This window comes from Kribbella sp. NPDC050241 (assembly GCF_044459685.1).
GTDB lineage: Bacteria > Actinomycetota > Actinomycetes > Propionibacteriales > Kribbellaceae > Kribbella.
Map to the genome: position 1 here is coordinate 1 of NZ_JBITJE010000012.1, position 110,516 is coordinate 110,516.

The 110,516-nt window shown below is 68.5% G+C and carries 115 protein-coding genes (1 of these 115 running past the window's edge); 55 read left to right on the forward strand and 60 right to left on the reverse strand.

All coding sequences use genetic code 11. The annotated features are described in order from the left end of the window. Nucleotides 1-170: 170 nt before the first annotated feature. The 3 genes from ACIBG5_RS36420 to ACIBG5_RS36430 form a co-directional block, all read right to left on the reverse strand. On the reverse strand, nt 171-1,124 hold the full coding sequence (locus ACIBG5_RS36420) for a hypothetical protein (RefSeq protein WP_396396209.1): 954 nt from the start codon (nt 1,122-1,124) through the stop codon (nt 171-173). 268 nt (nt 1,125-1,392) lie between these two features. Next, entirely contained in the window at nt 1,393-2,910 is a 1,518-nt protein-coding gene (locus ACIBG5_RS36425) for a leucyl aminopeptidase family protein (RefSeq protein WP_396396210.1), read from the reverse strand. A 141-nt stretch (nt 2,911-3,051) separates the two neighbouring features. Then, on the reverse strand, nt 3,052-3,219 hold the full coding sequence (locus ACIBG5_RS36430) for a DUF3117 domain-containing protein (RefSeq protein ID WP_012923066.1): 168 nt from the start codon (nt 3,217-3,219) through the stop codon (nt 3,052-3,054). A 165-nt stretch (nt 3,220-3,384) separates the two neighbouring features. On the opposite strand from ACIBG5_RS36430, the gene ACIBG5_RS36435 reads away from it, so the two are divergent. Both ACIBG5_RS36435 and ACIBG5_RS36440 read left to right on the forward strand, forming a co-directional pair. Further along, the gene (locus ACIBG5_RS36435; protein ID WP_396396212.1) at nt 3,385-4,200 is read left to right on the forward strand and encodes a PaaX family transcriptional regulator C-terminal domain-containing protein; all 816 of its coding nucleotides are present in this window, start codon (nt 3,385-3,387) and stop codon (nt 4,198-4,200) included. Between the two features lie 34 nt (nt 4,201-4,234). Beyond that, a complete protein-coding gene (locus ACIBG5_RS36440; protein WP_396396214.1) occupies nt 4,235-5,026 on the forward strand; it encodes an enoyl-CoA hydratase/isomerase family protein in 792 nt (263 codons plus the stop codon). A gap of 360 nt (nt 5,027-5,386) precedes the next feature. On the opposite strand, the gene ACIBG5_RS36445 is transcribed toward ACIBG5_RS36440, so the two are convergent. The 7 genes from ACIBG5_RS36445 to ACIBG5_RS36475 form a co-directional block, all read right to left on the reverse strand. After that, nucleotides 5,387-5,947: a DNA-3-methyladenine glycosylase I gene (locus ACIBG5_RS36445; RefSeq protein WP_396396216.1), complete on the reverse strand. Its 561-nt coding sequence runs from the start codon at nt 5,945-5,947 to the stop codon at nt 5,387-5,389. Beyond that, nucleotides 5,944-6,345, reverse strand: a complete 402-nt coding sequence (locus ACIBG5_RS36450; RefSeq protein ID WP_396396217.1) for an SRPBCC family protein — start codon at nt 6,343-6,345, stop codon at nt 5,944-5,946. Before ACIBG5_RS36450 ends, ACIBG5_RS36445 begins: the two co-directional genes overlap by 4 nt. Nucleotides 6,346-6,392: 47 nt before the next feature. Continuing rightward, nucleotides 6,393-7,502, reverse strand: coding sequence for a DivIVA domain-containing protein (locus ACIBG5_RS36455; protein WP_396396482.1), 1,110 nt, complete (start codon nt 7,500-7,502; stop codon nt 6,393-6,395). 76 nt (nt 7,503-7,578) lie between these two features. Continuing rightward, nucleotides 7,579-8,448, reverse strand: coding sequence for a TIGR00730 family Rossman fold protein (locus ACIBG5_RS36460; protein WP_360450936.1), 870 nt, complete (start codon nt 8,446-8,448; stop codon nt 7,579-7,581). A gap of 25 nt (nt 8,449-8,473) precedes the next feature. Continuing rightward, a complete protein-coding gene (dapE, locus tag ACIBG5_RS36465) occupies nt 8,474-9,553 on the reverse strand; it encodes a succinyl-diaminopimelate desuccinylase (protein ID WP_396396219.1) in 1,080 nt (359 codons plus the stop codon). Next, nucleotides 9,553-10,239, reverse strand: a complete 687-nt coding sequence (locus tag ACIBG5_RS36470; RefSeq protein ID WP_396396220.1) for a VOC family protein — start codon at nt 10,237-10,239, stop codon at nt 9,553-9,555. The genes dapE and ACIBG5_RS36470 overlap by 1 nt, the downstream gene beginning before the upstream one ends. Before the next feature lie 10 nt (nt 10,240-10,249). Then, nucleotides 10,250-10,834 (reverse strand): CGNR zinc finger domain-containing protein, encoded by a 585-nt coding sequence (locus tag ACIBG5_RS36475; protein WP_396396221.1) that lies wholly within the window; start codon nt 10,832-10,834, stop codon nt 10,250-10,252. 93 nt (nt 10,835-10,927) lie between these two features. On the opposite strand from ACIBG5_RS36475, the gene ACIBG5_RS36480 reads away from it, so the two are divergent. Both ACIBG5_RS36480 and ACIBG5_RS36485 read left to right on the forward strand, forming a co-directional pair. Beyond that, nucleotides 10,928-11,587: a pyridoxal 5'-phosphate synthase gene (locus ACIBG5_RS36480; protein ID WP_396396222.1), complete on the forward strand. Its 660-nt coding sequence runs from the start codon at nt 10,928-10,930 to the stop codon at nt 11,585-11,587. Continuing rightward, nucleotides 11,578-12,246, forward strand: a complete 669-nt coding sequence (locus ACIBG5_RS36485; RefSeq protein WP_396396223.1) for a maleylpyruvate isomerase family mycothiol-dependent enzyme — start codon at nt 11,578-11,580, stop codon at nt 12,244-12,246. Before ACIBG5_RS36480 ends, ACIBG5_RS36485 begins: the two co-directional genes overlap by 10 nt. A 106-nt stretch (nt 12,247-12,352) precedes the next feature. Here the strand turns inward: ACIBG5_RS36485 and ACIBG5_RS36490 are convergent, their stop codons facing one another. The 4 genes from ACIBG5_RS36490 to ACIBG5_RS36505 are packed head-to-tail and all read right to left on the reverse strand — an operon-like array spanning nt 12,353 to nt 17,504. After that, on the reverse strand, nt 12,353-14,389 hold the full coding sequence (locus ACIBG5_RS36490; protein ID WP_396396225.1) for a DUF4185 domain-containing protein: 2,037 nt from the start codon (nt 14,387-14,389) through the stop codon (nt 12,353-12,355). Nucleotides 14,390-14,399: 10 nt separating this feature from the next. Then, a complete protein-coding gene (locus ACIBG5_RS36495) occupies nt 14,400-15,197 on the reverse strand; it encodes a carbohydrate ABC transporter permease (RefSeq protein WP_131359222.1) in 798 nt (265 codons plus the stop codon). Next, nucleotides 15,187-16,140: a carbohydrate ABC transporter permease gene (locus tag ACIBG5_RS36500; RefSeq protein WP_396396226.1), complete on the reverse strand. Its 954-nt coding sequence runs from the start codon at nt 16,138-16,140 to the stop codon at nt 15,187-15,189. The genes ACIBG5_RS36495 and ACIBG5_RS36500 overlap by 11 nt, the downstream gene beginning before the upstream one ends. A gap of 2 nt (nt 16,141-16,142) precedes the next feature. Beyond that, nucleotides 16,143-17,504: an ABC transporter substrate-binding protein gene (locus ACIBG5_RS36505; RefSeq protein WP_396396228.1), complete on the reverse strand. Its 1,362-nt coding sequence runs from the start codon at nt 17,502-17,504 to the stop codon at nt 16,143-16,145. 225 nt (nt 17,505-17,729) lie between these two features. Between ACIBG5_RS36505 and ACIBG5_RS36510 the strand changes: the two genes are divergently transcribed. The 3 genes from ACIBG5_RS36510 to ACIBG5_RS36520 all read left to right on the forward strand — a co-directional run bounded on the left by ACIBG5_RS36510 (nt 17,730) and on the right by ACIBG5_RS36520 (nt 20,425). After that, a complete protein-coding gene (locus tag ACIBG5_RS36510; protein WP_396396230.1) occupies nt 17,730-18,392 on the forward strand; it encodes an SIS domain-containing protein in 663 nt (220 codons plus the stop codon). Further along, nucleotides 18,389-19,348, forward strand: coding sequence for a ribokinase (locus tag ACIBG5_RS36515; protein WP_396396231.1), 960 nt, complete (start codon nt 18,389-18,391; stop codon nt 19,346-19,348). Before ACIBG5_RS36510 ends, ACIBG5_RS36515 begins: the two co-directional genes overlap by 4 nt. A 69-nt stretch (nt 19,349-19,417) precedes the next feature. Beyond that, a complete protein-coding gene (locus ACIBG5_RS36520) occupies nt 19,418-20,425 on the forward strand; it encodes a LacI family DNA-binding transcriptional regulator (RefSeq protein ID WP_131359232.1) in 1,008 nt (335 codons plus the stop codon). A 1,120-nt stretch (nt 20,426-21,545) separates the two neighbouring features. Here ACIBG5_RS36520 and ACIBG5_RS36525 read toward each other — a convergent pair. The 4 genes from ACIBG5_RS36525 to ACIBG5_RS36540 all read right to left on the reverse strand — a co-directional run bounded on the left by ACIBG5_RS36525 (nt 21,546) and on the right by ACIBG5_RS36540 (nt 27,302). Next, nucleotides 21,546-24,641: a GH92 family glycosyl hydrolase gene (locus ACIBG5_RS36525; protein ID WP_396396233.1), complete on the reverse strand. Its 3,096-nt coding sequence runs from the start codon at nt 24,639-24,641 to the stop codon at nt 21,546-21,548. An 18-nt stretch (nt 24,642-24,659) separates the two neighbouring features. Next, complete coding sequence (locus ACIBG5_RS36530; protein ID WP_396396235.1) at nt 24,660-25,553, reverse strand: NAD-dependent dehydratase; 894 nt, start codon at nt 25,551-25,553, stop codon at nt 24,660-24,662. Next, nucleotides 25,550-26,386: a phosphotransferase gene (locus ACIBG5_RS36535; RefSeq protein WP_396396237.1), complete on the reverse strand. Its 837-nt coding sequence runs from the start codon at nt 26,384-26,386 to the stop codon at nt 25,550-25,552. Before ACIBG5_RS36535 ends, ACIBG5_RS36530 begins: the two co-directional genes overlap by 4 nt. A gap of 61 nt (nt 26,387-26,447) precedes the next feature. After that, entirely contained in the window at nt 26,448-27,302 is an 855-nt protein-coding gene (locus tag ACIBG5_RS36540; RefSeq protein WP_396396238.1) for a nucleoside hydrolase, read from the reverse strand. A gap of 72 nt (nt 27,303-27,374) precedes the next feature. Here ACIBG5_RS36540 and dapD point away from each other — a divergent pair, with 72 nt between their 5' ends. Both dapD and ACIBG5_RS36550 read left to right on the forward strand, forming a co-directional pair. Next, nucleotides 27,375-28,313: a 2,3,4,5-tetrahydropyridine-2,6-dicarboxylate N-succinyltransferase gene (dapD, locus tag ACIBG5_RS36545; protein ID WP_396396240.1), complete on the forward strand. Its 939-nt coding sequence runs from the start codon at nt 27,375-27,377 to the stop codon at nt 28,311-28,313. A gap of 118 nt (nt 28,314-28,431) precedes the next feature. Next, entirely contained in the window at nt 28,432-29,403 is a 972-nt protein-coding gene (locus ACIBG5_RS36550) for a hypothetical protein (protein WP_396396241.1), read from the forward strand. A 123-nt stretch (nt 29,404-29,526) separates the two neighbouring features. Here the strand turns inward: ACIBG5_RS36550 and fdxA are convergent, their stop codons facing one another. Then, complete coding sequence (gene fdxA, locus ACIBG5_RS36555) at nt 29,527-29,853, reverse strand: ferredoxin (RefSeq protein WP_131359246.1); 327 nt, start codon at nt 29,851-29,853, stop codon at nt 29,527-29,529. A gap of 139 nt (nt 29,854-29,992) precedes the next feature. Between fdxA and ACIBG5_RS36560 the strand changes: the two genes are divergently transcribed. Further along, nucleotides 29,993-30,919 (forward strand): GNAT family N-acetyltransferase, encoded by a 927-nt coding sequence (locus ACIBG5_RS36560; RefSeq protein WP_396396242.1) that lies wholly within the window; start codon nt 29,993-29,995, stop codon nt 30,917-30,919. Here ACIBG5_RS36560 and ACIBG5_RS36565 read toward each other — a convergent pair. Further along, a complete protein-coding gene (locus tag ACIBG5_RS36565) occupies nt 30,901-32,283 on the reverse strand; it encodes an MFS transporter (RefSeq protein ID WP_396396243.1) in 1,383 nt (460 codons plus the stop codon). The genes ACIBG5_RS36560 and ACIBG5_RS36565 overlap by 19 nt on opposite strands. A gap of 54 nt (nt 32,284-32,337) precedes the next feature. On the opposite strand from ACIBG5_RS36565, the gene ACIBG5_RS36570 reads away from it, so the two are divergent. Beyond that, nucleotides 32,338-32,787 carry a type II toxin-antitoxin system PemK/MazF family toxin gene (locus tag ACIBG5_RS36570; RefSeq protein WP_396396245.1) on the forward strand — a complete coding sequence of 150 codons (450 nt, stop codon included), beginning with the start codon at nt 32,338-32,340 and terminating at the stop codon, nt 32,785-32,787. An 18-nt stretch (nt 32,788-32,805) separates the two neighbouring features. On the opposite strand, the gene ACIBG5_RS36575 is transcribed toward ACIBG5_RS36570, so the two are convergent. From ACIBG5_RS36575 to ACIBG5_RS36595, 5 genes are all read right to left on the reverse strand, one after another. Next, on the reverse strand, nt 32,806-34,569 hold the full coding sequence (locus tag ACIBG5_RS36575; RefSeq protein WP_396396247.1) for a VanW family protein: 1,764 nt from the start codon (nt 34,567-34,569) through the stop codon (nt 32,806-32,808). Nucleotides 34,570-34,740: 171 nt separating this feature from the next. Beyond that, entirely contained in the window at nt 34,741-35,259 is a 519-nt protein-coding gene (locus tag ACIBG5_RS36580; RefSeq protein ID WP_396396249.1) for a flavin reductase family protein, read from the reverse strand. A gap of 76 nt (nt 35,260-35,335) precedes the next feature. Further along, a complete protein-coding gene (mshB, locus tag ACIBG5_RS36585) occupies nt 35,336-36,247 on the reverse strand; it encodes an N-acetyl-1-D-myo-inositol-2-amino-2-deoxy-alpha-D-glucopyranoside deacetylase (RefSeq protein WP_396396250.1) in 912 nt (303 codons plus the stop codon). Between the two features lie 238 nt (nt 36,248-36,485). Then, on the reverse strand, nt 36,486-36,782 hold the full coding sequence (locus tag ACIBG5_RS36590) for a response regulator transcription factor (protein WP_396396251.1): 297 nt from the start codon (nt 36,780-36,782) through the stop codon (nt 36,486-36,488). A 151-nt stretch (nt 36,783-36,933) separates the two neighbouring features. Further along, nucleotides 36,934-37,302 carry a (deoxy)nucleoside triphosphate pyrophosphohydrolase gene (locus ACIBG5_RS36595; RefSeq protein ID WP_396396253.1) on the reverse strand — a complete coding sequence of 123 codons (369 nt, stop codon included), beginning with the start codon at nt 37,300-37,302 and terminating at the stop codon, nt 36,934-36,936. Between the two features lie 60 nt (nt 37,303-37,362). Between ACIBG5_RS36595 and ACIBG5_RS36600 the strand changes: the two genes are divergently transcribed. The 5 genes from ACIBG5_RS36600 (at nt 37,363) to ACIBG5_RS36620 (ending at nt 41,838) form a co-directional block, all read left to right on the forward strand. Next, nucleotides 37,363-37,989: a hypothetical protein gene (locus ACIBG5_RS36600; protein WP_396396254.1), complete on the forward strand. Its 627-nt coding sequence runs from the start codon at nt 37,363-37,365 to the stop codon at nt 37,987-37,989. Between the two features lie 107 nt (nt 37,990-38,096). Continuing rightward, nucleotides 38,097-38,390: a hypothetical protein gene (locus ACIBG5_RS36605; RefSeq protein ID WP_131359262.1), complete on the forward strand. Its 294-nt coding sequence runs from the start codon at nt 38,097-38,099 to the stop codon at nt 38,388-38,390. After that, entirely contained in the window at nt 38,390-39,190 is an 801-nt protein-coding gene (locus ACIBG5_RS36610; protein ID WP_396396256.1) for a hypothetical protein, read from the forward strand. Before ACIBG5_RS36605 ends, ACIBG5_RS36610 begins: the two co-directional genes overlap by 1 nt. Before the next feature lie 21 nt (nt 39,191-39,211). Then, nucleotides 39,212-41,089 (forward strand): fumarate reductase/succinate dehydrogenase flavoprotein subunit, encoded by a 1,878-nt coding sequence (locus tag ACIBG5_RS36615; RefSeq protein WP_396396258.1) that lies wholly within the window; start codon nt 39,212-39,214, stop codon nt 41,087-41,089. Continuing rightward, nucleotides 41,086-41,838 carry a succinate dehydrogenase/fumarate reductase iron-sulfur subunit gene (locus tag ACIBG5_RS36620; RefSeq protein ID WP_396396259.1) on the forward strand — a complete coding sequence of 251 codons (753 nt, stop codon included), beginning with the start codon at nt 41,086-41,088 and terminating at the stop codon, nt 41,836-41,838. Before ACIBG5_RS36615 ends, ACIBG5_RS36620 begins: the two co-directional genes overlap by 4 nt. Before the next feature lie 51 nt (nt 41,839-41,889). On the opposite strand, the gene ACIBG5_RS36625 is transcribed toward ACIBG5_RS36620, so the two are convergent. Genes ACIBG5_RS36625 through ACIBG5_RS36640 form a run of 4 tightly spaced genes read right to left on the reverse strand, consistent with a single transcriptional unit; the run spans nt 41,890 to nt 47,459 of the window. Beyond that, complete coding sequence (locus tag ACIBG5_RS36625; protein WP_396396261.1) at nt 41,890-44,577, reverse strand: DUF4038 domain-containing protein; 2,688 nt, start codon at nt 44,575-44,577, stop codon at nt 41,890-41,892. 1 nt (nt 44,578) lies between these two features. Next, complete coding sequence (locus ACIBG5_RS36630) at nt 44,579-45,352, reverse strand: ATP-binding cassette domain-containing protein (protein ID WP_396396262.1); 774 nt, start codon at nt 45,350-45,352, stop codon at nt 44,579-44,581. Next, entirely contained in the window at nt 45,349-46,371 is a 1,023-nt protein-coding gene (locus ACIBG5_RS36635) for an ABC transporter permease (RefSeq protein ID WP_396396264.1), read from the reverse strand. Before ACIBG5_RS36635 ends, ACIBG5_RS36630 begins: the two co-directional genes overlap by 4 nt. Further along, nucleotides 46,368-47,459 (reverse strand): sugar ABC transporter substrate-binding protein, encoded by a 1,092-nt coding sequence (locus ACIBG5_RS36640; protein ID WP_396396266.1) that lies wholly within the window; start codon nt 47,457-47,459, stop codon nt 46,368-46,370. Before ACIBG5_RS36640 ends, ACIBG5_RS36635 begins: the two co-directional genes overlap by 4 nt. 184 nt (nt 47,460-47,643) lie before the next feature. Here ACIBG5_RS36640 and ACIBG5_RS36645 point away from each other — a divergent pair, with 184 nt between their 5' ends. The 6 genes from ACIBG5_RS36645 (at nt 47,644) to ACIBG5_RS36670 (ending at nt 54,792) form a co-directional block, all read left to right on the forward strand. Next, nucleotides 47,644-48,780, forward strand: coding sequence for a glycoside hydrolase family 99-like domain-containing protein (locus ACIBG5_RS36645; RefSeq protein WP_396396268.1), 1,137 nt, complete (start codon nt 47,644-47,646; stop codon nt 48,778-48,780). Nucleotides 48,781-48,831: 51 nt separating this feature from the next. Beyond that, the gene (locus ACIBG5_RS36650; RefSeq protein WP_360441519.1) at nt 48,832-49,827 is read left to right on the forward strand and encodes a LacI family DNA-binding transcriptional regulator; all 996 of its coding nucleotides are present in this window, start codon (nt 48,832-48,834) and stop codon (nt 49,825-49,827) included. Between the two features lie 52 nt (nt 49,828-49,879). Beyond that, on the forward strand, nt 49,880-51,862 hold the full coding sequence (locus tag ACIBG5_RS36655) for an ABC1 kinase family protein (protein ID WP_396396269.1): 1,983 nt from the start codon (nt 49,880-49,882) through the stop codon (nt 51,860-51,862). A 44-nt stretch (nt 51,863-51,906) separates the two neighbouring features. Then, nucleotides 51,907-53,307, forward strand: coding sequence for an MFS transporter (locus tag ACIBG5_RS36660; protein ID WP_396396270.1), 1,401 nt, complete (start codon nt 51,907-51,909; stop codon nt 53,305-53,307). 41 nt (nt 53,308-53,348) lie between these two features. Beyond that, nucleotides 53,349-53,636: a 4a-hydroxytetrahydrobiopterin dehydratase gene (locus ACIBG5_RS36665; RefSeq protein WP_396396271.1), complete on the forward strand. Its 288-nt coding sequence runs from the start codon at nt 53,349-53,351 to the stop codon at nt 53,634-53,636. A 76-nt stretch (nt 53,637-53,712) separates the two neighbouring features. Continuing rightward, nucleotides 53,713-54,792, forward strand: a complete 1,080-nt coding sequence (locus ACIBG5_RS36670; protein WP_396396273.1) for a WD40/YVTN/BNR-like repeat-containing protein — start codon at nt 53,713-53,715, stop codon at nt 54,790-54,792. On the opposite strand, the gene ACIBG5_RS36675 is transcribed toward ACIBG5_RS36670, so the two are convergent. Together ACIBG5_RS36675 and ACIBG5_RS36680 are read right to left on the reverse strand one after the other, a co-directional pair. Beyond that, nucleotides 54,765-55,130, reverse strand: coding sequence for a VOC family protein (locus tag ACIBG5_RS36675; protein ID WP_396396275.1), 366 nt, complete (start codon nt 55,128-55,130; stop codon nt 54,765-54,767). The two genes, ACIBG5_RS36670 and ACIBG5_RS36675, sit on opposite strands and share 28 nt — an antisense overlap. Before the next feature lie 34 nt (nt 55,131-55,164). Beyond that, nucleotides 55,165-55,998, reverse strand: a complete 834-nt coding sequence (locus ACIBG5_RS36680; RefSeq protein WP_396396276.1) for a helix-turn-helix domain-containing protein — start codon at nt 55,996-55,998, stop codon at nt 55,165-55,167. A 50-nt stretch (nt 55,999-56,048) separates the two neighbouring features. Between ACIBG5_RS36680 and ACIBG5_RS36685 the strand changes: the two genes are divergently transcribed. Continuing rightward, nucleotides 56,049-56,873, forward strand: a complete 825-nt coding sequence (locus ACIBG5_RS36685; protein ID WP_396396278.1) for an acyltransferase domain-containing protein — start codon at nt 56,049-56,051, stop codon at nt 56,871-56,873. Nucleotides 56,874-56,879: 6 nt separating this feature from the next. On the opposite strand, the gene ACIBG5_RS36690 is transcribed toward ACIBG5_RS36685, so the two are convergent. From ACIBG5_RS36690 to ACIBG5_RS36705, 4 genes are all read right to left on the reverse strand, one after another. Then, entirely contained in the window at nt 56,880-58,043 is a 1,164-nt protein-coding gene (locus ACIBG5_RS36690) for a hypothetical protein (RefSeq protein ID WP_396396280.1), read from the reverse strand. 90 nt (nt 58,044-58,133) lie between these two features. Then, a complete protein-coding gene (locus ACIBG5_RS36695; protein WP_396396281.1) occupies nt 58,134-58,763 on the reverse strand; it encodes a DedA family protein in 630 nt (209 codons plus the stop codon). Between the two features lie 98 nt (nt 58,764-58,861). Continuing rightward, nucleotides 58,862-60,043, reverse strand: coding sequence for a cytochrome P450 (locus ACIBG5_RS36700; protein WP_396396283.1), 1,182 nt, complete (start codon nt 60,041-60,043; stop codon nt 58,862-58,864). Between the two features lie 10 nt (nt 60,044-60,053). After that, nucleotides 60,054-62,753 carry an AAA family ATPase gene (locus tag ACIBG5_RS36705; RefSeq protein WP_396396284.1) on the reverse strand — a complete coding sequence of 900 codons (2,700 nt, stop codon included), beginning with the start codon at nt 62,751-62,753 and terminating at the stop codon, nt 60,054-60,056. A 90-nt stretch (nt 62,754-62,843) separates the two neighbouring features. On the opposite strand from ACIBG5_RS36705, the gene ACIBG5_RS36710 reads away from it, so the two are divergent. From ACIBG5_RS36710 to ACIBG5_RS36720, 3 genes are read left to right on the forward strand one after another with little or no spacing between them, the layout of a single operon-like run. Continuing rightward, nucleotides 62,844-63,908 carry a methyltransferase gene (locus tag ACIBG5_RS36710; RefSeq protein ID WP_396396286.1) on the forward strand — a complete coding sequence of 355 codons (1,065 nt, stop codon included), beginning with the start codon at nt 62,844-62,846 and terminating at the stop codon, nt 63,906-63,908. 45 nt (nt 63,909-63,953) lie between these two features. Beyond that, nucleotides 63,954-64,271: an ArsR/SmtB family transcription factor gene (locus ACIBG5_RS36715; protein ID WP_396396288.1), complete on the forward strand. Its 318-nt coding sequence runs from the start codon at nt 63,954-63,956 to the stop codon at nt 64,269-64,271. Continuing rightward, nucleotides 64,261-64,692 carry an SRPBCC domain-containing protein gene (locus ACIBG5_RS36720; RefSeq protein ID WP_396396290.1) on the forward strand — a complete coding sequence of 144 codons (432 nt, stop codon included), beginning with the start codon at nt 64,261-64,263 and terminating at the stop codon, nt 64,690-64,692. Before ACIBG5_RS36715 ends, ACIBG5_RS36720 begins: the two co-directional genes overlap by 11 nt. Before the next feature lie 58 nt (nt 64,693-64,750). Here the strand turns inward: ACIBG5_RS36720 and ACIBG5_RS36725 are convergent, their stop codons facing one another. Both ACIBG5_RS36725 and ACIBG5_RS36730 read right to left on the reverse strand, forming a co-directional pair. Continuing rightward, nucleotides 64,751-64,927 carry a DUF5302 domain-containing protein gene (locus ACIBG5_RS36725; protein WP_360441567.1) on the reverse strand — a complete coding sequence of 59 codons (177 nt, stop codon included), beginning with the start codon at nt 64,925-64,927 and terminating at the stop codon, nt 64,751-64,753. A gap of 114 nt (nt 64,928-65,041) precedes the next feature. Next, entirely contained in the window at nt 65,042-65,227 is a 186-nt protein-coding gene (locus ACIBG5_RS36730; RefSeq protein WP_396396292.1) for a hypothetical protein, read from the reverse strand. Nucleotides 65,228-65,343: 116 nt separating this feature from the next. Here ACIBG5_RS36730 and ACIBG5_RS36735 point away from each other — a divergent pair, with 116 nt between their 5' ends. Both ACIBG5_RS36735 and ACIBG5_RS36740 read left to right on the forward strand, forming a co-directional pair. Further along, nucleotides 65,344-65,994, forward strand: coding sequence for a LysE family translocator (locus ACIBG5_RS36735; protein ID WP_360441573.1), 651 nt, complete (start codon nt 65,344-65,346; stop codon nt 65,992-65,994). A gap of 69 nt (nt 65,995-66,063) precedes the next feature. Continuing rightward, nucleotides 66,064-66,930, forward strand: coding sequence for an aminoglycoside phosphotransferase family protein (locus ACIBG5_RS36740; RefSeq protein WP_396396294.1), 867 nt, complete (start codon nt 66,064-66,066; stop codon nt 66,928-66,930). Here ACIBG5_RS36740 and ACIBG5_RS36745 read toward each other — a convergent pair. Together ACIBG5_RS36745 and ACIBG5_RS36750 are read right to left on the reverse strand one after the other, a co-directional pair. Further along, nucleotides 66,917-67,642 (reverse strand): class I SAM-dependent methyltransferase, encoded by a 726-nt coding sequence (locus tag ACIBG5_RS36745; protein ID WP_396396295.1) that lies wholly within the window; start codon nt 67,640-67,642, stop codon nt 66,917-66,919. The genes ACIBG5_RS36740 and ACIBG5_RS36745 overlap by 14 nt on opposite strands. Nucleotides 67,643-68,163: 521 nt before the next feature. Beyond that, nucleotides 68,164-68,712, reverse strand: a complete 549-nt coding sequence (locus ACIBG5_RS36750) for a CbrC family protein (protein ID WP_396396297.1) — start codon at nt 68,710-68,712, stop codon at nt 68,164-68,166. Between the two features lie 74 nt (nt 68,713-68,786). Here ACIBG5_RS36750 and ACIBG5_RS36755 point away from each other — a divergent pair, with 74 nt between their 5' ends. Beyond that, nucleotides 68,787-69,020, forward strand: coding sequence for a hypothetical protein (locus ACIBG5_RS36755; protein WP_396396298.1), 234 nt, complete (start codon nt 68,787-68,789; stop codon nt 69,018-69,020). After that, on the forward strand, nt 69,020-69,412 hold the full coding sequence (locus ACIBG5_RS36760) for a type II toxin-antitoxin system VapC family toxin (RefSeq protein WP_396396300.1): 393 nt from the start codon (nt 69,020-69,022) through the stop codon (nt 69,410-69,412). The genes ACIBG5_RS36755 and ACIBG5_RS36760 overlap by 1 nt, the downstream gene beginning before the upstream one ends. Before the next feature lie 25 nt (nt 69,413-69,437). Here ACIBG5_RS36760 and ychF read toward each other — a convergent pair whose 3' ends face one another. After that, complete coding sequence (gene ychF, locus ACIBG5_RS36765; RefSeq protein ID WP_360441579.1) at nt 69,438-70,514, reverse strand: redox-regulated ATPase YchF; 1,077 nt, start codon at nt 70,512-70,514, stop codon at nt 69,438-69,440. 40 nt (nt 70,515-70,554) lie between these two features. Next, a complete protein-coding gene (locus tag ACIBG5_RS36770) occupies nt 70,555-71,085 on the reverse strand; it encodes a GNAT family N-acetyltransferase (protein ID WP_396396302.1) in 531 nt (176 codons plus the stop codon). Nucleotides 71,086-71,200: 115 nt separating this feature from the next. Here ACIBG5_RS36770 and ACIBG5_RS36775 point away from each other — a divergent pair, with 115 nt between their 5' ends. From ACIBG5_RS36775 to ACIBG5_RS36785, 3 genes are all read left to right on the forward strand, one after another. Then, a complete protein-coding gene (locus ACIBG5_RS36775; RefSeq protein ID WP_396396304.1) occupies nt 71,201-72,085 on the forward strand; it encodes a DUF817 domain-containing protein in 885 nt (294 codons plus the stop codon). A 72-nt stretch (nt 72,086-72,157) separates the two neighbouring features. After that, complete coding sequence (locus ACIBG5_RS36780; protein ID WP_396396305.1) at nt 72,158-72,931, forward strand: polysaccharide deacetylase family protein; 774 nt, start codon at nt 72,158-72,160, stop codon at nt 72,929-72,931. Nucleotides 72,932-73,054: 123 nt separating this feature from the next. Next, nucleotides 73,055-74,224 (forward strand): DNA recombination protein RmuC, encoded by a 1,170-nt coding sequence (locus tag ACIBG5_RS36785; protein WP_396396306.1) that lies wholly within the window; start codon nt 73,055-73,057, stop codon nt 74,222-74,224. Between the two features lie 46 nt (nt 74,225-74,270). Here ACIBG5_RS36785 and ACIBG5_RS36790 read toward each other — a convergent pair whose 3' ends face one another. Then, nucleotides 74,271-75,737: an MFS transporter gene (locus ACIBG5_RS36790; protein ID WP_396396308.1), complete on the reverse strand. Its 1,467-nt coding sequence runs from the start codon at nt 75,735-75,737 to the stop codon at nt 74,271-74,273. A gap of 277 nt (nt 75,738-76,014) precedes the next feature. On the opposite strand from ACIBG5_RS36790, the gene ACIBG5_RS36795 reads away from it, so the two are divergent. The 4 genes from ACIBG5_RS36795 to ACIBG5_RS36810 are packed head-to-tail and all read left to right on the forward strand — an operon-like array spanning nt 76,015 to nt 79,194. Then, entirely contained in the window at nt 76,015-77,205 is a 1,191-nt protein-coding gene (locus ACIBG5_RS36795) for a glycoside hydrolase family 64 protein (protein WP_396396310.1), read from the forward strand. Between the two features lie 47 nt (nt 77,206-77,252). Continuing rightward, the gene (locus tag ACIBG5_RS36800) at nt 77,253-77,597 is read left to right on the forward strand and encodes a metalloregulator ArsR/SmtB family transcription factor (protein ID WP_396396312.1); all 345 of its coding nucleotides are present in this window, start codon (nt 77,253-77,255) and stop codon (nt 77,595-77,597) included. Beyond that, entirely contained in the window at nt 77,587-78,036 is a 450-nt protein-coding gene (locus ACIBG5_RS36805; protein ID WP_396396314.1) for an SRPBCC domain-containing protein, read from the forward strand. Before ACIBG5_RS36800 ends, ACIBG5_RS36805 begins: the two co-directional genes overlap by 11 nt. Nucleotides 78,037-78,075: 39 nt before the next feature. Next, nucleotides 78,076-79,194 (forward strand): aromatic ring-hydroxylating dioxygenase subunit alpha, encoded by a 1,119-nt coding sequence (locus ACIBG5_RS36810; protein WP_396396315.1) that lies wholly within the window; start codon nt 78,076-78,078, stop codon nt 79,192-79,194. Here ACIBG5_RS36810 and ACIBG5_RS36815 read toward each other — a convergent pair. Continuing rightward, nucleotides 79,188-79,802: an NAD(P)-dependent oxidoreductase gene (locus tag ACIBG5_RS36815; protein WP_396396317.1), complete on the reverse strand. Its 615-nt coding sequence runs from the start codon at nt 79,800-79,802 to the stop codon at nt 79,188-79,190. The genes ACIBG5_RS36810 and ACIBG5_RS36815 overlap by 7 nt on opposite strands. Before the next feature lie 93 nt (nt 79,803-79,895). On the opposite strand from ACIBG5_RS36815, the gene ACIBG5_RS36820 reads away from it, so the two are divergent. Both ACIBG5_RS36820 and ACIBG5_RS36825 read left to right on the forward strand, forming a co-directional pair. Beyond that, nucleotides 79,896-80,276 (forward strand): helix-turn-helix domain-containing protein, encoded by a 381-nt coding sequence (locus ACIBG5_RS36820; RefSeq protein ID WP_360441620.1) that lies wholly within the window; start codon nt 79,896-79,898, stop codon nt 80,274-80,276. A 96-nt stretch (nt 80,277-80,372) separates the two neighbouring features. Next, entirely contained in the window at nt 80,373-81,071 is a 699-nt protein-coding gene (locus ACIBG5_RS36825; protein ID WP_396396319.1) for a sigma factor, read from the forward strand. Here ACIBG5_RS36825 and ACIBG5_RS36830 read toward each other — a convergent pair. Then, nucleotides 81,064-82,104 (reverse strand): 4-hydroxy-3-methylbut-2-enyl diphosphate reductase, encoded by a 1,041-nt coding sequence (locus tag ACIBG5_RS36830; protein ID WP_396396321.1) that lies wholly within the window; start codon nt 82,102-82,104, stop codon nt 81,064-81,066. The genes ACIBG5_RS36825 and ACIBG5_RS36830 overlap by 8 nt on opposite strands. Nucleotides 82,105-82,226: 122 nt before the next feature. Further along, the gene (locus ACIBG5_RS36835; RefSeq protein WP_396396323.1) at nt 82,227-82,736 is read right to left on the reverse strand and encodes an HAD domain-containing protein; all 510 of its coding nucleotides are present in this window, start codon (nt 82,734-82,736) and stop codon (nt 82,227-82,229) included. Nucleotides 82,737-82,803: 67 nt separating this feature from the next. On the opposite strand from ACIBG5_RS36835, the gene xseA reads away from it, so the two are divergent. From xseA to ACIBG5_RS36860, 5 genes are all read left to right on the forward strand, one after another. Next, nucleotides 82,804-84,024 (forward strand): exodeoxyribonuclease VII large subunit, encoded by a 1,221-nt coding sequence (gene xseA, locus ACIBG5_RS36840; RefSeq protein WP_396396325.1) that lies wholly within the window; start codon nt 82,804-82,806, stop codon nt 84,022-84,024. Nucleotides 84,025-84,041: 17 nt separating this feature from the next. Beyond that, complete coding sequence (locus ACIBG5_RS36845; protein WP_131516650.1) at nt 84,042-84,236, forward strand: exodeoxyribonuclease VII small subunit; 195 nt, start codon at nt 84,042-84,044, stop codon at nt 84,234-84,236. Between the two features lie 116 nt (nt 84,237-84,352). Further along, on the forward strand, nt 84,353-84,742 hold the full coding sequence (locus tag ACIBG5_RS36850) for a GNAT family N-acetyltransferase (protein WP_396396327.1): 390 nt from the start codon (nt 84,353-84,355) through the stop codon (nt 84,740-84,742). A 117-nt stretch (nt 84,743-84,859) separates the two neighbouring features. After that, nucleotides 84,860-85,786 (forward strand): hypothetical protein, encoded by a 927-nt coding sequence (locus tag ACIBG5_RS36855; RefSeq protein ID WP_396396329.1) that lies wholly within the window; start codon nt 84,860-84,862, stop codon nt 85,784-85,786. A gap of 39 nt (nt 85,787-85,825) precedes the next feature. Then, nucleotides 85,826-87,418 carry an SMI1/KNR4 family protein gene (locus ACIBG5_RS36860; RefSeq protein WP_396396330.1) on the forward strand — a complete coding sequence of 531 codons (1,593 nt, stop codon included), beginning with the start codon at nt 85,826-85,828 and terminating at the stop codon, nt 87,416-87,418. On the opposite strand, the gene ACIBG5_RS36865 is transcribed toward ACIBG5_RS36860, so the two are convergent. Continuing rightward, a complete protein-coding gene (locus tag ACIBG5_RS36865) occupies nt 87,405-88,043 on the reverse strand; it encodes a TetR/AcrR family transcriptional regulator (protein WP_396396331.1) in 639 nt (212 codons plus the stop codon). The two genes, ACIBG5_RS36860 and ACIBG5_RS36865, sit on opposite strands and share 14 nt — an antisense overlap. Before the next feature lie 120 nt (nt 88,044-88,163). Here ACIBG5_RS36865 and ACIBG5_RS36870 point away from each other — a divergent pair, with 120 nt between their 5' ends. Next, nucleotides 88,164-88,766 (forward strand): flavodoxin family protein, encoded by a 603-nt coding sequence (locus tag ACIBG5_RS36870; protein WP_396396333.1) that lies wholly within the window; start codon nt 88,164-88,166, stop codon nt 88,764-88,766. Continuing rightward, entirely contained in the window at nt 88,766-89,086 is a 321-nt protein-coding gene (locus ACIBG5_RS36875; RefSeq protein WP_396396335.1) for a DMT family transporter, read from the forward strand. The genes ACIBG5_RS36870 and ACIBG5_RS36875 overlap by 1 nt, the downstream gene beginning before the upstream one ends. A gap of 7 nt (nt 89,087-89,093) precedes the next feature. On the opposite strand, the gene ACIBG5_RS36880 is transcribed toward ACIBG5_RS36875, so the two are convergent. Both ACIBG5_RS36880 and ACIBG5_RS36885 read right to left on the reverse strand, forming a co-directional pair. Continuing rightward, nucleotides 89,094-89,786, reverse strand: coding sequence for an NTP transferase domain-containing protein (locus ACIBG5_RS36880; RefSeq protein ID WP_396396336.1), 693 nt, complete (start codon nt 89,784-89,786; stop codon nt 89,094-89,096). A gap of 156 nt (nt 89,787-89,942) precedes the next feature. Then, nucleotides 89,943-90,554, reverse strand: a complete 612-nt coding sequence (locus tag ACIBG5_RS36885) for a DUF4245 domain-containing protein (protein WP_396396337.1) — start codon at nt 90,552-90,554, stop codon at nt 89,943-89,945. A 60-nt stretch (nt 90,555-90,614) separates the two neighbouring features. Between ACIBG5_RS36885 and glpX the strand changes: the two genes are divergently transcribed. From glpX to ACIBG5_RS36900, 3 genes are read left to right on the forward strand one after another with little or no spacing between them, the layout of a single operon-like run. Beyond that, nucleotides 90,615-91,649 carry a class II fructose-bisphosphatase gene (gene glpX, locus ACIBG5_RS36890; protein WP_396396339.1) on the forward strand — a complete coding sequence of 345 codons (1,035 nt, stop codon included), beginning with the start codon at nt 90,615-90,617 and terminating at the stop codon, nt 91,647-91,649. After that, nucleotides 91,646-92,593, forward strand: coding sequence for a carbohydrate kinase (locus tag ACIBG5_RS36895; protein ID WP_396396341.1), 948 nt, complete (start codon nt 91,646-91,648; stop codon nt 92,591-92,593). The genes glpX and ACIBG5_RS36895 overlap by 4 nt, the downstream gene beginning before the upstream one ends. 1 nt (nt 92,594) lies before the next feature. Then, nucleotides 92,595-93,065, forward strand: coding sequence for a hypothetical protein (locus tag ACIBG5_RS36900; RefSeq protein WP_360441663.1), 471 nt, complete (start codon nt 92,595-92,597; stop codon nt 93,063-93,065). Here ACIBG5_RS36900 and ACIBG5_RS36905 read toward each other — a convergent pair. Next, nucleotides 93,062-93,730 carry a FadR/GntR family transcriptional regulator gene (locus ACIBG5_RS36905; protein WP_396396343.1) on the reverse strand — a complete coding sequence of 223 codons (669 nt, stop codon included), beginning with the start codon at nt 93,728-93,730 and terminating at the stop codon, nt 93,062-93,064. The two genes, ACIBG5_RS36900 and ACIBG5_RS36905, sit on opposite strands and share 4 nt — an antisense overlap. Before the next feature lie 210 nt (nt 93,731-93,940). On the opposite strand from ACIBG5_RS36905, the gene ACIBG5_RS36910 reads away from it, so the two are divergent. Both ACIBG5_RS36910 and ACIBG5_RS36915 read left to right on the forward strand, forming a co-directional pair. Next, a complete protein-coding gene (locus ACIBG5_RS36910; RefSeq protein ID WP_396396345.1) occupies nt 93,941-95,314 on the forward strand; it encodes a 2-isopropylmalate synthase in 1,374 nt (457 codons plus the stop codon). Beyond that, complete coding sequence (locus ACIBG5_RS36915; protein ID WP_396396346.1) at nt 95,302-96,069, forward strand: ABC transporter ATP-binding protein; 768 nt, start codon at nt 95,302-95,304, stop codon at nt 96,067-96,069. Before ACIBG5_RS36910 ends, ACIBG5_RS36915 begins: the two co-directional genes overlap by 13 nt. On the opposite strand, the gene ACIBG5_RS36920 is transcribed toward ACIBG5_RS36915, so the two are convergent. Then, nucleotides 96,070-96,774 carry a DUF1707 domain-containing protein gene (locus ACIBG5_RS36920; protein WP_396396347.1) on the reverse strand — a complete coding sequence of 235 codons (705 nt, stop codon included), beginning with the start codon at nt 96,772-96,774 and terminating at the stop codon, nt 96,070-96,072. A gap of 127 nt (nt 96,775-96,901) precedes the next feature. Between ACIBG5_RS36920 and ACIBG5_RS36925 the strand changes: the two genes are divergently transcribed. Next, the gene (locus ACIBG5_RS36925) at nt 96,902-98,566 is read left to right on the forward strand and encodes a fumarate hydratase (RefSeq protein WP_396396348.1); all 1,665 of its coding nucleotides are present in this window, start codon (nt 96,902-96,904) and stop codon (nt 98,564-98,566) included. A 214-nt stretch (nt 98,567-98,780) separates the two neighbouring features. Then, nucleotides 98,781-99,209, forward strand: coding sequence for a nitroreductase/quinone reductase family protein (locus ACIBG5_RS36930; RefSeq protein ID WP_396396349.1), 429 nt, complete (start codon nt 98,781-98,783; stop codon nt 99,207-99,209). Nucleotides 99,210-99,211: 2 nt separating this feature from the next. Here ACIBG5_RS36930 and ACIBG5_RS36935 read toward each other — a convergent pair whose 3' ends face one another. From ACIBG5_RS36935 to ACIBG5_RS36975, 9 genes are all read right to left on the reverse strand, one after another. Next, nucleotides 99,212-99,370, reverse strand: coding sequence for a hypothetical protein (locus ACIBG5_RS36935; RefSeq protein ID WP_360441696.1), 159 nt, complete (start codon nt 99,368-99,370; stop codon nt 99,212-99,214). A gap of 62 nt (nt 99,371-99,432) precedes the next feature. Beyond that, on the reverse strand, nt 99,433-100,011 hold the full coding sequence (locus ACIBG5_RS36940; RefSeq protein ID WP_396396351.1) for a hypothetical protein: 579 nt from the start codon (nt 100,009-100,011) through the stop codon (nt 99,433-99,435). Next, entirely contained in the window at nt 100,008-100,691 is a 684-nt protein-coding gene (locus ACIBG5_RS36945; protein ID WP_396396352.1) for a DUF402 domain-containing protein, read from the reverse strand. Before ACIBG5_RS36945 ends, ACIBG5_RS36940 begins: the two co-directional genes overlap by 4 nt. After that, nucleotides 100,688-102,091 carry a class II fumarate hydratase gene (locus tag ACIBG5_RS36950; RefSeq protein WP_396396353.1) on the reverse strand — a complete coding sequence of 468 codons (1,404 nt, stop codon included), beginning with the start codon at nt 102,089-102,091 and terminating at the stop codon, nt 100,688-100,690. The genes ACIBG5_RS36945 and ACIBG5_RS36950 overlap by 4 nt, the downstream gene beginning before the upstream one ends. 44 nt (nt 102,092-102,135) lie before the next feature. Beyond that, nucleotides 102,136-102,792: a hypothetical protein gene (locus ACIBG5_RS36955; RefSeq protein ID WP_396396355.1), complete on the reverse strand. Its 657-nt coding sequence runs from the start codon at nt 102,790-102,792 to the stop codon at nt 102,136-102,138. Nucleotides 102,793-102,811: 19 nt separating this feature from the next. Continuing rightward, nucleotides 102,812-103,396 (reverse strand): dihydrofolate reductase family protein, encoded by a 585-nt coding sequence (locus tag ACIBG5_RS36960; protein WP_396396356.1) that lies wholly within the window; start codon nt 103,394-103,396, stop codon nt 102,812-102,814. Between the two features lie 99 nt (nt 103,397-103,495). Beyond that, nucleotides 103,496-104,161 carry a hypothetical protein gene (locus tag ACIBG5_RS36965; RefSeq protein ID WP_396396358.1) on the reverse strand — a complete coding sequence of 222 codons (666 nt, stop codon included), beginning with the start codon at nt 104,159-104,161 and terminating at the stop codon, nt 103,496-103,498. Nucleotides 104,162-104,378: 217 nt separating this feature from the next. Further along, complete coding sequence (locus ACIBG5_RS36970) at nt 104,379-105,713, reverse strand: PhoH family protein (RefSeq protein WP_131516496.1); 1,335 nt, start codon at nt 105,711-105,713, stop codon at nt 104,379-104,381. 1,429 nt (nt 105,714-107,142) lie between these two features. Beyond that, the gene (locus ACIBG5_RS36975) at nt 107,143-107,922 is read right to left on the reverse strand and encodes an isoprenyl transferase (RefSeq protein ID WP_360441717.1); all 780 of its coding nucleotides are present in this window, start codon (nt 107,920-107,922) and stop codon (nt 107,143-107,145) included. 258 nt (nt 107,923-108,180) lie between these two features. Here ACIBG5_RS36975 and ACIBG5_RS36980 point away from each other — a divergent pair, with 258 nt between their 5' ends. After that, entirely contained in the window at nt 108,181-108,876 is a 696-nt protein-coding gene (locus tag ACIBG5_RS36980; protein ID WP_396396360.1) for a hemolysin III family protein, read from the forward strand. Here the strand turns inward: ACIBG5_RS36980 and ACIBG5_RS36985 are convergent. After that, on the reverse strand, nt 108,873-109,325 hold the full coding sequence (locus ACIBG5_RS36985) for a MarR family winged helix-turn-helix transcriptional regulator (protein WP_396396362.1): 453 nt from the start codon (nt 109,323-109,325) through the stop codon (nt 108,873-108,875). The two genes, ACIBG5_RS36980 and ACIBG5_RS36985, sit on opposite strands and share 4 nt — an antisense overlap. Before the next feature lie 114 nt (nt 109,326-109,439). Here ACIBG5_RS36985 and ACIBG5_RS36990 point away from each other — a divergent pair, with 114 nt between their 5' ends. Continuing rightward, nucleotides 109,440-110,516: the 5' portion of a phosphotransferase gene (locus ACIBG5_RS36990; RefSeq protein WP_396396364.1), read on the forward strand. The gene runs 96 nt beyond the window's last position; 1,077 of the gene's 1,173 nt are visible here — the first part of the coding sequence; its start codon is at nt 109,440-109,442; its stop codon lies beyond the right edge, outside the window.

A 110,516-nucleotide genomic window follows, 5' to 3' on the forward strand; every position in this document is an offset into this window, starting at 1 on the left:
CGCGCCGGCCAACCGCACACCGCTAGCCAACCCACCCTCCGACGGGCTCACCCACCAGAACCCGCGCCGGCCAACCGCACACCGCTAGCCAACCCACCCTCCGACGGGCTCACCCACCAGAACCCGCGCCGGCCAACCGCACACCGCTAGCCAACCCGCACTTTGATGGGTCAACCAGCAAGCGCAGTACGACGGGAGCGGGCGAAGGCACCGCGGATGCGGGCTGCGAGGCGATGGGGATGGTCGAGCTCGGGCCACGTCACACGGACGAGCTCCAGTCCCAACGCCCGAAGCCGATCCTCCCTGAGCTTCTCCTGGATCAGCGTGTCCCGTGATCCGTCGGCGTACTTCGTCAGCCCGTCGAACTCGACGACGACGCCGTGGTCGGCGAAGTGGAAGTCGACCCGCGCGACGAAACCATCGCCGTCGTCGAACACCACCTGAAGCTCGGGCTCCGGTAGACCCTGGTTGTGCATCAACACCCTGAGCCGTGACTCTCCCGCCGACTCGGACAATGGGTTGGCGAATGCGAGCGCGGAACGGATCGTCGGGCCGCCCGGCCAGCACTCGGTCACGTCCACGAGCCGCCGGAGGTCGTCGGCGTTCATGGCCGGATGTCGCAACGCCGCATCCAGACTCACCACCGCTGCCTCGAACGACGTACGCGCGGCGGCTTCGACGACCGCACGGGCCAGCGCGGTCGTTGCCAGACCGTCGACCTGCATCACGTCGGCCCGTCCGAGCAGTCCGCGATGGTGGCGAACACCAGCCTTGACCCCACTCCGCCCCGTCGTACGGGTCAACTGGACCTCGCTGAGATCTGCGCGCCAGACCGGTACGCCGTACTGGACAAGGGCAGAGTGATGACTCACTACGGCCGACCCGGGTTTCATCGAGTTCATCGCCGCGTGAACGAGGAGTCGATGGCGCGCGAGCTGCCGCTCCCATGGCGCCAGGCCGACCAGCTCCTGACGCTCGGCGTACTGCCCGTAGCGCACACGCTCCCAGCGTCCGTCAGCGAGCCGTTCGCGGATCTGTTCCTGGGTATACCCAGCCACGCATGCCTGCCGCGTACTGACCACGCCACCTTGGCCGGCCGCGATTTCCTTCAACTCCGGATTCACGCAAGTCAGCATGCCCGCGTTCCACCGAACGCCGCTCCCCATTCCCTCCCCCTGTGGATAACCCTGATGGGTCAGCCCACGCGACTGTGGGTTGGCCATCCGCGTGCCGTGGGCGAACCCACACTCTGGTGGGTCAACCCACCAGACGGGGCGAAGCGCGGGGGCGGGGGCGAAGCGCGGGGGCGGGGGCGAAGCGCGGGGGCGGGGGCGAAGCGCGGGGGCGGGGGCGAAGCGCGGGGGCGGGGCGAAGCGCGGGATGGGGGTGGGGTCAGCCGATGCCGGAGGTTGGGGTTTCGGAGGTTAGCCAGGTGGTGAGGAGGCGGGCGCCGGCTCCGGTTGCGCCGAGGGAGTACTCGAAGCGGTCGGCCGGGGACTCCGCGATCGACGACAGGTCCAGGTGGGCCCACGGGATGTCGCCCGCGAACGCCTTCAGGAACAGGGCCGCGGTGATCGACCCCGGGCCCTTCGAGCTGTTCACCGAGTCGGCGATCGGCGTCGAGATGAGCTCCTGGTACTGCTCGGCCAGCGGCATCCGCCACAGTTCCTCACCCGACACGCGGCCGGCGTCGGCGAGGTTGTCCGCGAGCGCGTCGTCGGTCGCGAACAGACCGCCGTACAGCATCGAGCCGAGGGACACCTTGATCGCGCCGGTCAGTGTGGCGATGTCGACGATCGCGTCCGGCTTCAGTTCCTTGACCGCGTAGGCGAGGCCGTCGGCCATCACCAGCCGGCCCTCGGCGTCGGTGTTCTTCACCTCGGTGGTGCGGCCGCCGTAGTGCCGGATCACGTCGTCCGGGCGGTACGCCGTACCGGACGGCATGTTCTCCGCGGAGCAGATCAGGCCGGTGACGCGGACGTTCGCGCCGAGCTCGCGCAGCGCCGACATCGTCGCCATCACCGAACCGCCGCCGGTCATGTCCCGCTTCATCGACACCATGCCTTCGCGCGGCTTCAGCGACAGGCCGCCGGTGTCGTAGGTGATGCCCTTGCCGACCAGGACGACGTACGGCGTCTTCTTGGTCGCGCCGGCCGGCACGTAGTCGAGCCGGATGAACCGCGGCGGCCGGGTCGACCCCTTGCCGACCGCGAGGATGCCGCCGAACCCGTCGGCGGCCAGCTTCTTCTCGTCCCAGACGGTGACCTCGAGACCGGACGACTCCGCCAGTTCGGTGGCGCGGGCGGCCATCCAGGCCGGGTCCTTCTCGTTCGACGGGGTGATCGCGAACTGCCGCGCTACCCAGCCGGTCCGCCCGAGCACGATGCCGCGGTCGAGCACCGCCTGCCGCTCCGACGCGGATCCGTCGGTCAGTGTCACCCGGCCGACCACCGGCTTGCCCGTGTCGACCGTCTTCTGGGTGTAGGCGAACGATCCGAGTACGACGCCCTCCGCGACGGCCTGCAGCCTCGCATCGTCGATGCCCTCGGCAACGACCGCGGTGAGCTCGTCCTTGCCGCGGCCGAATCTCGCGATCGCGGCCCCGGCGTGTCGCAGGTCCTTGGCGCTGCCGTCACCGGCGCCCACCAGCAGCACCTCGGTCACCTCGCCGGTCAGCAGCGGATAGCTCGCGGTGGCCCCGGCGGTCGGGCTGAAGCCGGTCGCCTGCTGTACCTCGTACAGGCGGTCGAGATCGACTCCGAGCCGCTCGCCCGCCTCTTTGGCGGCAGCGGGCAGACCGCCCTCGCCGACCACGATCACCCAGGTCGGGGCGCCGTGCACCGGCAGACCGGGCTGCCAGGACACGGCGGGAAGAGTCGGGAAGGTGAACGTGTTGCTGCGGCGAGCCACTAGGAGGACCTCACTGGTTTGATCAAACGTGGGGACTGCATTGTCCGGGGCCAACCGTAACGACCCCGGCCGGTGCCCGAAAAGGCACCCACCGGGGTCGATGAATTGGCAGAGGTACGGAAGGCACCTCGAGGGATCCGCTCAGCCGACGACGGCCTTGAGCGCGTTGCCGAGTTCGGTCGCTTCGTCGGCGTTCAGCTCGACGACTAGCCGGCCGCCGCCCTCGAGCGGAACCCGCATCACGATCCCGCGGCCCTCCTTGGTGACCTCGAGCGGACCATCGCCCGTCCGCGGCTTCATCGCCGCCATGCGCGCACCCCTTCCCAGTGTCGGTGTTGAGCGACGACACCGCGCGGGGAACCGTCGCCGGCGCCGTTGCGGTGATGCGCCGTCGGCGCGTATCGCAGTGTGTATCGCAACCATTATCCCCGATCTCAGGCCAGAGCCGTGCACCATACGGCAGACTCAACTCTTGTGCACGCCCGTTCAGCCCTCTTCGACCTGTACGGCGACCATCTGCGCGCCCGCGGCGCGCGGGCCCCGGTCGCCGCGCTGGTCCGGCTGCTCGCGCCGCTGGGCGTCCATCCGCCGGCGGTGCGTACCGCCGTGTCGCGGATGGTCCGGCAGGGCTGGCTGGAGCCGGTCCGGCTCGACGGACAACCTGGGTACGCATTGACCTCCCGGGCGCGTCGCCGCCTCGACGATGCGGCCGCCCGGATCTACCGGACCAGCCCTGACGGCAGCGGTCCGGCCGGTACGAACGGTTCCTCCGGCTGGGATCAGCACTGGCATCTCGGCATCCTCCGCGAGGTCCCGAACGCGCGCCGCCGCGACCAGCTCGCGAGCCAACTCGCCTTCCTGGGTTGGGCTCCGCTGTCCGACGGCGCCTGGGTCGGCCTGCGCAACGACGCCGAGGTGGACCAGATCCTCGGTGTGGAAGGGATCGCCGCGGATCGGTTCCGCGCACCCGTCGACGCCGGTGCCGTCGAGTTCGCCCGCCGGGTCTGGAAACTGGACGAGCTCGGCGCGTCGTACGACGCCTGGCTGATCGAGGCGAAGGCCCTGGTGGACGGTGCGGGCGACGACACCACCGACGAGCAGGCGTTCGCCGTACGGTCGGAACTGGTGCACGAATGGCGCAAGTTCCTGTTCCTCGACCCGGGCCTGCCGGGCGAACTGTTGCCCGACGACTGGGCCGGAACGCGGGCCGCAGCGTACTTCGATTTCCACGCCGAACGACTGAGCCCCGCGGCCGGGCGTTTCGTCGACGACTGCCTGACACTGCACTGAAAATTCCTCACCGATTGTCAAGGAGCTGACCACGATGAGTGACTCCGTCGCCTACGCCGTCGCCGACGGCGTAGCCACCATCACCCTGAACCGGCCGGACGCGATGAACTCGCTCGACACGCCGACCAAGGTCCTGCTCCGCGACACCGTCCAGGCCGCCGCCGAGGACAACGCCGTACGCGTCGTCGTGCTCACCGGCACTGGGCGGGCGTTCTGCGTCGGCCAGGACCTGAAGGAACACATCGGCCTCCTCGAGGCGAACGACACGGCCGCCCTCTGGAGCACGGTGCCCGACCACTACGCCCCGATCGCCCTCGCCCTCGCCGAGATGCCGAAGCCGGTGATCGCGTCCGTGAACGGGGTCGCGGCCGGTGCCGGCGCGTCGATGGCGTTCGCGTGCGACTTCCGGGTTGTTGCTGACACGGCCGGTTTCAACCTCGCCTTCACCGGCATCGCCCTGTCGTGCGACACCGGCATCTCGTGGACCCTCCCTCGATTGATCGGGCACGCCAAGGCAGTGGAGTTGCTGTACTTCCCTCGGACGATCCCCGCCGCCGAAGCCCTCGACCTCGGGTTGGCCACGTCGGTCGTGCCCGCCGCCGACCTCTCATCCGCCACCGCCGAGCTCGCCACCAAGCTGGCTCATGGACCGACCGTTGCGTACGGCGCTGTGCGGCAGTCGCTCGGCTATTCGGCCACTCACACACTGGCCGAGTCCTTGGTCTACGAAGCGAGCAAGATGCAACAAACCGGCGACACCGAAGACCACCACAACGCCGTCGCCTCCTTCGTCGCCAAGCAAAAACCAACCTTCACCGGCCGCTAGGCCCCCGGCGGCGGTTTGTTGGTGCACCCAACGCGATCGCGCGGGGGCTGAGAAGTTTGGTGGGCTCCCCGGCCGCGTTCCGGCCGGGCGAGTCACGGCCGGACAACCACCTGACAGTCGGGGAGCCCGGAATCACCTCATCACGTTCGGTGCCCGGAGCACAACTCGTTCAGCCGTTTGTGTTCCAAATTGGCCCAGATCCCTTCCACCACAGGCGTTTCCGGGCAATCGTGCCCTTGCACGCGCCACCTGCAAGCCGCAAAGTACGCATGCAGCTGCACGTGCATCGAGGCATGCGACCAGCGCGCGCCACAATCGGCTGCACGCGACCTGGTTTCGGGCCGCCTTACCAGGGCAGGATCAACGGGCGATGCAGGTCGACAGGTGGTCGTTCACGATGCCGCCGGCCTGCATCAGTGCGTACGCCGTCGTCGGGCCGACGAACACGAATCCCTTTTTCTTCAGGGCCTTCGACATCGCGACGGACTCCGGCGTCGTGGCCGGCACATCGCCCAACGTCTTCGGCACCGGCCGATCGACAGGCTGGAACGACCACAGCAGTTCAGTGAACTCGCCGTCGTCCAACTCCAGCAACGCACGTGCGTTGGAGATCGTCGCGTTGATCTTCAGGCGATTCCGGACTATCCCGGGATCGGCCATCAACCGGTCGAAGTCGTCGGTGCCATACTTCGCGATCACCTCTGGATCGAAGTGCGCGAACGCGGCCCGGAAGTTCTCCCGCTTGCGCAGGATGGTGATCCACGACAGCCCGGACTGGAACCCTTCCAGCGTCATCCGCTCGAACAGTCCCCGGTCGTCGCGGATCTCCTTGCCCCACTCGTTGTCGTGGTACTCGATGTACTCCGGCGCAGAGGTCGCCCACCCGCACCGCGGCTGGCCGTCCGGCCCGATCACCGTCACCGCGCGACCTCCCGCACCAACCGCCGCAACGAGATCCGCATCAGTACTTCGAACGCCGACCGCACCACCGGCCACCCCATCCGACCGACTGTCCCCCATGGCGGGACGACGTCCTCTGCCCACGTGAAGGTGCTCCCGACGCCGGTAGGAACGATCGAGAAGGTCCCGGTGCCGGCGACGACGGTACCGAGATGTTTCACCGTGCACTCGCGCGGCGGATCCCAATGTGTGATCACCATGTCGTCAGTGAATCCCAAGCCACCGACAGAAGTGCGCGCCGCGATCCCACCGCCGACACCAATGCCGTCGTGCTCGGTCGCCCAGACGCGGGTCAGCAGCATCCATCGCGACTGCCGCTCCCAGTCGATCGCGGCATCCCAGGCTGCCTGCGGACTCAACGACAGATAGACCGACGCTTCCGCATGACAGTTCCCGTCTGGGTTCATCAGCTCGGCCGCTGGTAAGCACCCTGCTCAGGCGGCGCCGGCTCCTCGTGCTGAGGCGCCGGATCGGGCAGCATCCAGTGTGGCGTCGGGGCGGGCTGCGGCCCGGCCGCCGGCACCGAACGCTGCTGGCCCGGCTGGGAGCCGTCAGCCGCGGGCGGCTGCTCGGGGGCGGGCCGCTGGTACCACGCCTCGCCCTCGGGCTCGTACGACGCGGACTCGGGCTCGGGAGCTGGCGTGTCCGACTGCCGAGGCGGTGTCGACTGCTGAGGGGCAGGCTGACGGTCGGCCGGAGTACGCCGGGGTGGTCCGGGCTGGGACTGGGCTTCGAGGAGTGCGCGGGCCTCGGCCTGCAGACGCTCGTACTCGTCCGCCGCGGCCGCGTGGGAAGCGGCGGACCGCTCTGCAGCCGTCTGCTCGGTGGTGACAGGCTGCTCGGCAGTCACAGGCTCGTCGGCAGCGACAGGCTGCTGCAGAGTCAGGGGCGGCCGGGCTGCGGCCGGCGACACCTCCTGAGCCGCAGCAGGCTGCACCCCAGCGGCGGTCTGCGCACCGCCCGCGGTCTGAGCGCTGCCGGCGGTCTGAGCGCCGCCAGGCGTAGGCGAGGCGGATCCGGTCTGCTGACCTCCGGCGGCCGCCTGCTCCGGCGACACGCTGGGCTGCCCGGGCGACGGAGCGGCCTCCTCGGACGTCACGACAGGCTGCTCCGAGGTGTCCGACTCCGGGAAGTCGCCACCGACCATGATCGGCTCCTGCGCCCCGGTGTCGTCGAAGTCGGTCGCGCTGTACCGGGACCGGGACGTGAATCCCGCCCCGTCCGGCGCCTCCACGATCGGCGCGACGGCACGCTCGAGGTCGGCGATCCGACGGTCGCGCTCGGCGACCTCCTTCGCGACCCGCTCGAGCAGCGTGTCCACCTCGTCCATCCGGTAGCCGCGCAGTCCGACCGCGAACCGGGCCGACTCGATGTCCGCCGAGCTCAGCGCCTGCCGCGCAGGCACAGTCATGTCAGGCCGATCGTCGTACGCCGTACTCATGGCACCCCAACGACCCGAGGCCACCACTGCGACAGCCCCGATCAACAGCACCACGATCAGCCCGAAGAACCACATCACGGGTCCGATCGTGCCATGCCGCTCCAGTCACCCGCACAGTCGGCAGGGTTTCGGCCGTGCTTCACGGGCCGGTTCAGCTCCCGTCCGAGCCGAGCCGGTGCGCCTCGCGACGCTCGCGGGCCTCCGGGTTGTTCGCCTCAGCCACGTCCCGAGCAGCGGCGGCCGCGGCCTCCTCAGCGGCGGCGTCGGCCCCTTCACCGGCCTTGACGATGTAGCTGATCGCCTCGTCCACGTCGTCGGTGATGGTGAACATCTCCAGGTCGGCCGCGGAAATCTTCCCGTCCACGAGCATCGTGTCCCGCAGCCAGTCCGCCAGCCCACCCCAGTACGACGTGCCGAACAGGACGACCGGGAACGACGTGACCTTCCGGGTCTGGGCCAGCGTGAGCGCCTCGAACAGCTCGTCCAGCGTGCCGAACCCGCCCGGCATCACCACGAACCCCTGCGCGTACTTCACGAACATGGTCTTGCGGGTGAAGAAGTAGCGGAAGTTCATCCCGACGTCGACCCACTCGTTCAGGCCGTTCTCGAAGGGCAGCTCGATGCCGAGCCCGACCGACACGCCGCCGGCCTCGGAGGCGCCCTTGTTCGCCGCCTCCATCACACCGGGTCCACCACCGGTGATCACGGCGTAACCGGAGCCGACCAGCTTCCGCCCGAACTCCTCGGCGGCGGCGTACATCGGCTCGTTCGGCTTGGTCCGGGCCGAACCGAACACGCTGATCGCGGCGCCGAGCTCGGCGAGCATGCCGAAGCCCTCGATGAACTCCGACTGGATCCGCAGTACCCGCCACGGGTCGGTGTGCACCCAGTCGCTCGGGCCGCGGCTGTCCAGCAGGCGCTGCTCCGACGTGGATTGCTGCACCTGGTTGCGGCGCATCACCACCGGCCCGCGCTGCTGGTGGCCGGGCGGGCGGTCGGGGTGGATCGACGGTTCTGCCATACCCCCAGGTTAGGTCGTCAGGTATTTACCAGCCTGGCGACGCGGGCTCCGTCAACCAAGTCCTCAACCTTTGTTCACACAGCTCGGTCTCGGCCTCCGGCACGAACTCGTCCTGCTTGTGCGCGTACAGCGGGTCGCCGGGCCCGTAGTTCACCGCCGGTACGCCGAGCAGCGTGAACCGGGCCACGTCGGTCCACCCGAACTTCGGCTTCGGCTCACCCCCGACCACCTGCAGGAACGCCGCCGCGGCCGGCCGCTCCAGCCCGGGCAGCCCGCCCGGCGCAGAGTCGGTGACAGCGATCTCGAACCCGTCGAACACCTCCCGGAGGTGCGCCTCCGCCTCCGCCTCCGACCGGCTCGGGGCGAACCGGTAGTTGATCTCCACCGTGCACAGATCCGGTACGACGTTGCCCGCGACGCCACCGCGGATCGCGACCGCGTTCAGGCCCTCGCGGTACTCCAGGCCGTCGATCGGCACCCGCCGCGGCTCGTACGCCGCCAGTCGCGCGAGGATCTCCCCCGCGGCGTGGATCGCGTTCTTCCCCATCCAGGACCGGGCCGAGTGCGCCCGCTCGCCGCGGGTGGTGACGTCGATCCGCATCGTGCCCTGGCAGCCGGCCTCGACGACCGCGTTCGACGGCTCCATCACGACCGCGAACACGCCCTCGAGGAGCTCCGGGTTCGACCGGGTCAGCTTGAACAGGCCGTTCCGCTCGGCCTCGACCTCTTCACAGTCGTAGAAGACGTACGTGACGTCGCGGTTCGGCTCGGCCAGCGTCGCGGCGAGCCGGAGCCCGACCGCGACCCCGCCCTTCATGTCGCAGGCGCCGAGCCCGTGGATCAGGCCGTCGGCGCGCCGGGCCGGGAGGTTGTCGTTCAGCGGCACGGTGTCGAGGTGCCCGGCGATGACGATCCGCTCGTCCCGGCCGAGATCGGTGCGCGCGACCACGGTGTTGCCGTGCCGGAACACCTTCAGATGGGCGTACGCCGACAGCGCCGCCTCGACCTCGTCCGCGAGCGTTTCCTCCGTCCCACTGACCGAGGAGATGTTGACCAGCGCCTCGGTCAGATCCGGGCCGGGCATGGTCAGGTCGAGCTTGTTCATCAAGCGTCCTCCGCCGGGGGTACGAATACGCAGAACTCGTTGCCCTCAGGGTCGGCGCAGACGGTCCAGCCGATCGCGCCGTCCTTGGGTCGCAGCAGTGTCGCACCCGCCTCGAGCACCGGCTGCAACGCGGGCGCGGTGACATCCCAGTGCACCCTGTTCTTCACCGTCTTCGGCTCCGGCACCGGCACGAAGACCCAGTACTGGAACGGCAGCCCCGGCACGTTCTCCAGCCAGTTGTACGGCGTACCCGGCCGACTGCCGAAGTCACCACCGACCACGCCATGCCACCAGCGCGCCTGCGCCTCGGGATCGGCTGCGTCGACGATGAGCTCCAGCACCTTGTACGCCGGGACGGTGGTGCGCACGAACCCGCAGAACTCGCCGCCCTCCGGGTCCTCCATCACGGTCCACAGCTGCTCGTCATTGGCCGGCACCTGGATCGTCGCGCCCTGCCGCTCGAGGTCCGCGATCGCGCCGGTGGCGACGTCCAGGTGGACGCGCTGCTTCACCGTCCGCGGCTCGTCCACCTTGTTGATCCAGATGGTCTTCTCCGGTACGTCGCCGACCAGCACGTTCGGGTTGTCGGCCGGCGAGGTCAGCCCCAGGATGTTCCCCCAGAACGCCGTCATCGCGCTCGGGCACGTCACATCGATACACAAGTCTTTGAAACGTGCGACGGTCATAGCCCACAGGCTATCGGCCGTGCCGCCGGCGGTAATGGCGGTTCACGCGCTCGCGGTTCCCGCAGGACGGGGAGCACCAGGTCTGGCGTGGATCGTCCTGGAGGAAGTACTTCACGCAGCGCGCCGCCGGGCAGGCGCGGAGCCGGACGCGGTCCGGACCGGCCAGGAAATCGATCGCGGAACGGCCGACCGCGCCGACCAGCAGCGTGACCGGATCGTCGGTCCGCCCAGCCCACTTGGTGACCGGTACGCCGTCTTCGGGCCAGTCCAACTGGGTGGTCCCGAGCCGGTCGGCAGCGCGGTTCACCATTCGCAGTGCCGCCCCGGCATCGATCAGCCGATCCGCATCCGCCGTACTCGCGGGGCGCGGCGCGACCGCGCGGGCGAAGAGTGCTCGTACGGCGCCGCGGACACGCACGAGTTCGGCTCGCGCGTCGTCGGTGCCCTCGAACGGGCGACCGAGCACCTCCGTGACGAGATCCCCGTGCTGCTCGACCCAGGTGGCGGCGTCGGCGGGCGTCGCGAGAAGGTCCGCCACACGGCCGTTGCCATCGTGCCGAATCGTCGCCGCGAGAGCGAAAGCCAGCGTGCTCACAGTCGCAGTCTAATGGGATACCGGGTTGCTGCCATGTGAGTCGCTGCTCTAGGGTCACTAACGCGACAGGCCGCACCTACCGTTAGGCACTCGATGACCGACCTCCGCACCAGACTGCGCGCAGTCCCGACGTTGACCGGGACTCCGCCGGCGTTCGATCCGGCGCGTACGCCGGAGGCACCGCATCCGCTGTTCGTCGAATGGCTGCTCGCCGCGGTCGACCAGCAGATCCCGGAGCCGTGTGCCGCGACGCTGTCGACGGTGCGCGCCGACGGGCGTCCGAACGGGCGGGTCCTGATCCTGAAGGACGTCACCGAGGACGGATGGCAGTTCGCCTCGTCGTCGACCAGCCGGAAGGGCGAGGAGCTCGCCGCCACGCCGTACGCCGCTCTGACGTTCTACTGGATCCCGCTCGGGCGCCAGGTGCGCGTGCTGGGGACGGTCGAGGCCGCGGATCCGCAGGACTCGGCGCGGGACTTCCTGTCTCGTCCGGCGCCTGCCCGGGCCGAGACGCTGGCTGGGCGGCAGAGCGCCGTACTGGAGGATCCGGCCGACATCGAGGCGGCGGTCGCGGAGCAGATCGAGCGGTTGAACGCCGAGCCTGGTGTGGTCGCGTCGAACTGGACTCTCTACACGCTGCGAGCCGACGAGGTCGAGTTCTGGCAGGCGGATCCGGACCGTCGCCACCTCCGCCTTCGCTACCGGCTCGACGACCCGACTCTTCCGTGGACCAAGGAGCGCTTGTGGCCCTGAACGACGTCAAGACAGCAGTCGCGCAACTGACCGCGTTGGTGACAGACCTCGACGACGAAACTGCCCGCGGCGCGTCGGTCCTGCCCGGCTGGTCCCGCGGTCACGTCATCACCCACATCGCGAACTTCTCCGAGGCGATGACGCGGCAGGTGGAGGAAGCCCTCCAGGGTCGGCTCGTCGAGTTCTACGACGGCGGCCGCCCAGCCCGGGACGCCGCCATCGAGGCCGGCGCCAACCGCCCCGCCGCCGTGCTCGAGTCCCACCTCAACTCGGCCACCACCGGCCTACTCACCGCCTTCGGCAAACTCACACCCGACGACTGGCAGCGCCCCATCACCCACCGCACCAGCAACCTGGCCGCGGCCCTCAACACCACCTGGCGCGAGCTCCTCATCCACACCACAGACCTAGGCCTGGCCATCACCCCAGGCGACTGGCCTCCCGCCTTCTGCGTGCACCTCCTGGAGTTCCTCCGCCCCCGCACTCCCGAAGACCTCACCCTCATCCTGGTCCCCACCGAAGGCCCCACCTGGCAGTCCGGCGCCGGCGAACCCCGAACCCTCGCCGGCGAACTCCAAGCCCTGACCGCCTGGTACGCGGGCCGCACCCCCGCCACCCCGGTCCGCGGCGAGCTGCCCGATCTGCTGCCCTGGCCCTGAGCCGCGGACCTGCAGCACTCATCAACTGCCGGGTCACCGGCGCCGTACGCGGGGAATGAGCGTGCCGGCGGCGATTTTCGGCAATTGGTGAGTGCTGGGCGTCCGCCTACCCGACCGTGAAGTCGTCGACCTGAATGAAGGTGTCGACGTTGGGGGCGTTGAAGCCGGCGTAGACGGTCAGTTCGTGGGTGTTGGCCGGGACCTTCACCGTGACTTCGTGGTGGACGTAGCCGGTGGATGCTCCGAAGGTGGTGGAGGCTAGGTCCTGAGTGCCGTTGCGGACGCCGAAGCGGCCTTGGTCGGCGGGCAGGTTGGCGGAGGCGTTGATCCAGGAGCCGAAGGTGTAGGTGGCGCCTGGGGTGACGGGGATGGTTTGGTACAGGGCGCTCCACCCGGTGCAGGTGCAGCGGATCCAGCCGTTGTTCGCGCCGGAGTGGGCGAAGCCGAGTCCACGGTCGACACCGTTGGCCGCCGTACCCTCGAACAGCCACGCCGGCTTCCCGCCGCCGGTCCCCTCGAAGCCACCATCCGCGAGTTGAGCGACGTACCTGACCGCCAACTCCGACACGGACGTGAAGCTCCGCGTCCCGCCCGGCAGTCCGATCACCCGCACACCATCGGTCTCCTGCACCGGAAACGTGATCGTGTACGTCGTGTTGGCACCGGCCGAGACATCACCCGGGTACGCCGGTAACACGGTCTGCGCACCGACCTCGACCCACTCACCGTTCTGACGAACCTGCACCCGCGGCCGACCCGTGAAGAATCCACCCTGTGCCGATACCGCACCCGAGGTGAACGACACGTTGTTCACCTTGTGGCCAGACGGCCACTGGTAGCCCCACCACGACGCACCCTTCACCTCGTCGTCGAAGTCGGTCTCGCTCCCGGTCGTCGCACCATCGTTCATCAGCGCCAGACTCCCGGACTGCGTCGACTTGGAGATCGCGACGGCACCCGAAGACGGCGCCGCCAGGTTCTCAGGTCCGGGCAGATTGTCAGCCGGCGCATCGGACGACGGCGTCAAGACGAGCTTGCGCAGGTTGAAGTTGTAGACCGACGTCCCGATCCCGCCACCACCGCACGGGCAGACGTTCGCCTGGATGTACATCGTCTTGCCGTCCGGCTGCACGAACTTCGACGGGATGGTCACGCCGTACCCGCCGTACTTCGAGGTCGACCACGGGTACCCGCCGAAGTCCTTGCTCATGAAGTGCTTCCACGGACCCCACGGCGTCGGCGACTCGTAGAACTCGAAGGTGTACTCCGTCCAGGACGTGTACACGTACCGCTTCTGCTGAGCCAGGTACGTGACCCCGCCCTGACTGATCACACTCAGGTTCGAGGCGTTCGTCCCGTACGTCTGTGCGTACAGCCGGCGCTGGTCGGTCAGCACCGGCTTCCGGTCCGCGATCTTCGCCGACCATCCGGACCCGGTGTAGAAGTTCCACGCCCCGCGATCCTGGACCTTCCCGCGAGGCACCCGCGCCAGGAACACGCTCTGCGGATCCGCCACCGTGTCGTCGAACGAATCCCGCCAGTTCCCGTCCAGCCCATAGGCATAGACGTACCCGTCGGGCGCAAGCGCCCCGCCCTTCCCGAAGTCCGCGAACCAGATCGTCGTGAACACATGGTCGGAGAACATCGGCTTGCTCTTGTCCCAGGTCCAGGTCCGCCCGTGGTCGGTGGACTTCAGGATCGTCGCGGCCGGTACGTCGTTGAAGTCCAGCGCGAGGTCCTGGACAGCCAGGTACATCGTGTCGCCGACGCACACCATCCCGGTGGGTTTGCGGTTGTACCCGGGCCCGCTCCAGATCGATCCGACCTGGTCGCCCTTCGAGATCGTTGCCCCGGACAAGTTCCCCGGCGTTCCGTTGATCTCGCTGACCGCGATGTCCGCGAAGTCCTGGTCCAGGCTGAAGCCCTTGCCGTCACCGTTCGCGGCGTACAGCTTGTCGTTGCCGGCCCAGCAGGACGGCCACAGGTCGCCGTCGCTCGGGCTGGGTGTCCCCTTCGACTCCACCTGTGCCGTGCCGACGGCGGTCGACGTGGCGGCAACCGGCGGCGAGTCGGAGGATTGGGTGAGCAGTGTCGCCGTTCCGAAGACCAGCGGCAGGACAGCAAGCAGAGCCCCACGCTTCATGAGCGTTCCTTTACTTGAGGCCGGTCGTCTTCATCGCGTCGACCAGACGTTTCTGGCCCGCGACGAACACCACGACCGTCGGGATGGCCGCAATCACCGCGGCCGCGAGAATGAGGTTCCAGGCCGAGGCGTACTGCCCCTGCATCCCGGACACACCGAGCTGGATCACCCGCAGGTCCGGGTTCCTGGTGATGGTCAGCGGCCACAGGAACGCGTTCCAGTTGGCCAGGAAGAACAGCACCGACAGCGACGCGAGCACCGGCCGGCTGAGCGGCAGGATGACGCTCCAGTACCGCCGCCAGTACCCGCAGCCGTCCAGGTCGGCCGCCTCCTCCAGCTCCCGCGGGATGTTCAGGTAGTACTGCCGGAGCAGGAAGATGCCGAAGGCATGGAAAATGCTGGGCACGATCAGGCCGGCGTAGCTGTCCAGCAGCCCGAGTTGCTTGGCCACCAGGAACAGCGGCACCAGGATCACCGGCAGCGACACCAGCAGCGTCGACATGATGCCGGAGAAGATGATCCCGCGCCCCGGGAACCGCAGCCGGGCCAGCGCGTACGCCGCCATCGAGTGGAAGAACAACGCGACCACAGTGACGACCACCGACACGATCGCACTGTTCAGCATGAACCGCGGCATCGGGATCTTCAGCAGGACGTACTGCAGATTGTCCAGCGTCCAGGTGGTCGGCCAGCCGAAGTTGAAGACGTCCTCGGCCGGCTTGAGCGCGCTGATCGCGATCCACAGCAACGGCAGTACGGCGATGATCGCCAGCACGTGCGCCAGGATGGGCAGGAATCTAATCCTCATCGAAGCGGCCTCCTCGGGTGAAGCCGAACATCAGGCCGGTGCAGATCACCAGGATCGCGACGACCACGGTGGTCAGCGCAGCGGCGTACCCCATGTTGTTAAAGGTGAACGCCTGCTCGTAGATGTAGAGCACGACCGTGCTGGTGGCGCGGGCCGGTCCGCCCTTGGTGAGAACGAAGACCAGGTCGAACGCCTGCAGACCGGTGACCGCGCCGATCGTCGAGTTGACCACGACGAAGAAGCTGGTCGGGCGGAGCAGCGGCCAGATCACGTAGCGGAATCGTTGCCACGAGCTCGCGCCGTCGATCTGCGCGGCGTCCTCGAGCTCCTTCGGTACGTCTTTCAACCCGGCCAGGAAGACGAGCATCTGATACCCCATCAGGAACCAGACACTGATCACCACATAGGTGCCGAGCGCGAGTGACGGCGTACCGAGGAAGGACACGTCCCCGAGGCCGAACGGCCCGAGGAGCTTGGACAGCGCGCCGCGCTTGTCGACCAGCAGGAACTGCCAGATCAGGCCGACCACGACCAGGCTGACCACGTTCGGCAGGAAGAACGCCGAGCGGACCCAGCCGATGCCCTTGAAGTGGTTGCGGACCAGCATGGCCAGCGCGAAGCTCACGACGAACGCGATCGGTACGAAGGTGACGACGTAGATCGCGGTGACCTTCAGCGACGCCCAGAGCTGGTCGTCGCCGGCCATCAACTTGTAGTTGGCCAGACCGACGTACTGGTAGTTGCCGAAGCCGTCGACCTTGAAGAACGCGACGCCGAAGGCGAGCACCATCGGCAGTGCGACGAAGATCAGCAGGCCGATGGTGTCCGGCGCGAGGAAGGCGTACGCCGCCAGTGCCTCGCGCCGTTTCCGCGTCATCCCGGCCTTGGCTCTGGGTGCCTGGGCCTTCTTCCGTGCGGTGGTGGGAGGGGCTGTCGTGGTCACCATCAGCTGATCGGCGCGCCCTGATAGGTCTTCAGGAAGGTGTCGATCTTCGCCGCCGCGTCAGCCGCCGCCTTGGCGGGGTCGGACGCGTTCAGCTGGCAGGCCTGGATCGCGTCCGCGATCGGCTGGTACACCTCCGGTGGGAACCGCGGCTCCGGCTTGCCGGTCGGCGCGATCTCGCTGACGAACTTCTTCAGCGCGCCGTCGGCGAACGCACCCTTGGCATCCGCGGCCTGCTGGACCGACTTGCGCGGCGGCAGGTTGGTCTTCACGACGGTGTTCCACTGCCGCTGGCGTTCGATGCCGGCGGCATCGGTCGAGCCGAGCGCCCAGCTGATGAACTTCGCCGCGGCCTCTGGGTTCGCGCCCTTGGAGTTGGCCACGAACGCCCAGCCGCCGAGGTCGGTGGCCGGCTTGCCGCCGTCCGGGGTCGGGTGCGGGATGATGCCGTACTTGAAGGTCTTGGCCTTCGCACGCAGGTCCGCGACCGCCCAGATGCCGCTCTGCTGCATCGCGGCCGCGCCGGAGCCGAGGTTGGACACGACGTCACCGCCGCCGTCGCCGAGCGCCTTGCGCGGGGCCACCTTGTGCTGGATGGAGTCCTGCCAGAACTTCAGTGCCTGGACGGCGGCCGGCGAGTCGAACGCGACCTTGCCGTCCTTGATCGGCGTACCGTCGCCCTGCCAGAGGAACGGGTACCAGGTGAAGTTCTGGTAGTAGCCGGGCAGCGTCTCGAACATCACGCCGTACCGGTCCTTGCCGGTCAGCTTCTCCGCGACCGCGATGGTCTGGTCCCAGGTCTTCGGCAGGTCCGCCTCGGACAGGCCGGCCTTCTCGAACGCGGTCTCGCTGTAGTACATCGCCAGCGGCTCGATCTCCATCGGCAGGCCGTAGACCTTGCCGTCGACGCTGCGCGCCTCGAGCAGGCCGGGCAGGTAGTCGGCCTTCGACTCGTCGGACAACGCCGAGCCGAGGTCCTGCAGGACGCCGCCGTTGTAGTAGCGCAGGAAGTCGCCGGGGCTGATCAGGAAGATGTCCGGGCCCTGCCCCGACTGGAACGCGGTCTGCAGGGTGGTCCCGTTCAGATAGTCCTTGCCGGGGATGTAGCGCAGCTTGACCTTGACGTCGTTGTTCTTGTTCCACTCCGCGACGGTGTCGACGAACCACTTGCTCTGTGGGCCTTGGTCGTCGGACGGGCCGTAGAAGTTCCAGAACGACATCTCCTTGGCGTTGCCGCCGGAGTCGTCGCCACCACAGGCGGACAGCAGCGGTACGCCGGCCGCCGACGCGGCGACGGCGCCGAGTCCGCCGCGCAGGATCGAGCGGCGGCTGAGCTGCCTGGCAGAGAAGGGTGTTGCGGCCATCAGGTGCTCCAGGGGTGTGCTCTCGAACGACCGAATATTGGCAATCGATTTCTCGCAATCTACGAGTGACGACCTGGCCGGTCAAGGCCCGAACCGGTGACGATGTGATCAACGCGGCCGATTTCCTCGTACACGTGAGGGTTTCGACCTGGATGCAGACGTTGACACTGCCGGATCCGGCTGCCTACTCTTCGGAAATCGATTTCTGACATGAGAGGCGCTGGGATGTCAGTTGTGCCGAACCGTGCGTCCGCCCACCGCACGGCCGACGAGCTGTCCAGGGACCTGGTGGCACGGGGATTGGAGGCGGCGCGGAACGCGATCGAGACCGAGGCCGCGGCGGTGTCCGCGTTGGCGGACCGGCTGGACGGAGTCTTCCTCGATGTACTGACCGCCGTCGCCGGCTGCGAAGGTCACCTGGTGGTGACCGGCCTGGGCAAGTCCGGGCTGGTCGGCCGCAAGATCGCCGCCACACTCGCCAGCACTGGCACGCCGGCCACCTTCATCCACTCCGGCGACGCGCTCCACGGCGACTCCGGTGCGGTGACGACTCGCGATCTGGTCCTCGCCCTGTCCGCCTCCGGTGAGACCGCCGAGGTCTGCGCGTTCGCCCGGATGCTGCGCGACCGGGAGATCCCGGTGATCGCGATGACCGGCAACGAGGAGTCGACGCTGGCCCGGCTGGCGACGTACACGCTGGACACGATGGTGCTGAAGGAGGCGGATCCGCTGAACCTCGCCCCGACCGCGTCGACCACAGCCTCGCTCGCGATGGGTGATGCACTCGCCTGTGCCCTCGTCGTACTGCGGGAGTTCAGTCACCACGACTTCGCCCGGTTTCATCCATCAGGTGCCCTCGGCAAGCGTCTGCTGGGGGACGAGGCATGAGTTCGTACGACGTCTGTGTGCTCGGCTCGTTCATGAAGGATCTGGTCGCTTCGGCCGAGCGGCGACCGTTGCCAGGGGAAACCCTGCACGGGACCGGCTTCGCGGAGTTCCTCGGCGGCAAGGGCGTGAACCAGGCCATCGCGGCCGCGCGGATGGGCGCCCGGACGGCGATCGTCGGCACCATCGGCGAGGACCGGTACGGCGAGGAGTTCCTCGAACTTCTCGAGTCTGACGGCGTCGACACCGCGTGGGTGGTCCGTCATCCGTCACTCGGTACGGGCGTCGGTCTCCCGCTCGTGCTGCCGGACGGTGGCAACTCGATCATCATCGTGTCCCGTGCCAACGCCGCGATCACCGCGGACGATGTCGAGGCGGCAGCCGGCGTACTGACCGCCAGTAGGGTCCTCAGCGTCCAACTCGAACTCCCGGTCGAGGCGAGCCACGCTGCCCTCCGGCTCGCCTCGACCGCGGACGCCACCACGATCCTCACCCCGGCACCCGTCGGCCCGGTCGATCCGACGCTGGCGTCGTACGTCGACATCCTGGTACCGAACGAGGTGGAGGCTGCCGCGCTGACCGGGCTGAACTGCGACGACGAGTCGCAGGTGCCCGCGATCGCGCGGAAGCTGGCCGAGGAGTGGGACCTGCGCGGGTGTGTCGTGACGCTGGGGTCGCGCGGAGCCTACGTCCTGGATCGGGCGCGGGATTTCGAGGAACGAGTCGAAGCGCACCGGGTCGCGACCGTCGACACAGTCGGTGCTGGAGACGCATTCTGCGGTTCGCTGGCCGCGTCTCTGGCCGGCGGTGCCGAGCTGATCGACGCCGTACGGCTGGCCAACGCCGCGGGTGCCCTCTCCACCACCGTGAACGGCGCCGCAGACTCAGCTCCGGACCGCGCGGCCGCGGTGGCTCTCCTCGACGGCGCGACATCTGGCGTCGGGCCACCGCCCACATGAGATCCTTTCTGCTGGATCGGGGTTAGAGTGCGATTCAGACGACCATTGGATCTCCAGCGGGGAGCGGGCATGACGACGATCTACGACGTCGCGCGTAGATCAGGCGTGTCCCCGGCCACGGTCTCGCGGGTGCTGAGCGGCCGTCGCAACGTGGATCCGCAGTTGTCCGAGAAGGTCCGGGCCGCGGTGGCCGAGCTCGGCTACCGCCCGAACGGCGTCGCCCGCAACCTGCGCAAGTCCAGCACGAACCTGTGGGCCGTGGTCATCTCCGACATCGAGAACCCGTTCTTCACGTCACTCGTTCGTGGTCTGGAGGACGTCGCGCAGACCGAGGGGTACCACGTCGTACTGTGCAACTCCGACGAGGACCCGGCCAAGGAGGCGGCGTACGCCTCGGCGGTATTGACCGACCAGATGGCCGGTGTCGTGATCTCCCCGACGTCGACGGCCGAGGGTGTGCAGCAACTCGCGGAAGCGAAGATCCCGCTGGTGCTGATCGACCGCCGCGTCGACGGCGTCGAGGCGGACACCGTGCTGGTCGACAACGAGCACGGTGCGCACGAGGGCGTCAAACACTTGATCGACGGTGGATATCAACGGATCGCGTGTATCACCGGTCCGCGGAAGGTCAGCACAGCAATGGACCGGCTGGCCGGGTATCGGTCGGCGTTGCGGGCCGGTGGGATCCGCTACAACAAAGACCTCGTCCGGCACGCGGATTTCCGCGAGGCCGGTGGGTATGCGGCGATGGAGAGTCTGCTCGAACTGGCCGAGCCGCCTGAGGCGCTGTTCGTCACCAACAACCTGATGACGGTCGGTGCGCTGGAATGCCTGGCAAAGAAGGGCCTCCGCGCTCCGGCCGACATCGCTGTGGTCGGCTTCGACGACATCCCGTGGGCGGACCTCGTCGTACCCAGCCTGACCACGGTCGCCCAGCCGACGTACGAGCTGGGCCGAACCGCGGGCCTCCTGCTGAAGGACCGCACCGCCTCCCCCGGCCGCCCACCCTCCACCGTCACCCTCCGCACCGAACTCCACATCCGAGCCACCTCAGCCCCCCGAACCAAGAAACGCTGAGACAGCACCAGCCGGACACCGCACAAAGGACACCGCTCCGCGGCGGCTGATCTGTCGGCCGCCTCCGGCGGCGCGCGGAGCTGTCCACCAACCACCGTCCTCCCGCCAGCGGTGGCTGTCCTGTTGCCTCCGGCGGCTGGCGCTGATCCTGACACGAGCCAGGTGATCGGCGGGGCGGGGAACTGTCCACCAAGCACCGTCCTCCCGCCACCGGTGGCTGTCCTGTTGCCTCCGGCGGCTGGCGCTGATCCTGACACGAGCTAGGTGATCGGCGGGGCGGGGAACTGTCGGGGGTGTACCGGACCCTGCTCGATCCCGCCGATCATGTGTGTCGCGTCGGATCGTCCGGGTGCAGACGGAGAGGGATCGAGCGGAGGCTGGATCGATCAGGCTGGACCAACTGCTGCTGGTGTACCGAACGACAGGAGGTACTCGCCTGCGGCCAGCTCGCGCAGGCGGCACGTGGCGGCGCCGGGGTGTCAGACGGGGACTACCTCCTGTCCTTCGGTACAGGTAGACCCGGGCCATGGCCCGGCGTGGACCGGGCGATAGTCCGCCCCGCCGATCGTGTGCCTCCGGTCAACTGCTGCTGGTGTACCGAAGGACAGGAGGTAGTCGCCTGCGGCCAGCTCGCGCAGGCGGCACGAGGCGGCGCCGGGGCGCCAGACGACGACTACCTCCTGTCCTTCGGTACGGGTAGACCGGGCGGAGGCCCGGCCTAGACGAGGCGATGACCCACCCCGCCGATCATGTGTCTCCGGTCAATGGCTGCTGGCGTACCTAAGGACGGGTAGTACTCGCCTGCAGCCGGCTCGCGCAGGCGGCGCGGGATGGCGCCAGGGTGCCAGGCGGGGACTACTACCCGTCGTTCGGTACGGGTAGACGCTGGTGGGTCCAGCGCGGACGGTCCCGGCGGAGGCCGACGTGGGCGGGGCGAGTCCGGCAGGACCGGGGGAGGTTCGATCGCGGACGGGCGACGTCGGTGTGTTGTCGCGCCGATCACGTGGGGGGCGCGGTCCCGGCGGCGGGCGCCGCCGGAGGCGGTCAATGGTCAGTCGCCGCGAAGTGGTGACCTTTACGTGTGGTGCGCGGGTGCTGCCCGGCGGTGTCCGGTCTGGGGTTACTGGAGGAGTTCGAGTTGGCTGAGGGTTGTCTGGCCGGGGGCGGCGGTGATGGTTAGGCGGTAGTGCTGGTAGGCGCCTGGGGTGGGGATTTTGAAGGGGCGGGTTTGGCGGGGCCAGGGGAAGGATTGGTTGGTTCGGGTGTCCAGGCCGGTCCAGGTGGTGTTGTCGGTGGAGGCTTCCAGGTGCCAGGCGGTGGGGGTGCCGCCGGTGCCGGAGGTGAGGGTGTAGAAGGACGCCGCGGCGGGGGTGGGGAGGGACCAGTGGATGGTGGGGGTTGGGGTGTCGAAGGGGACCTCGGTGGTGGAGGTGTTGTCGAAGAGGGGGTTGCCGGCGTCGTGCGGGATCAGGTCGACGAGCGGGGTGGGGATGGCGTCGTCCTGGGTGATGGAGGGTGGCGTGGCCAGGGTCGCCCAGTCGGAGGGGGTGGGGCCGAGGACGAAGTCGATCTGAGTGGCCGAGCGGAGGTCGGCGGCCGTGATTGATGCTGTGGGCAATTGTTTGCCGTCGACCAGGAGCTCTTGGACGTAAGGGTGTTGCACACCCGATGCCGTGATGACGATGGGCTTGCCGCCGAGAGGTGTGACGACGGTGCGGGAGAAGAGCGGGGAGCCGATCGCGTATTCGGGGGCGCCGACGCGGAGCGGATAGATGCCTAGGGCAGCGAACAGGTACCACGCGGACATCTCGCCGTTGTCCTCGTCGCCGGGGTAGCCCTGGCCGATCTGTTCGCCGACGTACAGGCGTTCGAGGACCTCGCGGACGATGGCCTGCGTCTTGTGCGGTGCGCCGGCGTAGTTGTACATCCAGGCGATGTGGTGGGCGGGCTGGTTGCTGAAGCCGAACTGGCCCATCCGTACGGCTTGGGCCTCGAGCATCTCGTGGATGACGATCGAGTAGGTGCCCTTCTTCACCGCGAGTTCCGGGGTGGTGAAGAACTCGTCGAGCTTCGCCTCCAGGCCACGCGGGCCGCCGTACAGGTTGGCGAGGCCGCGTGGGTCGTGGGCGACGTGGAAGGCGAAGTTCCACCCGTCGGTCTCGGTGAAGTCACCGCCCCACTCGCACGGGTCGAATTCTTCGGGCGTCTTCGCGAACGTACCGTCCGGCCGCCGGCCCTGGAAGAAGTTGACGGCGTCGTCGAAGAGCAGAACGTAGTTCAGCGATCGACGGCGCAGGTACTCCGCTTCCTCCGCGAGCTGAGCGCGGCGAGCGGCAGGAACTGCGGGATCGTCGGCGAGACGGGCGGCCATCTCGGCGAGGCCGAAGTCGTTCAGGTACGCCTCGAGCGACCAGGACACGCTCTCCTCGGTGTCGGTGCTCACGTACCCGGTGAAGAACCCGGTCTCCACGCCCTTCCGCCCGACCTCGGTCGCCTCCGGCCCGACGGTGGCGTTGCGGAGACCGGCGGCGTACGTCGCCAACGGATCCGGCAGCTCGACGCCCTTCAGATAGGCATCCGCGAACGACACGTCGGAGCTTGTCCCGGTCATGCAGTCCGCGTAGCCCGGCGACGACCAGCGCGCGATCCAGCCACCGTCGCGGTACTGCTGCACGAACCCGTCGACGAACTCCGCCGCCAACGACGGGTAGAGGAACGCGTACGCCGGCCACGCGGTCCGGTAGGTGTCCCAGAACCCACTGTTGACGTAGATCTTCCCGGACTTCACCACCGCACGACCGGCCTCGGGCGCGGTGACCGGGCTGGCGTAGCGGTAGTCCGGTTCGTCAACGCTGCCGGCATTCTCGAACTGGCTGTTCGGGTAGAGGTTGAGTCGGTAGAGGTTGCCGTAGACCGTGCGCAGCTGCGGCTCGGTCGCGTCGTCCGGCAGGATCACCGCGAGCCGCTCGTTCCAGGCCTGGTTCGCGGCCTGCTGGATGTCCTCGAAGGATCGGCCCTCGAGCTCGAGCGACAGGTTGTGGCGCGCCTGGTCGACGCCGATGAACGACGTAGCGATCCGCAGCGTGACCTCCTCCACCCCTGAGAACGTCGCCGCGCGAGCGTTGTCCCGGCCACCGACAGCCGGCTCGAAACCCACAGGCGCTGACGAGAAGACCCCGTAGCAGTACATGCGGGTCCGGCCGAACTCCGACCCGTTCTCGACCCAACCGGTCAGCGCGGTCCCGTCGAAGCCGAAGGCGCCGTTCTCGTCGATGGTGTCGAACACCAGATGCCGGCCGGCCGCGTCGCCCGGGAAGCCGAACCGGAAGATCGCCCCGTGATCGGTCGGCGCCAGCTCGGCCCGTACGCCGTTCGCAAGACGGACCGAGTACAGGTCCGGGCGAGCGATCTCGTCGTCGTGGCTGAAGGCGGCGGCGCGTTCGGCCGGATCGCCGAGCGGCTCGGTCGCGGCCACAGGCATGATCGTCAGCTGGTCCCGGTCGCCCATCCACGGACTGGGCTGGTGCGAGAACGACAGGCCCTGCAGCTCCGGCCGATTGTCGGCGTTGTTCGCGCGGTGGTACTCGTACGGCCAGCGGTGGGTCGAAGCGTCGGTCACCGGCGTGAGGAAGTTGAAGCCATTCGGCCAGGCGGTGATCGGCAGCGTGTTGCCGCGGGAGAAGTCGTGGCTGGCGTTGGTGCCGCGCCGGGTGTCGACGTACGCGACCAGGTCCGTGCCGTCCAGCCGGGCCGGCGCCGGCCCGATCTCGACATCGTCGACCCAGCCCTCGAAAGTCTCTGAAGGAGCGTCGACCACGAGCAGCACCCGGTCGACGGTCTTCCCGGCCGCCGGCGAGAGGTCGACCTGTACGTCGTTCCACTGGTTCGCGTAGAGGATCTTGGCCGCGCCCTGGCCGGCCGCATCGAGCGGCATCCCGTACTGGTCCGTGGCGCCGAGCCCAGACAGCCGAGTGCCGTCGGTGAAGACCAGGTCCACCGCCGCGTACGTCGCCGAGTAGCTGAGCAGCTCGTCGAGCTCGGGATAGATCTTGTAGCGCAGCCGGTCTCCGACCTGCAGTAGGCCACCCACCGTCTGAAGCGCCGCTTCCTGACGGCCTCCCGTCGTACCGGAGTAGCGGGTCGCGTCGACACTGCTGAAGCCGGCGCCGCTCGGGCTGGTCGGGCCGACCGGCCCTCCACCTGTCTCGATGATCACGGGAGGCAATGCTACGGATCAGTGCGGCGGCGGAGGCGGGACGTTCCCATCGTGGACCCACGTCACGTAGTCGCGCGCGATCTCCTCGTCCGCCCGCAACCGCAGTCCAGCCGCCAACGCCCGGCTGTTGTCGAGCCGGAACGTCCCGTCGTTGCTCCCGTCGTGCGGCAGGTGGAAGCGATCCACCGCCGGCGACCAGTCCACCGGAGCAGCATCGGGTACGACGGAACGCCAGGCGTCGGCCAGCTCCGTCATCGTCCGAGTCGGCCCGACCGCGTTGAACGGACCACTCACGCGCTCGGTCGTGAGTCGGAGCAGGAAGTCAGCGAGGTCGCGGGCGTCGACGTACTGGACCGGCTGCGAGGGTCGGGCGGCGCACTCCATCCGGGTGCCATGGGCGAGTGCGGAGCCCCAGTTGCCGAAGTCCGGGTTGTATGGACCGACCACGAAACCGGACCGAACTGCCGCGGTCCGCGCGCCGAAGGTGGCCGACAGCAACGACTCACAGCGCACCTTCGACGGGCCGTAGATGTCCATCGTGAACTCGTCCTCGGGCGCACCGTCCGGCCAGTCCAGCAGCGGAGCAAACTCGTCCATCCCCGGCGTCACCTTGCTGGCGTAGACGGCGATCGACGACATGTAGGTGTAGTGGCCGACGCGATCCCGGAGCAGGTCCGCACTCAGACGGACCTGTGGAACGAGGAAGCCGGACATGTCGATAACGCCGTCCCACTCCCCCGTCGCCAGCACGTCCGGCGCGGCCCGCTCACCGACCAAGCGTCGCACCTCAGGATACAGCTCAGGGTTGGTCACGCCACGGTTGAACAGGGTCACCTCGTGACCGTCGCGCAAGGCGGCCTCGACCACGTGACGGCCGAGATTCTTCGTGCCGCCGAGGACGAGCAGCCTCACGACAGCTGGTCCATCAGATCCTCGAGCTCGGCCAGGAGCGGGGCGATCCAGGCGCCGGAATCCGGGATCGTGCGCCGGCCTTCGGTGACGACGAAGTCCAGTGCGAGAAGGCAGAAGCAGGCGCCGCCGGCGAGGAGTTGGCGGTCGACCATGAAAGGATCCGCGCCGGCCGTCTCGACGTAGTGGGCGACGATCGGTCCGCGGTCGTGGCCGAGTGCGGTCGCGTCGCGGACCAGGGTGTACAAGTCGCTGAGGTACGGCGCGACGTACGTCAGCGGCCAGTCGACCGCAGTCCACCGGGTGCCGTCGGAGACAAGGTTCTTCGGCACGAAATCACCGTGGACGACGGCCAACGGCGCATCCCGGTGCAGTCCGGCGAGAGCCTCGGTCAACGGCCCGACGTCGAACGAGATCCGGTCGATGCGGTCGGCCAACTCCTTGACCCGCTCCGGCGGGAACCCGCTCGGCCCAGAGACAGCCCGGGAGCGAATCTCGGCCACCAACTCGGCCGCAGCCAGGAATCCCTCCGCCGACGGCTCCTGCTCCAGCGTCACCCGGCCCACGTCCGCGAGCACGAGCATGCCGTCCTCGGCGTGGATCAGGTCCGGTGCCGGCAGCCCCAACGGGATGACGAACCGCTCGTACGCCGCTCCCTCACCGGACTGACTGTCCGTACCCCGCTTCACGATCACGCTGCGCAGTCCGTACGACAACCGCCAGACTTCCGACGATCCCCACTGCCGCAGCAACTCGCCGTGCAACGCTCCGACCGACGGAGCCTCCGTAGCCCGCAGTACCGGTCCGTCAACATGCGAGAGCCACGCCGGAAGCATCACGCCAGTAGATCACGGCCGCTCGATCAGCCGCCGCCGAATTATCCAGCCGAGGCCGGGCTCAGGTCGGGCTGCCCGCACAAGCGACGAGGATCCGGTCCACGATGCGCCGGGCGACCGCCTCGGCGTCGAGATCGGCGACGATCCGGTGCGGCCCGTCGCCGGGCGTGAAGGGGGTGATCCCGGCCACGTCGACCTCGATCCGGCCGGTGGCGAAGGTGAACAGGTCCGGATCGGTCAGCATCAGCACCGCGGCCGGGTCGTGCGGGACGTTGGAGTCGGACGCGGAGAAACTCCAGAACTGCCGCATCTCCGCACCAAGCAACTGCCCGAGCGGTCCGGCTGCTTCGAACTCGGCGACGACAGCGCCACCCAGCCGCAGCCGCGACGTCTGGTCGATCCCGATGACCGTCGCCGGCACTCCGCTGCCGAACACGACCGCGGCCGCGTCGACGTCGCACTTGATGTTGTGCTCGGCATCGGCCGACAAGAAGTTGCCGCCCATCACGCACAACTGCTCGATCAGGTGCCCGGGCCGCTCGACGGCCTCCGCCACATTGGTCAACGGCCCGACCGCGACGACGGTCGGTGAGGCGGCGAGCACCGCGATCGGGTCGGTGCCGGTGGCGACGGTCTCACGGGCCAGGTCCGGAAGGAGCGCGCCTTCGTGACCGGCCCACCAGACCGGCCGGCCGGACCGGGTTCCGGTACGGCCGGGGACGATCGGGTCGATGGCGCGACCCGCGACCGTGGCCACCCGTGCGGCCATCCGGGCCCGCACCAGAGTGTCGCCGTACACGGTGGTGACGGCAGTGAGATCGAGTTCGGGTGAGCCGAGGATCGTCGCCAGGGCGAGGACGTCGTCGACGTCGGAGCCGAGATCGGTGTCGAACGTCAGCGAGGATGCCGTCTGCATCCGTCCATGTGACCACAGCCACCGGTGCACCGGCCTCCACTGCGGCGTGGGCCGTCTGGCAGGCTTGTGGGCATGACCGAGAACGCCACGCACGCCTGGGGCTTCGGCCTCGCCACCGTTTCCGCCGACGGGACCGTCCTCGACGTCTGGTACCCGGCGCCCGAGCTCGGCTCACGCCCGGACGACGCCAAGTCGCCGGCCGAGCTGATCGCTGCCGAGGGCAACGACGAGATCCGGCAGGTACGGCGTGAGGTCGTGTCGGCCGAGATCGCCCTGGACCAGGCGCCTGCGGGCACCGCGGACGCGTACCTGCGGCTGCACCTGCTGTCGCACCGGCTGGTCCGCCCGCACGGCCTCAACCTCGACGGCATCTTCGCCGCGCTGCCGAACAACGCGTGGACGTCGCTCGGCCCGGTCCCGGTCGAGAACATCGAGCAGGTGCGGCTGCGGGCCCGCGCGGCCGGCCAGCACCTGAGTGTGGCGAGCGTCGACAAGTTCCCGCGGATGACGGACTACGTCGTACCGAGCGGCGTTCGGATCGGCGACGCCGACCGGGTCCGGCTCGGTGCGCACCTGGCCTCCGGGACCACAGTGATGCACGAGGGCTTCGTGAACTTCAACGCCGGCACGCTCGGTACGTCGATGGTCGAGGGCCGCATCGTGGCCGGTGTGGTGGTCGACGACGGCAGCGACATCGGCGCCGGCTCGTCGATCATGGGCACGCTGTCCGGTGGCGGTACCCAGGTGGTGTCGATCGGCAAGCGCTGCCTGCTCGGTGCGAACGGCGGCACCGGCATCTCGCTCGGCGACGACTGCGTGGTCGAGGCGGGGCTCTACGTGACCGCCGGCACCAAGGTCACCCTCCCCGACGGCAGCGTGGTGAAGGCCCGCGACCTCTCCGGGCAGCCCGGGCTGCTGTACCTCCGCAACTCGGTCACCGGTGCCGTCGAGGCGCGGCCGCGCCAGGGTGAGGGCATCACGCTCAACGAAGCCCTGCACGCCAACGCGTGACAGGTGAGCACCAACGCGTGCGGAACGCCAACCAACCGCACGCGCCGCACGTCAACCACATCGTGACCGACATCCCGGAACCCGACCACCGCCCCCACACGTTGGGACCCGTATGCCGATGAAGCGTCGTGCCCTGGTGGCCGTGGGCGCTGTCGGTGTGCTTGCGCTGGCCATTGGGTTGACGGTCAAGTGGGTCGGGGACAAGGGAATCGGGCCGTTGCTGCCGCCCAAAGAGCAATGCACGGCCACGGTCAACGGGACCACCGTCGAGCTGGACCTCGAGCAGGCTGAGTCAGCCGCGATCATCGCGGGTGTCGCCGTACGCCGGGGACTGCCGGCCCGGGCGGCGACGATCGCGCTGGCGACGGCGTACCAGGAGTCCGGCCTGCGGAATCTGGCGCATGGGGACCGGGACTCGCTGGGACTGTTTCAGCAACGGCCGTCACAGGGCTGGGGTACGGCAAAGGAGGTGCGAGACCCGCACTACGCAGCCGGGAAGTTCTACGACGCGCTGGTGAAGGTGAAGAACTACCAGACGCTCGCGGTGACGGTGGCGGCCGACCGGGTCCAGCGCAGTGCGTTCCCGAACGCCTATGCGGATCACGAAGCGGACGCCCGGGTGCTCGCCTCGGCGCTGACCGGGCAGTCGAAGAGCGTGCTCGCCTGCACGGTGAACACCGACTCGGTGAAGCAGGAGGTGGTCGGCCGCAACGGGCTGACGCCGCGGGCGGACGCCGTACGCACGGATCTGCTCGAGACGTTCGGGACCCTGTCGACCGGTGGGTATGCGCCGGGTGGGGTGCAGTCCGGGCACATGGTGGGGTCGGCGCACTACGAGGGCCGGGCGGTGGATGTGTTCGTGCGGCCGATCTCGACGGCGAACACGACCAAGGGCTGGGCGATGGCGCAGTACCTGGTGGCGCGGGCGGACCTGCTGAAGATCAAGACGGTCATCTTCAGCGACAAGATCTGGACCGCGGGGGGACGGTCGGACAGCGGGTGGCGCGACTACACCCCGCCCGAACGCTCCGGCGACCCAGCCATCCTCCGCCACCTGGACCACGTCCACGTCGACGTCCAGGAGCAGTAGTCAAGCGTGTGGCGAGCACCCCGTTGGAGCGCTCGCCACAATAGGTAGCTGAACAGTTACTCGTCGTGCTCCTGCGGCGGCAGGGCCTGTACTCCTGCGCTCCCGCTTTTGCTTTTCCGCCCTTTACTCGTCGTGCTCTTGCGGCGGCAGGGCCTCGATGAAGGGGTGATCCTTGTCGATCTTGCCCATCTTGGAGGCGCCGCCGGGGGAACCGAGGTCGTTGAAGAAGTCGACGTTCGCGGTGTAGTAGTCCTTCCACTGCTCCGGAGTGTCGTCCTCGTAGTAGATCGCCTCCACCGGGCAGACCGGCTCGCACGCTCCGCAGTCGACGCACTCGTCGGGGTGGATGTACAGCATCCGGTTGCCCTCGTAGATGCAGTCGACGGGGCATTCCTCGACGCAGGCGAGGTCCTTCAGGTCAACACACGGCTGCGCGATGACGTAGGTCACTGCTACTCCTCCTATGGCAGGCAAGCGCAGCGCTGTTCTGGGGTGCTGCGATGCGGTGATGCTGTGCTCGATGCAAAGTGTGGTGCAAGGTCTCTAGTATCACGGTAGTCCTTCGCCCACTCTGCCAGGAGTCCGCATCGTGTCAGGCCTCAGTCTCCGTGATATCGGCCACCGTGTCGTGGTCCGGCACCGGATTCCGGGCGGACTGACCGACGTGATCGGCGTTCTGCAGTCCTGGGACCCCTCCGGCCTGGTCGTACGGCACGCGGACAGCAGTCTGCACCAGGTCGGCAGCGCCGACGTGGCGGCGGCCAAACGGATCCCGGAGATGCCGCTGCGGCCGGTGGACGTCGAACAACTCTTCCTGACCACGGCCCTGGGCCGGCCGGCGGCCGAGACGGCGTACGTCGGCCAGTGGTTGCTGCGGGCATCTTCTGGCTGGACCGGCCGGGGCAACTCGCTGCTCCCGGCCGGGAACCCCGGCATGCCGGTCGCCGACGCGCTCAAGCACGCTCAAGCTTTCTACGACGAGCGCGGCCTGCCCCCGCTGGCGCTGGTCCGCATCGGCAGCCCGGAAGCGGCCGAACTCCTTGCCCAGGAGTGGATCGACGCCCGCCCGGAGCAGTCCGACACCTTCGTCCTGCACACCACCCTGGACCAGGTGAACGCCTCCCCGCAGTACGACGTACTGATGGCGGAACACCCCAGCAACGCGTGGTACGCCGCCGCGTTCGACGGACCGGTGCCCGAGGCTGCCCCGGCCGTGATGGAGGGTGCGCCGAAGGCCGTGTTCGCCTCGATCACCCTGGACGGCCGCACGGTGGCCGTCGGGCGGGGGTCCATGACGGGGCACTGGCTCGGTGTCGATGCCGTCCGGGTGGACCCGTCGTACCGCCGCCGAGGCCTGGGTACGGCGCTCGTCCAGGGCCTGGCCAGGTGGTCCGGGCCACTGGGCGGCCGCCGTACCTATCTGGAGGTCGTGGAGGAGAACACGGCCGCCATGGTCACCTACCGCAGGCTCGGCTACGCGGAGGCGTACCGCTACCGCTATCTGACCAAGCGCTGAGCCGCAGCCGCCCCGACCAGCGTCACCACGATGAACCCGGCCAGTACGACGCTCAGAGCGCTACTGGGGTTCGAGGCGAGCGCTGCGTAGCTGGAACCGGCCAGAGCGACCCCGAGAGCGCCGGACAGCTGTGCGTTGGTGGCGACCACGCCGGACAGGTCAGCGGCGTACTGCGGGGAAATGCTCGAGGTGACTGCGCCGATCAGGGTGTTGGCGCTGATGCCGAGCCCGAGGCCGCCGACGCCGAGCAGGGCGAACAGGAGCGGCCCGGTGCGGCCGCCGAGCAGCAGATAGGCCAGGACCGACACGTATCCGGCCGCGAGGACCAGACAGCCGATCACGGGCATCCACCGCACTCCCCTGCGCAGCCGCGGGATGATCGGCCCGGCCAGCCCGAACGCCGCGACCCAGACGACCATGGCGAACCCCGAGTACGCCGGCCCCTTGTGCAGACCGTCCTGGAGGTAGAGGGCGAGGACGAAGAGCAGAGCGAAGTACGTGCCTGTCGTGCAGGCGTGGGCGAGCAGGCCGGCCCGGACAGACGGGTTGCGGAGCACTTGCCTCGCGATCAGGGGACGACCGCCGCGTGCGGCGGCCCGGCGTTCGCCGTACTCGAAGAAGGCCAGGGCGGGCAGGCTCAGCAGGAGGCACAGCCAGGACCACGTCGGCCAGCCGCGCTCAGAACCCAGCAGGAGCGGGACGATCACGAGCAGAACCGCGGCGGACAGGGTGAGTACGCCGACCAGGTCGACGGGATCGCGATCGGTCGTCCGGTCAGCGGGGAGCAGACGGCGACCGGCGACCAGGAGAGCCAGGCCGATGGGGATGTTGACGAGGAAGATCGGGCGCCAACTGGTGCCGAACAGGTCGGCCGCGATGAGTACGCCGCCGAGGATCTGTCCGAGGACAGCCCCACCGGACAAGGCGATCGAGAAGTAGCCCAGCGCCTTCAGCCGGTCCCGGCCGTGGAAGTGCAACTGGATGCCGCTGAGGACCTGCGGGACCATCAGCGCGGCGCCTGCGCCCTGGACGAAGCGGGCGACGACGAGGGAGACGATCTCGGGCGCGAGACCGCAGGCCAGCGAGGCAGCCGTGAACACCAGCAGACCGAGCAGGAACGTCCGCCGGTAGCCGAGGGACGAGCCGAGCCGGGCGCCGGTGATGAGCAGGACCGCGAACGCGACGACGTACCCGGTCACGACCAGTCCGACCGCGCCCTCCGAGGCCTGCAGATCGGCGCCGATCGACGGGCCGGCGATGTTCGCGACCGCGGTGTCGATGTTCGCCATGAACTGCCCGGTGAGCAGGACCGCCAGGATCGCGGCCCGATTGACCGTCTTCGTGTCTTGAATGGTGTTTTCCACGCCGTTGGAACGGTGTGAGGCCGGTGTGATGTGAGGGGGTTACCCTCGGGTGCCATGGCGGATCACAGGGCGGATCACGTGGCGGAGCGGCCGGAGTACGCGGGGGACTTCGAGGGAACCGTGCACGTCGAGTACACGCCGCACCCGGACGACGGAGTGGCGGACCCGGGCGAGATTGTCTGGACCTGGGTGCCGTTCGAGGAGGACCATCACCGCGGCAAGGACCGGCCGGTGCTCGTGGTCGGCTCGGACGGGCCGTGGCTGCTGGCGCTGATCCTGACCAGCAAGGACCACGACCGGGACGCCGCCGACGAGGCGCGCTGGGGCCGGATCTGGCTGGACATCGGCAGCGGCGCCTGGGACAAGGAAGGCCGCAAGAGCGAGGTCCGTCTGGACCGTGTCCTGCGCATCGACCCCGGTCAGGTCCGCCGCGAAGGCGCCGTCATCGGCGAGGACCTCTTCAACCAGGTAGCCGCCGAACTCCACAGGATCCACCGGGGCTGACCGCAGCCCCGGCCCGGATCAGTTCGGCGGGCGGGTGGGCTTGTTCACGCCTGGTGGCGTGCTGGTGCCGGGAGGCGGCGGCGTAGTGCCGGGCTTGGGACCACAGCGGATGTCGTCGGCCGCGTTGTACTTCGTGATGAACGACTCGGTCTTCTGCCGTACGCCGTTCTTCGCGAAGTACCGGTAGACCGTGATGTCGAACCCGGGGGTCGGCGCCTGCGGCCGGCACTTGGGATCGGGGTTGTAGACCACCTTCGGTGCGCGCGGGTTCCGCTTGCCGGACTGGCCCGCGGTGATGTCCCAGACCTTGGTGCCCCAGATCTTCACGGTGATGCTGCCCGCACTGCCCGGCGTCGACGCCTTGAAGATCGTCTGCACCAGCACTCCGTGCCCAGAGTCGTTGCGGAACTTCATGTCGACCGCCGGCCAGGCCACGGTCGCTTCGCGGCCGATCGGGTAGCGGCTGATGTAGACGCTGTGCGCCTTGTGCTCGACGTCCTTCAGGCCGGCGAAGAACGCCGCGTTGAAGGTGGTCGTCGCCGACTGCGACACGCCACCGCCGAGGTCGAGCACGAACTTGCCGCCGCTGATGATGTTGCCCTCGGTGAAGCCGTTCTCCTTGGTCCGCTCGCCGACGATCTTGTTCAGGCTGAACGTGTCGCCCGGCTTCACCAGCGTGCCGTTGATCTTGGCCGCCGCGGTGCCGATGTTCACGTTCCGGTACGGCGCGTGCGGGAAGCTGGTGGTGAACTCCCCCATCACTTCCTTGATCCCGAGCGCGGCAGCAGCCTCGGTGGTCAGCTTCGCCTTGGTGTGGGTCAGCCCGACCGCGGCCCGCCGCTCCCCTGGCGGCTTCGGCAGCACGGCGAGGATCGCGGGTCCGACCTTGGCCCGGTCGACCACCATGCCGTCGACGGCCGGGACGACCTTCGGCGTGGTCCCGACGATCTGGACCGTGGCGTCCTTGGGCAGCGTCTCCAGCGTCTTGAACCGCTCCTGGAACAGCGGCTCGAGCATCTTCGTGTTCAACGCCGGGGTGGCGTTACCGTCCTTCACGGTCACCGTCAGCGCGGGTCCGAACTCCTTCGGCTGAAGCTCGGCCGACTTGTCGCCGACCGTCAGCCGGACCGGGCCGGACATGGCCGGTTCGGCGAAGTCCTTCAAGGCCTTGTCCATCGCGTCCGTGCCGGCCTGCGGCCTGGTCACGTTGACCGGAAGGTCGGCGGGGGTATCACCGGCCGGGTAGGCGGCGACGAGCGCGTCCGCTGCCTTCGCGTTGTCCAACTGGAGGCCCTCGGCGGGCGCGTGCTGGACCGGCGTGGCTTCCTTGAAGGTGATGCTGCCTTCGGTGGCCGAACGGTTCACCTGGGTGGCGAGCTTGTCGACAGCCGCTTTCAGCTTCGCGTCGTCCGCGGTGACCACCGGGTCGACCGCGTCACCGCCGGTCAGGGCCTGCCAGATGTGGCCGGGGGCCAGGCTGCGGCCCGCACCCGCGGCGTCGACGGTGGCGTCCAGGTTCAGGCTGAGGCCGGCATCGGCCGGCTGCACCTCGAACTTGGACTGGCCTGCCTTGAGGGGCATCGGCTGGGCCAGGCGGTCCTTCAGCCCGGCCTCGAGCTTGGCCTTGGCATCGCCCTCGGACATCCCGCCGACCGGGATGCCGAGCACCGTGGTGTCACCGGGAATCTTGTCGCCCGCGAACGCGAACGCCGCGCCGTAGCCCACGACGAGCACGCCAAGCCCAGCAGCGGCGATGATCCCCGCTAGCTGCTTCTTCCCCACCGGACAGAGTCCTCCACTCAAACCGTGTACAGGCCGCGTCCGCTCGGGACACGAGGGCACATCTTACGGGACGAATCAGGCCTCTTCTGCCGCCGGGGCGGGCCCGCCCTGGCCCGGGGTGCCCCGACATGCCCCGGCTTGCCCGTAGCCGCGCGACATGCGCGGTAACGCTCAGGCTCCGGGCAGTTTCCGGTAGTGACTCGCGTGGTAGATCAGCGCGCTCGGATCGGCCGGCTCGCCCAGGCCGAGGCTCAGCACCTCACCGACCACGATGGTGTGGTCGCCGCCGTCGTACGTCGCCCAGGTCCGGCACTCGAGCCAGGACAGAGCCCCCTCCAGCAGCGCGCAGCCGGTCTTCGGGCCGGCCGACGTCGTGATCCCGTCGAACTGGCTGTACAGATCCCGGCCGGAGCGGGCGAACCGGTCCGCGATCGGCTGCTGATCGCCGGCAAGCACCGAGGCGGCCCAGTAGCCACAGTCGAGTACGGCGGCGTGCATCCGGACACCCTTGTCGACACAGACGAGCACCAGTGGCGGGTCGAGCGAGAGGGACGTGAACGCGTTCGCCGTCATCGCGTGCGCGACGCCGTCCTGGAGCGTACTCATGATCGTGATGCCGGAGGCGAACCGGCCGAGCGCAGCACGGAAGTCGGCGGGCGCGACACTCCCACTGGGATCCGACGAGGACACCATTGCAGACTATGCCCGCCGGAAGGTTGATGCCTCAACCGAGCGTGTGGGAACGGTCACGCCCGCGCGGTCCGTCCTACAGCCCCGCGAACAGGTCGTGCTCGAGGCCGTCCGGGCCGGGCGCCGCGGTGCCCTTGACCAAGCGGTACGACTCCGAGGCCCAGACCTGATTGCCGTTGTTGTTGGACAGCGCGAAGAACGGCCCGTCGACAGTGATCTGGGTGGCGTGCGCCTTCATCGCGTTCATCTTGCGATCCAGGAACTCGTCGCCGTCGATCACGCAGTTGATCAGCCGGTCCGGGGTGATCGGCGGACCCATCGGACCGTCCGGATCCATGCCCTCGAACGTCGTCGTGTCACCGGCCTCCCGCAGCCGGCGCAGGCTCTCCCGCATCCGCGACTCCGCCATCGCGATCCAGTAGATCTTCGCGATGTCCCAGGCCTCGCCGAGGTCCTCCCGGTACGACGGGGCGGCCGCCAGGGCAGCGGCGTACGTCGCGACGCGATGGGCCTTGATGTGGTCGGGGTGACCGTAGTTCCCGTACTCGTCGTACGTCACCAGGACCTGCGGGCGGACCTCGCGGATGACCGGGACCAGGTCGTCGGCCGCGGCGAGCAGGTCGGCCTGCCAGAAGCTGTCCTTGCGGGTCTCCAGCGGGACGGCGGCGTTGCCTTCGTCGTTGTAGATCATCCCGGTGTCGCGGTACTTCCCGGCGCTGCCGAGCCAGCGGTGGTCGGTGACGCCGAGCTCGGCCATCGCGGCGGCGAGCTCGCCGATCCGGTGCTCACCGAGCTGATCGGTCTGGTCGGCGGCCAGGTGTTCGAGGTCCGGGACGAGCACCTCACCCTCTTCACCGAGCGTGCAGGTGATCAGCGTGACGGCGGCTCCCTCGGCCACATAACGCGCCATCGTCACGCCGTTGTTGATGGTCTCGTCGTCCGGGTGGGCGTGCACCAGCAGCAGCCGGCGGTCAGGTAGCTCACTCATGCCGAAAGCCTACGTCGGCCCGCCGACAGCTTTCGCGCGCTTTTCATGGCTCGCCGCCGAGGGCCGTCGCGGCCCGGCGACGACCCTGGTCGCGGCCCGGGCGGTGCGCCTGGTTGAGGCCCGGGCATCGCCGGGCCGCGACGGGTCCGGCGCTGCACACAGGGGGGTCAGCGGCTGAAGGGTGGTCAGCCGGGTCCGCAGCGCCGGTCTTCCCCGGACCCGAAGCCCGGGGAAGGGATCAGCCGAACCGGCGGACGAGCAGACAGCCGGCCTGGAAGCGGGATCTGGCACCGAGACCGGCGATCAGCGCGCTGATCTCGGACCGGACGGTCCGCAGCGAGAGGCCGAGTTCCCGGGCGATCGCCGCGTCCTTGGCACCCGTGGACATCATCCGGCCGATCGCCACCTGGCGACTGGTCAGCTCCTTCGCCGCCGCGGGGGTACGACGCCGCGATCCCAGCTCGTACACCTCGCAGACCAGCTCCGGCGCGATGTCTTCCCGCCGTACCGCGGGAACGGCCTGGTACACCGACATGCCTGTACTCCTCCCCGGAAAGTAACGGTCACGATTCTCCGGCTGGTCCAGACCGCTCACCAGGTACAACCCATACAGTTGACCCATACAAACCGCGACTGTCGCGTCCGCCAGGCCCGAGCAGGCCGGGTGAGGGTGTGATGTCTGCCACTCAGAGCAGTTCGCGGAGCCGCCGGACGAACGGCCGGTCCGGGATCAGCCAGTCCGCCTCGTCCAGTTCGGCCGGGGCGAACCACCGGAGCTCGTCGTGCTCCCGCAGTACCGGGTCGCCGGCAACGATCGACGCCCGGTAGACGCGCAGGCGGTAGCGCTCGGAGATGTCCACCGCCGGCCCGAGCGACTCGCCGACCTTGATCTCCAGGTCGAGCTCCTCGCGGATCTCCCGGACCGCCGCCTGCTCCTCGGTCTCCCCCGGCTCGACCTTGCCGCCCGGGAACTCCCAGCCACCGTCGGGATCAGGCCGGTACGCCGCCAGCACCCGGCCGTCCCTGACGACGGCGACTCCTACCACGATCTGCACGGGGCGACTCTGCCAGATATACAAGGAGAACTGTCCCCGGCCTCGGGCAGGATGACCTGCATGCCGTTGCAGAACAGGGTTTTGCCGACGCAGGAGATCGTGGCCGACGCCGGCCGCGGCCTGCTGATGGGCAACCGCGGCTCGCTGCACAGTCCCGACCGCCGCCTCGGGACGACGCGCTGGCGCTCCAAGGCCTGGATCTGCTGCGTCCTTGACTGGAAGGGGGTTCGGCGCGATCCGATGCCGCCGGGGCGCTGGACCGCACTGTTCTTCTTCGACGAGGCGGTCGCGCTCGCGGCCGGCCATCGGCCCTGTCATTACTGCCGCCGCAGGGACTTCCTGCTGTACGCCGGCGCCTGGGCGACCGGCCGCGATCTCGACGAGCGCCCGCGCGCCGCGGCGATGGACGCCCAACTGCATCTCGAACGTGTCGAACCACGCACCCGGCGACAACGCACCACCATCCAGAGCCTCGGCGAACTCCCTGACGGAGCAATGATCCGGTACGACGGCCGCCCGGCGCTCGTGCTCGGCCACCAGGTGCTGCCCTGGTCCTGGGCCGGGTACGGCGAGGCCCGCCGGCCGCCCGGACTGCGTGAGGTGGAGGTGCTCACCCCACCGGCGAATCTCGTTGTACTGAAGGCCGGATTCGCTCCATTACTCCACCCGACGGCGGTCGGCAACTGAGGTAACCCTAACTGGAAACACGCCGTACCGAGGGGTCTTCCGTTGGGCGCCCCGCAGAGGCAAAGTGTGCCCATACTGACAGCCACAAGACAACTACTGGAGTCGGCATGGGTGAAGGCAACAGCGGCGTTGCCGCAGTCGTCCGCGCGCTCGAGGCGCTACACACGTCCGTCGGCAAACTCAGTCAGGAGTACGGTGACACTCTCGGCATCCGCCGGTTGGTGTCGGATGTGGCCCGGCTGAACGACGACTTGGCTGAGCTCGGCCCTCCCGACCCCCGTCACAGACCCGGACCCGTTCCGGAGGAACTCGAGGAGATTCCCGACGTGGAGTATGACGCGTCCATGTGGACAGACGCGGAGCACGAAGGCTTCGGCGCGCCCGACAGGCACGCTCCCTGATGGCGACGGGAGTAGACGCACCCGGTCGCGCACAGATCGGCCTCAAGACCGCAAGAACCGACCGGTGGTGGCTGGCACCGCTGCGGATCGGTGTGATCCTTCTCTTCTTCATCGCCTATGCGACGGTCCGCATCTTCATGGGCAAGTGGTACTGGGTCGACGATTTCCACTACCTCACCCCGCTGTACTCGCCCTGCCTGAGCAGCTCGTGTGTCGAAGGTTCCAGCCACCTCGGTACCTGGTTCGGCGGATTCCCGCGCTGGCTGCCGTTGAGCCTCATCACCTTCGTGGTGCTGGCCGGCTTCCGCGGCACCTGTTACTACTACCGCAAGGCGGGCTACCGGTCGCTGTTCTTCGCACCGGCCGCCTGCGCGGTCCCGGAGCCGCACAAGAGCTACACCGGTGAGACCAAGTTCCCGCTGGTCGCGCTGAACCTGCACCGCTACTTCTTCTACGGCGCACTGGTCTTCGGTCTGCTCAACGTCTACGACGGTATCCAGGCCTTCCACGGCAAGGACGGTGGTTTCGGCATCGGCCTTGGCACGCTGATCATCTGGGTCAACCTGGTGATGCTGTGGCTGTACACGTTGTCCTGCCACGCCTGCCGGCACATCGTCGGCGGCCGGCTGAAGAACTTCTCCAAGCATCCGCTGCGCTACCGGTACTGGACCTTCGTGTCCAAGCTGAACCCGAAGCACGGCACGTTCGCGATGGCGTCGCTGTTCACCGTGATCCTCACCGACGCCTACATCATGGGACTGTCGGCCGACTGGTTCTCCGATCTGCGCTTCATCAACTGACCCACGGGATCTGAAGACTTCATGACTGAGCTGGAACGACACACCTACGACGTCGTCGTGATCGGGGCCGGCGGCGCCGGCCTGCGCGCGGCGATCGAGGCCCGCGAGCAGGGCAAGCGCACCGCGATCGTGTGCAAGTCGCTGTTCGGCAAGGCGCACACCGTGATGGCCGAGGGCGGCTGCGCGGCGGCGATGGGCAACGCGAACTCCAACGACAACTGGCAGGTCCACTACCGCGACACGATGCGCGGCGGCAAGTTCCTGAACAACTGGCGGATGGCTGAACTGCACGCGCAGGAAGCCCCCGACCGGGTCTGGGAGCTGGAGACGTACGGCGCGCTGTTCGACCGCACGCCGGACGGCCGGATCAGCCAGCGCAACTTCGGCGGCCACACCTACCCGCGGCTCGCGCACGTCGGCGACCGCACCGGTCTGGAGCTGATCCGCACCCTGCAGCAGAAGATCGTCTCGCTGCAGCAGGAGGACTTCGAGGCCACCGGCGACTACGAGGCGAACCTCAAGGTGTACGCCGAGTGCACCGTCACCGAGTTGCTGAAGGACGGGGACGCGATCTCCGGTGCCTTCGGCTACTGGCGCGAGTCCGGCCGGTTCATCCTGTTCGACGCGCCCGCGGTGGTGCTGGCGACCGGCGGTGTCGGCAAGTCCTTCAAGGTCACCTCGAACTCCTGGGAGTACACCGGTGACGGGCACGCCCTGGCGATGCGTGCCGGCGCGACGCTGATCAACATGGAGTTCATCCAGTTCCACCCGACCGGCATGGTCTGGCCGCCGTCGGTGAAGGGGATCCTGGTCACCGAGTCGGTGCGCGGTGACGGCGGCGTACTGAAGAACTCCGAGGGCAAGCGGTTCATGTTCGAGTACGTGCCCGACGTGTTCCGGGCGCAGTACGCGGAGACCGAGGACGAGGCGGACCGCTGGTACAAGGACCCGGACAACAACCGGCGTCCACCAGAGCTGCTGCCTCGCGACGAGGTCGCCCGGGCGATCAACTCCGAGGTCAAGGCCGGCCGCGGTACGCCGCACGGCGGTGTCTTCCTGGACGTGTCGTCGCGGCTCCCGGCCGAGGAGATCACTCGCCGGCTGCCGTCGATGCACCACCAGTTCAAGGAGCTGGCCGACGTCGACATCACCGCCGAGCCGATGGAGGTCGGTCCGACCTGTCACTACGTGATGGGTGGCGTCGAGGTCGACCCGGACACCGCGTCCTCGAAGATCCCCGGTCTGTTCGCGGCCGGTGAGGTTGCGGGCGGCATGCACGGGTCGAACCGGCTGGGTGGCAACTCGCTGTCCGACCTGCTCGTCTTCGGGCGGCGCGCGGGCATGGGTGCGGCGGTGTACGTCGACTCGCTGCAGGAGCGGCCGAAGATCGACGAGGCGGACATCGACGCCGCGGCGATCGAGGCGCTGGCACCGTTCGAGCTCGAGGGCGGCGAGAACCCGTACTCGATCCACCAGGAACTGCAGCAGTCGATGAACGACCTGGTCGGCATCATCCGCAAGGAAGAGGAGATGGAGCAGGCGCTCGGCCGGCTGGCCGAGTTCCGCGGCCGGATCGCGAAGATGACGGTGGAGGGCCACCGCCAGTTCAACCCCGGCTGGCACCTGGCGCTCGACCTGCGCAACATGCTGACCGTGTCCGAGTGCGTGGCCAAGGCCGCGTTGCGGCGGCAGGAGTCCCGCGGCGGTCACACCCGCGACGACTACCCGGGCATGAACGCCGAGTGGCGCAAGAAGCTGCTGGTCTGCGCACTCGATGCCGACGGCGGCGTGAACGTGACCGAGGAGCAGCAGATCCCGATGCGCGAGGACCTGCTCGAACTGTTCGAGCTCGACGAGCTGACGAAGTACCTGACGGATGAGGAGCTGCCGGCCAAATGAGTTACAAGGGCAAATTCCGCGTCTGGCGGGGTGACTCCGACGGCGGTGAGCTGAAGGACTACGAGGTCGAGGTGAACGAGGGCGAGGTCGTCCTCGACGTCATCCACCGGCTGCAGGCGACCCAGACGCCGGACATGGCGGTGCGGTGGAACTGCAAGGCCGGCAAGTGCGGCTCCTGCAGCGCCGAGATCAACGGCATGCCGAAGCTGATGTGCATGTGCCGGATGAACACGTTCGCCGAGGACGAGGTCGTCACGGTGACGCCGATGCGCACCTTCCCGGTGATCCGCGACCTCGTCACCGACGTGTCGTTCAACTACCAGAAGGCCCGGGAGATCCCGGCCTTCAAGCCGCCGGCGGACGTGAAGCCGGGCGACTACCGGATGCAGCAGGTCGATGTGGAGCGCTCGCAGGAGTTCCGCAAGTGCATCGAGTGCTTCCTGTGCCAGGACACCTGTCACGTGATCCGCGACCACGAGGAGAACAAGGAGAGCTTCTCCGGTCCGCGGTTCCTGATGCGGATCGCCGAGCTGGACATGCACCCGCTCGACGCGGCCGATCGGCAGAACGCGGCCCAGGAGCAGCACGGCCTGGGCTTCTGCAACATCACCAAGTGCTGCACGGAGGTGTGCCCCGAGCACATCAAGATCACCGACAACGCGCTGATCCCGATGAAGGAGCGCGTCGCCGACCGCAAGTACGACCCGATCGTCTGGCTCGGCAACAAGATCCGCCGCCGCCCCGCCTGATCGACCCTGGGAAGCCCCTGGAACCGCGCAGGTTCCAGGGGCTTCCGCGTGTCACTGCCGATAGACCGACAACTGGTAGACGATCGGCGCGTTCCCGGTGCCGCTGAGGTACAGGATGCGTGCCTCGCTACCGGTGACATCGGGGAACGTCACGGTCGTCGTCTCCCCCTGCTGCCCGAACCCTCCGGTGCCCGAGTACGCCGTCTGCCACGCCTTACCGTCCCAGTACTCGATCCGGTACGCCGTGGTGCGGTTGCCGTACTCCGACACGGCCACCGCGTTGAACGTCGTACTCCGTCCGAAGTCGACCGCCAGCCACTGCCCGGCCCAGCATCCGTCGCAGGCCTGCCAGTTCGTGCCTGGGTCGTTGTCGAAGGCCTTGGCCGCGACCTGGCCGGCGGCCCAGCTGGAGCTCGCCGAGTAGCTCCCGCCCGCAGTGAGATCCGGTGCATCGGTCAACGGGTGCCGGTACAGCCCCAGCTCGGTGACTGTCACCGCGGACGAGGCCACGAACCGGACCTCCGTCGTGGAGATTCGCTGGAATGTCAGCACGGTGCCTACACCAGCGCCTCCGATCTGCCCGGAACCCGACGCCGCCGTCTGCCAGGTCTGCCCGTCCCAGTAGTCGACCCGGTAGGACGCCTGTCCCGACCCAGTGACGATCACCGTGTCCAAGGCCGTCTCGCCCCGGAACGTCGCCTCGAGTGAACTACCCTCCCAGCTGGTGCTTCGGTTGCGGTCAGCAACATTTGCCGGGAGCGTGGCCGCCGGGGTCAGGTCCGGCAGCTGCTGGCGGTAGGTGGCCGTCATCGGCGTACTCGTCTGACCTGAGCGGGTGGTGATGGCTCGCAGCTGCACATCCATCGGGTCGGCGATCCGCACCGGCTCGCTGTAGACGGGACTTGACCGCGTGGGCGTCGTACCGTCCGTCGTGTAGTGGATGGTGGCATTCTCGGTCGACGTTGACAGCCGCACCGGCTGCACGCCTTGGTAGGCGCCGCCGGTCGGGTCGGCAACGGGCTGCCGGGGTGCGCTGCCGATCGGCGCACCGCGGTTGACGGTCAGGACCCAGTCTTCCGCGGTCGGTCTCGCCGGGACGCTCCAACTGCCGCCGGCAGCTTCCACCTTGGTGCTGATGGGTGTCCGTTGCCCGGTGCGTGGGTTGAACCACTCCGCCGTGTAGTAGTGGTCCGGATCGAGCCTTCGGATCGTGCCGGTCGCCGTACCGGTGCTGGTCAAGAGAGCGACGTAGGACTTGTTCCCGTCGGAGGCCAGCACATTGTCGCCGCCGGAGCCGAAGTCGGACCACGTCGCGTCACCGAAGTGCGGCGTGAGCTTCCACCAGTCCAGGCCACGGAAGAACTGCACGCCGTGCGTGAGCTGGTCACCGGTCTGACGATTCGCCCCCGTGTACCACCACTGGTAGCGCGCGGGCATCTCGTAGTCGGTGCCCGCGTCGATCGGCTCGCCCGGGGCGGAGTACACATCGTTCCAGACGCCGGCGACACCGTACCCGTAGCCCCGAAGTCCCAGCAGGTAAGCCTTGTACAGCGCACTCAGCGCATGCCTGCTGTCGGTCCAGAAGTCCTCGTACGGCGTCTCATAGGCGAGGCTCGGTTTGCCGGACGCCCAGTACTCGGCGACCTTCCCGAGGTTCCAGCCGTCGCTGTACTGCAACTGCGCGGCAAAGCCGTCATGCCAAGGTTCGGTCGCGAAGCGGGAGTTCGTGACGCTGGTCTGGTCGGTGTTCTCCTGGTGCGGCATCAGCGGCTGGTCGTACGCGTCGGCGGCGTCGAGGGCCTTGATCGCGGCCGCCCACGGCGCCATCGCGTCACCGGCGTACACGCCGTAGAAGTCGTTGTCGATCTCCTGCGCCACGGTCCAGATCACCGGGTACGCGCCGTACCGCGCGTCCCAGTAGCGCGCGAGCGCGGCCATGTAGTCCGGAGTCATCACGCCAGGGTTGTCGTGCGGCTGGGCGGCCCAGGCGATCATCGCGTTCGCATGCACGAGCCCGGCGTCGGCGATGTAGGCGAACTTCTTGTCCATCTCCGCGAATCCCGCCAGGTCGTCACTGGTCAGACCGTTGGTGAGATCGGCGGCGGGTTGTTCGTCCGGCCTGGTGTGGCTTCCGCCGTGCGGCTGCCAGATCGGCTCGGACTGGAAGACGGTGAAACCCTGCCCGACGCGCTTGTCCACGACGTACTTGAACTGTGAGTCGACGCCCGGCGCGTTGGAGGTGTCGAAGCGCTCATGCGGCAGGATCCAGTGCGTGTCGCCGAGGTAGAAGAACGGCGTACCGTCGGCGTGCTGCAGGTAGTGCCCGTCCGTACTCGGCTTCAGGAAGCCGTGCCGGTAGATCTCGAGATTCCCCTGGTAGGGAACGGCTTGGACGGAGGCAACGACACCGTTGAGTCCGGCATCGGTCGACGAGGTGCGCATCGTCCACACCCCGACGGCAGGTGGCGCGAAGCGGACCTTCCAGGACGAGCCGCCGTCCCAGAACGCCGGCCGCGTGATCACCTGCCCACGCGGTCCACGGAACGTCGCGGTCACCTGCACGTCGGCGAACGGATCGGGGTACGTCGCCTCGGCCGTCAGCCCGATCTCGACCGAGCGCCAGGTCTCGACCGTGTACACCGCCGGGCTTGGACCGGCGGCGGCGTCGGGAACCAGCCCGACGGCACCCAGTGAGACGGTCATGAGTAGAGCCAACACCCGGACGAGCTTCGACGGCATGTCAGATCCCTTCCAGTTCAGTGGAAACAGAGGCGTCGTCGGGGTCGCCGTACACGATCAGCTTGACGATCTCCTCGACCGTGCTGTCCGCCCGGCGGCGGATGCCGGCGACCCGGCCGAGGTGCATGACCAGAATCCGGTCAGCGGTCTGCCACACCTGCTGGAGGTTGTGGCTGATCAGGATGACCGCCTTGCCCGCGTCGCGCAGGTCGCGGACGAGCCGCAGGACCCGCTCGGACTCCTGGACACCGAGCGCGGCAGTCGGCTCGTCCATGATCACGATGTCGGCGCCACCGGTCAGGACGCGGGCGATCGCGACGGCCTGCCGCTGCCCGCCGGACAGCAGGTAGACCGGCACCCGGACGGACGGGAGCTGAATCGTCAGCCCGGCGAGGATCCGCTCCGCCTCCCGGTAGATCCGCCGCCGGTCGACGAACGGTCCGCGGCGGAACTCCCTGCCCAGGAACAGGTTCTGGGCCACGTCCCGGGTGTCGACCAGGGCGAGATCCTGGTAGACGGTCGCGATTCCGGCCGCTGCCGCATCCGCAGGCTTGCCGAACGCCACCGGCTGGTCGCGAACCTGCAGCTGTCCCTCGGTCAGGTCGTAGACGCCGGAGAGGATCTTGATCAACGTGCTCTTGCCGGCGCCGTTGTCGCCCACCACCGCGAGCACTTCCCCGGCGTGCAGGTCGAACGACACGTCCTGCAGTGCCCGGACATGGCCGAACAGCTTGCCGACACCGTCGGCGGTCAACACTGGTGCGGTCGAGGTCATCGGGCCCTCCGCCGTTCGCCGATCGCACCCAGGACGACAGCGAGTACGAAGACCGCTCCCCTGGCGAGCTGCTGGTAGTACGAGCTGACCGACAGCAACGTCAGCCCGTTGTTGAGTACGCCGATCACCAGGACGCCGGCGAGAGTGCGCTGGATCCGGCCGGATCCACCGGCCAGTCCGATGCCACCGAGCAGGACTGCCGTGAGTACGTCGAACTCCGCGCCGTTCGCGTAGTTCGGACCACCACTGCTCGACGTCCCGGTGGTGACGATGCCGCCGACGGCCGCGAGTACGCCGGTGGTGACGAACACCCCGGCGTACAACCACTTGGTCCGGATGCCGGCGCGCAGCGCGGCGCTCGGGTTGCCTCCGACACCGTAGATGTGCCAGCCCACCGGCGTGAACGTCAGCATCACCCAGCTGACCACGAACACCGCCACCAGGATCCACACCGTCGTGGGCACACCGAGCGGTCGCAACTGCAGGGCGTCGGGCAGGGCCAGGTTGGTCAGTGGCTTGGTCTGACCGCCGGTGCTGATCAGGGCGACTCCGCGCAGCACAATCCCCATCGCCAGTGTCGCAATGATCGAGTTGATGCCGACGCCGACGACAAGCACGCTGTTCGCCAGCCCGATCCCCACTCCGACGGCCAGCCCGAGCAGGACGGCTGCCGGCGTACTCCAGCCCAGGCTCTCGATCGCCAGTGACACGATGACGCTGGTCAGCGCGATGTTCGCACCGACAGTGAGGTCGAGCTGCCCGGCAATCAGGGCGATCGTCATCCCCGCCGCCAGCACCCCGGTGACCGCCACCGCTGCGCCCACGTTGAGCAGGTTGCGCTGGGTCAGGAAGTACGGCGAGGCCTGCGAGAAGTAGACGACGAGGACGATCAGAGCAACGTAGATGCCGAGGTCGAGGAACCGGTCGGAGAGCCGGCGCCGACCGGCCCGGCCGGGCTCGGGTGCGGGCGCCGGCCGGAGCAGGCGGCGCGGATCCAAGACCCCCAGGACGTCGGTCATCGCTTGCTGTCTTCGGGGTAGAACTGGTCGACGGTCGCGGCGGTCAGCACGCGGTCGACCCTGAACTCCCCGAACGGCTTGCCCATCGCGGTCGCGATCGCGGCCTCGACCCAGTTCCAGCCCTCGGCGTACGGCTGGTAGTCGATCGCGGCGACCAGGATGCCCGCGTTGCTGCGATCGCGCAACGCCAGCCGGGCCGCACTGTCGCCACCGTTGCTGACGGCAAGGATGTCGCCGTCGCGGTTGGCCGCCTTGGCCGCGTTGACCGCGCCGATCACCGGCTCGTCGCCGTAGGAGACGACCAGGACGGCGTCGTTCGGGTGCGCCGTGAGGAAGTCGTTGAAGGTCGACCCGGCCGAAGTCGTCGGGTCCTGGCCCTGTGGGGTGAGCATCTTGGTGTTCGCGGCCGGGATGCCCAACGCGGACTCGGCGCGCGCGAACGCGGCCTTCACCCGGGCGTCGCACGGTCCGCAGTTCGCCGACGTGAGCCCGGCGACCAGGACCTTCTTCCCCTTCCATGCGCCGGCCATCTTGGCCTTCGCGGCCGCCGTCATCGTGTCGACGGCCAGCGTGCCGACCTGCTGGTCGTCGACGCCGAAGTGCGGCAGGTCCTTGAACGACCCGTCGATCAGGACCAGCTTCACCTTGTCCTGGCGGGCCTGGTTGTAGGTGGCGTCGTTCATCGGCTGCGAGCCGACGACGTCCGGCATCTTCACGGCCAACTGCTTGTACTGGTCGAGCTGGGTGTCGTACTTGAAGTTCAGATCGGCCTGGTCGAGCTCGACCCCGTAGTACTTGGCCGCGGCCTTCATCCCGTCCGACCAGGTGGCGAAGTACGGGTAGCTGAGGCCGGGGTTGAGGAAGGCGAGCCGGTACTTCTTCGGCAGCGTCTTCGGCACGGCGAACAGCGGCTGGACCTTGTAGGTCCCGGTGGCTGCCGCGATCTCCGCCGCGGTGTGGGTCGCCGTGGACGCCGTCGTACCGGCGGCGTCCGAGGACCCGTCCGGCTGGTCGCCCGCCGAGCAGGCGGTCACGACGAGGGTCGCGGCGAGGGCGCCGAGGGCCAGCAGGGAACGTCGCGGGCGCATGGGCTCTCCTTGGATCTGGAGGATGACTGTTGAAATGTTTCAACACCGGAGCGTAAGGACGGGTCCGATGGTCGTCAAGGCCTCGCCACCAGGGCTGTCCGATCCCGGACACCGATTCTGGACAGCCTTCGGAGCATCGATCTAGGCTCGATGTTGAAATATTTCAAATACAGGAGCGTGATCGATGGAACGGCCGAAGGTCCTCGCCTACTACTTCCCCGGGTGGCACCACGACCGCCGCAATGCCCGCTGGTTCGGCGCGGACTGGGACGAGTGGGAGCTGCTCCGCGCCGCGACACCGCGGTTCGAGGGCCACCGCCAGCCACGGATCCCGCTCCAGGGGTACGCAGACGAGGCCACGCCCGCAACGGCCGAGGCGCAGATCGGCCTCGCCAAGCAGTACGGCGTCGACGGCTTCCTGGTCGACTACTACTGGTACGACGACGGGCCTTACCTGCAGGCGGCGCTGGACGAGGGGCTGCTGTCCGCGGCGAACAGCGACGACGTGCAGTTCGCACTGATGTGGGCCAACCACGAATTGCTCGACATCTTCCCGCACGGCGATCCCGCGCAGGGCACGCCGCGCAAGCTCAAGCAGGGCGCGATCGACCGGGCGGCGTTCGAGAAGTTCGGCCGGCACGTCATCGACAACTACTTCTCGCGGCCGAACTACCTGACCGTCGCGGGCAAGCCGTGGTTCTCCATCTACGAGCTCGGCAATCTGATCTGCGGCCTCGGCGGGGTGGAAGCGGCCGTCGACGCGTTGCGGTGGTTCGACCAGGAGGCCAGGCGTGCCGGTCATCCGGGGGTGCACTTCGACGCTGTCGTCTGGGGGATCGCCGTCCTGCCGGAGGCCATCACCGTGGACGACCCGCGGCGGCTGGTCCGCGAGCTGGGCTTCGCCTCCGCGACGTCGTACGTCTGGGTGCATCACGCCGACGCACGCGACTTCGACTTCCCGGTGGCAGACATCGGACCGATGCGGGAGGCGGCCTTCGCGGAGTACGAGAAGTTCGCCGCGGAACTCGACGTACCGTTCTACCCGAACGTGACCGTCGGGTGGGACGCGTCGCCACGCACCGATCAGGCGGCGCCCTTCGATCGCGGCGGATATCCGTGGACGCCGGTGTGGGACTCGACTCCCGAGGACTTCCGGGAAGGGCTGCTGGCGGCGAAGGACTTCCTGGAGCGGCACCGGCCGCCGGCACCGATCGTCACCATCAACGCCTGGAACGAGTGGACCGAAGGGTCGGCACTGCTGCCCGACACCCACCACCGCTATGCGTTCCTCGAGATGATCCGGGACGTGTTCGGTAGCTAGGATGGGCTGTTTCCGGGCCGGCCGACGTTCGGGGTGGTAGTGGCGAGAAGCGTGACGATCAAGGACGTGGCGGCGCTCGCCGGCGTCTCGCTCGGAACGGTGTCGAACTATCTCAACGGCACCAGGACGGTCTCCCCGGACACCAGGACCCGGATCGAGCGGGCGATCGAGGTGACCCGGTACGTCCCGAACCGCGCGGTCCGTACCCTGCGCGGCAACCGCACGCACACGGTCGGCCTGCTGGTCCCGGACGCGGGCAACCCGTTCTTCACCGAGATCGCGCGCGGCGTCGAGGACGCGGCCCGCGGCCGCGGCGACGTACTCGTCTACTGCGACACCGCCGGCGACCCGGAGCGGCAGTCGCTGTACATCCGCCGGCTGGCGGAGATGCGGGTCGGCGGCCTGGTCATCTCCGCCACCGCCTCGATGCCGCCGGACCTCGGCGACCTCGAGGCGGTCGGGACACCGATCGTGGTGGTCGGCGGTGAGGAGATGGCGCTGAGTACGTCGCGGGTCACCTTCGACCACCACCTCGGCGGCAAGCTCGCGATGCGGCACGTGCTGGACCTCGGGCACCGGCAGGTCCTGTACGCCGGTGGGCCGGGTGGTGAGCTCGTCGTGCAGGCGCGCTACCAAGGCGCGCTCGCCGCCCTCGACGAACGCGGCGAGGACCACGCCCTGCTGCACCGCGTCGACGCGACCGGCCGGAGCGTACGCGAGCGCAGCGAGCTGGCCGACGAGATCATGGCGATGCGGCCGCGGCCGACGGCCGTCCTGTGCGGCAACGACCTGATCGCGATCGCGATCGTCAACACACTGATCCGCCGCGGCTGGTCGGTCCCCGGCGACATCGCGATCGTCGGGTACGACGACATCAGCGACGCGCAACTGGCCGTCGTACCGCTGACGACCGTACGGCAACCGGCGTACGAGATCGGGACGTCGGCCGCCAAGCTCCTGTTCGAGCGCGCCGACGACCCGGCGAGCCCGCACCGCGAGATCAGCTTCGCACCGGAACTGATGGTCAGGGACTCGTCCAGGGGCTAGTCCCTCGCGTGGGTGAGTTCCGCCGAGCCCCTGAACACCTAGGGTTCCGCACATGGATGTCGTGGTCGCGGGGTTGTTCAGCCTCGCCATCTTCATGGTCATCTTCGTGCCGGTCGCGCAGCGCCTGCTCGGGGTGCGCTTCGGCCTGATCCGGATGGCGCTGGGCGCCGCGCTCACGCTGACGGTGTTCAGTCCGATCGCCAACGCCCTGGTCGGTGCGACGCCGTTCGAGGGCTCGAACGGCGTCGCACTGGCGTTCCTGGCCCTGACCGCGGTGTGTTCGATGCTGGCCGGGCTGGTCTTCCTGGTCTTGTCCGAGGCCTTGGTGCCGACCGGGTCGTTGCCCCGGGCCCGGGATCTGCGGCGTGATCTGACCGGCCGGGTCGCCCGCACCCGCCGCTACCTGCAGATCCTCCGGATCGCGATCCGGCACGGCCTCGGGCCGTACCTGCGTGGCCGGCGCCGCCCCGGCCGGGAGAACGCCGCCGGCCAGGCCGAGCTGGCCCGATCGCTCCGGCTCGCCCTGGACGAGGCCGGCGTCACCTTCGTCAAGCTCGGCCAGGTGCTGTCCACCCGCAGCGACGTCATCCCGCCCTCGGTCGCCACCGAGCTGAGTCGCCTGCAGGACCAGGCCTCCCCCACGCCCTGGCCACAGATCGAGCAGGTCATCACCGAAGAGCTCGGCGCCCCACCCCACCAGGTGTACGCCGACTTCGACACCGAACCACTGGCGGCCGCCTCGGTCGCCCAGGTTCACACCGCCCGGCTGCGCACGCCCGACGGTCCTCGGGTGGTCGTGAAGGTCCAGCGCCCCGGCATCACCTCGATCGTCGAGCGGGACCTCGACATCGTCCGCCGGCTCGCCCGGTTGCTCGAGCGGAACACCGACTGGGGCCGGTCGATGGGCGTCCGCGCCCTCGCCGACGGGTTCGCCCAGGCGATGCGCGAGGAGCTCGACTTCACCGTCGAGGCCGGCAACATGACCGCGGTCGCGGCCGGCCAATCAGTTGCCTCCACCAACGAACTGGTCGTGCCCGAGTTGTACCCGCAGCAGTCGACCCATCGGGTCCTGACCATGCAGCGGCTGGACGGCATCGGTCTGGGCGGCGCCGCGCCGGCGATCGCCGAGCGCGGCCTGGACGCGGCCCGGCTGGGCCGGGTGCTGTTCGACTGCCTGCTCGGCCAGGTCGCGATCGACGGGGTCTTCCACGCCGACCCGCACCCGGGCAACTTCCTGCTCCTGACCGACGGCCGGATCGGCATGCTCGACCTCGGCTCGGTCGGCCGGCTGGATCCGGCCACCCGCGAGGCGCTGCAGCGCTTCCTGCTCGCGATCGACCACGGTGACCCGGTCGCCGCGACCGACGCACTGCTGGAGATCGTCTACCGCCCGGACGTGATCGACGAGCGCAGCCTGGAGCGCGCCGTCGGCCAGTTCATGACCCGCCACCTCGCTGCCGGGGTATCGCTCGGGCCTGCCATGTTCAACGACCTGTTCGCGATCATCACCACGCACGAACTCGGTGTGCCGCCGGAGGTGGCCGCGGTGTTCCGGGCGCTGGCGACGATCGAGGGCACCATCTCGCGGATCTCCCCCGGCTTCGACCTGGTCGCCGCGTCCCGTCAGTTCGCCGCCGCCCATGTCACCGATCGCCTTGCGCCCGAGGCGTTGCGTCGTACGGCGACCGAGGAACTCGCCACGTTGCTGCCGATGTTGCGCCGGTTGCCGCGGCGGATCGACCGGATCGCGGCGGCAGCGGAGAGCGGGCGGCTGGGGCTCAACGTACGGCTGTTCGCCGATGACCGGGACCGGCGGCACATCACCGGCCTGCTGCATCAGGCCCTGCTCGCGATCCTCGGCGCCACCGCGGGCCTGATGGCGGTGCTGTTGCTGGGTACGCCGGGCGGACCGAAGGTGACCGCGTCGATGAGCCTGTTCCAGCTGTTCGGCTACAACCTGCTGGTGATCTCCGCGGTGCTCGTACTGCGCGTCCTGGTGCTGGTCTTCCGGCTCCCGGACGGCCGTCGTACCTGAATCCGCTTGACCTCAAGAGCACTTGAACCTTGAGCATTGCGATCATGACTGCGACCGCCTCCACCGGCAGCGACCCCATGACCCGTGAGCGCCTCTTCAGCGGCCGCCACCTGCCGCTCGTGCTGGGCGTGATCGGACTCGTCACCCTCGGCGCGTTCGAGAACCGCGCGGTCGGTACGGCGTTGCCCACGATGGTCCGGGAGTTCGACGCACTCGGCAGCTTCGGTCTGGCGAACGCGGCCCCGAATGCGAGCTACCTGATCTCGCTCGCGATCGCCGGGCTGTGGTCCGATCGGCGCGGCCCGATCCCGACACTGCGGGCGGGCGCGGTCGCTTTCGCGGTCGCGCAGTTGCTCGTCGGTACTGCGACGGGGATGCCGATGGTCGTCGCCGGCCGGCTCCTCAGTGGCCTGGCCGAGGGACTGCTGGATGTCTCGCTGATGGTGCTGGTCGCCCGCGCGCTGCCCGCCGTACTGCGGCCGCGGATGTTCTCGTTGTTCGCGGCGATGTGGATCCTGCCGTCGGTCCTCGGTCCGGTGCTGACCGGTCTGGTGACCGAGCAGTTCGGGTGGCGGTGGGTCTTCCTGGGTGCCGTCGTACTGCTGGTGCCGAGCTGGATGCTGCTGGGTCCGGCCATGCGGCTGTCGCTCAGGACCCCGGCGCCGGAGCGCAGTACCGAGGACGTGGCTGAACTCGAAGCCTGGCGGGCCGCACTTCCGTGGGCGCTCGCCGCGTCGGTCGCACTGTTCTCGATGACGCTGGCCGGTGACCATCTGGAGGCGCACCCGGTGATCTGCGGCGTCGCGATCCTGGTCGCGTTGGCGGTGCTCGGGCTGGCCGCCGTACGGGTGATGCCGAAGGGGACGTTCGTCGCACGGCGCGGCTTCCCGGCGGTGGTAGCGGTCCGCGCTCTCGGCGGGGCGGGGTTCACCGTAGTGAGCGCGTACCTGCCGCTGCTGCTCACGCTGCTCCACGACTTCAGCCCGTCGAAGGCCGGTGTGACGCTGTCGATCACCGGGGTGAGCTGGGCGTTCGGGTCGTGGCTGCAGGGTCGGGAGCATGGCATCCAGCGGGTGAACGTCCTGCGGGCCGGCCTCGCGTTCATGACGGTCGGGCTGGGGATCACGTCCCTGCTGGCCTGGACCGACGCGACAACCTGGATCGGCCTCATCGGCTGGACGGCGGCCGGGATCGGGATGGGCCTGAGTACGTCGAGCCTGTCGGTGCTCACGCTGGACCTGTCGGATCAGAACAACTCGGGTCGCAACAGCAGCGCCGCCCAGATGGCGAGCACGATGAGCATCGCGGCCGGCCTGGCCGTCAGCGGCACCCTGCTCGCTCTGAACTCCTCCGATCCGCAACCCTGGATCTTCGGCGCCATCATCACCGCCGGCGCGGTCCTCGCCCTCCTCGCCTTCTCCACCGCCACCCGCGTCCGCACCTAGTGCCCTGCGGCGGAGCGTGCTGAGAGGACTAGAGTGACGGCATGGCTGAGCTGCTGACCGATGACCAGATCGACCTTGCGATCCGCGACCACCTGCCGCAGTGGAAGGTCGTGGACAGCGAACTGGTCCGCAGCGTGACGAAGGAAGCGTTCCTGGACGGCATCCGGCTGGTCGCGACGGTCGCGCAGCTGGCCGAGTCGATGAACCACCACCCGGACATCGACATCCGCTACACCACGGTCACCTTCCGGGTCAGCAGCCACGAGGCCGGCGGCATCACCGAGGACGACCTGGTGCTGGCCCGGCACATCGACACCGCGGCGGGCTGACCGCTTTACGTCATGGCGGTTCTCGGTCAGCAGGACCCCTGGCTCACCACCGCAGCAGGCACTTACACATGAGGGCATGACCTCACGCCGCCTCGCCCTCGGAACCGCCGCCCTCCTCCTGACCTCCCTCGGATCGGCCCTGCCCGCCGACGCCTCCTTCACCACGCCGGGGTGGTCCTGGAACCGCCCACACTGCGACACCGTGTACGGCGACGGGTCGGTGACGATCACCGAATCCGACGGCGAGGTGCTCGCGCCGACGACGGGCAAACTACGCCCGGTCACGTACGCGAAGGTCGCCGCGCTGCAGGAACCGAACACCCTGATCACCATCGGCCAGCACCTCATCCAACGGTCCAGCGACGCTGGTTGCAGCTGGCAACTACTCGACAAGACACCCGGCGATCTCAGTACGTACGACGTCCAGCCGGGACCGGGCGACACGGCGTACATCTACAGCGTGAACGACCAGCCGATCCACCGGGTGAAAGGCGGCACGGTCACCACGGTCCAGGGACCGGTGAACGGCGACGGACTGGCCGCGTTGTCCTCCGAGCCCGGCCGACTGCGCGTCGTCGCGGGCGACGGCCAGCTCTACGACTCGTACGACGACGGCGTCACCTGGGCGCGGACCGGCGTACTGCCGGCGCGGAATCTCTTCGCGTATGACGCGGTGATCGATCCGCGGAACCCTGACCACGTCGTCGTCGGTGTGATGTCGGACGGCGTCTACGTCACGTTCGACGGCGGCCTCGGCTGGACCCGATCGCGGCCGGTGGAGCGCGTGAACGCGTTCAGTCTGGCGATGTCGCCGGCCGACCCGTCGAAGGTCTGGGTCGAGGGGTACGACCGGGACCGTGCAACGCGGTTCATCTGGGAGTCGTCGGACGGCGGGCTGAAGTTCCGCGAGGTGCTGGACCAGAGTCGGGCGACGCTGATCAACGGCAACCGGATGTGGGGCAGCCCGGCCGACCCGGATCTGCTCTACTTCAGCTACGGCACGTCGTTCGCCGGCTTCGGCGCCGACCTGTACCGCTTCCACCCGTCCACCGGCGAGCTGTCCAAACAGCACAACCGCAACGACGGCATCCCGTCGGTGGCCTTCAACCCGTCCGACCCGAACATCCTCTACCTGGGGCTGGCGGAAGAACGCTGACGCAGGCCGACCAGGACTCCCTCCGCGTCGCGGAGGTAGCAGAGCCGGCCGACACCGGGCAGTTCCTGAATCTCGCCTTCCGGGCTGCCGCCCGCACCGCGGGCGGCGTCCAGCGTCGCCTCGAGGTCGTCGACCTCGATCCACGCGATCGTGGGCTGCTGCTGGTAGCGGCTGCTCATGATCGCGCCGTCGATCCCCTCCCCCGCGCCGGTCTGCGCGAGCAGATAGCCCTCAGGCACCGGCGCCGGCGTCACCTGCCAGCCGAACACCTTGGTGTAGAACTCGGCGGCCCGGTCGTGGTCGGTGGCGACGAGTTCGACGTGGACGATGCGTCCCATGGCGGATCCTTTCCGGTCGGTTCGGATCCGATCCTCACCCGCCGGGCCGCGCGCCGTCTTGGACGGATCTTCCATGCATCAGCGCGGCGATCCCGTTCTGCACCGCGCGGAACGCGCTCGCGCTGACGCCCGTGTACCGCTTGAAGTCGCGAGCCGCGTGCGCCTGGTCGTAATACCCGTGCAGCGCCGAGAGCGTCGCGGCCGCGTCTCCTCCGATCAACCCGCCGGCGAAGTGGTAGTACCGGATGATCTCGGCGTACTGCTTCGGCCCGATCCCGAGGCTGCGCGTGAACACCCGATAGAGCGTGCTGTACGACCTACCAGTGGCAGCGGCGACGTCGGCGACTGTAGTCCGGCCATGAGCCTCGTCGATCACGCCGACCGCGTGCTCAACCAGCGGCAGCGAAGGCACCTCGGTCAACCGGGGCTTCAGAAAAGCAGCCAGCCGGTCCGCGCGGGACGGGCCGAACGGCTCTCCACGCAGCTCCTCGACCAAAGCAGCCGTCGTACTGTCGCCGACCCAGTCGGAGAACGGCAGTACGCCGTCCACGAGCCGGTCGTCACGGCCGAGCGCAGCCATCCCCCACGGCTTGAACTCCACCCCGGCATAGCTCGACGTACCGGTCTGGCCGATCACCTGCGGGCGGGTCATGATCCCGAACACCGACGCGGTGTTGGGCCACTCGGTGAGCGTGAGCGGGTCGTGCCGGGTCCCTGGTTCGGCGAGGGCGATCGCGAGGCCGGGACGGCCGTTCGGGATCAGGATGTCCTGACGCAGCGAGGCCAGCGGCGGTGACTCGACCAGCCAGACATGCTCGACCAGATCGCGCAGGTCGTCCGGCGGTGCGAACCGCTGATAGGTGACCACGGGTTAGATCGTAAGTCTCTGGCTCCATCGGAATCGGATACGGTTGCCGAGTGACGACAGTCGACGAGTACCGCCTGCTCGGATTCAGCGACGAGGACCGCGAGGCCACCGAAGCGTTCGTTCCGGACCGCGAGGCGGTCGACACATTGGCCCGGCAACTGCGCACCGCGATCGGCAGGTTCGAGGACGAGCCGGAGCTGCAGATGCCCGAGGATCCGCGGAACTCGGTCCAGGCGTTGCTCCAGACGGTGCCGGACATCCGGCGCTTCCACTCCGAGCTGGGGATCAGCGACGAGATCAGCTGGGCGACCCTCTCGGATCTCGGTCAGCAGCTCAAGGTCCATCGCCGGACCTTCGGCAGCTACGGCATGGAGACGCACTGGTGGCTGCGGATCCACTGGGCCGGGCAGATCTACGCGCTCGGGCGGCTGCAGTTCCAGCTGTACCAGGTCCCGGCGGACAACCCGGTGCCGGGCACCGAGCCCGGTGAGTGGGTGCTCAACGTGCACATCCCGGAGTGGGGTCCGCTGACACCGGAGGCGGTCGACGACAGCTTCGCGCAGGCGCGTGAGTTCTTCCCGCGGTACTTCCCGCAGTACCCGGTGAAGACGGCGATCCTGTGGTCGTGGCTGATCGATCCGTACCTGCTGGACAACCTGGCGCCGGACTCGAACATGGTCCGGTTCGGCCGCCGGTTCACGCCGTACGGCAAACCGACAGAGGCCCAGGACAGCGCGATCTTCTTCACCTTCCGCCACCACGGCACCGACACTCTGGACGAGCTGCCGCAGGACACCTCGCTGCAGCGGCTGGTGGTCAGCCGGATCAAGGCCGGTGGCACCTGGCAGAGCGCGTTCGGCTATCTCCGTCTCTGAGCCGTCTCAGGAGGCCTTCGGTACGCCGTACCTCGTCAGCCAGCCGACCAGCTCGCGGTTGCTGACACAGCGGACGTCGGGCTGGGTGCAGGTCTCCTGGACGAAGGTGGTCAGCGCATCGGAGTAGACGCTGTTGTTCCACCGGTTGAAGTGGTTGCCGAGGAACAGCGGCGGGTTGCCGTTCGCACGTGACTGCGCCAGCGCCTGGCGGTAGGTGGCGAGCACCTGTGCCCTGTAGACGGGCGCCTGGGCGACGGGCGCCTTCTTCGCGCCGGTCTGGCTGTACCAGAGGTTGTAGTCCATCGTCAGCGTCGTCTTGCTGGTCCCGGCCAGCGTGACCGACTCCAGCGGGAAGTCCCAGACGCCGTCCACCTTCTTCGGCCAGGCGATGTACCCGGGCGCGGAGGCGTCGTACAGCATGCCGCGCTGCACCATCGCGAGCCGGTACGCCGACCGGTTGCCTTCGAGACACGGTGTCCGCATCCCCTTGACCGTGGCCGGGTCGAACGGCGGTACGACGGGCTTGCCGGCGGCCAGCGACGGTCCGGTCCGCACCATCCGGTCGAACGCGCTCAGCTCGGCGGTCCACTGGGCCGTCGTCCAGCGACCGACCCCGGTCGCGCCGCAGAAGTGACCGTTCCCGTGCGTCCCGATCTCGTGCCCCTCGGCGATCGCCTGCCGCAGCACCGTCGCCCGGCCGAGCACAGCGGCCGTATCACCCCAGCCGATGTCGGAAGCGCCGGGCTTGCGGTACGGCGGCTTGTAGTCGGTGCGATGTGATCCCGGGTAGAGGTACGGGCCGGACAGGAAGAACGTCATCCGGGCATTGACCTGCTTGGCCACCGCCCGCCAGTGCGACCAGAGCGCAAGATCGCCGGCGCCGTCGAACGAGACCACGACGAACAGCGGCGGCTTGCCGTCACGGAGCCGGGCCGGGAACAACCTGGTCACCGGGGCCGCGTCCGCGAGATTGCGCCCGGCCGTCCGCGTCGGCTTGGGCGTGGGCTTCGGCTGGGGCTTCGCAGGTGGCTTCGGAGTGGCCGACGGTGTCTTCGTCGGCGCTGTGGGGCTCTGGATGGGGTCGCTCGGCGACGGCGCGCCCTCGAGGGGAACATCCGCACATCCGGCGAGCAACGCCGCCACGACCGCTGCGGCGCCGAGGAGGTTCACCCCAGGCCTCACCACCCCCCAACTGACGCACGCGGGGGCGGGGAGGTTGGTCCGGGACACGCACTCGCGCGGAAACCCGAGGGCGGATCGTTAGCCGGCTGTGACCTTGGCAGCGCGGCGCTTGACCGCGATCCGGCGCGAAGTCTCGATCACCAGGCCGATCACGAACGCCAGGCTGAGGCTGAACGCGAGCGCCTTCAGCGAGTCGTGCGCGAACGCGTCGCCACCGAGGTAGCCGAGGAGAGCGACGTACGTGTAGGCGACCGTCACGCCGGCGATGGTGAAGATGATGAACTTGCGGAACGAGTACCGGGTGGCGCCCGCCGTGAGGGTCGCGACCATCCGCGCTCCGGGGATGTAGCGCACCGTCATCAGGATCAGCCCACCGCGGGAGTGCAGCGCGGCCGAGACTTTCTCGTACAGCGCCTGTCTGCGGGCCTGGCGCTTCATCCAGCGGTGCAGCATCGGCCCGGAGCCGCGGCCCATGAAGTAGCAGGCGGACTCGCCGATGACCGATCCGAGCATCGCCAGCACGATCACGAGCAGCAGGTTCTGATGCCCTGCCGCGGCGGCCATACCGGCCGTCACCACGAGGCCCTCGCTGGGTACCACCGGGAAAACCGCGTCGACCGCGGCGGCCACGAACAAGATCAGCAGAAGCCAATGTGAGGCCATTGCAACGCCGAGCAGGTGCCGCACGACCTCCATCAACTCTGTCACCCGGGTAAGGATGCCATCTCTGGCCAAACCCACCACAATCCCAAGCGTGTGATTCAGGCGTGGTTCACCCGATGTTCAGCGTCGGCGCCCGGGTGTGGTCAGAGCAGTACGGGCAGTTCGCGAATGCCGTTCATCAGCAGGCTGGCGGCACGGTCCGGATCCTGTTGCGGTGCGGCCAGGCGCAGGTTCGGGAAGCGGTCGAACAGCATTCCGAGCGCGATCCGGCCCTCCAGCCGCGCCAGCGGTGCACCGAGGCAGTGGTGGATGCCGTGCCCGAACGCGAGATGGGCATTCTCCGGCCGGGTGATGTCCAACTCGTCCGGCCGGTCCGTCTTCCGGCCGTCGCGGTTCGCGGGCAGCAGGGCGAACACGATCACCTCGCCCGCCTCGATCCGTGATCCGGCGATCTCGATCGGCGCCTGCGCGACGTACGGGATCGCGGCCTGCAGCGGGCCGTCGTACCGCAGGATCTCCTCGACGGCGGCCGGCAGCCGCTCGGGCTCCGCCTTGAGCAGGGCGAGTTGGTCCGGGTGCCGCAGCAGCGCGTGTACACCGTTGGTGATCAGGTTCACCGTCGTCTCGTGGCCTGCTGCCAGGAGCAGGAAGATCATCGAGGTGAGCTCGTCCTCGGTGAGCCGATCGCTGCCGTCCCGGGCCTCGATCAGCGCCGACAGCAGGTCGTCGGCCGGGGCCCCGCGCTTCTCCTCGATCAGGTCTCGGATGAAGCCGACCATGGCTCCGGCCGCCTCGATGTACTCGTCCGGTGTGTGCACCGTCGCGTTCACCGCGACCGACGACCAGCGGCGGAACTCCTCGCGGTCGCGCATCGGGATGCCGATCAGCTCGCAGATCACGGTGATCGGCAGCGGGTAGCTGTACGCGTCGACCAGGTCCACTCCGTCACCGGCCGCGGCCATCTCGTCGAGCAGGCCGGCCGCGATCTCTCGGATCCGCGGCTCCAGGCCCTCGATCCGCCGGCGAGTGAACGCCGCGGTGACGAGCTTGCGCAACCGGGTGTGGTCCGGCGGGTTGACGACCAGCATGTGCTGCTCGGTCGCGTTCACCAGTCCGGCCGTGATCTGGTCGCGGTGCGGACCATCCATGGGCGATCGCACGACGTCGGGATGCGCGAGCAGCGCCCGGGTCTCGGCGTACCCGGTCACCAGCCAGACGGGAACGCCGGTGAAGAGCGTCAGATGCGTCAACGGGCCCTTGGCCGCCAGTTCGGCGAAACCTTGGTGGCGGGCGATTCCACTGCTCACGATGAACGGCTGCGTCACAGCCGCCAGCCTACGTTCGGAACGGACCGGACTTCAGCTGCTCCGCGAGCTCGGTCCGGGAATGGATGCCGAGCTTCGCGTAGACCTTGCGGAGGTGGTACTCGACGGTCTTGGGGCTGAGGAACAGCCTGGCCGCCGCCTCCCTGATGCTCTGCCCGTCGGCCAGTAGCAACGCGATCTGCCGTTCCTGCGGCGTCAACTCGTCCGCAGTGCTCGGCACTCTGCGTCGCGCGGTCTCCCCTGTCGCCTTCAGCTCCGTTGCGGCCTGGTCAGCCCACCCCGCTGCACCCAGTGCGTCGAAGGCCTCCACGGCGAGCCTGAGCTGCGCCCGCGCATCCACTCGCCGTCTCGCACGCCGCAGCCACGCGCCGTACGCCAGCCGCGTCCGAGCCGCTTCGAACACATCGAGGGTCTCCGCGTGCCAAGCGAGCGCTTGCCTGAAGTCCTGCTCGTTGTCTCCGACCACACCGCGAGCCCTAGCGGCCCGCGCCAGCGACCACGGCTGTCCCTTCGCCTCGGCCAGAACGGTGTGCTCCTGCGCCACGCGCTCCGCATCCTCGGTCCGGCCCAGCCGTCGATAGACCTCCGCCAGCTCCGGTGCCGGAGACAGGTCAGGGTCCTTGAGGCCGTTGGCAGCCAGTACGTCGACCAGCCGCTCGTACTGCGGCAGCGCCAGAGCCGGAGCGCCACGGCCCAACTCCAGGTCGCCGAGCGCGAACAGCGACCACAGGGTGCCGAGATGGATCTCCCGCTCCGCACAGATCCGCAGGCACTCGGTGGCGAGGTCCTGAGCCTCGGCACGACCTTGGTGAGACGACAACCAGGCCAGTCCGGCCAGGTTCATCGCCAGCTCCGTCATCTGGCCGGTCTCGCGGGACAGCCGGATCCCCTCGTCGTACGCCGCCATCGCGTCGGTCCAACGGTCGGTCGTCGCATCGTCACGGGCCAGCACGAACAGCAGACCGGGTAGCGTGCCGAGAGCGACCTGCTCCCGCCGTTCCAGCATGGCCTGCTGCAGCAGCCCCCGACCGGTGCCACTCTCCCGGAGGAACAGGGCGGCGAGGACCATCCACACCTGCCGGCGTCGGTCCCGATCCAGCTCGACCGACGGCGCCATGGCGACCGCAGCCCGGATCTGGCTCGTTCCTCCTTGCCCAGCGAGGACCTTGGCGACACCACTGGCGAGCATGCCCATGATGCGTGGACCGGGCCGCTCGACGCTGGGGAGCAAGCGGTCGATGTGGTGCGCCAGCTCCAGGCCTGCCGCCGCGTCGCACATCCGGAGGCAGGCACCGACCGCGTCGGCGAGCAGTCCGGTCGCCACAGCCGGGTCCTCGCACTCGGCGGCCGCGGCGGCGAGGATGTCGCGGGCCCGACTCGGGGACCCACACTTCACCGCGATGTCGCCGCGGACCTCCTGCGCCCCTATCCGGACCTGCAGCGGTGGTTGGAGTGCCAACGCGTCGTCGAGCAAGGAGTCTGCCCGGTCTGCCTGGCCGGCCGACCAGGCCGCCTCTCCCGCCGCGACGAGTCTGACTGCCCGGTCGTGCAGTCCCTCGGACAGGCGTGCTGCGCGCTCGTAGGCCGTCGCTGCGACGGCATGCGCACCACGAACGGCGGCATGCTCCGCCGCCGCGTCCAAACCGGCAGCTACCTCGTCATCGGTGCCCAGCACAGCCTCGGACAGGTGCCAGGCCCGCTTGTCCGCATCCAACGTGACCCGAGCGACCGCCCGGTGCGCAGTACGACGCTCTGCCGGCCCGGCACTGGCGTAGATCGCCGAACGCACCAGCGGATGCCGGAACTGGACCTCGCCGTCGCGGATGGCGACCAGCGAAGCCGTCTCGGCCTCCTGCAACGTTGCGACGTCCACACCGAGCTCCTGGCACGCTCTCGCGACCGCACCGAGTTCACTGTCGTCCAGGGCGGCCACCAGCAGCGCAGTACGTGCGTCTGAGCTGAGCCGGTTTGCCCTTGTGGTAAAGGCTTCTGCGATCAGCTCCGGCACCGGGAGAGGCGCACCTGGCGGCATGCGGTGGAGGTGGTCCTGGTCGGCGGCGAGCTCGAGCAGTGCCAACGGGTTGCCCGCCACCGTGGTGTGCAGTTGCTCGACCAGCTCGCTCGGCAGGCCGCGCAAGATCGCCTGCGCGGCCTCGAGCGGAACGCCGGCAAGGTGGAGCACCGGAAGATCCGCCTCGGCGAGTGGATGCTGCTCCTGCGCGCGGGCGGCGATCAGCAGCACGATCGGATCGGCGACCAACCGCCGTGCCGCGAACAGCAGCGCCTCCGCGGACGGCCGGTCCAGCAGATGCGCGTCGTCGACGATCAGTGCCAGCGGCGCCTCTTCGGCGTACCGGCAGATCAGGCTGAGTGTTGCCGCTCCGACGGCGAACCGGTCAGCTGTGGTGGCCGGCCCGAGTGCCAGCGCGGAGGTCAGCGCCGACTGCTGCGGGCCGGGGATGCGATCGAGGCCCGCGAGTGCGGGCCGGAGCAGTTGGAGCAGGGCGCCGAACGGGAGTTCGCGTTCGGCCTCGGTACCGCGGGCCCGCAGGATCCGCAGTCCCCGGGCCGTCGCGGCGGCTTCGTCCAGGAGGGTTGTCTTCCCGATGCCGGGTTCGCCGGTGACGAGCAGCACTCCGGCGGTGCCGACCCGCGCCCCCGCGACCAGTTTCTCGATCACCCGGCGCTCCGCCTCCCGCCCGATGAGCATGTTTGGCAGTGTGCACCAGGTGCCCCACCTGATGCGATGGCCGGGACGCGCTACCTAGGTTCGCCGTACAACCTAAGGGGGCGCAAGCAAATGACTGTTGCAATCGACGGCGACAAGCTGATGGGGTTCGTCTTCCGTGCGGTGGACGAGGTGGGGGCGACGCTGAACGCGGCGCTGGTCGTGATGGGCGACCGGCTCGGCTACTACCAGGCACTCGCCGACCACGGTCCGACGACGCCGAGCGAGCTGGCCGAGCGAACCAGCACCAGCGAGCGGTACGCGCGGGAGTGGCTCAACGCGCAGGCAGCCGGCGACTTCGTCGAGTACGACCCGGACAGCGGCCGGTACACACTGCCGCCGGAGCAGGCCGTGGCGATGACGGACCCGGAGAGTCCGGCGTACCTGCCGGGCTTCTTCCAGATCGCGCTGGGCACGGTGCAGCACACCACGGAGATGATCGAGGCGGCCCGCAGCGGCGCCGGTATCGGCTGGCACGAGCGCACCTCGGACGTCCATGTCGGCTGCGAGCGGTTCTTCCGGCCGTCGTACAACGCGAACCTGCTGACCAGTTGGCTACCGGCGCTGGACGGCGTGGTGGCGAAGCTGGAGAGCGGGGCGACGGTGGCCGACATCGGCTGCGGACATGGCGCGTCCACGATCCTGATGGCGAACGCGTTCCCGCGATCGACGTTCGCCGGTTCGGACTACCACCAGGAGTCGATCGAAACCGCCCGGCTGCGCGCGGCCGGGGCCGGCCTCGGCGAGCGGGTGTCCTTCGAGGTGGCTCCCGCCGCCGGATTCAGCGGGTCCGGCTACGACCTCGTCACGACCTTCGACGCGTTGCACGACATGGGCGACCCGGTCGGTGCGGCCCGTCATGTGCGCGAGGCGCTGGCACCCGACGGCACCTGGATGTTGGTGGAGCCAATGGCCGGTGACAAGGTCGAAGACAACCTGAACCCGGTGGGACGTGCGTACTACGGCTTCTCCACTCTGCTCTGTACTCCGGCATCCCTCTCGCAACCGGTCGGACTGGCCCTCGGCACCCAGGCCGGACCGGCCCGGATCCAGGACGTCACCACCGCGGCCGGGTTCACCAGGTTCCGCACGGTCGCGCAGACCCCGTTCAACCTGGTCTTCGAGGTTCGCCCCTGACCGCTCACCCTTGACAAACAGTTCACCAGTTGGTGAAGTATTTGCGTGCTGACGACGACCTTCGGTGCGCTCGCGGACCCGACTCGGCTGGCCATCGTGAGCCGGCTGAGCCGGGGCGACGCGACCATGGGGGAGCTCGCGGAGCCGCACCGGATCACCTTGCCCGCGATGACCAAGCACGTCGGAGTGCTGGTCGACGCGGGCCTGGTGACCCGGCGCAAGGTCGGCCGGACCGTGGTGTGCACGATCCGGCCGGAGGCGTTCACGGAGGTCGAGCAGTGGCTCGGCGACCTGACGGCGTACTGGCACAGCACGGTCGACCGACTGGAAGAACTGCTGCGAGGAGGCGGGGATGGGACCTGACATCCGGATCGACAGGGTGCTACCGGCAACAATCGGGAGGGTGTACGACGCCTGGACCCGGGCGGAACTGCTGACACAGTGGTACTGCCCCAACCCTGACCTGGAGCTGAAGGTGCAGGCCGACGTACGGGTCGGGGGCGACTACGTGGTCGAGATGGGACCGCATGTCGTCCGGGGCACGTACCTCGAGGTCGAGCCGCCGCACCGGCTGGCGTTCAGCTGGAAGTGGGACGGTACCGAGGACGAGCCGACCCGGGTGGAGGTCGAGCTGACCGAGGTCGCCGACGGCACCCGGATGCTGCTCATCCACAGCGGGTTCGCCACCGACGAGGACGCGGCGAACCACCGGCTGGGCTGGGAGCCCGAGCTGGGTCGGCTGGCCGGGTTGCTCACCGCTCGACCGGCCGCCACCGGCCGGTAAAAGGTCGAGCCCCGGGCGGCAACCCGGGGCTCAGGCGGATGGATGGACAGTTGGCGTATCAGCTGCCGGACTTGCGCCGGAATTGGCGCCTCTGCTTGTCGTTGTGGGCCTCGCCGACGCCCTCACGCCGCGTCCCGGACCCCGGGTGCGCGTTGTTGTGGGCGTTCTTCTTCTCGAGCGCCTCCCGGAACTTCTTCTGCAGATCGTCCGCCGGCTCGCTGGACTTGTCGCTCATACCGTCTCCTTCACAAACCGTCAGGCGTACACACCCCACGCTAACCAACTGTGACGACACCCGCGAGGGGATTACCGTCACAGCGCTCCCGCCGGGCCTGTCGCACGCGTCACGTCACCCTTCGCTCACCGCGGACGGGCAGCCAGGCTGGCCGCAGTCCTCGGACTCGGGGACCTCACCGTTGAGGTCGTGTTCGTAGGCGTAGTGGAAGCAGTCCCAGTGCATCCGCTCGAACACCTCGTAGTCGTCGCGGCTGGACTCCACCTGCTCGTCGCAGCGCATGCACGTCTGGTCGCCCACCCGCGCAAGGTACCCCGCGGTCTCACTCTGAGGAAAACCCCCGCGGACTGTCGTCGCTCGCTGTTAGCTTCGTGAACGAGACGACCGGACTCCCCGGCCGAGGAAAGGGGACGCACGTGCTGGTCAGTAGTGAGGCGATGCTCGGGATCGCGTTGGTCGAGCTGGGCTTGGTCATCACGCCGGGGCCGAACATGATCTACCTGATCTCGCGATCGATCGCACAGAGCCGCCGCGCCGGGCTGATCTCGCTGGCCGGGGTGGGCGTCGGCTTCGGGGTGTATTTGCTGGCGGCAAGCGTCGGCCTGGCCACCCTGTTCGCCCTGGTCCCGGAGATCTACGTGACCCTGAAGCTCGCGGGCGCGGCGTACCTGCTCTGGCTCGCGTGGAACGCGTTCCGCCCCGGCGGCAACTCCGTCTTCGCGACCCAGGAGTTGGAGCCCGACCGGCCGCGGAAGCTGTTCGGCATGGGTCTGCTCACCTGCCTGCTGAACCCGAAGATCGCGATCCTCTACATCTCCGTGCTCCCACAGTTCCTCGACCCCGCGCGCGGCCATGTCGGCACCCAGAGCATGATCCTCGGCCTGATCCAGACCGCGGTCGGCGTCGGGGTGAACGCGATCTTCGTCATCACTGCCAGTTCGGTCGCCGTCTTCCTCACCCGCCGCCCCACCTGGATGCGCATCCACCGCTACCTCACCGGCACCGCCCTCGCCGCCTTCGCCATCCGCCTGGCCACTGACAAAGCCCGCCCTTTAGCTACCCACTAAATGGAGTGCGGTCCGGCGACGGCTTTCCGGATACTGCTGGGCGTGGCGATGCATGAAGGACAACTTCACGTGACGACCGAACTGGTGGGTCGGCTGGTCGTTTCGCAGCACCCTGAGTGGAGCGGGTTTCAGATCCGCGCGGTTCCCTCGCACGGCACCGTCAACGCGTTGTTCCGGATCGGCGACGGGCTGGTCGCGCGTTTCCCGATCCAGCCAGGCGACCCGGCGGCGACACGCAAGGACCTCGACGACGAGGCCGACGCCGCCCGTCGCCTGCACGCCATCTCGCGGTACCCGACGCCGGAACCGGTCGCGATCGGCAAACCCGGCGAGGGCTACCCGCTGCCGTGGGCGATCTACACCTGGCTCAACGGCACCATCGCGTACGACGCCGACGTCGCCGGCTCGGCCCCGTTCGCCGAGGATCTGGCGCGGTTCGTGCTCGCGCTGCGCGCCGTCCCGACCGAGGGGCGTGAGTTCACCGGCACGTGGCGCGGCGGCGTACTGACCAGCCAGGACGAGTACGTCGCCGATGGGCTGCAGCGCTCTCGCGGGATGATCGACGTGGACGCGCTCGGCCGGCTGTGGGCCGATCTCCGCACCACGCCACGCACCGAACGCGACGTCTGGGCACACCGCGATCTGATGCCGGGCAACCTGCTGGCGACCGACGGGCGGCTGGCCGGAGTGATCGACGTCGGCACCTTCACGGTCGCCGATCCCGCCATCGACCTGCAGCCCGCCTGGAACCTGCTGGATGCGCCGGCCCGGGCCGCGTTCCGGACTGCCCTGGGCAGCGATGACGACGAGTGGCGTCGCGGGATGGGCTGGTCGTTCGCCCAGGCCATCGGGTGTCTCTGGTACTACGTCGAGACCAACCCCGTCATGTCCCGCACCGCCCACCACACACTCACGGCGCTGCTCACTGCTTGGTAGTCACGAACACGAACTCCTTGCCCGGCCGATCCGGCGCCTCCCGCACCTCGTCAACCGTGAACCCTGCGGCCGTCAGCGACGTCTCGAGCTCGTCCCGCTCCCGGAACCACAAGGTCGAATCCGACGTGAGCACCGCACCGTCGGACTCGAACACATAGGTGCCCCGGAACGAAACGTACGGCAGCTCGACCGCAAGGAGATCGGACCAGCTCTCCACCGTGTCCACGCCCTCGACCGTCACCACCTGGTGCGTGTGCTCCCGGGTCCACTCCTCCCACGCCCGCCGCGCCGGATCCCGCGTCTCGAACACGAACCGCCCGCCGGGCCGCAGAGCTTGGCGTACGCCGCCCAGCGTCGCCGCCCACTCCTCATCGGTCAGAAACACCTGCGCCACGTTCCCCGTCATCACCGCGAGGTCAACCTCCAGCGGCGGCAACGTCGTCGCGTCCCCATGGATCCAGCGGACCCGATCGGCGAATTTCTTGCCCTTAGCAACTTCCAGCGAGGCCTCGGCCGGATCGACCCCGACCACCTCAACCCCCTGCCCCGCCAGCAGGCAGGTCAGTTCCCCCGTCCCACAGCCCACATCCAGCACCCGCCGTACCCCGAACTCGCCCACCATCGCGGCGTAATGCCCGAGATCCTCCCGCCCCGCATCCAGCGCGTCATACACAGCCACCAACCGAGGCACCCCGAACAAGGCATCAACCATCCCGCGACGCTAACCCGCCCGCGCCTCCCCCGCGACCACATTTCCGCGGTCAGTCCTGCGCAGTCGCAATCATGAAGTTGTACCCCGTGAGCCTCACCACGAACGACCGCGTCCCCCACGCCCGCTGCTCAATCGGCCCCGGCTCCCGATGCGCCCCATGCACCGCCTCAATCACATGCGCAGGCACCTCAACATAGAACTGCACCCCGGCCCCGCGATGCCCCCGAGCCTCAACCGCCAAGAACTCCTCCGAATCAACCCCAAGCATCACCTGCCCCCCATGCAACTCCACACAAACCAACGGATCCCCAGACCCCTCCGGCGTAGCAAACACCAACGTCCACCCATTGGCCACAAACTCATCAGCAGCCGCATACGGATCCCCCGTAGCAAGAATCGGAGTAAGCACCCCAAACCCTCCCACTCCCCAGTCCACTCGGACGCCGCCGTCCGCTCCAGGAACCCCCGGTTCAACTCAGACGTTCAAGCGGAATTCGACCCAGTCACGTCGCCAACCAACGTCAGTTGGCGTCTGAGTAGGCGAGGTGGAGCCCGCAGTGTAGGCACTCGATTAGGTAGGCGGTCATGTCTCCATCAACAGACAGGCGGCTGATCCAGCCCATGGCTGCAGAGTCATCGAGACCCACCTCGCTGGCTTCCGACTGGAGGGCCCGCAGGGCGCCGGGATCATGCCGAAGCTGTTCCCAGCCCACCCGGCCGAGGTACGCAGCTCCGTCACCGCAATGGTAGAGCCAATGATCTTGCTGCCAGGAGTAGTGGCCTGGAGTGCGTTGCGAGATCTCCTTCAGCACCGCGTCGGGGATGCCGTCCGGCACTCCCCAACCGACATCCGTGAACTCAGTCGGCCCGTTAGGCGTGACAAGCCGGTCTGCTGCGGTCCCGTCCGCGATACAACCGAGGCAGATCTCCTTCAGTTGTACGCCGTAAATCGGCCCCCTGGACCGAAAGCCTGTCTGCTCGCCGCAGAGTTCGCAGGTGTCTTCGCTGACCTCGGCAGAGCCGGTAGCTACGGGATCCGGGTGGTACCGGAAGTCGGGAACGGACGTCATCCCCGATTCTCACGCAGGACGCAAACGGCGAGCTAAGGCTTGTCGCGTAAGACACAATGTCTTACGCTGGCGGCATGGCTGACACCATCACGATCCGCAGCGATTCGGAGACCGAGCACGCTCTGGATGTTCTGACCCATGACGGTAGCTCCCGCTCGGCGGCTATCCGCCAAGCCGTACTTGAAGCCGCACTGCGCAAGGAGCGCGCCGCGGCGATGCGTCGCGCTGTACTGCGGATGCCGCTCGGCGAACCGGACGGCATGGACATCGCCGCTGAGATCGCCCGGAACCGCGAGGACGACCGCTGATGATCTATCTCGACTCGGCCGCAGTGGTGAAACTCGTCCACGCCGAGGCCGAGACACAGGCGTTGCGCGACTGGCTCGACGAACGGGCGGAGACCGGGTGGACCAGTTCGGTTCTGGCGGAGATCGAATCATCGCGGGCGCTTGCACGCCACGCCCCAGAAGCCGTCACCCGACTCCACCCAGTCCTCGATCTGATCGAGTTAGTGGACCTGGACGCCGGCATCCGCATTCTCGCCCAGACCGTGAAACCAGCGACCGTACGGAGCCTTGACGCCATTCACCTGGCGACTGCTCTCCGCATCCGTCCGCAGCTCACCTCATTCATCACCTACGACAAACGACTGGCCGACGCCGCCCAAGCCGCCGGATTGACCGTCGACATGCCTTCCTGAGAGATCTCCGCCGCGGATCCAGCCGTTAGACGTTGAAGCGGAACTCGACTACGTCGCCGTCTTGCATGGTGTAGTCCTTGCCTTCCATGCGGACCTTGCCGGCGGCTCGGGCCGCGGTCATGGTGCCGGCTTCCATCAGGTCGTCGTACGAGACGATCTCGGCCTTGATGAAGCCGCGCTGGAAGTCGGTGTGGATGACGCCGGCGGCCTCGGGGGCGGTGGCGCCGCGCTTGATGGTCCAGGCGCGGGCTTCCTTCGGACCGGCGGTGAGGTACGTCTGCAGGCCGAGGGTGTCGAACCCGACCCGGGCCAGCACGTCCAGACCCGGTTCGTCGATGCCCATCTCCGCGAGCATCTCCCGCGCCTCGTCCTCGTCGCCGAGCTCGACCAGCTCCGCCTCGAACTTCGCGTCCAGGAAGATCGCCTCGGCCGGCGCGACCAGGTCACGCATCTGCTGCTTCAGCGCCTCGTCGGCCAGCTCATCCGCGTCGCAGTTGAAGACGAACAGGTACGGCTTGGCCGTCATCAGCATCAGTTCGCGGATCGCGTCGCGATCCACGTCGGACGCGATGATCGGCGTACCCGCCTCGAGGTGCTTCTGGGCGGCGCGGACCGCCTCGAGCACGATAGCGCTCTCCTTCTTCAGCCGGGCTTCCTTCTCCAGCCGCGGGATCGCCTTCTCGACGGTCTGCAGGTCGGCCAGGATCAGCTCGGTCTGGATGGTGGAGATGTCGTCGGCCGGCGAGACCTTGCCGTCGACGTGGGTGACGTCGTCGTCGCGGAACACCCGGGTGACCTGGCAGATCGCGTCCGACTCGCGGATGTGGCTGAGGAACTTGTTGCCCAGCCCCTCACCCTCCGATGCGCCGCGGACGATGCCGGCGATGTCGACGAACTGCACGGTGGCGGGGATCACCTTGGCGGAGTTGTACAGCTCAGCCAGCTTGCCGAGCCGCGCGTCCGGTACGCCGACCACGCCCACGTTCGGCTCGATGGTCGCGAACGGGTAGTTCGCGGCGAGCACGTTGTTCTTGGTCAGCGCGTTGAACAGGGTGGACTTGCCCGCATTGGGGAGCCCGACGATTCCGATGGTGAGTGCCACGGGCGTCAAGGGTACGCGGGGAACCCCGTCGTACCCCAATTCAGATCAGGAAGGCCTCGAGCTCAGCGGCGTACCAGCGGCTGGTGCGGCCGATCGAACGCATGCCCAGGCGGCGGCACACTGCCAGTGACGCCGTGTTGTCCGGGCGAACAACCGCGTGGATCTGATCAAGGCCCGCCTTGAAGCCGCGCGCGATCGCACCGCCCGCCGACTCCGTCGCGAGACCGCGCCCCCACGCGTCCGGGTGGAAGTGCCAGCCGACCTCGACCTCCCCCTTGCTCGCGGTGCCGTCGGACGGATCAGGCAGTGGCACGAGTAGGACAGTCCCCGCGACTGTGCCCGTCGACCGCTCCTCCACCGCCCACACGCCGTACACCGGGTCCTGGTTGCGCTCGTTCCAGCGCTTGATCACCCGGGCGGCCGCGTCGCGGTCCGTCATCACCCGCGGCTCGGCGCCGAGCCAGCGCGACACCTCCCAGCGCCGGTAGATGTCGAACACCCGCTCCTCATCCGTGTCCGCCCAGTCACGCACCACGAGCCGGTCTGTCTCGTAAGCCGCCTTCGGATCCATCGCGGCACCTCCCCTGCCCTTCCGATTCATGTAGCCGTCCGAACCAGCCGGGGGCAAGCGGCGTCTCCACTCTGTGACCAGTTGGAGAGATCGCAGCGGCCATCGATCACGCTTCGTGTCCGGATACCTGCAATTCCTGCACTTCGGGTGGCTCGAGGTCGTCTCCTGCCTGTTCCCGATCTGCCTGTTCGCCGGCCTGGCCGTCTCGAAGTACGTCGACCTCCCGATCGACCGGTACGACGCCCTGCTCGCGTACTGCCTTGGTCTCACCCTCCTGTTCTGGGTGGTCGGGCTGGAGACGTGGCGCGAGGTCGCGGTGATCTTCGCGTTCCACCTGGTCGGGCTCGGTCTCGAACTGTTCAAGGTGCAGGTCGGGTCGTGGCAGTACCCGGGCGACGCGGTCACGAAGTTCGCCGAGGTACCGCTGTTCGCCGGGTTCATGTACGCCGCGGTCGGCAGCTACATCTGTCAGGCGTGGCGCCGGTTCGACCTCCGGGTCAGCAGCTACCGCCCGTGGCCCACGACCGTCCTCGCCGTACTGATCTACGCGAACTTCTTCACCCACCACTGGATCGTCGATCTCCGTCTCCCGATCGCGCTCGCCCTCCTCGTCGTCCTGCGTCGGACCTGGGTCTTCTTCACGGTCGGCTCACGTCGCTATCGCATGCCGCTGGCGCTGTCGTTCGGCCTGATCGGCTTCTTCCTCTGGATCGCGGAGAATTTCGGCACCTTCCTGGACGCGTGGAACTACCCCGACCAGGTCGACGTGTGGCGCCTCGTCCACCCAGCCAAGTTCGGTGCGTGGGCTCTGCTCGTCAGCATGAGCTTCGTCCTCGTCGCCAGCGTCAAGTCGCTCGAAGGCCGCCTCTACCACCGCGGCACCCCGGCCACCGTCTCGACGCCGGAGGCAACGAACGTCGAACCGGCCGACCTCACGGCGAACGTCACGGCGGCTGAGATCGCACCGCAACATGGGGATGCCAACCAGAGCCCACGGTAGGGCGTCTTCTCCGGTGTGAGGCTCCTTCGGTGGAGCAACTGGGGAAATCCGCCTGATCTGTGAGGGAGCATCATGTCCCGAAAGTTCGCCGCTTTCGTCGCGACCGGTGTGGCGTTGGCTGTCGTCGTCGGATCGTTGCTGGCCTTGGCGCTCGGACATTCGCGAGCGCCTGAGCCCGCTGTCGCGACCACACAGACCTCGGTCACACCGACCGTGACTCCGACACAGACACCGATCGTCAACGCTCCGCCGACCACGCGCCACACGCCGGCCCCGGACCCGGACCCGACCGCAGCGATTGCCGCAGGCAACAAGAAGGTCCTGTTCCTGAGCTTCGACGACGGGCCGGACCCGCTCTGGACTCCGCGGATCCTGCAGATCCTGACCAAGCACGGCGCGCACGCAACCTTCTTCGAGCTCGGCTCCATGCAGGCCGCGCACCCTGGTCTGCGGGAGCAGGTACTTGCCGCAGGCAACACCATCGGCAGCCACTCGATCACTCATCCGCAACTCACCGCTCTCCCCGCCGCCAAACGCCGGCACGAGATCTTCGACGGACCGAAGTCCACCTGCTACCGGCCGCCGTTCGGCGCATCGAACCCGAAGGTCCGCGCGGACATCAAGGCGGCCGGCATGATCCAGGTGCTGTGGGACGTCGACCCCCGCGACTGGGCCCGCCCAGGCACGAACACGATCGTCCACCACATCCTCAACCACGCCCACCGCCGCAACATCATCCTCCTCCACGACGGCGGCGGCGACCGCTCCCAAACAGCCGCCGCCCTAGACAAAGTCCTCCCAATCCTCAAATCCCAGGGCTACACCTTCCCCGCCATGAACTGCTGACCTTCAGCTTGCCGAGCAACCAGCGACCGCACACGGCACCGAGTCGGCACTCTTTCGGCATTTTCCCGGCACTCGGCCGCGCGTTGGCGGAAAGTGTCGGTGGGGTTGGGCACTATCGGTGACATGACGGGTACGACGGTGTTGCTGGTGTTGCTGTTCCTGGCCGTGGGGTTGCTGCTGGGGGCAGGGTTCGGCGTGCTCTGGGTGCGGGGGCGGGATGGGGCCCAGCTTGCGCGGGTGACTGCTGAGCGTGATGCGGCGGAGGATCGGGTTGTCGAGCTGACGCAGGAGCGGACCACGGTCGGGCAGCAGATGGGTGGCCAGGCTGTGGTGAAGGAGGCGCTGGATCGCCTGCACGTGCAGCTGAATCAGCTCGAGCAGGGCCGGGCCGCGTGGCAGAGCCAGCTGCATCAACAGGTCAACGAAGTGCGGATGAGTGGCGAGGCGTTGCGGCGCGAGACGGCCTCGTTGTCGACCGCGTTGCGCAAGCCGCAGGTGCGTGGGCGCTGGGGTGAGCTGCATCTGCGCCGGACGGTCGAGCTGGCCGGCATGGTGGCGCACTGCGACTTCACCGAGCAGACCACGACAGTCGGCGAGGACGGCTTACTGCGGCCCGACCTCGTCGTACGGCTTGCCGAAGGCAAGAATCTGGTCGTCGACTCGAAGGTGCCGCTGGCCGGGTTCCTGGAGGCGGCCGAGTCGGACGACGCCGAGTTCCGCGAGGAACGGTTGCGCGCACATGCCCGGCACCTGCGGACGCATGTCGACCAACTGGCGTCGAAGGCGTACTGGACGCGGCTGTCGCCGTCACCGGAGTTCGTCATCCTCTTCGTGCCTGGGGAGTCGTTCCTGTCCGCGGCGCTCGACGTCGAGCCGTCCTTGCTGGAGTACGCCGCTGAGCGCCGGGTGATCCTGGCGACGCCGACCACGCTGATCGCGACGTTGCGGGCTGCGGCGTACGCCTGGAATCAGTCGGCTCTGACCGAGTCGGCGCAACAGGTCTTCGAGCTCGGCCGCGAGCTGTACGAGCGCCTCAGCACGATGGGCGAGCACTTCGGACGGGTCGGGCGGTCCCTCACCTCCGCAGTCGAGGCCTACAACGGGACCGTCGGGTCGTTCGAACGCCGTGTCTTCATCACCGCCCGCAAACTCCGCGACCTCCACGTCACCGAGGCCGAGCTCACTGCGATGGAGTCCATCGAAGCCTCGGTCCGTCCACTCACCGCCCCCGAGTTCCTCGCCCTGGAAGACCGAGACCCCACCCGCCACTGGCCACCCACCCAAGCCGGCTGACCCACCGCGATCCAAGGCCGGACCGGCGGTGGGTGCAGTCACGGGGTCAGGGGTTTGCAGTTGCCGGGCAGGGCGACTGGGTTGAGCGATTGGCGGGGGCCTGGGCGGGAGACAGGTGCGGGGTGGCTGCGGTGCGGGCGGGAGACGGGTGAGGGGCGGTGGCGGGGGTCCGGGTGCGGAGACCGATCCAGATCAGCAGCGCACTGACGAGGGTGAAGGCGACGTCCGCACTGAGTGCCAACCGGTGCCCACTCACCAGCGTCGCCTGAGTGGCGGCAATCGCGAACAACGCCGGCGTACCCATCGTGACGGCGACCTCGCCGGTCATCGAGCTCAGCCCGGTAGCCAGCCCCTGGTCCTCGTCGCTCACATCGGACGTCGCGGTCACCGTGAAGGCGACGATCGCGCCCACATGCCCGAAGAAGCCGATGAACAACGCCGGGACCAGAATCACCAGCGCGACCCAGGTCTGCGTCCCGAGGAACACGATCGGAAGCGTCGCCAACCCCTGGACGGCCAGACCCACCGTCAAGACCTTCCGATAGCCGAGGCGTCCGATGACGCGACCGGCGACCACCCCCGCAGCCACCGAGGCGACGCCCGGGATGCCGAAGACCAGGCCGGTCTGGAACGGCGACAACCCCAGTACATGCTGCACGTACAGCGTGGTCAGCACGATCATCGCCGGCTCCATCGCCCCGATCACCAGCCCGGCATAGTTGCCCCAGGCCACCGAAGGCCGGGTCAGGATCCGGATCGGGACGAGCGGCGCGGCCGACCGCCGTTCGATCAGCCCGAACGCGATCAGCAGCAGTACGCCGACCAGTCCCGCCGGCAGGCTCCGCTCGATCACTGCATAGACGACGGCCAACAGACCACCGGTCACCGTCGTCGCCCCAGGGACATCCAGCTTCAGCCGCTCCGGCGCCTTGCTCTCGTCGATCACGAACGGTGCGACCACCAGGACGATCACGACGGCCGGCACGTTGATGAAGAACGCCGCGCGCCAACCGAGCAGGCTGACCAGCGCACCCCCGACCAACGCGCCGACGGCGAAGCCGGCCGAGAGCAGCGCGCCCCGCAGACCGAGGACCCGCGCCCGGACGGAAGCCTCCGAGAACGTCGTCGTGAGCAGAGCCATCGTTGCGGGCATCGCCATCGCGGTCGCCACCCCCTGCAGCGCCCGAGCAGTCAGCATGACCTCGGCCTGATTCGCCAGACCTCCGAGAACGGACGCCGCAGCCAGCAGCGCCATCCCGGACAGGAACAGCCTGCGGCGGCCGAAGAAGTCCGCCAGCCGACCGAACAGCAGCATGCACCCGGCCGCGGGCAGCGCGAACGCCGAGGTGATCCACGGCAGACCCTCCGCACCGAGGCCGACGCCCGCGCCGGCCTGCGGCAGAGCCACATTGAGGATCGAGAAGTCGACCGACAGCATGAAACCAGCCCCGAGCAGAACGAGCAGGATCACGCGTTGCCGGGCGCTGAACCGGTGCGGCGAGGTGGTGTCCATGAGGGAAGCTCCATTCAATAGCAACTGATCGGTTGCTACTTTATAGCAACCATCGAGTTGCATCAACCCTGTCGGAAAGCCGACAGGAATGGGCTGTTGACAGCCGGGGGTGGGGATACGCAACGATGAGAGCGCTCTCACCGGTCCCTTCGGCGATCTACCGTCCCTCGCCGTCCGGACCTGAGCGCCGGTTCGGGCGCTGTTGCGGCCTGGTAGCGCGACAGCTCGGCCGGCCGGTGCCTCGCCTTCTCGAACGGGACTGACCTGAGGAGGATCTGTGCGCATCAGACACCGACTGCTGGCGCTCGCCGCGGCCGCGGCGACCGTGGCCGGCGTGCTGACGGCCGTCATCGACCAGCCCGCCCAAGCGGTTCCGGCCACCATCCCACTGACGATCACCAACAACTCGGGCCGCGGTGACGCGGTCTACATCTACAACCTGGGCACGAACCTGGCCACCGGGCAGCAGGGCTGGGCCGATGCCTCCGGCAACTTCCACGCCTGGCCGGCCGGCGGCAACCCGCCGACGCCGGCACCGGACGCGTCGATCGTTGGCCCATCCAACGGCCAGTCGACGACCATCCAGATGCCGAAGTTCTCCGGCCGGGTGTACTTCTCCTACGGCCAGAAACTGGTCTTCAAACTGACCACCGGCGGCCTGGTCCAGCCCGCCGTACAGAATCCGAGCGATCCGAACCGGAACATCCTGTTCAACTGGTCGGAGTACACGCTCAATGACTCGGGCCTGTGGATCAACAGCACGCAGGTCGACATGTTCTCGGCCCCGTACGCCGTCGCCGTACAACTCCCCGACGGCAGCACCAAGACCACAGGGCACCTGAAATCCGGCGGATACAACGGCTTCTACAACGCACTCCGAGGCCAGTCCGGCGGGTGGGGCAACCTGATCCAGACGGCCCCGGACGGGTCGGTACTGCGAGCGCTCTCACCCCTGTATGGCGTCGAGACCGGCGCACTCCCGGCGAACGCGATGGACGACTACGTGAACCGGGTCTGGGCGAAGTACACCAACGAGACCCTGACGGTCACACCGTTCGGCGACCAGCCGAACCTCAAGTACTTCGGTCGCGTGTCGGGCAACGTCATGAACTTCACCAACAGTTCGGGCGCGGTCGTCACGTCGTTCCAGAAACCCGACTCGGCCAGCATCTTCGGTTGCTTCAAGTTGCTCGACGCACCCAACGACCAGGTCCGCGGCCCGATCTCACGGACGCTGTGCGCCGGCTACAACCGCTCGACCCTGCTGGTGAACCCGAACCAGCCGGACCCGAACAACAGCGGTTTCTACCTCGACTCCGTCACCAACCAGTACGCCCGGAACATCCACGCGCAGATGGTGGACGGGAAGGCGTACGGCTTCGCCTTCGACGACGTCGGCAACCACGAGGCGCTCGTCCACGACGGCGACCCGCGGCAGGCGAGCCTGATCCTCGACCCCTTCAACTGATCCCCGAGGGCTTGACTCCGCCGTTGGTTAGTGGCAACTTACCGTTCGTGGGGACTTACGGATCACTCGAGGCGGCGGGGCCGGTGCTGGATGCACTCGGCGACCCGACCCGACGAGTGATCCTGGAGACACTGCGACACGGCGGGCCCTGCTCGGTCAGCACCCTGGCCGGGCAGGTGCCCGTCAGCCGGCCGGCGATCTCGCAGCACCTGAAGGTGCTGGGGGCGGTCGGGCTGGTGCGCCACGAATCGCGCGGGACGCGCAACATCTACCGCATCCACCGCGCAGGTCTCGACGAGCTCCGGGACTGGCTCGACCAGTTCTGGGGCGACGCACTGGAGGCGTACGCCGACCACATCCGGCGGACCGTGGAGGAGCGGGATGAACATTGACCAAGGCTTGGCGCCGTTGGTGAAGAAGATCGTTGTGCCGGTCGGCACCGAGCGCGCGTTCGAGGTGTTCACCGCCGAGATCTCCGCGTGGTGGCCGATGGGGTCGCACTCGGTCGGTGAAGGAGACGCCCGCGCCATCCGGGTCGAGAGCTTCGCCGGCGGCCGGATCATCGAGTACGGCGACGACGGCGAGCTCGCGATCTGGGGCACGATCTCGGACTGGGATCCGCCCACCTCCCTCAGCTTCAGCTGGCATCCGGGCAGCGATCCGGAGCAGGCCGGCCAGGTGACCATCACCTTCACCCCGGTTGACGACGGCACCGAGCTCGCGCTGGTGCACTCCGGCTGGGAGCGCCGCGCCGACGGCGTCCGCGCCCGCGCCGGCTACGACACCGGCTGGGACTACGTCCTCGGCCAGTACGTCGCCGCCACGCGGTAGCGCTCGACTTCTGGCCCACCGTCACCGGATAGTGGGCGAATGGCGAATGCTCCCGTCGATCTCCGCGCGCTGGAAGCCTCGCTGCGACCGCATGGCGAGTCGGTCATGCTGCCGCGCGAGGCCTACACGGATCCCGCTGTCCTGGCCTGGGAACGCCGGCATTTCTTCGCCGGCAGCTGGAGCTGTCTCGGCCGGGTCGACGAGCTGTCCACCGATACGACGCACTGCGCGACCACCGTCGGTGACATCTCGGTAGTGCTGACCTTCGGCGAACGACCGCGCGCGTTCGCCAACACCTGCAGGCATCGCGGGCACGAACTGCTACAGAACGACGAGACCAGCGAACGGCGGTCCGTGGTCTGCCCGTACCACGGCTGGTCGTACGAACTCGACGGCGCCGTCAAGGCCGCACCCCGGATGGGCGACGCCTTCGACCCCACGCCGTACAACCTCGTTGAGCTGCCCGCGAAGGTGTGGCACGGCTGGCTGTTCGTGAACGCGACCGCCACGGCCGAACCGTTCGGCGAGCACCTCGGCGGACTCACGGACCTCGTCGCGCCGTACGCGCCCGAGTCCCTCCAGTTGAAGGCACGGCACCAGTACGACGTCGCGTCGAACTGGAAGACGATCGTCGAGAACTACCACGAGTGCTACCACTGCCCGCTGATCCACCCCGAGCTGTGCAAGGTGTCACCGCCGAACTCCGGCGACAACTGGAACCTCCCCGGTGCCTGGGTCGGTGGACTGATGGATCTGCGACCCGGGGTCGAGACCATGTCGCTCGACGGACGCTCACAAGGGATCGCCTTGCCCGGCGTGGATCCACGCCGGGTGAACTACCTGGGGCTGTTCCCCAACCTGCTGATCTCGCTGCACCCGGACTACGTGATGACACACCGCCTCGAGCCACGCGCCCCGGGCCTGACCGCGATCGAGTGCTCGTGGTACTTCCCGGCCGAGGTTCAGGATCCGTCGTACGCCGTGGAGTTCTGGGACGTCACGAATCGCGAGGACTGGGCCGCGTGCGAGTCGGTGCAACGCGGAGCCGAGTCGCCGCACTTCCGGCCCGGCCCGCTGGCACCCGCGGAGGACGCCGTCTACGCGTGGGTGACGATGATCGCCCGCGGCTACCTGGGCAAGCCCCTCGGCAATCAGTAGCCGAGGGTGAAGCGCCGGCGGTTGTGGCCCGGACGCTCGAGCTCGTCGACCGCCGCGACCGCGAAGTCCTCGGCCGAGATGTGGTCACCGACCGGCTCGTCGAGACCGAGCCGGAAGGTACCGGTGCGCTCGCCGGGCGCGATCACGAAGGCCGGGGCCAGCATCGCCCATTTGACGTCCTCGCTGGTGGCGCGCAACGCCTCGAGCGCCTGGGCGACCGTGAGCGACTCCCCCTTGTACTCGGCCGGGAAGTCCGGACCGTCGACGACCCGGCTGCCGTTGATCTCCAGACCGCCCGCGCCGCCGATCGTCAGCAGGCGCGTCTTCGTACCGCTGACGGCCGCGATCAGGTTGTCGATGGCATCCAAGTAGTCCTGGTGGTCCCCGCCCGTGCGGCTCGGGCCCAGCGCGGCAACCAGCACGTCGGCGTCGGCCGTGAACTCCTTCGCCAGGGCCACATCGTTGGCGCTCCCCTGCACCGCCTGGACGCCGGCCGGAAGCTCACCGCCGGAGCGGGTGATGCCGGTGACCTCGTGGCCGCGACTGACCGCCTCGGCGGCGATCCGGCTGCCAACCATGCCACTCGCACCGTAGACCGCGATCTTCATACTGGCGATTCCCTTCGATCTGGATGAAATCTCAACTTGTTCTCCAATAGTATCGATTGGTTACTGAGCACTTCAACGTGCTATAAGTACCTGATGGTTACTAATGGCCAGACCTGGGAGCGGGGCGATCTCTTCGACCCGAACTGCGCGACCCGGGTGATCCTGGACCGGATCGGCGACAAGTGGACGGCGCTCGTCGTCCTGCGGCTGAAGGACGGGCCGCGCCGGTTCACCGAACTGCGCGACGGGATCGGCCAGGTCGCGCCCAAGGTGCTGACGCAGACCCTGCGCCGGCTGGAGCGCGACGGCCTGGTCACCCGCGAGGTCTTCGCCGAGGTCCCGCCCCGCGTCGTCTACGCCCTGACCCCGATGGGCGAGTCCCTGATCGAGCCGATCACGGTGGTCAGCAACTGGGCCGAGGAGCACGTGCCCGCCATCACCCAGGCCCAGGAGAAGTACGACGCTTCGGCGTGACAGATCACAACTTCACACCCGGCCGATCGCGACTCAACCTTTTGATCCCACCCGGTCATCACACTTCTGACCGATACGGGAGCACTGGGGGTTGGGATGGATCCAGGACGGGACACGGAGTTCGCCGAGTTCGTCGACGGGCGCTTCATCGCGCTGCAACGGTTCGGGTACCTGCTGACGGGTGAGTGGCATCTGGCGGAGGATCTGGTCCAGACCTCGCTGACGAAAGTGTGGTTCCACCGCAACTCGCTGCGCAGTGGTACGGCGATGGAGAGCTACACGCGCACGGTGATGGTGAACACCAGCACCCAGTGGTGGCGGCGCCGATGGAGGGGCGAGACGCCGACCGACACGAAGACCGGGGGCACCGCGGGAACCATGACCGGGGCGACGGCGGGGCACACTCAAGGGACGACGAAGACCCCGCCCGCCCGGCCGCCACTCTCGGCCGACGTCAAGCTGAAGCCGATCATCAACGGTCGGAGCGTCACCATGCGAGTGACGGTCTCCGGAACCGTGCTCGTCCCGACTGTGGAGGGCAAGGACCTGCCGGCCGACACGTCGTTCCTCAACCTGTCCGGCGGAACGCAGTACTTCTGGGGCGATGGCGAACAGGGTGGTTCGGACGGCGGCTCGATGAGCTGCGACGGGGCGAAGACGCGGAAGACCGGACAGGAGACGTACACGGCCGAAACGCACACCTACACCAAGCCGGGGACGTACACCTTCCGCTACACCGTGCGGTACTGCAGCATCAAGGACACCGTCAGAACCATCACGCTGGTGATCAAATAGTCCAGGCGTGGTCCGACGTACCGGTCGTGGGAAGGCCGGCAGCCTTGAGGTCACTGCGGAGCTCACGAGGCAGAGCGAAAGTCAGGCTCTCCTCGGCCGTGGTGACCTCTTGGACGTCGGCGTACCCGCGCTCCGCCAGCCAGCGCAGGACATCGCGGACCAGCACCTCCGGCACGCTCGCGCCGCTGCTGACGCCGACCGAGTCGACACCCTCGAGCCACGCCTCGTCGATCTCGTCGGCGTAGTCGACCAGGTAACCGGCCCTGGCGCCGTGCTCCACAGCCACCTCGACCAGGCGCACCGAGTTCGACGAGTTGCGGGAGCCGACCACGATCATCAGGTCGGCCTCCGCGGCGAGTTTCTTCACCGCGGCCTGGCGGTTCTGGGTCGCGTAGCAGATGTCGTCGCTCGGCGGGTCCTGCAGCTTCGGGAACCGCTCGCGCAGCCGGCGGACCGTCTCCATGGTCTCGTCGACGGACAGCGTGGTCTGGGACAGCCAGACGACCTTCTCAGGGTCGCGGACAGTCACATTCGGTACGTCGCCCGGGCCGTCGACAAGGTGGACGTGCTCCGGCGCCTCGCCGCTGGTGCCGACGACCTCCTCGTGGCCTTCGTGGCCGATGAGCAGGATGTCGTAGTCGGTGGCGGCGAAACGCTTGGCCTCGTGGTGCACCTTGGTGACCAGCGGGCAGGTGGCGTCGATCGTCTTCAGTTGCCGCGCGGCCGCTTCCTGGTGCACCACCGGGGCGACGCCGTGTGCGGAGAAGATCACCGTCTCGCCCTCGGGCACCTCGTCGGTCTCGTCGACGAAGATCGCACCGCGCGACTGCAGAGTGTGCACGACGTGCTTGTTGTGCACGATCTCCTTGCGCACGTAGACCGGCGGCCCGTAGAGGTCGAGCGCCTTCTCCACCGCCACGACCGCCCGATCCACACCGGCGCAGTACCCGCGCGGGGCAGCGAGCAGCACCCGCTTCGTCCGCACCGCGGTCGTCGGTTGAGTGTTGTCAGGCTGGGCAGTCACGTCCCCCATGGTACGGGCCGCCGTCACGGCAGCCCGAGCCGACCGGATTTGTGTGAACAGTGTCACGAAGACAAGTCGAGGAGCCGTCCGCCCTGTCCGGACGGCTCCCCCGTGGGAGGTGTTCCAATGCTTCAAGGATGCGGGGGAATCGCGTTGTCCGCAAAGGATTTTCCGTCGGCCCAGGTCCGGATCGCTGCGAAATCCGTTGCCGTCAGCCCGGTTCGCGGGTCCACCTGATGCACCAACTGGTGGTCGCGGTGGAAGAACCTCTCGTCGTCGGAGTCCACATCGTCGTCGATCCAGACGAACGGGCGATCCCCCACCCAGTCCGCGACGTACGGCGTCTTCAACGATCCGCGGCGTACCGGCGTACGGTCCGGCCAGAGGATCGTCGGGAGATCTCTTGGCAGGCCGAGCAACGGGGACAGCAGGCGGTTGGCGCCGTGTTCCCAGCTGGTGGCCCAGACGAGGTCGAAGGTGCGGGCGAGCGCGTTCAACTCCACCCCGTGCTGCGGGTTGATGCGCACCACCCAGGTCCTCTCCCCCTCGACGATTTCGTGCCGCACGTATCCAGGCGGAGTCCCCGGCGCCCGGTACGGATTCAGCGGACCGTCGAAATCGAGCAGCAGTAACGGACGCATCAGGCAACGCTAAGTGATCCGCGTGCGTCGCGCGGGGTTTGTCGGCGCGGGGTCGTAGGGTCTGGGGGTGGCTTTGGAGACCTCACCGGATGCGCCTGCGGCCGTTCGCACGATTGCGAACGGGATCGCCAGCTGGATCAACCAGCTCGGTGCGGTGTGGGTCGAGGGCCAGCTGACCGACGTGTCGATCGGGCGCGGTACGACGACGGTGTTCGGCACACTGCGCGACACCGACGCGGACATCTCGCTGCGGTTCACCTGCAACCGGCGGGTGTTCGAGGCGGTCGATCCGCCGGTGACGGACGGGTCCCGCGTGGTGGTGAACGCGAAGCCGAACTTCTTCGCCCGCCGCGGCACGCTCGCGCTGGCGGTCAACGAGATCCGGCACGTCGGCATCGGCGAACTGCTGGCCCGGATCGAGCGGCTCAAACAGCTGCTCGCGGCCGAGGGACTGTTCGCGGCGTACCGGAAGAAGAAGCTGCCGTTCCTGCCGCACACGATCGGGCTGATCTGTGGTCGCGATTCCGCGGCGGAGCGCGACGTACTGGAGAACGCGAAGCGGCGGTGGCCGGCGGTGGCGTTCCGGATCGAGTACGCGTCGGTGCAGGGGCCGGCGGCGGCCGGTGAGGTGATGACCGCGCTGCGGAAGCTGGACGCGGACGACTCGGTCGAGGTGATCGTGATCGCGCGCGGCGGCGGGTCGCTGGAGGATCTGCTGCCGTTCTCGGACGAGGGACTGATCCGCGCGGTGTCGCAGGCGCGGACGCCGATCGTGAGCGCGATCGGGCACGAGCCGGACTCGCCGCTGCTCGACCTGGTCGCCGATCTGCGCGCCTCGACTCCAACGGACGCGGCGAAGCGGATCGTTCCCGACGTACGCGAGGAGCTCGACGGTGTTCGGCAGTTGCGCGAGCGCGGGCTGCGGGCAGTCACTTCGTGGCTCGATCGGGAGATGCACGCGCTGGCGGCGATTCGGAGCCGGCCGTCGCTCGCGGCGCCGGTGACGGACCTGCAACGGCGGTCCGACGAGGTCGCGGCGCTGATCGAGCGGAGCCGGCGGACTCTGACGCACCGGCTGGATCGGGCGAGCGACGACATCACCCACCGGCTGGCGAGCGTACGGGCGTTGTCCCCGAAGGCGACGCTGGAGCGCGGGTACTCGGTGCTCCAACTGGCCGACGGGACCGCGGTCCGGGAAGTGGCGCAAGTGGCGCCAGGAGATCTGTTGCAGGCGCGGGTGACCGACGGCCGATTCGCAGTCGAAGTCAAGTCCGAGGAGAACACGTGAGCGGCGACCGTCCCGACATGACGTATGAGCAGGCCCGGGAAGAGCTGGTCGAGGTGGTCCGCAAGCTCGAAGCCGGCGGCACCACTCTCGAGGAGTCCCTCGCGCTGTGGGAACGCGGCGAAGAACTGGCCGCCACCTGCCAACGCTGGCTGGACGGCGCCCGCGAACGCCTGGCCAAAGCCCAAGCCGCCCACGAGGAGAAATCCAACTGAGCACACCGGCCGTCCGAGCGGCACAAGAAGAAGACCTGCTGCCGGCCGCAAAGGCCCGGGTTGCCAGCTGGCGCGCCGCCTTCACCGGCCTCGTCCCCCAGGACTTCCTCGACGCGATGGATCCTGCGGCCATCGCCGCATCCTGGTCCGAGAGCATCGCCGCCGGCCGCTCCCGCCTGTACGTCGCCTCGATCGGCGACCAGATCGCCGGGTACGCGGGAGTCGGTCCCGAACGCGATTGCGAAGCCCCGCCTGGCACCGGCGAGCTCTACGCGCTGTTCGTCCACCCGGATCACTGGGGCACCGGCGCCGGGCGAGCCCTGACTGATGCAGCAGTGGCCGATCTGCGCGACCACGGCTGCACAGAGGTTTGGCTGTGGGTGCTTGAGGCAAATACTCGGGCACGGCGGTTCTATGCGCGCTATGGATTCACCGAGAGGGCCGACCGGACGTACTCGTCGTTGAACGACCTGCCGGAGATCAGGCTGTCGCTCGCTCGCCGGTGACCTGGCGGGCTACTACGGTAAACCCTTCCCCGGATTCGGGCGGACGTTGGCAAATACTGCCGTCGCGCCCGTTTCCCTTGCAGGCAACGCAATTCATCCGCCGGAGGTTTGTCGTAGATGGTGATCGCGCTCATCGTGGTCGGAGTACTGGTGCTCGGCCTGGCCGGGTTCGTGGTGTGGTTCCTGAAGATCCGTGATCCGCTCAAGGGCGAGGACTTCTACAAGTTCCACGTCGAGCAGAAGTGGCTGTGGGAACTGACACTGACGCCTGAGCAGGAGAAGGCGTTCATGGCCGGCCTGGAGGCGTACGACGACGATCGCGGCTGCTACCCGATGCGGTCGGAGGGTCTCCTGCGGGTCTACAGCCCGATGATGCTCATCTCCCTGTACTCCCTGACCGAGCAGTTCGCCGCGATGGGACCGGCGGCATTGCAGGATCCCGCCCGCGCCGTCCACGACCTGGTGATGCGGGCCGCCGAGGGCGAGGTCGACGGCGTTCTCTACTACAACGACGAGTGGATGGGCGAGGACGTCACCGAGGTCGACGGCCTGGACAAGTACGCCTTCACCGACGCGATGATGTCCGCGACATTCGCCCAGGGGGTCGACCACGAGTTCGCCGGCGGTTATGCCGATGAGAACAAGGGCTACCTGACCATGGGCGTTCTCACCAAGAATCCCGAGCACGTGGAGCGGATGTACCAGGAAGCGTCTGCCCTCGCGGGTGAGCCGACGGAGTACCGCAACCGGCTGGACGTCATGAAGGACGTGATGACACCGGAGAGTCCGGAGTACGTCGCCGCCTTCGACCGGGCCGAGGCGGAGAAGAGCAAGTACATCAACACGCTGGTCTTCTGCTTCGAGCGAGTTGTCGAGCACTACCGCGACCTGAGGCCGCAGATGGAGTACGCCGAGCCCAAGGACGTACTGTCCGTCGTGATGGCACGCATGCTCGAGGACGACCTGCGCGGACACACGTGGACGCGGCCACCATCGGACGAGCAGCGGAACCTGGCCCTTGCGCTCTTGAGCAACCGAAGCTGAGCAGCAGTGGACAAGGATCGTGAAGGTGCTCTGTCGGCTGTGCTCACACAGCTGGCCGAGGAGATCGCCGAGGCCGCTCCTCGGGGCTGGAAGCGTGCGGAGCTGCACGGGTACGCGGTCGGCCAGGGCGGAACCGGACACCGCGGCTTCTGGTTCGAGCCGAAGGAGCTGAACGAGTACGGCGCGAACGACATCGACGTGCACGGCGGCATGACAGCCGTCCACACGTTGATGGAGGCGGCAGAACACCTCACGATCGATCTGGAGCTGGAATCCCGCGGTCGCTACCGCGCTGTCCTGAGCGAGCGACTCGATCGCGCCGATGACCGCGGGTTCCGCTACCTGGTGGACAAGGAGTCCGAGCCGCCCGAGCCCCGGGCAGCTCCCAGCGACGCCGCCGAGGCCGGAGATGCCGTCGAGGCTGTTGCCTTGTTCAACGAATACCGCCGGCGGCTCGAGGATCTGCTCGGCCCGTCGTCCAACGAACTGCCGCCACCCCTGCCCGCAACAAGTGTCCCGCTACCACGGGATCTCAGCGCTCTGTACGCCGTAGTCGACGGTGACGGCGGACGGGGCATGCTCCATGGATTCGGCTGGTTCGGCCTCGACACGCTGGAACATTTCGCCGATCAGGACGAACGGTGGTGGGTCACGCATGGATGGCAGCGCTACGTCGACTCCTATTCGTTCGTCAAGGACTACGGGCCGCCGGGTGCCGTCCGTCGGCTCGCGGACCATCCGGCGTGGATCCCCTTCGCCACCGACACGTTCGGGAACTATCTCGCAGTCGACATGGCGCCCGGTCCCAACGGTCGGCCCGGTCAGGTCATCCTGATCGGGCGGTCGTACTACCGCGGCCCGGTCTATGTCGCGGACTCGGTGACCGAGCTGCTGCGCCGGCACGTGGACGCGTTGGTCTCCGATCGCGTCGAGCGCGATGACGACGAAGGGCTGTGGATCAACGCCGGCGACGTCAGTCAGTACGAACGCCAGTACGACGAGAACTGCACGCTCGAGCTGACCGGAAGGGACGCGGCACCGGTGACCAGCCTCACCGCGGAGCTTCGCGAACTGTCTGTGCACAACGCGCCGTGGGTCGACCTGCGGCCGGTGGGTGCGGCGCCGGCACTGCAGAAGTTCTCTGTCCGCAATGTCGCCGGTGTCGACCTCTCACCGTTGCTCGCGACGCCTGTCGAGGTACTCGACCTCGGCACCGACACCATCGACCTGTCCGGGCTACGGGGTCACCCGACCGTGAGTCAGGTCGTTCTGCGCAGTGAGAAACCGATCGATCTCCTGCCGCTGGCGTCCTGCCCTTCCTTGTACGCGCTCGATCTCACCGACGCGCCCGCCGCGGAGCAGTTCTCGCTCGGACACCTCACGGGACTGCGGTACCTCAGGATGCAACGCCTGCAGTGGAAGGATTTCCTGTCCCACCAGACGATTCCGCCGAGGTTGGCGGTCGCGGAACTCGCCGAGGAACCGCTCGAGGAACGCAAGCACTACTGGTCGTTCGCCAACGCCTACAAACCCCGCCGGCCGACGCTGGACGACGCCCTCGAATGGGCCGGACAGCTCACCCGGAACGCCACCGGCATCGTGACGATCACGGGCAGATTCACACGCCGCTGACCGCGCCCAGCAGGCTGGTCGTTGCGGTGTGAAGCCCGGACTTGATGCGTGCGAGGTCGAAGCCCTGGTCGCGGAGGGATTTGTGCAGGTCGGCGGCCAGCGGAGCCAGGACCAGGTGTGCGGTGTAGTCGGCGTCGAGGTCCGGGCGGACTTCCTCGATCAGCAGGGCCAGGTGCCGGCGCCAGAGATTGTAGGAGCCGATTCGGTAGCGAGCGCCGTCTGAGGCGTTCTCGCTGTCCATGAAGAGCTCGACGTGACGGTCCAGCAGGTCGAGGTACGCGTCGAGGAAGGCGATCACCCGGAGGACCGGCGCCGCGCCCGGGCCGAGCGGCGGTGGGCCGCTCAGGATCTTCGCCTGCAACTCCTGCTCGCGTTCGTCGAGCAGTGCGACCGCCAGGCCTGCGCGGTCGCCGAAGCGGCGGAAGACCGTCCCCTTGCCGACACCTGCCGCCGCCGCGATCGCGTCCAGCGACACGTTCTTCACGCCCTGCTCGGTGAACAGCCGATCGGCCGCCTCGAGCACCCGGAGCCGGTTCCGGCGGGCGTCGGCGCGCTCCGGGCGCGGCTCCCCGACGACCGGCAGCTTCCGTTGTAAAGCGGACCGCGGTCCGGTACTGTCGCTCATAAGACGGACTGTAGTCCGCTAAAGTCCCTGGAGGAAGAACATGAACGAGCGAAGCGAGTTCATCATCAAACACAGTGCATCTCGTGTCTCATCGGCGCCCGGAGCGAAGCGAGGACGTCGATGAGCAACATGTCCGCCCGGATCGCGATCGCGTATCACTCCGGGTTCGGCCATACCGCGAAGCAGGCCGAGGCGGTCGCCGCCGGCGCCGCATCGGTGCCCGGCACCGTGACAGACCTGGTTCTGCTGGATGAGCTGACCGACGACATCTGGGACCGGCTCGCCGCCGCGGATGCGATCATCTTCGGCGCTCCGACGTACTTCGGCAGCCCTAGCGCTGTCTTCAAGGCGTTCGCGGAGGCCAGCGTGAAGATCTGGGCGGCCGACCTGGGCTGGCGGGACAAGATCGCCGCCGGGTTCACCAACTCGAAGGCGATGTCCGGCGACAAGCTGAACAGCCTGGTCGACCTGGCCGTGTTCGCCGCGCAGCACGGGATGATCTGGGTCGGACTCGATCTCTACCCCGGCTGGGCGGAGTCGACCGCGAGCATCGAGGATCTCAACCGGCTCGGCAGCTGGCTGGGGGCGATGGCACAGTCCGACGCGGATCTCTCGGCCGAGAAGGCGCCGCCGGCGACCGATCTGCGGACTGCGGCGGCTCTCGGCGCGCGAGTCGCGACCGTCACGCAGCGGCATCTGCGCGGAGGAGCGCTGGCGGCCTGATGGCGTGGTTGGTACTCCTCGCGGCGGCCGCGTTCGAGATCGCGTTCGCGCTCAGCCTGAAACCGAGCGACGGATTCAGCCGGCTGTGGCCGACGGTCGGCGTACTCGTCTTCGGCGTGATCTCCGTCGTTCTGCTGGCCAGGACGCTCGACCGCCTCCCGGTCGGTACGGCGTACGCGGTGTGGACCGGGCTCGGCTCGATCGGCGTGGTCACGTTGGGCATCGTGCTGTTCGACGAGCCGGTCACCCCCGCTCGCCTGGCCTGCATCGCCCTGATCGTCGCGGGCGTGGTGGGACTGCGGCTGGTGGGGGCGGACTAGGTCGGCGTCAGGACGCGGTACGACGGCGGCGGCGGGGACGCGTGGGGAGTGGGACGGGGTGCGCGTCGTCGATCGGGGCGTCCTCGAAGGCGCCGGGAGTGAACGCGCCGAGGGCCGGCGTGTGGCCGGAGACCAGGCGGCGGTAGTCGTCCCAGGTCCCGGCCCGCGCCGGAATGTTGCCGATGGCATCGACCTGGGTGAGGGGGTAGCGGCCGCCCTCGATCAGGTCCCACAGGTCGTCGTCGCTGCGCAGTTGCCGCAGCTGTCCGAACAACTCCCGGCCGAACCAGCACGGGTGCCCGTGGCCGTCGTCGTACCGGCAGACGCCGATCGGGGTGGCCGGCCCGGCGACCTCGGCGACCAGAGACCACACGGTGGCCGAGGTCACACCCGGCTGGTCCCCGAGCATCACCACGATGCCGTCGGTCCGGCGATCGACCGCGTCCAGGGCGGGCACGGTCGACGAACTGCCGGTGTCCGCGTGCGGTGAGTCCACCACCCGCACACCGTCCAGGTCGACCCGGTCGCGGATCTGGTCCGCGGCACTGCCCAGCGTCACGATCAGCTGGTCGAAACCGCAGGTCCGGGCGACATCCAGAGTCGCGCCGAGCAGCGTGTCGCCGTGATAAGCGAGTAATTGCCTGGGTACGCCGAGGTGCGGCGAACTGTCGGCGGCAAGCAGGAGCCCCGTGACGAACATCGGCGCATCAACTCCCCGCCCGGGAGAGCGCAACCACGTGAGGCTCCTTCGCACTCTTCCCCGAGCGTGTAAACAGCCGAAAAACGATGGAAACCCGAACCCGGCAGATGTGTCAACGACCGTCCGGAACGCGGTCAGGAAAACGCGCGAAAACGGTCAGCGCAACGCCGAAGCAAACGCTTCAAGGGCGGGATATCCGGCATTCCCGGTCACGATCGTGGTGGCGCCGGACCCCACCAGGACCAAGGCGTTCTCCTGTTTGCGGTCGAGCAGCACCTTGCGTTGCCAGGTGACGCCGCTGAGGGTCGACGTACCGTCGTCGGAGGTCCGGCCGAGTTTGTCGGACTGGAATTTCCCGCCGGTGACATTGGACTGCTCGAGGCCGACGTACTTCTTCTCGTTCGTGACGGTGCCGAGGTGCCAGGTGATCGGAGCCTGCTCAGGGGTGCGGAATTCCACGCTGGTCGCGGTCCAGCCGGACGGCATCGGCTCCGGTCCGCGGACCCAGGGGGCGACCTGCTTCGCGTCCTCGAGCTGGGCCGTGTACTCGACCGCCTTGACCTGCTCGTGCTTCGGCCGCCAGGTGACGATCATCAGGAACGCGACCACGATGAAGCAGGCCAGCAGCGCCCAGACCATGTTCGTCAGCGTGCGCGCCTTGGCCCGGTCCTTCTGGTTCTGCTCCCGGTAAGCGATCGCCTCGGCCCGCGCGCGGGCCTTCTCCCGCGCCTCCGCCTCGCTGGAAGCACCCTGACCTGTCGAACTCATGGCATGAGTGTCCCATCTCGCCGAAACGGCCGGAGACCGCGTTGGCTACCATCCGTTGGCATGAGTGACCCGACCACGCCACCTGCCCATCTGGAGGTCGAGGCGCACGCGCCTGACCGCAACCTCGCCCTCGAGCTGGTCCGGGTCACCGAGGCCGCGGCGATGGCGGCGGGCCGCTGGGTCGGGCGCGGCGACAAGAACCGCGCCGACGGCGCAGCGGTGAACGCGATGCGCACCCTGATCGGCACGGTCGGGATGAACGGCGTGGTGGTGATCGGCGAGGGCGAGAAGGACAACGCCCCGATGCTCTACAACGGCGAGCAGGTCGGTTCCGGCGACGGCCCGGAGTGCGATGTCGCGGTCGATCCGGTCGACGGTACGACGCTGGTTGCGAAGGGCATGGCCAACGGCATCGCGGTGATGGCGGTGTCGGCGCGGAACTCGATGTACGACCCGTCCGCGGTGTTCTACATGGAGAAGCTCGTGGTCGGCCCGGAGGCGGCCGATGTGGTCGACATCCGGCTGCCGGTCGGGGAGAACATCCGCCGGGTGGCGAAGGCGAAGGGCTCCACCGTCGACGACGTGACGGTCGTCGTTCTGGACCGGCCGCGGCATGAGGAACTGGCGGCGCAGATCCGGGCGGCCGGTGCGCGGATCAAGTTCATCAGCGACGGCGATGTGGCGGGCGCGGTCGAGGCGGCTCGGCCCGACACCGGTCTGGACATGCTCATCGGCATCGGCGGTACGCCGGAGGGCATCATCGCCGCGTGTGCGATGAAGTGCCTGGGCGGGCTGATCCAAGGCAGGCTCTGGCCGAAGGACGACGACGAACGACAGAAGGCGATCGACGCCGGCCATGACCTCGATCGGGTGCTCGACACCGACGACCTGGTCAGCGGCGACGACTGCTTCTTCGTCGCCACCGGAATCACGGAAGGCGAACTGCTGCGCGGCGTACGGTACGGCCGGTCCACCGCCCGCACCCACTCGCTGGTGATGCGCTCCCGCAGCGGCACCATCCGCAGCATCGAGAGCGTCCACCAACTCTCCAAGCTCCGCGCATACTCAGCCATCGACTTCGACCACGCCCGATGACGGCACCAATCCTCGTCATCGGTGAGGCTCTCGTGGACATTGTCGTGCCGGCGGCGCGGGCTCCACGCAACGGCAACGGCAAGAGCACTGCGACGCCGGGGGGCTTTGCGGCGAATGTGGCGGTTGGGCTGGCTCGGCTCGGGGTGCCGACCGAGTTGGTGGCGCGGTTCGGGACCGATCCGTACGGCGACCAGCTCGGGGCGCACCTGTTCGGGAACGGCGTGCAGCTCGCACCCGGCTCGGTGGACCCGAGTTTCCGGACGAGTACTGCGACCGCCACGCTCGATCCGGCCGGAGTCGCGTCGTACCAGTTCGACATCACCTGGGATCCGCCGGCGCTGTCGCGGCCGCGGGGGTGCCCGGCGATCCACACCGGTTCGATCGCGACCATGCTCGAGCCGGGCGCCGCAGCGATCCGCGAGTTCCTGCAGTCGGTCGCCGATCAGCCGGTCACGGTGACGCTGGACCCGAACGCGCGGCCGACGATCACCCCGGATCCGGTGCCGGCGTGGGCCGCCATCCGGAAGCTGGCCGCGTGGTCCGATCTGGTCAAGCTGAGCGACGAGGACTGCAGGTTCTTCCGGCCCGGAGCGTCGCCGGACGAGATCGCCGCCGAGTTGCTGAGCGCCGAGCGGACCCAGTGCGTGGTGATCACCCTCGGCGGGGACGGCGCGATCGGGATCAGCCGGGACGGGCGCGTCGAGGTGCCGGCGCCGGCGATCGAGGTGGTCGACACGGTCGGCGCGGGCGACTCGCTCATGTCGGCGCTCATCGCCGGGCTGAACGCGCGCGGGCTGCTCGGCGCGACGCGGCTGTCCGGGCTGACGGCCGAGGATCTGCGCGAGGTCGTCGACTACGCGGTGAAGGCGGCAGCGATCACCTGCACCCGCCATGGCGCCGACCCGCCGACCGCCGCGGAACACGCGGCGAAGTGGGGATCCTGACGTGTCCGCCGAGACCTGGACCTCCGAGCTGGAGTCCAAAGGCAGCGTGGTCTTCCCGCCACGCCGCGGACGGCTCACGATCCGGCTGGCCGGATTCGGTCTGCTGATGGTGCTGTCCGCGTGGACGAACGTCGACCACATCCGCGCGGGCGAGATGTCCGGGACGCTCGGCGTACTGCGGCTGACGGCGCTGGCCGCGTTCGTCTACGGCACCGGGCTCACGCTGTGGCAACTGATCACGAACCGCCCAGTCGTCAAGGTCGACGCCGACGGCATCAGCCGTGGCCGCAGCCTGCGCTGGTCCGGGATCACGAGCATCGACGATCCGGCCGGTCTGCCGGGAGTCCGGACGGTGCAGATCCGCCCGGCTGACCGGCGTACTCGACCGATCAGCATCCCGCAGGACAACGTCGAGGATCTCGACGCCCTCACGCCCTGGCTGCGATCACTCCACGACCAGCACCGCTCCTAGGAGACGGAGCTCCGGACCGCGCTGAGGTGTTCGCGGGACCGGGCGGCCGCAAGGTCCGGGTCGCGGTCGCGGATCGCGTCGGCGATCGCCACGTGGGCCGCCTGGTCATGCCGGTGCCGGTGCTGCTCATCCATCCGCAGCATGTCGATCATCGCCCGCCGGATCCGCGGCACGAACGTGTCGAACAGCTCCGTCAGTACGGCGTTGTGCGCGGCCGTGATCACGGCTCGATGGAACGCCAGGTCGGCCTCGACGTACCAGTCGTCCGGTGAGTTCTCCGACGCCCGCTTCCGGTCGGCGAGCGTGTAGCGGAACGCCTTGAGGTCGGCCGGCGTACGACGGGACGCCGCCAGCCTCGCCGCCTCGGTCTCGATCGCGAGCCGGCCCTCCAGTACGTCGGTGATGTCGGCGCGGCGCAGGACCTTGTCCCAGTCCTCCGAGGCCTGGTGCGCGATCACGAACACACCGGCGCCCTGCCGGCTCTCCAGCACCCGGCGGCCGGCCAACTCCCGGACCGCCTCACGGATCGTCGACCGGCCCACGCCGAGTTGCGCGGCCAGCGTGGTCTCGCCCGGCAGCTTCTGGCCGAGCGCCCACTCGCCGCTGCCGATCCGGCGGAGCAGCTCCTCGGCGGCCTGCTCGGCCAGTGGGTGACGGCGGATCATGCCGCTCAGTGTAGGCCCGCCGGGGTCCGGGAGTTCTCAGCTTGTCTGAGGAGTTGGTTTCGGGTTAGCGTGTCCACATGTCCTCGAACCTCCTGCTTGCGGGCCGCCTCCTTCTTGGCCGCCACGGCGGGAGCTGATTCGACCGGCACCCCCTCCGTGGAGTGCTCTCGCCTGCCGGTCCCGTCTCCCGCACGAGCCGAAGGACCCACCATGGACTGGAACCGCCAGCAGCACTCCCCCATGCCCAGCCACCGCTATCGCGACATCTTCGCCAAGGTCCCGGTCGCCCCGGTCGACCGCGAATGGCCGGACCGCCGGATCACCGCCGCACCGCTGTGGGTGCCGGTCGACCTGCGCGACGGCAACCAGGCACTGGCCGATCCGATGGACCCCGAGCGCAAGCGCCGCTTCTTCGAGCTGATGGTTGCCATGGGCTACAAAGAGATCGAGGTCGGCTACCCGTCCGCCTCGCAGACCGACTTCGACTTCGTCCGGCTGCTGGCCACGAGCGACCTCGTCCCGCCGGACGTCACGATCGTCGTCTTCACTCCGGCCCGGCCCGAGCTGATCGAGCGGACCGTCGAGTCGATCGCCGGGATGCGCGGCCAGGTCGTGATCCACATGTACGCCGCGACCGCGCCGGTGTGGCGGGACGTCGTGCTGCGTCGTACCCGGGACGAACTGGCGTCGCTCATCTACGCCGGAGCCGAGGACATCCTCAGGCTCGCGGGAGAGCAGGAGAACGTGCGCTTCCAGTTCTCACCGGAGGTGTACAACCTGACCGAGCCGGACTACATCCTCGAGCTGTCCGACCAGCTGACCAAGCGATGGGACGCGACTCCGCAGCGGCCGGTGGTCCTCAACCTGCCGGCCACGGTCGAGGTCGCGACGCCGAACGTGTACGCCGACCAGATCGAGTACATGGACAAGAACCTGCCGCGGCGCGACAGCGTGATCCTGTCCGTGCACCCACACAACGACCGCGGTACCGGCATCGCCTGCGCGGAGCTCGCCGTACTCGCCGGTGCGCAGCGGGTCGAGGGCTGCATCTTCGGCAACGGCGAACGCACCGGGAACGTCGACATTGCGACGCTCGCACTGAACCTGCACGCGCAGGGCGTCGACCCGATGGTCGACTTCTCCGCCATCGACCGGATCCGGGAGACGGTCGAGTACTGCACCCGGATGCCGATCCACCCGCGGCATCCGTACGTCGGTGAGCTCGTCTACACGGCGTTCTCCGGGACCCACCAGGATGCGATCCGGAAGGGGTTCGCGGACCATCACCGGCGGGCCGCGGAAGTCGGCGTACCGGCGTCGCAGCTGGCGTGGGATGTGCCGTATCTGCCGATCGACCCGGCGGACGTCGGGCGCGGGTACGAGGCCGTCGTCCGGGTGAACAGCCAGTCGGGGAAGGGTGGGATCGCGCATGTACTGGAGTCGTCGTACGGCGTGCGGATGAGCGCGACGGAAGAGGTCGAGTTCGCCCGGCACGTGCAGCGGCACACCGACGAGACCGGCCGGGAAGCGAGTGCGGTGGAGTTGAAGGCGCTTTACGAGGAGGTTTTCGGGTGCTCGAACTGAAGGACGTCGACTTCGTCCGGGACGGCAAACTGCTGCTCGGCGGGGTGTCCTTGACCGTCGGCGAGGGGGAACGCTGGGCGCTGCTCGGGCCGAACGGCGCGGGCAAGAGCACCCTGCTGAACCTCTGCGGCGCCATCACCCACCCGACCCGGGGCACGGTCGAGATCCTCGGCCGTCGCCTCGGCGCCGTCGACATCCGGACCCTGCGCGAGTCGATCGGGCACGTGAACCCACGCCATCCGCTGCGGTCGGCGCTGACGATCCGGCAGGTCGTCCTCACCGGTCTGACCGGGACGATCGAACTGATGCCGCGCTGGGAGCCGACGCCCGACCAGGACGCCCGGGCCGCGGAACTGGTCGAGCTGCTCGGGATCGGTACGCACCTCGATGCGTCCTGGACCAACCTGTCCCAGGGTGAACGCGGTCGCGCGCTGATCGCCCGTGCGCTGATCTCCGACCCGCGCCTACTGCTCCTGGACGAACCGACGACGGGGCTCGATGTCGCCGCCCGCGAACAACTCCTCGAAACCCTCGACCAGGTCCACGCCTCGCATCCCCACCTGGCGTCGATCCTCGTCACCCATCACCTCGAGGAGCTCCCGACCTCGACCACCCACTCGGCCCTCCTCCGCGAAGGCCGCCTCCTCACCGCCGGCCCCGCCGAAGACGTCCTCACCACCGCCCTGATCACCCGAACCTTCGCCCACCCCATCACCATCCACCGAACCGCCGGCCGCTGGCGAGCAACCGCCTAGCTAGCTCAGGCCGAGGCGTTTGCTGAGGCGGGGGCCTCGTTTGATCTTGATCTCGCCGAGGATGGCGGTGCCGCGGATGTGGAACGTGGTGGGGGTGGCGGGCGTGGTGGGGTCGGCGGCGGAGAGGGCGGATTCCTGTTCGGAGATCGAGCCGAGGATGGGGTTGCTGTCCAGGTGGACGATCGCGTTGCGCGGGACGCGGATCTTCACGTCGGCCAGGATCGACTTCACCTCGACGAAGACCTCGGCGGACGGGAGCTGGGCTTCGGTGTAGTCGAGGGTGACGTCGCCGAGGACGGCGTTGATCTCCTGGCGCTGCGGGACCAGCCAGTTGCCGGTGCGCTTCGTCTCCGACATGAACACGTTGATCACCGGGCCGGCCTCGACCATCGCCCCGCCGTAGTGCGGGCTCACGGCCGGCACACCCGACGCAGCCGGGACGCGCGGGCCGTTCGGCAGGTCCGCGGTGATCTCGACCAGTTCGCCGTACGTCTTGGAGGCGTACAGCTGCTCCAGCCGTTCCTCGAGCTCGGCGTACGACAGCCGGCCCTCGCCCGCGGCATCGCGCAGTACGTCGGCGACCTCCTCCCGCTCGAGGTCGGAGACCCGGCGGCGAAGCGCCAGCTCGTCACCCGTCGCCGGCGCGGGCTGCGCGGGCACCGAGTCCTGCGGTCGGTTGTCCTGGGGAACCTCATCCTGGGCCACGTCAGCACGATACGCGCGGACAGCACCACCCGCCGACGGGAATCTCCCCCGATTCACCCCTGATCCCGCCCCTGAGCCCGCCGGATAAAGTTGGCTCAGCCAGACCACATGCCATGGAGGTACGCCGGTGTCCGCCGACTTCAACTACTCCGATCTGTTACCCCTGGGTGCCGACGACACGGAGTACCGGCTGCTGACGACCGAAGGTGTCAGTACGTTCACGGCTGGCGACCGGACGTTCCTGCAGATCGAGCCCGACGTACTGCGGACGCTGACCGCGGAGGCGATGCACGACATCTCGCACTACCTGCGGACTGCGCACCTGGAGCAGTTGCGCCGGATCATCGACGACCCGGAGGCGTCCGGGAACGACCGGTTCGTCGCACTCGACCTGCTGAAGAACGCGAACATCTCGGCCGGCGGCGTACTGCCGATGTGCCAGGACACCGGGACCGCGATCGTGATGGGCAAGAAGTCCGAGGGCGTGCTCACCGGGGCGGCCGACGAGGAGTGGATCAGCCGCGGGGTGTACGACGCGTACACCAAGCTGAACCTGCGCTACTCGCAGATGGCCCCGCTGACCATGTGGGAGGAGAAGAACACCGGCTCCAACCTGCCGGCCCAGGTCGAGCTGTACTCGACTCCGGACCACGGCGACCCGGCGTACAAGTTCCTGTTCATGGCCAAGGGTGGCGGCTCGGCGAACAAGTCGTTCCTGTTCCAGGAGACCAAGGCGGTGCTCAACCCGGACGGGATGATGAAGTTCCTGGACGAGAAGATCCGCTCCCTCGGTACGGCAGCCTGCCCGCCGTACCACCTGGCGATCGTGGTCGGCGGCACCTCGGCGGAGTACGCGCTGAAGACCGCGAAGTACGCCTCCGCGCACTACCTCGACTCGTTGCCGACCTCGGGATCGCCGGTGGGGCACGGGTTCCGCGACCTGGAGCTCGAGGAGGAGGTCTTCAAGCTCACGCAGGCGTTCGGGATCGGCGCGCAATTCGGCGGCAAGTACTTCTGCCACGACGTGCGGGTGATCCGGCTGCCGCGGCACGGCGCGTCCTGCCCGGTCGCAATCGCTGTGTCGTGCTCGGCGGACCGGCAGGCGCTGGCGAAGATCACGCCGGAGGGTGTGTTCCTGGAGCAACTCGAGCGGGACCCGGCGCGGTTCCTGCCGGACACCACCGACGAGCACCTCGCCGACGAGACCGAGGTGGTCCGGATCGACCTGAACCGGCCGATGAGTGAGATCCGCGCGGAGCTGACCAAGCTGCCCGTGAAGACCAGGCTGTCGCTGAGCGGCCCGTTGGTCGTCGCGCGGGACATCGCGCACGCGAAGATCAAGGAGCGGCTGGACGCGGGCGAGCCGATGCCGCAGTACCTGCGCGACCACGCCGTGTACTACGCGGGTCCGGCGAAGACCCCGGAGGGGTACGCCTCCGGGTCCTTCGGGCCGACGACGGCCGGCCGGATGGATGCGTACGTCGATCAGTTCCAGGCCGCCGGTGGATCGTTCGTGATGCTTGCCAAGGGCAACCGCTCGGCCAAGGTGACGCAGGCGTGCAAGGAGCACGGCGGCTTCTATCTCGGCTCGATCGGCGGTCCGGCGGCCCGGCTCGCGCAGGACTGCATCAAGTCGGTCGATGTGGTCGAGTACGCCGAGCTCGGGATGGAAGCTGTCTGGAAGATCGAGGTCGAGGACTTCCCGGCGTTCGTCGTGGTGGACGACAAGGGCAACGATTTCTTCACCGACACCCGCAAACCAGTCCCCCTCACCGTCCGCCCCAGAAGCTGAACCTGCGGGGAAGTGAGCAGAGCACACCCGCAAGCCCGTCCGTCGGAGGAGCTGAACCTGCGGGCCATCACCATCGGCCCTCGTCGGCGCCGCTGAGCGTGAGTGCCAGGTGGTGACGGCTGTTGTGATGGCCTGGCGGTCCGCACCTGCGACTGAGCCGAGTGGTTGACGTCGGCGGGTGATCGCCGGACGCTCGGGAGCGGGGGTGGTTGTGATGGGTCGGCGGATGCTGCGGATGGGGAATCGGATCGGGGTGTGGATGTATCGCACGCTCGATGGGCGGTTTGCGAGTGGGAGCAAGGACGTGCACGTCCTGATGCTGACCACGCCCGGCCGGCGGACCGGAGTACCGCACTCGACCTGCGTGCGCTACCTGGAGGCGCCGGATGGGCTACTGGTGTGGGGAACCGGGTCGGGCTCCCGGCAGGATCCGGACTGGTTCTGCAACCTGCGCGCGGTCGAGGTGACCGACGTGCAGCTCGGCGCGAAGCACGTCCGGATGCGTCCGCGGGAGTTGACCGGGGTGGAGCGGCAGACCGCGTGGACTGATGTCATCCTGCGCGAGGACCCGGGCATCGGTCGGTTCGCGACCAAGGCCAAGCGCACGATTCCGGTCGCCGTACTGGAACCTGAGCAGCGCTGACCTCAGCTGGCCTGGCTTTGGACCGGCTCGGGGAGCTTGACCAGGACGGCCCTGGCGGCTCGCACGAGGTCGGCTTCGTTGTGGCCGAAGGCCTGGAGGTAGCTCCCGAGGGCGGATCGCAGTAGTTGCAGTTCCTCGGCTTCCAGCTCGATGGTGTACATGATTCCAAGGTAAGTCCGAACCGGGCAGAAGGAACCGCTCGTGATGCACCCGTTGTGAGCGGTCAGCCGATGCGCCAGCCGGCCTTGCCGAGGATCTGGGCCGCGGTCTCCGCCGGGGAGCCGTCGTTGGTGACTGTGAAGTCCTCGATCGGCTGGTGAGCGGCGGCCTCGGCCAGTGCCGCCTGCAGGTCCCAGTCGGGTCCACGGGTCAACCGGGTCCGCGCTGCAACGAGGTCCGGCGGGGTCAGCACCCTGACTATCCGTACGTCGCAGTCGGCGAGCGCCTCCGTGTACGCCGCTTTGAGCTCGGTGGTCTCGACATGCCCGCTCACGATCAGGAAGCGGGCGCCCGCGTCGCGGTAGGTGGGCCAGACGGCCGCAAGGTTGCGCGCCTTGAGCCGGTCATGAAACCGGAGCCCAGAATCCGACACCGCATCCGACACCGCATCCGACGCCGCATGCAGCGCCGCATCCAGTGCCGCGGCCGGTGCCGGTGGCGGCGGGCCGAACTGGCCCACGGCGTCCAGGTCGACGACGGCGGTCGGGTGACGATCGGCCGTCAGGAGGCGGGCGATCGCCTGAGCGACTGTGGTCTTGCCAACTCCCCCACCGCCAGAGAGGAGCAGCGCCTGCGCGCTCAACTGTGCAGCTCCTCGGCGATCAGGACCGGCTGATGCGACGTCGGCGCCGTCGGCAACCGCCAGTCCGGTGGCGCGGTCCACGTCTGCCAGCCGTCCGAGAACGGCGACGTCCAGGCCTCGATGTCACGGACGGCCGCGTGGGCATCGGCGATGATCCGCTCAGCCTCGGCCGCCGTGAAGCGCCCCGCGGTGACCGCACCCTCCAGTTCGTCCTCGTCCTTCCACTCGATCATGCGATCCGGCCGGATCCACAGGTCAAGGACGTGGTCGACGGTGCTGGTCCGGCGTGCCTCCGCGTCGCGCACGTGCGGGGCCTCGAGGTTCACGTACCAACCGCGGAAGCTGCCGTCCTCGGCCCAGAAGTGCCAGACCGACCACGGCTTGCCCGGCGGCAGCACCTTGAGGATCCCCGTCCCGCGCCAGACATCGAGCTTCAGCACCCGGTCCTCGGTGAACATCGCGACCGGACCGGCGGACCTGGTCTCCCGGCCGTCCACCAGCACGGGCTTGATCAGCGGCGTGCCCGGAGCGAGCCAGGCCACCAGGCCGTCCTCATCGTCACGCACCACGGTCATCGGCCGGACGTTCGGCTTGTCCGCGTGCCGTCCGGTCCCCTCGTACACCCACTCGATCGTGGTCCCCGGCTGCCAGAAGCGCGCCCGCGCCGCGGCTGCCGTCACGGCTGGGCCGGCCGGGTCATGGACAGTACGTCGAGGGCCGCGTCCAACTGCTCCTCGGTCAGATCACCCTTCTCGACGTGCCCGTTCTCGATCACGACCTCGCGGATGGTCTTGCCCTGTTTGAGCGCGCTCTTCGCGACCGCGGCGGCGTTCTCGTAGCCGATGTAGCGGTTCAGCGGTGTCACGATCGACGGCGACGACTCGGCCAGCGCACGGGCGTGGTCGACGTTCGCGGTGATGCCGTCGACGCAACGGTCGGCCAGCAGCCGGGAACTGTTCGCCAGCAGGGTGATCGACTCGAGCAGATTGCGGGCGATCACCGGCAGCATCACGTTCAGCTCGAAGTTGCCGCCGGCACCGGCCACGGTGATCGTGGTGTCGTTGCCGATCACCTGCGCGGCGACCATCAGCGTCGCCTCGCAGATCACCGGGTTCACCTTGCCCGGCATGATGCTCGAGCCCGGTTGCAGGTCCGGCAGGGCGATCTCGCCGAGCCCGGCGCGCGGCCCGGATCCCATCCAGCGCAGGTCGTTGCAGATCTTGGTCAGGCTGACCGCGATCGTCTTCAGCTGCCCCGACAACTCGACCAGACCGTCGCGCGCACCCTGCGCCTCGAAGTGGTCGTCGGCCTCGCTCAACTCCAGACCGGTACGCCGGTTCAGCTCCGTGATCACCTTGGCCGCAAACCCTGGTGGTGTGTTGATCCCGGTCCCGACTGCCGTGCCGCCCAGTGGAAGCTCGGCGACCCGCGCCAGCGTCGCACGCACCCGCTCCGCACCGCGCCGCACCTGCTGCGCGTACCCGTTGAACTCCTGCCCGAGCGTCACCGGCGTCGCGTCCATCAGGTGGGTGCGCCCGGACTTGACCACCTCGCCGAACTCGGATCCCTTACGAGACAGGGATTCCGCCAGGTGCTCGAGCGCCGGCAGCAGCTCCTGGACGACGCCCGCGGTCGCGGCGACGTGGATCGAGGACGGGAACGTGTCGTTGCTCGACTGCGACGCGTTCACGTGGTCGTTCGGATGCACGTCGCTGCCGAGGGCGCGGGTCGCGAGCGTGGCCAGCACCTCGTTGACGTTCATGTTCGTCGACGTGCCGGAGCCGGTCTGGAACACGTCGATCGGGAACTCAGCGTCGTACTCACCGCTGGTCACCTGGTCCGCGGCGGCCACGATCGCGGCCGATCGCTCTCCGTCCAGCACGCCGAGCTCGGCGTTCACCACCGCCGCCGAGGCCTTGATCTGGGCGAGCGCGTGGATGAGCGCCGGCGCCAGCGGCCGGCCGGAGATCGGGAAGTTCTCCACCGCACGCTGGGTCTGCGCCCGCCACAACGCCTCCCGAGGCACCTTGACCTCGCCCATCGTGTCGTGCTCGATCCTGAATTCCGCATTGTCACCCATACCAGCAGAGTACGTCGCTCCACGCAGTCGCCGACGACCGATTGTCAAACTGTGGATAACGAACCCTGGTACACGAAGTACGTCTCCGCCCGCCCCTGCAAAGTCACCGGGACGGGCGTGACCGCACACGCCCCGAAGACAGCTGTGACCGCGGTCTCCAACGCATCCGACGCCGACGAGGACCAGACGGTCAGTACGCCGCCAGTCCGCAGCTTCGACCGGCAGACAGTCAGGAACGGCGACGCGTAGATGGCCGAGTTCTCGTTGTAGACAAGGAAGTCCGGGCCGTTGTCCACATCCAGCAGGATCCCGTCGAGCGATGCATCGGACGACGCGGCAACGACCGCACGTACATCGCTGACGACCACGGACACCCGCGGATCGTCCAGCACCGACGGCACCAGTCCCGACCGCATCCACGCGACCAGGTCCGGCTCGATCTCCGCGACCACGACCTCACCGAGCCGGTCGTCGGTCAGCAACGCACGGACGGTGTAGCCGAGCCCGAGACCACCGACCAGGACGCGGTCAGGACGTCGTACCGAGGCCAGGGCGGCGGACGCGAGCAGCTCCTCGCTGGAGGTCTCACGGTCGTCCATCACGAAGACGCCGTTCACCCGCAGCTCGAGGGCTCCGTCGTCGTCACGCCGCCGCAGGACCAGCTCGCCCCGTTCAGTGCTCCCCCGCGCGATCTCCGGCACGCCGACATCCTGCCAGGCCTCAGTAGTGCACCTTGAACCGCAGGTGCGTGGCGTTGCCCGACGGTACGACGTCGGTCCGCTCCAGCTGGTACTGCCGGCTTCCGACGTTCTCGAACAGCGGGGTCCCCGACTGCAGCAGAACCGGCACCAGATGAATCTGGATCTCGTCCAGCAGTCCGGCGGCCAGGCACTGCTGCGCCGCGCTCGCGCCGTGCACCCCGACGACCCGGTCGCCGGCCGCATCCTTGGCCGCCTTGACCGCCGCCTCGATGCCCTCACTGACGAACGTGAACACCTTCGGCGCCCGCACGGTCTCAGCAGCGGGTGGGTTGTGGGTGAGCACGAAGCACGGAAGCTGCCCGGCCGGACCGCCGTCGCCCCAGCCTCCGTCGCCCTCAGCCAGGTCGTAGGACCGGCGGCCCATCAGGATCGCTCCGGCCGAGGCGACCATGCCGTCGAGAACCGCGGTGTCCTCCGGGAACGGCTCCCAGAGCCAGCGGTGCAGGATGTCGCCGCCGACGCCGAGCTGGTGTTCCCTGGTCACGTCCGGACCGGTGATGTAGCCGTCCAGCGACATCGAGATGCCCGAGATGACGAGTGCCATGATGACTCCTTCGAAGAGGTGATTCCTACTCCTCGAAGCTTGCCGGTCAGACGCTCGTACGCGCCTCCGCGATCAGCACGGAAACACCACGGAACGGGCTCAGTACCAGCCCTTGGCCTGCGAGTGGCCCCAGGCCGAGCACGGGGAGCCGTACGCGTCCTCGATGTAGTCCAGGCCCCACTTGATCTGGGTGACCGGGTTGGTCCGCCAGTCCGAGCCGTACGCCGCCATCCGGTAGCCGGGCAGTGCCTGCGGGATGCCGTACGCAGAGGAGGTCGGGTTGTCGGCGTCGACCTGCCAGCGAGACTCCTTGTTCCACAGCTTCTCGAGGCAGCTGAACTGGCTCTCGCCCCAGCCGTGGTCGGGCAGGAGGTTCATCGCGACCTCCTTGGGCGTGCCCTCGAGCTTCTTCCGCTCGGCGTCGCGGCTGGCCCGCTCCTCGCGCGAGTCGTTGTCCTTCTCCTGCAGCGCCTTGTACCGCTTCAGGGCCGCGTTCTTGGCCGCGCGGACCATGGCGGCCTTGTCCTGGGTCGCCTTGCGCTGGGCCTCGACGGCCTCGATCTGGTTGCGCAGCCGGATGACCTCCTGGGCCTGCTCCTCGGGGGACAGTCCCTTGGGCGAGGGCGTCTTCACCGCGCGGGCCTTCTCGCTGTTCAGCACGGCCATCTCGGCCCGGCCGGACACCTGTTCCGAGGCGACGCTGCTCCCGGGGGAGCTGAAGAGGTCGATACCGGCGACAACGGAGACGACGACGATTCCAGTCACTGAGAGAACCGCGACGGAGCGCTTCGCTTTCATCTGTCCTTCCGAGGAAACCCGACCCCCGTCGGCTGGCAACAGGAACATACTCTGGCGTAAACCGACCGTGATCACAAGCAGGTCACAGACAACGGTGCGGCCGCCCGACGGGCGACCGCACCGTGCACGCGGAAGTCTTACGCGTGCTTTACAGACAGAGATTACCTAAGGGTAGAAACGCTCCTTACAGCTGCAGATCGTCCAGCATCTCGGTGACCAGCGCGGCGATCGGCGACCGCTCCGAGCGGGTCAGGGTGACGTGCGCGAACAGCGGGTGTCCCTTCAGTTGCTCGACCACCGCGACCACTCCGTCGTGCCGGCCGACCCGCAGGTTGTCCCGCTGAGCGACGTCGTGGGTGAGCACCACCCTCGAGTTCGCACCGACCCGCGAGAGCACCGTCAGCAGCACGTTGCGCTCCAGCGACTGGGCCTCGTCGACGATCACGAACGCGTCATGCAGCGAGCGGCCGCGGATGTGGGTCAGCGGCAGCACCTCGAGCATGCCGCGGTCGATCACCTCGTCGATCACGTCACTGCTGGTCAGCGCGCCGAGCGTGTCGTACACGGCCTGCGCCCACGGCTGCATCTTCTCCGACTCCGAGCCGGGCAGGTAGCCGAGCTCCTGGCCGCCGACCGCGAACAGCGGCCGGAAGACGACCACCTTCTTGTGCTGCCGCCGTTCCATCACCGCCTCGAGACCGGCGCAGAGCGCGAGCGCGGACTTGCCGGTGCCGGCCCGACCGCCGAGCGAGATGATCCCGACGTCGGGGTCCAGCAGGAGATCGAGCGCGACCCGCTGCTCGGCCGACCGGCCGCGAATCCCGAACGCCTCCCGGTCACCCCGGACCAGCCGGACCCGCTTGTCCGGCATCACCCGGCCGAGCGCGCTGCCCCGCTCGGACAGCAGCACCAACCCGGTATGGGTCGGGAACTCGCCGGCCTGCGGCAGTTCCAGTACGCCGTTCTCGTACAGGTCGTCCACCACGTGGGTCTCGACCTCGAGCTCGCTCATCCCGGTCCAGCCGGACTCCAGCGTCAGCTCGGCCCGGTACTCCTCGGCCATCAGGCCACAGGCCGACGCCTTGACCCGCATCGGCAGGTCCTTCGAGACCAGCGTGACGTCCCGGCCCTCGGACTTGAAGTTGCAGGCCACGGCCAGGATGCGGCTGTCGTTGTCGCCGAGCCGGAAACCGGCCGGCAGGCTCTCCGGATCGGTGTGGTTCAGTTCGACCCGGAGGGTTCCACCCTTCTCCCCCACTGGCAGGGGCGCGTCCAGACGTCCGTACTGGATCCGGAGCTCGTCGAGCAGCCGCAGCGCTGTGCGAGCGAAGTAGCCGAGTTCCGGGTGATGCCGTTTGGCCTCCAATTCGGTGACGACGACCACCGGGACGACCACCTCGTGCTCGTCGAACCGCAGCATCGCGTGCGGGTCGGACAGCAGCACCGAGGTGTCCAGCACAAAGGTGCGCTGGGCCGGTGTGGATGAGGTACTTGACGCCTTGGCGTGGGTGGCAGCCATGTCGCACGTCCTCTCGGGCCGCGACGTGCACCACGCCCGGCCCACCAGTGGTTAGGTGATGGACCGGGAGCTGGCCCGGGGATCTGGTGCAGATCCCCTCCGGATCGCCGCACGGGCAGATCCGGGAACCAGTGAGATCGAGACGCGAGGTCTCGGGCACTCCGTTCTGCCCCTCATGGGGCAACCGGCTGGCGAACGATTCTCAAGCTGATCGGGCCTCCCGGACAGCCGGCTTCCCCTCCGACCGTCACTAAGGAGCGTAGGTCGGCGGCGCAAACCCCGCATTCCGACACGCCCGGCCACGGGGTTAACGGCGTGTTACTTCTTCCCCCCACGCGGGGGAGGTCGTTCACCCTGCGGAGTGATCCGGTCCGCGACGCTGCGCGACAGTCTCGTCACATGCGGAAGAACTGGCCGGTGTGGACCGGGTACGCGACGGCTCTGTGGTCCCTGACGTACGGCGTTCTGGGCGTCCACTGGGCCTTCGGCGGAGCCGGCTACCCGTTCGCGAAAGTGACCGATGATCGTGCAACCGCCTCGATCCTGGAGGGCACGCCCGCCCACGTCGTGGCCCCGGTCATGGCGGCCATCGGGCTCGGTGGCGCTGTGCTGGCGATCGTGATGACCAGACGCCCGGCCCGGGGTTGGGTGCTGCAGACAATCGCGGCCGTACTGGCCGTCGGGCTCGCGGTGGTGATCCCTGACTACACACTGATCGCGATAGTTGCCCTCGCCCCTGCACTGGTCGTCTTCGCGTTCACCGGCGTACCGGGTGAACAGGGCGGCGTGGGCGACATCCTCTATTGGCACCGGGTGAACCTGATCATCGTGTTCGTCGGTGGTCTGCTGTGGGCGGCCACCGCGATCGCGTACCACCGCCGCAGCCGGAACGCCTGTGTTTCCTGCGGTCGCAGCGATCGCCCCGATCCGGCCTGGACGACACCGCGGGAAGCCGTTCGCTGGGGTCGCATCGCGGTCATCGTCGCGGTGGCCGCCAACCTGCCGTACGAGTTCACCCGGGTGGCGTGGTTCTTCGGCTGGCCGGTCGGGATCAGCGACGAGTTCCACCAGATGATGGCCGACACGCCCGGCATGCTGGCGATGGGCCTCGGGCTGGCCGTGATGGGCGTCGGCGGCGGCATCCTGACCCACGGCCTGGTGCACCGCTGGGGCGAGGTCTATCCGCGCTGGATCTGGTTCAAGGCGGGCAAGCGCGTCCCACCACTCCTCGCGATCATCCCGGCCTCGGTGGTGGCCGTCATACTGGTCCCGGCCGGTTTGATGAACACCCAGCTCCCCTTGGACGGCGACACCTGGGCCCTCAACGGTCCCGGGATCCTCTGGGTGGTCTGGGGAGCCGCCCTGGGTACGGCGACGTACGCCTACTACCTGCGACGACGTACGACGTGTGCACGCTGCGGACGCGGGGTCACGTCCCGAAGCGGCGCTCCCGTTGTGCGTAGCTCCGGATCGCCCGCAGGAAGTCGACATGCCGGAAATCCGGCCACAGGGCTTCACAGAAGTAGAACTCGCTCAGCGCGCTCTGCCAGAGCAGGAAGCCGCCGAGTCGCTGCTCGCCCGACGTCCGGATGACCAGGTCCGGGTCCGGCTGGCCCTTCGTGTACAGGTGCCGCGCGATGTGCTCGACGTCGACGCGCTCGGCCAGCTCCTCGATGGAGATGCCCTGCGCGGCTTCCTCGAGCAGGAGCGACCGGACCGCATCGGCCAGCTCGCGGCGGCCGCCGTACCCGACCGCGACGTTGACCAGCATCCCGTCGACTTCATGCGTGGCCGTCTCGGCCGCCTTGAGTGTCTCGGCGGTGGCGCCGGGCAACAGGTCGAGCGCACCGACCGGGTGGATCCGCCAACGGCCGATGGCGGTCAGCTCGTCGACGGTCTGCTCGATGATCCGCAGCAGTGGCTCCAACTCGTCGCTCGGCCGGCTCAGGTTGTCGGTCGAGAGCATCCAGACGGTGACGACCTTGACGCCGACGTCGTCGCACCAGTCGAGGAACTCGACGATCTTGTTCGCCCCGGCCTCGTGACCGCGCGACACTGGGTCGCCGACGGCCCGGGCCCAGCGCCGGTTGCCGTCGATGATGACGCCGATGTGCCGCGGGATCCGGTCCGGCGACAGCGATCGGACCAGCCGGCGTTCGTACAGGCCGTACACCGCGTCGCGCAGCTTTTGCTTGCCAGGTGTCCGCATGGGCAGGTGCTCTCCTCGAAGACTCTCGGTCACGAGGCTAGCCCAGATCGGCCGCTGTTGAGAGGGCGCGGAGCGGCTCGGAGAAAGCTGCCGGGGACTTCGAACTTTCGCCGAAGTTCGTGCGTCGGACACGCGGGTGGCGGTGTGCCAACGGGTGATGTCGCCTACATTTCATGCTTATGGACGATCGAACCTACGGTCCCGTAGGTTACGGTTGCGTAGGTACTGAACCGCCCGGCACCCCTCGAAAGGACGGCGATGACCGCTACCAGCGCCCAGCCCCAGGAAGTCGGTCACCGGCTGTCCGGAAGACTCGCGCCGCTGAAGCCCAAGCTTCGCGGCTGGCTGCACGCCGGCACCTTCCCGTTCGCGACCGCTGCCGGCATCGTGCTGATCTGTCTCGCCCCCGGCGCCGAGGCCCGCTGGGCCGCCGCGGTCTACACCATGGGCGCGATGCTGCTGTTCGGCATCTCCGCGCTGTACCACCGGTTCTACTGGGGGCCGACCGGTGAGGCGATCCTGCGCCGGCTCGACCACAGCAACATCTTCCTGCTGATCGCCGGCACCTACACGCCGCTCGGGATGGTCCTGCTGCACGGCGACAACCGGCTGCTGATGCTCGGCCTGGTCTGGGGTGGGGCGCTGCTCGGCATCCTGTTCCGGATCTTCTGGGTGAGCGCACCGCGCTGGCTCTACACGCCGATCTACCTCGCCCTCGGCTGGGTGGCGATCTTCTGGATGGGCGACATCTACCACGAGGGCGGCGCGGCGGTGGTCACGCTGATCGCGGTCGGCGGCGGGCTCTACTCGATCGGCGCGGTCGTCTACGGCACCAAGCGGCCGAACCCGTCACCGCTGTGGTTCGGCTTCCACGAGATCTTCCACGCCTTCACCGTGGCCGCGTTCGTCTGCCACTACATCGCCGTCAGCATCGCGACGTACCAGGTCGGCTAACGTCCCAGAAGCTTGAGGGTTTCGCGCAGTACGTCGTACCTTTCGCGGCCCAACCGCTGTTCCCACAACTCTTCCACGCGGCCGATCGCGGCCCGGCTGAACTCGACCGCCTCGTCACCTCGCGGCGTACGGCGTACCAGCCGGACCCGGCGGTCGCCGCGCAGCCGGTCCGACTCGGTGAACCCCAGCCGCTGCAGGTAGTCGACGTGCTGCCCGAGGCCCTGCTTCGTCATCCCGGCGGCCTCGGCCAGGTCGGTGATCCGGCCGCCCTCCGGCGGGATCATCTCGAGCAGCCGGTAGTGCGACACCCGTAGCCCCGGGAACGCCTGCTCGGAGTCGGCCAGGATCTCTGCCCGTAATCGCGCCATCACGAGTCCGAGCAACCCGGCGATGTGATCGGACCTGACCGGGTCGGCGGGTGCGCCCGAAAGGCCGTTGACGGAAGTCATAAGGCAACTTTACTATCTCGGTAGTAAGGCTGCTTTACTTCTTTCCGTGCTGCCTCTGAAGACTGGCAGAAGGCGCGGGCGGACGATGGGCGGCAGACTGCTTTGGGGGGACGCATGATCACCACTCTGGAACCACTGGGCCGCGACGCCCTGCGCGACGACGATCTGACCGATCTGGTCCGGACCATCACCGGGGACCCGGCCGCCCGGACCGGCGCGGTCCGGGTCGAGCCGGTCGACTACCCGATCGGCACTCCAAGCACTGAGGCCCTGTTCCGGCTCTTCGGTACGGCGACCACGGCCGGCGGCGACACGCTCGACTGGTCCTGCTTCATCAAGAAGCTCCAGTCGGTCCGGCACTGGGCGTACATCGACTCGGTACCCGATCAGTTCCGTGCCGCGTTCATCCAGAACCTGCCGTGGCAGCTGGAGATCGCCGTCCACCGCAGTGGCATCGCGGACGTGCTCCCGGACGGCCTGCGGCTGGCCACGGCGTACCGCATTGATCTGTACGACGACGATCGCGGCACTCTCTGGATGGAGAATGTCATCCAGGAGCCGGGTCCATGGCCGATGGAGCGGTTCGAGCGGGCGGCGTACCTGCTCGGGCGCCTCTCCGCCCGTCGTCAGCCGCATCTGGTCGAGCCACTGCTCCCCCGCGGCAACATCACCACCCCCGGCGTCGGGCTGCGGTACTACACCGGCGGCCGCGTGATGATGACCGCCCTGCCGACCATCGCCGACCCGCAGACGTGGCGGCAGCCGCTGCTGGCCGCGGCGGTCTGCCATCTGGGCGACCACCGTCTGCGTGACGACCTGCTCGACCTGGGTGAGCGCTTGCCCGCCGTACTGGACGCGCTCGACGCGCTGCCGCAGTGCTACCAGCACGGGGACGCGAGTCCGCAGAATCTGCTGGTTCCGGAGGGGAATCCGGACGAGTTCGTGGTGATCGACTGGGGGTTCGACTGCCCGCAGGCGGTCGGGTTCGACCTGGGGCAGTTGCTCGTCGGACTGGCGCATGCCGGTGAGCTGGCGCCCGACGCGCTGCCGGCGGTGCACGACGTGATCTTCAAGGCGTTCCTGAAGGGCCTGGCCGAGGATGGGATGCAGGTGACCGAGGAGCAGGTGCTGTACGGCTATCTCGGCTCACTGTGCGCCCGGGCGACGTTCACCGCGCTGCCGCTGGAGCAG

What these genes read in the sequence shown, in the direction of transcription:
- ACIBG5_RS36745 (WP_396396295.1), bottom strand. Translation starts at nt 67,642, where the DNA reads ATGGTTGATGCCTTGTTCGGGGTGCCTCGGTTGGTGGCTGTGTATGAC.
- ACIBG5_RS36760 (WP_396396300.1), top strand. Translation starts at nt 69,020, where the DNA reads ATGATCTATCTCGACTCGGCCGCAGTGGTGAAACTCGTCCACGCCGAG.
- ACIBG5_RS36980 (WP_396396360.1), top strand. Translation starts at nt 108,181, where the DNA reads ATGACCGCTACCAGCGCCCAGCCCCAGGAAGTCGGTCACCGGCTGTCC.
- ACIBG5_RS36610 (WP_396396256.1), top strand. Translation starts at nt 38,390, where the DNA reads ATGGCGACGGGAGTAGACGCACCCGGTCGCGCACAGATCGGCCTCAAG.
- ACIBG5_RS36720 (WP_396396290.1), top strand. Translation starts at nt 64,261, where the DNA reads ATGGGACCTGACATCCGGATCGACAGGGTGCTACCGGCAACAATCGGG.
- ACIBG5_RS36670 (WP_396396273.1), top strand. Translation starts at nt 53,713, where the DNA reads ATGACCTCACGCCGCCTCGCCCTCGGAACCGCCGCCCTCCTCCTGACC.
- ACIBG5_RS36815 (WP_396396317.1), bottom strand. Translation starts at nt 79,802, where the DNA reads ATGAAGATCGCGGTCTACGGTGCGAGTGGCATGGTTGGCAGCCGGATC.
- ACIBG5_RS36910 (WP_396396345.1), top strand. Translation starts at nt 93,941, where the DNA reads ATGGACTGGAACCGCCAGCAGCACTCCCCCATGCCCAGCCACCGCTAT.
- ACIBG5_RS36495 (WP_131359222.1), bottom strand. Translation starts at nt 15,197, where the DNA reads ATGAGGATTAGATTCCTGCCCATCCTGGCGCACGTGCTGGCGATCATC.
- ACIBG5_RS36875 (WP_396396335.1), top strand. Translation starts at nt 88,766, where the DNA reads ATGGCGTGGTTGGTACTCCTCGCGGCGGCCGCGTTCGAGATCGCGTTC.
- ACIBG5_RS36540 (WP_396396238.1), bottom strand. Translation starts at nt 27,302, where the DNA reads ATGCAGACGGCATCCTCGCTGACGTTCGACACCGATCTCGGCTCCGAC.
- ACIBG5_RS36630 (WP_396396262.1), bottom strand. Translation starts at nt 45,352, where the DNA reads ATGACCTCGACCGCACCAGTGTTGACCGCCGACGGTGTCGGCAAGCTG.
- ACIBG5_RS36570 (WP_396396245.1), top strand. Translation starts at nt 32,338, where the DNA reads ATGGCGGATCACAGGGCGGATCACGTGGCGGAGCGGCCGGAGTACGCG.
- ACIBG5_RS36705 (WP_396396284.1), bottom strand. Translation starts at nt 62,753, where the DNA reads ATGCTCATCGGGCGGGAGGCGGAGCGCCGGGTGATCGAGAAACTGGTC.
- ACIBG5_RS36850 (WP_396396327.1), top strand. Translation starts at nt 84,353, where the DNA reads ATGGATCCTGCGGCCATCGCCGCATCCTGGTCCGAGAGCATCGCCGCC.
- ACIBG5_RS36520 (WP_131359232.1), top strand. Translation starts at nt 19,418, where the DNA reads ATGACGACGATCTACGACGTCGCGCGTAGATCAGGCGTGTCCCCGGCC.
- ACIBG5_RS36660 (WP_396396270.1), top strand. Translation starts at nt 51,907, where the DNA reads ATGACTGCGACCGCCTCCACCGGCAGCGACCCCATGACCCGTGAGCGC.
- mshB (WP_396396250.1), bottom strand. Translation starts at nt 36,247, where the DNA reads ATGAGTGAGCTACCTGACCGCCGGCTGCTGCTGGTGCACGCCCACCCG.
- ACIBG5_RS36905 (WP_396396343.1), bottom strand. Translation starts at nt 93,730, where the DNA reads ATGATCCGCCGTCACCCACTGGCCGAGCAGGCCGCCGAGGAGCTGCTC.
- dapD (WP_396396240.1), top strand. Translation starts at nt 27,375, where the DNA reads ATGACCGAGAACGCCACGCACGCCTGGGGCTTCGGCCTCGCCACCGTT.
- ACIBG5_RS36635 (WP_396396264.1), bottom strand. Translation starts at nt 46,371, where the DNA reads ATGACCGACGTCCTGGGGGTCTTGGATCCGCGCCGCCTGCTCCGGCCG.
- ACIBG5_RS36725 (WP_360441567.1), bottom strand. Translation starts at nt 64,927, where the DNA reads ATGAGCGACAAGTCCAGCGAGCCGGCGGACGATCTGCAGAAGAAGTTC.
- ACIBG5_RS36790 (WP_396396308.1), bottom strand. Translation starts at nt 75,737, where the DNA reads ATGGACACCACCTCGCCGCACCGGTTCAGCGCCCGGCAACGCGTGATC.
- ACIBG5_RS36515 (WP_396396231.1), top strand. Translation starts at nt 18,389, where the DNA reads ATGAGTTCGTACGACGTCTGTGTGCTCGGCTCGTTCATGAAGGATCTG.
- ACIBG5_RS36820 (WP_360441620.1), top strand. Translation starts at nt 79,896, where the DNA reads ATGGTTACTAATGGCCAGACCTGGGAGCGGGGCGATCTCTTCGACCCG.
- ACIBG5_RS36845 (WP_131516650.1), top strand. Translation starts at nt 84,042, where the DNA reads ATGACGTATGAGCAGGCCCGGGAAGAGCTGGTCGAGGTGGTCCGCAAG.
- ACIBG5_RS36985 (WP_396396362.1), bottom strand. Translation starts at nt 109,325, where the DNA reads ATGACTTCCGTCAACGGCCTTTCGGGCGCACCCGCCGACCCGGTCAGG.
- ACIBG5_RS36645 (WP_396396268.1), top strand. Translation starts at nt 47,644, where the DNA reads ATGGAACGGCCGAAGGTCCTCGCCTACTACTTCCCCGGGTGGCACCAC.
- ACIBG5_RS36835 (WP_396396323.1), bottom strand. Translation starts at nt 82,736, where the DNA reads ATGCGTCCGTTACTGCTGCTCGATTTCGACGGTCCGCTGAATCCGTAC.
- ACIBG5_RS36750 (WP_396396297.1), bottom strand. Translation starts at nt 68,712, where the DNA reads ATGACGTCCGTTCCCGACTTCCGGTACCACCCGGATCCCGTAGCTACC.
- dapE (WP_396396219.1), bottom strand. Translation starts at nt 9,553, where the DNA reads ATGAACAAGCTCGACCTGACCATGCCCGGCCCGGATCTGACCGAGGCG.
- ACIBG5_RS36780 (WP_396396305.1), top strand. Translation starts at nt 72,158, where the DNA reads ATGTCCCGAAAGTTCGCCGCTTTCGTCGCGACCGGTGTGGCGTTGGCT.
- ACIBG5_RS36975 (WP_360441717.1), bottom strand. Translation starts at nt 107,922, where the DNA reads ATGCGGACACCTGGCAAGCAAAAGCTGCGCGACGCGGTGTACGGCCTG.
- ACIBG5_RS36880 (WP_396396336.1), bottom strand. Translation starts at nt 89,786, where the DNA reads ATGTTCGTCACGGGGCTCCTGCTTGCCGCCGACAGTTCGCCGCACCTC.
- ACIBG5_RS36830 (WP_396396321.1), bottom strand. Translation starts at nt 82,104, where the DNA reads ATGGGGGACGTGACTGCCCAGCCTGACAACACTCAACCGACGACCGCG.
- ACIBG5_RS36440 (WP_396396214.1), top strand. Translation starts at nt 4,235, where the DNA reads ATGAGTGACTCCGTCGCCTACGCCGTCGCCGACGGCGTAGCCACCATC.
- ACIBG5_RS36810 (WP_396396315.1), top strand. Translation starts at nt 78,076, where the DNA reads ATGGCGAATGCTCCCGTCGATCTCCGCGCGCTGGAAGCCTCGCTGCGA.
- ACIBG5_RS36655 (WP_396396269.1), top strand. Translation starts at nt 49,880, where the DNA reads ATGGATGTCGTGGTCGCGGGGTTGTTCAGCCTCGCCATCTTCATGGTC.
- ACIBG5_RS36895 (WP_396396341.1), top strand. Translation starts at nt 91,646, where the DNA reads ATGACGGCACCAATCCTCGTCATCGGTGAGGCTCTCGTGGACATTGTC.
- ACIBG5_RS36825 (WP_396396319.1), top strand. Translation starts at nt 80,373, where the DNA reads ATGGATCCAGGACGGGACACGGAGTTCGCCGAGTTCGTCGACGGGCGC.
- ACIBG5_RS36885 (WP_396396337.1), bottom strand. Translation starts at nt 90,554, where the DNA reads ATGAGTTCGACAGGTCAGGGTGCTTCCAGCGAGGCGGAGGCGCGGGAG.
- ACIBG5_RS36950 (WP_396396353.1), bottom strand. Translation starts at nt 102,091, where the DNA reads ATGGGTGACAATGCGGAATTCAGGATCGAGCACGACACGATGGGCGAG.
- ACIBG5_RS36505 (WP_396396228.1), bottom strand. Translation starts at nt 17,504, where the DNA reads ATGGCCGCAACACCCTTCTCTGCCAGGCAGCTCAGCCGCCGCTCGATC.
- ACIBG5_RS36590 (WP_396396251.1), bottom strand. Translation starts at nt 36,782, where the DNA reads ATGTCGGTGTACCAGGCCGTTCCCGCGGTACGGCGGGAAGACATCGCG.
- ACIBG5_RS36865 (WP_396396331.1), bottom strand. Translation starts at nt 88,043, where the DNA reads ATGAGCGACAGTACCGGACCGCGGTCCGCTTTACAACGGAAGCTGCCG.
- ACIBG5_RS36535 (WP_396396237.1), bottom strand. Translation starts at nt 26,386, where the DNA reads ATGCTTCCGGCGTGGCTCTCGCATGTTGACGGACCGGTACTGCGGGCT.
- ACIBG5_RS36930 (WP_396396349.1), top strand. Translation starts at nt 98,781, where the DNA reads ATGGGTCGGCGGATGCTGCGGATGGGGAATCGGATCGGGGTGTGGATG.
- ACIBG5_RS36935 (WP_360441696.1), bottom strand. Translation starts at nt 99,370, where the DNA reads ATGTACACCATCGAGCTGGAAGCCGAGGAACTGCAACTACTGCGATCC.
- ACIBG5_RS36855 (WP_396396329.1), top strand. Translation starts at nt 84,860, where the DNA reads ATGGTGATCGCGCTCATCGTGGTCGGAGTACTGGTGCTCGGCCTGGCC.
- ACIBG5_RS36675 (WP_396396275.1), bottom strand. Translation starts at nt 55,130, where the DNA reads ATGGGACGCATCGTCCACGTCGAACTCGTCGCCACCGACCACGACCGG.
- ACIBG5_RS36710 (WP_396396286.1), top strand. Translation starts at nt 62,844, where the DNA reads ATGACTGTTGCAATCGACGGCGACAAGCTGATGGGGTTCGTCTTCCGT.
- ACIBG5_RS36490 (WP_396396225.1), bottom strand. Translation starts at nt 14,389, where the DNA reads ATGAAGCGTGGGGCTCTGCTTGCTGTCCTGCCGCTGGTCTTCGGAACG.
- ACIBG5_RS36460 (WP_360450936.1), bottom strand. Translation starts at nt 8,448, where the DNA reads ATGGCAGAACCGTCGATCCACCCCGACCGCCCGCCCGGCCACCAGCAG.
- ACIBG5_RS36785 (WP_396396306.1), top strand. Translation starts at nt 73,055, where the DNA reads ATGACGGGTACGACGGTGTTGCTGGTGTTGCTGTTCCTGGCCGTGGGG.
- ACIBG5_RS36870 (WP_396396333.1), top strand. Translation starts at nt 88,164, where the DNA reads ATGAGCAACATGTCCGCCCGGATCGCGATCGCGTATCACTCCGGGTTC.
- ACIBG5_RS36755 (WP_396396298.1), top strand. Translation starts at nt 68,787, where the DNA reads ATGGCTGACACCATCACGATCCGCAGCGATTCGGAGACCGAGCACGCT.
- glpX (WP_396396339.1), top strand. Translation starts at nt 90,615, where the DNA reads ATGAGTGACCCGACCACGCCACCTGCCCATCTGGAGGTCGAGGCGCAC.
- ACIBG5_RS36970 (WP_131516496.1), bottom strand. Translation starts at nt 105,713, where the DNA reads ATGGCTGCCACCCACGCCAAGGCGTCAAGTACCTCATCCACACCGGCC.
- ACIBG5_RS36600 (WP_396396254.1), top strand. Translation starts at nt 37,363, where the DNA reads ATGCCGTTGCAGAACAGGGTTTTGCCGACGCAGGAGATCGTGGCCGAC.
- ACIBG5_RS36510 (WP_396396230.1), top strand. Translation starts at nt 17,730, where the DNA reads ATGTCAGTTGTGCCGAACCGTGCGTCCGCCCACCGCACGGCCGACGAG.
- ACIBG5_RS36455 (WP_396396482.1), bottom strand. Translation starts at nt 7,502, where the DNA reads ATGTGGTTCTTCGGGCTGATCGTGGTGCTGTTGATCGGGGCTGTCGCA.
- ACIBG5_RS36605 (WP_131359262.1), top strand. Translation starts at nt 38,097, where the DNA reads ATGGGTGAAGGCAACAGCGGCGTTGCCGCAGTCGTCCGCGCGCTCGAG.
- ACIBG5_RS36615 (WP_396396258.1), top strand. Translation starts at nt 39,212, where the DNA reads ATGACTGAGCTGGAACGACACACCTACGACGTCGTCGTGATCGGGGCC.
- ACIBG5_RS36805 (WP_396396314.1), top strand. Translation starts at nt 77,587, where the DNA reads ATGAACATTGACCAAGGCTTGGCGCCGTTGGTGAAGAAGATCGTTGTG.
- ACIBG5_RS36640 (WP_396396266.1), bottom strand. Translation starts at nt 47,459, where the DNA reads ATGCGCCCGCGACGTTCCCTGCTGGCCCTCGGCGCCCTCGCCGCGACC.
- ACIBG5_RS36470 (WP_396396220.1), bottom strand. Translation starts at nt 10,239, where the DNA reads ATGACCGTCGCACGTTTCAAAGACTTGTGTATCGATGTGACGTGCCCG.
- ACIBG5_RS36960 (WP_396396356.1), bottom strand. Translation starts at nt 103,396, where the DNA reads ATGGCACTCGTCATCTCGGGCATCTCGATGTCGCTGGACGGCTACATC.
- ACIBG5_RS36665 (WP_396396271.1), top strand. Translation starts at nt 53,349, where the DNA reads ATGGCTGAGCTGCTGACCGATGACCAGATCGACCTTGCGATCCGCGAC.
- ACIBG5_RS36550 (WP_396396241.1), top strand. Translation starts at nt 28,432, where the DNA reads ATGAAGCGTCGTGCCCTGGTGGCCGTGGGCGCTGTCGGTGTGCTTGCG.
- ACIBG5_RS36430 (WP_012923066.1), bottom strand. Translation starts at nt 3,219, where the DNA reads ATGGCGGCGATGAAGCCGCGGACGGGCGATGGTCCGCTCGAGGTCACC.
- ACIBG5_RS36770 (WP_396396302.1), bottom strand. Translation starts at nt 71,085, where the DNA reads ATGGATCCGAAGGCGGCTTACGAGACAGACCGGCTCGTGGTGCGTGAC.
- ACIBG5_RS36480 (WP_396396222.1), top strand. Translation starts at nt 10,928, where the DNA reads ATGACCGACCTCCGCACCAGACTGCGCGCAGTCCCGACGTTGACCGGG.
- ACIBG5_RS36625 (WP_396396261.1), bottom strand. Translation starts at nt 44,577, where the DNA reads ATGCCGTCGAAGCTCGTCCGGGTGTTGGCTCTACTCATGACCGTCTCA.
- ACIBG5_RS36620 (WP_396396259.1), top strand. Translation starts at nt 41,086, where the DNA reads ATGAGTTACAAGGGCAAATTCCGCGTCTGGCGGGGTGACTCCGACGGC.